At 64.2% G+C, this 115,343-nt stretch carries 78 protein-coding genes, 5 other RNA genes, 1 pseudogene and 1 riboswitch (2 of these 85 cut by a window edge); of the genes and pseudogenes, 41 read left to right on the forward strand and 43 right to left on the reverse strand.

Annotated features, from left to right (window positions below; genetic code table 11):
* A protein-coding gene (pqqB, locus tag VC212_RS09370) for a pyrroloquinoline quinone biosynthesis protein PqqB (RefSeq protein ID WP_323515462.1) crosses the window boundary here: on the reverse strand, positions 1-100 show its 5' end (the start). 800 nt of this gene lie to the left of the window's left edge; only the first 100 of its 900 coding nucleotides appear in the window; the start codon lies at positions 98-100; its stop codon lies beyond the left edge, outside the window.
* An 81-nt stretch (positions 101-181) separates the two neighbouring features.
* The gene (gene pqqA, locus VC212_RS09375) at positions 182-262 is read right to left on the reverse strand and encodes a pyrroloquinoline quinone precursor peptide PqqA (protein WP_002812057.1); all 81 of its coding nucleotides are present in this window, start codon (positions 260-262) and stop codon (positions 182-184) included.
* Positions 263-566: 304 nt separating this feature from the next.
* Between pqqA and VC212_RS09380 the strand changes: the two genes are divergently transcribed.
* Together VC212_RS09380 and VC212_RS09385 are read left to right on the forward strand one after the other, a co-directional pair.
* Entirely contained in the window at positions 567-2,738 is a 2,172-nt protein-coding gene (locus VC212_RS09380; RefSeq protein ID WP_323515461.1) for a bifunctional (p)ppGpp synthetase/guanosine-3',5'-bis(diphosphate) 3'-pyrophosphohydrolase, read from the forward strand.
* Between the two features lie 357 nt (positions 2,739-3,095).
* Positions 3,096-4,610 carry a hypothetical protein gene (locus tag VC212_RS09385; protein WP_323515459.1) on the forward strand — a complete coding sequence of 505 codons (1,515 nt, stop codon included), beginning with the start codon at positions 3,096-3,098 and terminating at the stop codon, positions 4,608-4,610.
* A 213-nt stretch (positions 4,611-4,823) separates the two neighbouring features.
* On the opposite strand, the gene VC212_RS09390 is transcribed toward VC212_RS09385, so the two are convergent.
* Together VC212_RS09390 and VC212_RS09395 are read right to left on the reverse strand one after the other, a co-directional pair.
* Positions 4,824-4,900: non-coding RNA, sX9 sRNA (locus tag VC212_RS09390), on the reverse strand.
* 294 nt (positions 4,901-5,194) lie between these two features.
* Entirely contained in the window at positions 5,195-7,300 is a 2,106-nt protein-coding gene (locus VC212_RS09395) for a glycosyltransferase (protein ID WP_323515457.1), read from the reverse strand.
* Between the two features lie 237 nt (positions 7,301-7,537).
* Here VC212_RS09395 and mrcB point away from each other — a divergent pair, with 237 nt between their 5' ends.
* The 5 genes from mrcB to VC212_RS09420 all read left to right on the forward strand — a co-directional run bounded on the left by mrcB (position 7,538) and on the right by VC212_RS09420 (position 14,808).
* Positions 7,538-9,982, forward strand: coding sequence for a penicillin-binding protein 1B (mrcB, locus tag VC212_RS09400; RefSeq protein WP_323515456.1), 2,445 nt, complete (start codon positions 7,538-7,540; stop codon positions 9,980-9,982).
* Positions 9,983-9,995: 13 nt separating this feature from the next.
* Entirely contained in the window at positions 9,996-10,520 is a 525-nt protein-coding gene (locus tag VC212_RS09405; RefSeq protein WP_055849184.1) for a hypothetical protein, read from the forward strand.
* A 606-nt stretch (positions 10,521-11,126) separates the two neighbouring features.
* The gene (locus VC212_RS09410; RefSeq protein WP_323515454.1) at positions 11,127-13,136 is read left to right on the forward strand and encodes an ATP-dependent DNA helicase; all 2,010 of its coding nucleotides are present in this window, start codon (positions 11,127-11,129) and stop codon (positions 13,134-13,136) included.
* Between the two features lie 32 nt (positions 13,137-13,168).
* Positions 13,169-13,894 carry a tRNA (adenosine(37)-N6)-threonylcarbamoyltransferase complex dimerization subunit type 1 TsaB gene (tsaB, locus tag VC212_RS09415; protein ID WP_323515453.1) on the forward strand — a complete coding sequence of 242 codons (726 nt, stop codon included), beginning with the start codon at positions 13,169-13,171 and terminating at the stop codon, positions 13,892-13,894.
* The gene (locus VC212_RS09420; RefSeq protein ID WP_323515452.1) at positions 13,891-14,808 is read left to right on the forward strand and encodes an ADP-ribosylglycohydrolase family protein; all 918 of its coding nucleotides are present in this window, start codon (positions 13,891-13,893) and stop codon (positions 14,806-14,808) included. Before tsaB ends, VC212_RS09420 begins: the two co-directional genes overlap by 4 nt.
* A 221-nt stretch (positions 14,809-15,029) precedes the next feature.
* On the opposite strand, the gene VC212_RS09425 is transcribed toward VC212_RS09420, so the two are convergent.
* Together VC212_RS09425 and gshB are read right to left on the reverse strand one after the other, a co-directional pair.
* Positions 15,030-15,905, reverse strand: a complete 876-nt coding sequence (locus VC212_RS09425; protein ID WP_115528647.1) for an energy transducer TonB — start codon at positions 15,903-15,905, stop codon at positions 15,030-15,032.
* Complete coding sequence (gshB, locus tag VC212_RS09430; RefSeq protein ID WP_323515450.1) at positions 15,902-16,852, reverse strand: glutathione synthase; 951 nt, start codon at positions 16,850-16,852, stop codon at positions 15,902-15,904. Before gshB ends, VC212_RS09425 begins: the two co-directional genes overlap by 4 nt.
* 237 nt (positions 16,853-17,089) lie before the next feature.
* Between gshB and pilG the strand changes: the two genes are divergently transcribed.
* The 9 genes from pilG to VC212_RS09475 all read left to right on the forward strand — a co-directional run bounded on the left by pilG (position 17,090) and on the right by VC212_RS09475 (position 30,407).
* A complete protein-coding gene (pilG, locus tag VC212_RS09435; RefSeq protein WP_005913706.1) occupies positions 17,090-17,491 on the forward strand; it encodes a twitching motility response regulator PilG in 402 nt (133 codons plus the stop codon).
* Between the two features lie 17 nt (positions 17,492-17,508).
* Complete coding sequence (locus tag VC212_RS09440; protein WP_006450735.1) at positions 17,509-17,871, forward strand: response regulator; 363 nt, start codon at positions 17,509-17,511, stop codon at positions 17,869-17,871.
* Positions 17,871-18,401 (forward strand): chemotaxis protein CheW, encoded by a 531-nt coding sequence (locus tag VC212_RS09445; protein WP_046962985.1) that lies wholly within the window; start codon positions 17,871-17,873, stop codon positions 18,399-18,401. The genes VC212_RS09440 and VC212_RS09445 overlap by 1 nt, the downstream gene beginning before the upstream one ends.
* 39 nt (positions 18,402-18,440) lie before the next feature.
* Positions 18,441-20,477, forward strand: a complete 2,037-nt coding sequence (locus tag VC212_RS09450) for a methyl-accepting chemotaxis protein (protein WP_323515448.1) — start codon at positions 18,441-18,443, stop codon at positions 20,475-20,477.
* Between the two features lie 113 nt (positions 20,478-20,590).
* On the forward strand, positions 20,591-27,667 hold the full coding sequence (locus VC212_RS09455) for an Hpt domain-containing protein (RefSeq protein ID WP_323515447.1): 7,077 nt from the start codon (positions 20,591-20,593) through the stop codon (positions 27,665-27,667).
* 7 nt (positions 27,668-27,674) lie between these two features.
* Positions 27,675-28,862, forward strand: coding sequence for a chemotaxis protein CheB (locus VC212_RS09460; protein WP_323515495.1), 1,188 nt, complete (start codon positions 27,675-27,677; stop codon positions 28,860-28,862).
* A gap of 33 nt (positions 28,863-28,895) precedes the next feature.
* Positions 28,896-29,375, forward strand: coding sequence for a chemotaxis protein CheW (locus VC212_RS09465; RefSeq protein WP_055849215.1), 480 nt, complete (start codon positions 28,896-28,898; stop codon positions 29,373-29,375).
* Between the two features lie 297 nt (positions 29,376-29,672).
* Entirely contained in the window at positions 29,673-30,245 is a 573-nt protein-coding gene (locus tag VC212_RS09470; RefSeq protein WP_323515445.1) for a GNAT family N-acetyltransferase, read from the forward strand.
* 86 nt (positions 30,246-30,331) lie between these two features.
* Positions 30,332-30,407, forward strand: a non-coding RNA gene (locus tag VC212_RS09475) — sX9 sRNA.
* 4 nt (positions 30,408-30,411) lie between these two features.
* On the opposite strand, the gene VC212_RS09480 is transcribed toward VC212_RS09475, so the two are convergent.
* The 3 genes from VC212_RS09480 to VC212_RS09490 are packed head-to-tail and all read right to left on the reverse strand — an operon-like array spanning position 30,412 to position 34,606.
* Positions 30,412-32,217 (reverse strand): hypothetical protein, encoded by a 1,806-nt coding sequence (locus VC212_RS09480; RefSeq protein WP_323515444.1) that lies wholly within the window; start codon positions 32,215-32,217, stop codon positions 30,412-30,414.
* Entirely contained in the window at positions 32,214-32,786 is a 573-nt protein-coding gene (locus VC212_RS09485; protein WP_323515494.1) for a sigma-70 family RNA polymerase sigma factor, read from the reverse strand. Before VC212_RS09485 ends, VC212_RS09480 begins: the two co-directional genes overlap by 4 nt.
* A gap of 29 nt (positions 32,787-32,815) precedes the next feature.
* Positions 32,816-34,606 (reverse strand): VWA domain-containing protein, encoded by a 1,791-nt coding sequence (locus VC212_RS09490; protein ID WP_323515443.1) that lies wholly within the window; start codon positions 34,604-34,606, stop codon positions 32,816-32,818.
* Between the two features lie 414 nt (positions 34,607-35,020).
* Between VC212_RS09490 and VC212_RS09495 the strand changes: the two genes are divergently transcribed.
* From VC212_RS09495 to VC212_RS09505, 3 genes are all read left to right on the forward strand, one after another.
* A non-coding RNA gene (locus tag VC212_RS09495) (sX9 sRNA) lies at positions 35,021-35,095 on the forward strand.
* Between the two features lie 139 nt (positions 35,096-35,234).
* Positions 35,235-36,299: a N(4)-(beta-N-acetylglucosaminyl)-L-asparaginase gene (locus tag VC212_RS09500; protein ID WP_311238658.1), complete on the forward strand. Its 1,065-nt coding sequence runs from the start codon at positions 35,235-35,237 to the stop codon at positions 36,297-36,299.
* Positions 36,300-36,322: 23 nt separating this feature from the next.
* Positions 36,323-37,042 (forward strand): copper homeostasis protein CutC, encoded by a 720-nt coding sequence (locus VC212_RS09505; protein ID WP_323515493.1) that lies wholly within the window; start codon positions 36,323-36,325, stop codon positions 37,040-37,042.
* A gap of 593 nt (positions 37,043-37,635) precedes the next feature.
* On the opposite strand, the gene VC212_RS09510 is transcribed toward VC212_RS09505, so the two are convergent.
* Positions 37,636-38,706 carry a sialidase family protein gene (locus VC212_RS09510; protein WP_323515442.1) on the reverse strand — a complete coding sequence of 357 codons (1,071 nt, stop codon included), beginning with the start codon at positions 38,704-38,706 and terminating at the stop codon, positions 37,636-37,638.
* 393 nt (positions 38,707-39,099) lie between these two features.
* On the opposite strand from VC212_RS09510, the pseudogene VC212_RS09515 reads away from it, so the two are divergent.
* Positions 39,100-39,419, forward strand: a pseudogene (locus VC212_RS09515) (RebB family R body protein).
* Between the two features lie 65 nt (positions 39,420-39,484).
* Here the strand turns inward: VC212_RS09515 and VC212_RS09520 are convergent.
* From VC212_RS09520 to VC212_RS09560, 9 genes are all read right to left on the reverse strand, one after another.
* Positions 39,485-39,688 carry a hypothetical protein gene (locus tag VC212_RS09520; protein WP_115528640.1) on the reverse strand — a complete coding sequence of 68 codons (204 nt, stop codon included), beginning with the start codon at positions 39,686-39,688 and terminating at the stop codon, positions 39,485-39,487.
* A 606-nt stretch (positions 39,689-40,294) separates the two neighbouring features.
* A complete protein-coding gene (locus VC212_RS09525; RefSeq protein ID WP_323515441.1) occupies positions 40,295-42,136 on the reverse strand; it encodes a beta-galactosidase family protein in 1,842 nt (613 codons plus the stop codon).
* A 324-nt stretch (positions 42,137-42,460) separates the two neighbouring features.
* Positions 42,461-44,803, reverse strand: a complete 2,343-nt coding sequence (locus VC212_RS09530) for a GH92 family glycosyl hydrolase (RefSeq protein ID WP_323515440.1) — start codon at positions 44,801-44,803, stop codon at positions 42,461-42,463.
* A 168-nt stretch (positions 44,804-44,971) separates the two neighbouring features.
* The gene (locus VC212_RS09535; protein WP_323515438.1) at positions 44,972-46,423 is read right to left on the reverse strand and encodes a glycoside hydrolase family 125 protein; all 1,452 of its coding nucleotides are present in this window, start codon (positions 46,421-46,423) and stop codon (positions 44,972-44,974) included.
* Between the two features lie 528 nt (positions 46,424-46,951).
* Complete coding sequence (locus VC212_RS09540; protein WP_323515434.1) at positions 46,952-48,376, reverse strand: 6-phospho-beta-glucosidase; 1,425 nt, start codon at positions 48,374-48,376, stop codon at positions 46,952-46,954.
* A gap of 9 nt (positions 48,377-48,385) precedes the next feature.
* Positions 48,386-49,315, reverse strand: coding sequence for a carbohydrate kinase family protein (locus VC212_RS09545; protein WP_323515433.1), 930 nt, complete (start codon positions 49,313-49,315; stop codon positions 48,386-48,388).
* A complete protein-coding gene (locus VC212_RS09550) occupies positions 49,294-50,661 on the reverse strand; it encodes an APC family permease (RefSeq protein ID WP_323515432.1) in 1,368 nt (455 codons plus the stop codon). Before VC212_RS09550 ends, VC212_RS09545 begins: the two co-directional genes overlap by 22 nt.
* A complete protein-coding gene (locus VC212_RS09555) occupies positions 50,655-52,580 on the reverse strand; it encodes a beta-galactosidase (RefSeq protein WP_323515430.1) in 1,926 nt (641 codons plus the stop codon). The genes VC212_RS09550 and VC212_RS09555 overlap by 7 nt, the downstream gene beginning before the upstream one ends.
* A 69-nt stretch (positions 52,581-52,649) precedes the next feature.
* A complete protein-coding gene (locus tag VC212_RS09560) occupies positions 52,650-55,559 on the reverse strand; it encodes a TonB-dependent receptor (protein WP_323515437.1) in 2,910 nt (969 codons plus the stop codon).
* A gap of 835 nt (positions 55,560-56,394) precedes the next feature.
* On the opposite strand from VC212_RS09560, the gene VC212_RS09565 reads away from it, so the two are divergent.
* On the forward strand, positions 56,395-57,036 hold the full coding sequence (locus VC212_RS09565; protein ID WP_115560292.1) for a DUF1629 domain-containing protein: 642 nt from the start codon (positions 56,395-56,397) through the stop codon (positions 57,034-57,036).
* Between the two features lie 35 nt (positions 57,037-57,071).
* A complete protein-coding gene (locus tag VC212_RS09570; RefSeq protein WP_055849253.1) occupies positions 57,072-57,329 on the forward strand; it encodes an AHH domain-containing protein in 258 nt (85 codons plus the stop codon).
* Here VC212_RS09570 and VC212_RS09575 read toward each other — a convergent pair.
* From VC212_RS09575 to VC212_RS09590, 4 genes are all read right to left on the reverse strand, one after another.
* Positions 57,324-58,292, reverse strand: coding sequence for an alpha/beta hydrolase-fold protein (locus tag VC212_RS09575; protein ID WP_323515429.1), 969 nt, complete (start codon positions 58,290-58,292; stop codon positions 57,324-57,326). The two genes, VC212_RS09570 and VC212_RS09575, sit on opposite strands and share 6 nt — an antisense overlap.
* Before the next feature lie 393 nt (positions 58,293-58,685).
* Complete coding sequence (locus tag VC212_RS09580; RefSeq protein ID WP_323515427.1) at positions 58,686-61,352, reverse strand: M1 family metallopeptidase; 2,667 nt, start codon at positions 61,350-61,352, stop codon at positions 58,686-58,688.
* A 502-nt stretch (positions 61,353-61,854) separates the two neighbouring features.
* Positions 61,855-63,234 (reverse strand): D-serine/D-alanine/glycine transporter, encoded by a 1,380-nt coding sequence (gene cycA, locus VC212_RS09585; RefSeq protein ID WP_055849258.1) that lies wholly within the window; start codon positions 63,232-63,234, stop codon positions 61,855-61,857.
* 733 nt (positions 63,235-63,967) lie between these two features.
* Positions 63,968-64,321: a helix-turn-helix domain-containing protein gene (locus tag VC212_RS09590; RefSeq protein ID WP_323525949.1), complete on the reverse strand. Its 354-nt coding sequence runs from the start codon at positions 64,319-64,321 to the stop codon at positions 63,968-63,970.
* 125 nt (positions 64,322-64,446) lie between these two features.
* Between VC212_RS09590 and VC212_RS09595 the strand changes: the two genes are divergently transcribed.
* Positions 64,447-65,193, forward strand: a complete 747-nt coding sequence (locus VC212_RS09595; RefSeq protein WP_055850364.1) for a glucose 1-dehydrogenase — start codon at positions 64,447-64,449, stop codon at positions 65,191-65,193.
* Between the two features lie 552 nt (positions 65,194-65,745).
* Here the strand turns inward: VC212_RS09595 and VC212_RS09600 are convergent.
* The 7 genes from VC212_RS09600 to VC212_RS09630 all read right to left on the reverse strand — a co-directional run bounded on the left by VC212_RS09600 (position 65,746) and on the right by VC212_RS09630 (position 81,110).
* Positions 65,746-66,848, reverse strand: a protein-coding gene (locus tag VC212_RS09600) for an IS3 family transposase (RefSeq protein WP_323515424.1) whose coding sequence is annotated in 2 segments (ribosomal slippage) — positions 65,746-66,590 and positions 66,590-66,848 — 1,104 coding nt in all. Because the reading frame shifts where the segments join, the coding sequence is not laid out codon by codon here.
* A 225-nt stretch (positions 66,849-67,073) separates the two neighbouring features.
* Positions 67,074-69,734, reverse strand: coding sequence for a glycoside hydrolase family 3 C-terminal domain-containing protein (locus tag VC212_RS09605; protein WP_323515422.1), 2,661 nt, complete (start codon positions 69,732-69,734; stop codon positions 67,074-67,076).
* 322 nt (positions 69,735-70,056) lie between these two features.
* Complete coding sequence (locus VC212_RS09610; protein WP_323515421.1) at positions 70,057-72,750, reverse strand: glycoside hydrolase family 2 protein; 2,694 nt, start codon at positions 72,748-72,750, stop codon at positions 70,057-70,059.
* A 21-nt stretch (positions 72,751-72,771) separates the two neighbouring features.
* Positions 72,772-75,201, reverse strand: coding sequence for a family 20 glycosylhydrolase (locus VC212_RS09615; protein WP_323515436.1), 2,430 nt, complete (start codon positions 75,199-75,201; stop codon positions 72,772-72,774).
* Positions 75,202-75,469: 268 nt separating this feature from the next.
* The gene (locus VC212_RS09620) at positions 75,470-76,537 is read right to left on the reverse strand and encodes a glycosyl hydrolase family 18 protein (RefSeq protein ID WP_161963124.1); all 1,068 of its coding nucleotides are present in this window, start codon (positions 76,535-76,537) and stop codon (positions 75,470-75,472) included.
* Positions 76,538-76,540: 3 nt separating this feature from the next.
* The gene (locus tag VC212_RS09625) at positions 76,541-78,223 is read right to left on the reverse strand and encodes an alpha-L-fucosidase (RefSeq protein ID WP_323515420.1); all 1,683 of its coding nucleotides are present in this window, start codon (positions 78,221-78,223) and stop codon (positions 76,541-76,543) included.
* 205 nt (positions 78,224-78,428) lie between these two features.
* A complete protein-coding gene (locus tag VC212_RS09630; protein ID WP_311238675.1) occupies positions 78,429-81,110 on the reverse strand; it encodes a TonB-dependent receptor in 2,682 nt (893 codons plus the stop codon).
* Between the two features lie 719 nt (positions 81,111-81,829).
* On the opposite strand from VC212_RS09630, the gene VC212_RS09635 reads away from it, so the two are divergent.
* On the forward strand, positions 81,830-82,828 hold the full coding sequence (locus VC212_RS09635; RefSeq protein ID WP_323515435.1) for a glucokinase family protein: 999 nt from the start codon (positions 81,830-81,832) through the stop codon (positions 82,826-82,828).
* A gap of 483 nt (positions 82,829-83,311) precedes the next feature.
* Here VC212_RS09635 and VC212_RS09640 read toward each other — a convergent pair whose 3' ends face one another.
* Positions 83,312-84,046: a 16S rRNA (uracil(1498)-N(3))-methyltransferase gene (locus VC212_RS09640; protein ID WP_323515419.1), complete on the reverse strand. Its 735-nt coding sequence runs from the start codon at positions 84,044-84,046 to the stop codon at positions 83,312-83,314.
* A complete protein-coding gene (gene bioA / locus VC212_RS09645) occupies positions 84,037-85,455 on the reverse strand; it encodes an adenosylmethionine--8-amino-7-oxononanoate transaminase (RefSeq protein WP_323515417.1) in 1,419 nt (472 codons plus the stop codon). The genes VC212_RS09640 and bioA overlap by 10 nt, the downstream gene beginning before the upstream one ends.
* A 41-nt stretch (positions 85,456-85,496) precedes the next feature.
* Here bioA and nudE point away from each other — a divergent pair, with 41 nt between their 5' ends.
* The 11 genes from nudE to VC212_RS09700 all read left to right on the forward strand — a co-directional run bounded on the left by nudE (position 85,497) and on the right by VC212_RS09700 (position 93,638).
* Positions 85,497-86,045 carry an ADP compounds hydrolase NudE gene (gene nudE / locus VC212_RS09650; RefSeq protein ID WP_055849296.1) on the forward strand — a complete coding sequence of 183 codons (549 nt, stop codon included), beginning with the start codon at positions 85,497-85,499 and terminating at the stop codon, positions 86,043-86,045.
* Entirely contained in the window at positions 86,042-86,842 is an 801-nt protein-coding gene (cysQ, locus tag VC212_RS09655) for a 3'(2'),5'-bisphosphate nucleotidase CysQ (RefSeq protein WP_104616722.1), read from the forward strand. The genes nudE and cysQ overlap by 4 nt, the downstream gene beginning before the upstream one ends.
* A 179-nt stretch (positions 86,843-87,021) precedes the next feature.
* A complete protein-coding gene (gene mazG / locus VC212_RS09660) occupies positions 87,022-87,876 on the forward strand; it encodes a nucleoside triphosphate pyrophosphohydrolase (protein ID WP_115528626.1) in 855 nt (284 codons plus the stop codon).
* On the forward strand, positions 87,873-88,208 hold the full coding sequence (locus VC212_RS09665) for a YnfA family protein (RefSeq protein ID WP_055849305.1): 336 nt from the start codon (positions 87,873-87,875) through the stop codon (positions 88,206-88,208). Before mazG ends, VC212_RS09665 begins: the two co-directional genes overlap by 4 nt.
* Positions 88,209-88,365: 157 nt before the next feature.
* Positions 88,366-89,331 (forward strand): SPFH domain-containing protein, encoded by a 966-nt coding sequence (locus tag VC212_RS09670; RefSeq protein ID WP_055850368.1) that lies wholly within the window; start codon positions 88,366-88,368, stop codon positions 89,329-89,331.
* 3 nt (positions 89,332-89,334) lie between these two features.
* Positions 89,335-89,769, forward strand: coding sequence for an NfeD family protein (locus VC212_RS09675; RefSeq protein WP_055849309.1), 435 nt, complete (start codon positions 89,335-89,337; stop codon positions 89,767-89,769).
* A 160-nt stretch (positions 89,770-89,929) separates the two neighbouring features.
* The gene (gene gcvT, locus VC212_RS09680) at positions 89,930-91,039 is read left to right on the forward strand and encodes a glycine cleavage system aminomethyltransferase GcvT (protein WP_323515415.1); all 1,110 of its coding nucleotides are present in this window, start codon (positions 89,930-89,932) and stop codon (positions 91,037-91,039) included.
* 137 nt (positions 91,040-91,176) lie between these two features.
* Positions 91,177-91,572 carry a glycine cleavage system protein GcvH gene (gene gcvH, locus VC212_RS09685; protein ID WP_055849316.1) on the forward strand — a complete coding sequence of 132 codons (396 nt, stop codon included), beginning with the start codon at positions 91,177-91,179 and terminating at the stop codon, positions 91,570-91,572.
* 419 nt (positions 91,573-91,991) lie between these two features.
* Positions 91,992-92,582: a hypothetical protein gene (locus VC212_RS09690; RefSeq protein WP_323515414.1), complete on the forward strand. Its 591-nt coding sequence runs from the start codon at positions 91,992-91,994 to the stop codon at positions 92,580-92,582.
* The gene (locus tag VC212_RS09695) at positions 92,572-93,051 is read left to right on the forward strand and encodes a histidine biosynthesis protein HisIE (protein WP_082473483.1); all 480 of its coding nucleotides are present in this window, start codon (positions 92,572-92,574) and stop codon (positions 93,049-93,051) included. Before VC212_RS09690 ends, VC212_RS09695 begins: the two co-directional genes overlap by 11 nt.
* 511 nt (positions 93,052-93,562) lie before the next feature.
* Positions 93,563-93,638, forward strand: a non-coding RNA gene (locus VC212_RS09700) — sX9 sRNA.
* Between the two features lie 379 nt (positions 93,639-94,017).
* Here VC212_RS09700 and VC212_RS09705 read toward each other — a convergent pair.
* Positions 94,018-95,361, reverse strand: coding sequence for a serine hydrolase domain-containing protein (locus VC212_RS09705; protein ID WP_193552498.1), 1,344 nt, complete (start codon positions 95,359-95,361; stop codon positions 94,018-94,020).
* Between the two features lie 367 nt (positions 95,362-95,728).
* Between VC212_RS09705 and VC212_RS09710 the strand changes: the two genes are divergently transcribed.
* A complete protein-coding gene (locus VC212_RS09710; RefSeq protein WP_323515413.1) occupies positions 95,729-97,099 on the forward strand; it encodes an MFS transporter in 1,371 nt (456 codons plus the stop codon).
* A gap of 308 nt (positions 97,100-97,407) precedes the next feature.
* Positions 97,408-97,761, forward strand: coding sequence for a DUF1304 domain-containing protein (locus VC212_RS09715; RefSeq protein WP_055849330.1), 354 nt, complete (start codon positions 97,408-97,410; stop codon positions 97,759-97,761).
* A gap of 238 nt (positions 97,762-97,999) precedes the next feature.
* Here the strand turns inward: VC212_RS09715 and VC212_RS09720 are convergent, their stop codons facing one another.
* Complete coding sequence (locus tag VC212_RS09720) at positions 98,000-100,474, reverse strand: acyl-CoA dehydrogenase (RefSeq protein ID WP_115528620.1); 2,475 nt, start codon at positions 100,472-100,474, stop codon at positions 98,000-98,002.
* Positions 100,471-101,394: an alpha/beta hydrolase gene (locus tag VC212_RS09725; protein WP_323515411.1), complete on the reverse strand. Its 924-nt coding sequence runs from the start codon at positions 101,392-101,394 to the stop codon at positions 100,471-100,473. Before VC212_RS09725 ends, VC212_RS09720 begins: the two co-directional genes overlap by 4 nt.
* A gap of 136 nt (positions 101,395-101,530) precedes the next feature.
* Between VC212_RS09725 and VC212_RS09730 the strand changes: the two genes are divergently transcribed.
* Positions 101,531-102,139 carry a TetR/AcrR family transcriptional regulator gene (locus tag VC212_RS09730; RefSeq protein ID WP_115513564.1) on the forward strand — a complete coding sequence of 203 codons (609 nt, stop codon included), beginning with the start codon at positions 101,531-101,533 and terminating at the stop codon, positions 102,137-102,139.
* A 110-nt stretch (positions 102,140-102,249) separates the two neighbouring features.
* Here the strand turns inward: VC212_RS09730 and VC212_RS09735 are convergent, their stop codons facing one another.
* The 3 genes from VC212_RS09735 to VC212_RS09745 form a co-directional block, all read right to left on the reverse strand.
* Positions 102,250-105,153, reverse strand: coding sequence for a TonB-dependent receptor (locus tag VC212_RS09735; protein ID WP_115528617.1), 2,904 nt, complete (start codon positions 105,151-105,153; stop codon positions 102,250-102,252).
* Between the two features lie 242 nt (positions 105,154-105,395).
* On the reverse strand, positions 105,396-106,232 hold the full coding sequence (locus tag VC212_RS09740; protein ID WP_055850372.1) for a hypothetical protein: 837 nt from the start codon (positions 106,230-106,232) through the stop codon (positions 105,396-105,398).
* 153 nt (positions 106,233-106,385) lie between these two features.
* The gene (locus tag VC212_RS09745; protein ID WP_115554323.1) at positions 106,386-107,276 is read right to left on the reverse strand and encodes an Hsp33 family molecular chaperone HslO; all 891 of its coding nucleotides are present in this window, start codon (positions 107,274-107,276) and stop codon (positions 106,386-106,388) included.
* Between the two features lie 75 nt (positions 107,277-107,351).
* On the opposite strand from VC212_RS09745, the gene mtgA reads away from it, so the two are divergent.
* The 3 genes from mtgA to VC212_RS09760 are packed head-to-tail and all read left to right on the forward strand — an operon-like array spanning position 107,352 to position 109,525.
* Entirely contained in the window at positions 107,352-108,089 is a 738-nt protein-coding gene (mtgA, locus tag VC212_RS09750; protein ID WP_323515409.1) for a monofunctional biosynthetic peptidoglycan transglycosylase, read from the forward strand.
* Position 108,090: 1 nt separating this feature from the next.
* On the forward strand, positions 108,091-109,137 hold the full coding sequence (locus VC212_RS09755) for a glycosyltransferase family 2 protein (RefSeq protein ID WP_323515408.1): 1,047 nt from the start codon (positions 108,091-108,093) through the stop codon (positions 109,135-109,137).
* Positions 109,097-109,525, forward strand: a complete 429-nt coding sequence (locus VC212_RS09760) for a CBS domain-containing protein (protein ID WP_323515407.1) — start codon at positions 109,097-109,099, stop codon at positions 109,523-109,525. The genes VC212_RS09755 and VC212_RS09760 overlap by 41 nt, the downstream gene beginning before the upstream one ends.
* A 99-nt stretch (positions 109,526-109,624) precedes the next feature.
* Here the strand turns inward: VC212_RS09760 and VC212_RS09765 are convergent.
* From VC212_RS09765 to VC212_RS09785, 5 genes are all read right to left on the reverse strand, one after another.
* A non-coding RNA gene (locus VC212_RS09765) (sX9 sRNA) lies at positions 109,625-109,700 on the reverse strand.
* Positions 109,701-109,786: 86 nt separating this feature from the next.
* On the reverse strand, positions 109,787-111,742 hold the full coding sequence (locus tag VC212_RS09770) for an AsmA family protein (protein WP_323515406.1): 1,956 nt from the start codon (positions 111,740-111,742) through the stop codon (positions 109,787-109,789).
* Positions 111,743-111,793: 51 nt separating this feature from the next.
* Entirely contained in the window at positions 111,794-112,438 is a 645-nt protein-coding gene (locus VC212_RS09775) for a hemolysin III family protein (RefSeq protein WP_323515405.1), read from the reverse strand.
* Positions 112,439-112,512: 74 nt separating this feature from the next.
* The gene (locus VC212_RS09780) at positions 112,513-114,117 is read right to left on the reverse strand and encodes a peptide chain release factor 3 (RefSeq protein ID WP_115528611.1); all 1,605 of its coding nucleotides are present in this window, start codon (positions 114,115-114,117) and stop codon (positions 112,513-112,515) included.
* A 128-nt stretch (positions 114,118-114,245) separates the two neighbouring features.
* Entirely contained in the window at positions 114,246-115,112 is an 867-nt protein-coding gene (locus tag VC212_RS09785; protein ID WP_323515403.1) for a M23 family metallopeptidase, read from the reverse strand.
* 174 nt (positions 115,113-115,286) lie between these two features.
* Positions 115,287-115,343: riboswitch (SAM riboswitch) on the forward strand (it continues 64 nt past the right edge of the window).

Below are 115,343 nucleotides of genomic sequence, written 5' to 3' on the forward strand. Positions count from 1 at the left end.
CACCGTCTGCTTGTTGCCAGGCCCGCTGACTTGCGGGTGTATGGCAATTCCACTGCGGGTGCCCACCGCCGGCCGCCGATCCCAAAACGATGATGCGCATGGAAACTGTTACCTACTCTGCCGGCAGTTGCCGGTCATGCATCAAAAGGAAGGGCGGCTGGTGCGATTGAGACGTGCCGGATCAAAACTCGCCAGAGACGTAGCAGTTGATTTCGGCGCCACAGTTGACTTCACGAACGACAGGCTTCTTCCAGGTCTTCATCGGCTACCTCGCAGTGGGTGGAAAAACGCCGTCGCGGCGCAATGCAGCGATGACGTGAGCCGAGCATAGGCAGCCGGTTTATTCCAATTGTAAAGAGCTTGTAAAAAGCCGGCATTGCGTCGCAATTGGCATGCCGCGCGAACGGCTATCCATCGCAGAGCGGTTGCGAATCAAGACCTTGGCGGGTGAACCGACCATAAGCGCAAACATGCTGCCGGCCGGCATTTGCGCCGAAATTGCGCGTTGTAGAGAAGGTGACGCGCACGTTACCGTAGCTGTCAGACCCCAGTGATCGCCGGCCGCCGTGTCCACCGTTGTGACCAGTTCCTCATTCGAACGCCTGCATGCCTTGCTGCAGCGCCCGGCCGTTGCGTCGATCGTACCGGCATTACGCGATGCATTGGCGCAGGCCTGGCAGGATGCGCCGCCCGCGCAGGCCGACAGCGTGCCGTGGGCGCTGCTGGCCGACACGTTAGACGTGCTGGCGTCGCTGGCAGCCGACGAGGCCACGGTGATTGCGGCATTGCTGTTCGATCTGCCGGCATTACGCGGTGCGGTGGCTGGCTTGCCCTGGCAACCGGCGGAGCGGCGCGTGGCCGTGGAAGGATTGCTGGATGGCCTGGATGCGGCCGATCAGGTCTGGGCGCTGCATGCCGGACGCGAGGCCGGGCGCAACAGCGAGGGCTTGCGGCGCCTGCTGTTGTCCATCATCCACGACCTGCGCGTGGTGCCAATCCTGCTGGCGCGGCAGCTGACGCGCATGCGCGTGGGCGACCGCCTCAGCGAGGAGCAGCGCCGCGCGCTGGCCCAGCTCACCCGCGACATCCACGCGCCGCTGGCCAACCGGCTGGGCATCTGGCAGGTGAAGTGGGAGCTGGAAGACCTGGCCTTCCGGCACCTGGAACCTGATACCTATCGCCGCATCGCGCGCGAAGTGGACGAAACCCGGGTGGCGCGCGAGCGTTACATCGAGGCGGTCAAGCGCACCTTGTCGAGCGCATTGGCGGGGCAGGGTCTGCGCGCAGAGGTGAGCGGGCGGCCGAAGCACATCTACAGCATCTGGCGCAAGATGCAGAAAAAGCGGCTGTCGTTCGACCAGCTCTACGACGTGCGCGCGGTGCGCGTGATGGTCGACGACGTGGCGGCCTGCTATGCGGCGTTGGGCGCTGTGCATTCGCTGTGGGCGCCCGTGCCCAGCGAGTTCGACGATTACATCGCCCGGCCCAAGGCCAACGACTACCGTTCGCTGCATACCGCGGTGGTCGGGCCGGAAGGGCGCACGATCGAGATCCAGATCCGCACCCACGAGATGCATGCCCAGGCCGAGCTCGGCGTGGCCGCGCACTGGAAGTACAAGGAAGGCGGCAAGGGCGCCGAAAAGGCGTTCGACCGCAAGATCCTGTGGATGCGCCAGTTGCTGGAACAGGTGCAGGAAGGCGACCACGGCGAGTTGGCCGGTGCGCTGGATGCCGAGCTGATCGAAGACCGCGTGTATGCGCTGACGCCCAAGGGCGAGGTCATCGATCTGCCGCAAGGCGCCACCCCGCTGGATTTTGCGTACCACGTGCACACCATGGTGGGGCACCGCTGCCGTGGCGCGCGGGTCAACGACCGCATCGTGCCGCTGACCTATCGGCTGCGCAGCGGCGACCGCGTGGAGATCATGACCGCCAAGGAAGCCGACCCGCGTCGCGACTGGCTGCTGGCGTCCAACGGCTTTCTGGCCAGCGGGCGTTCGCGCGACAAGGTGCGCGCCTGGTTCCACAAGCTCGACCGCGCGCGCAATGTGCAGGCGGGCAAGGAGCTGCTCGATCGCGAGCTCAAGCGTCTGGGTCTGCAGCATGCCGATCTGAGCGTGGCGACGCGCAAGTTCCATGCTGAAAATGTCGACGATTTGTATATCCAGGTGGCGCTGGGCGATACCGGGCCAAACCAGGTCAGCCGTGCGCTGCTGGAAGCCGAGCGCGCGGCCTCGCAACCTGCGGTGCCGGCGCCACCGCGACCGACTGCGCGCCGCGAGAGCTTGGGGAAATCCAAATTCACCGTGCAGGGCGTGGGCAATCTGCTGGTGCAACTGGCGCGGTGCTGCCAACCGGTGGCCGGCGAACCGATTGCCGGGTATCTCACCCGCGGGCGCGGCATCACCGTGCACCGCACCGACTGCGCGGCACTGGCACGGCTGGCGGCTGCCCACCCGCAACGCGTGTTGCCGGTGGAATGGGGCAAGGCCGGCAGCGGGTATGAAGTGGATGTGCAGGTACGCGCGGTGGACCGCCGCTGGCTGCTCAAGGACATCACCAACCTGATCGCGCAGGAAGATGCCCACGTGCTGGAAATCAACAGCGACAACGTGCGCGACACCGGCAGGGCGCAGCTGCGACTGCGGCTCAAGGTGAGCGACTACGACCAGCTGTCCGCCCTGCTTGGCAAACTGGATGCCTTGCCCGGCGTGAATGAGGTGCGGCGACTGGGCTGAGCGTGATCAAGCGGCGTTGCGTGTTTGTGGCGAATGCTGCTGGTGGTTGGGGTGGCGCAGATCGATCATCTTGGGGTGGCGCAAATCATCGGCTGACTCTCGGTGTACTGCGCTTCGGGAGTCGCTTGCGCGGTCGCTGTGCTGCGGTACCCACGTGTCAGCCACCCCAGGCGTCGTGCAACTGCCTTGACGATGCATCGATGCACCAGAGCAGTCCGGACCCCGCACCCGCAGCGCTTGCCTTGACCAATTCCGAATCCGCCAATCCCGCCCCTACACCGTCTTCGCAACAGGGCCAGCTACCATACGCACGTGAACGCGCCCCCGTCAGGTCGCGCCAAGGATGGACGCTACCGTATGTTCCCGCTGCCGCGCTGGGTCAGATCGCCGCGCCTTTGGGCGCCGTTGCGCAGCCGTGCACTGTGGCGCGTGGTGCTGGCGCTGGCCGCCTGTCTGCTGTTGAGCGTCATCGCGCTGCGCAAGCCGCTGGGCGATGTGCTGTGGCCGGATACACGGATCCAGCAACTGCTGCAACGTGGCGATGTTGCGCTGTCGCGCGGCAAGCTTAGTGCCGCCGATGGCAGCGGTGCGCGCGAACTGTTTACCGCTGCGCTTGCGTTGGACAACGATCGTAGCGAGGCGCGTGTCGGGTTGGCCCGGACCGGCGTGGCTGCCGTGGTGCAGGCGCGCGCCGCCATCGCGGCCGGCGATGCGGACGCCGCGCAGCGCACGCTGGCATTGGCAACTGCACTGGAGGTGCCGCAGGCACAGGTGGCGCCGGTTGCGCTGCGGCTGCGTCAACTGCAGGCGCGCCGCGCCGGGCTGGATGCCTTGCTGGCGCAGGCTGTTGCCGCCCAGCAGCAAGGTCGCCTGGATGGCACGCCCAATGGCGCGCTGCCGCTGTATCAGCGCATTTTGACCCTGGCGCCCGACCGCACCGACGCGCTGGAAGGGCGCGAAGATGCCTTGACCGATCTCTTGGCGCAGGCGCGTCACGCGCTGGCGCGCGACGCACTCGGCGAGGCAGCGCGCCTGCTGGCAGCGGCCAAACGGTACGACGCCGGGCATGCCGACGTGCCGTCGACCGAAGGGCACTATCACCGTGTGCTGGATCAGCGCCGGCAACGTGCCGAGGCATTGCTGCGACGTGGTCGCTTGGCCCCCGCTGCACGCGATTTCAACGCCGTGCTGGCGGCCGAGCCGGCCGATGTCGGCGCGCAGCGCGGGCTGGAACGTGTCGCCAGCGAATACGCCGCGCAGGCAGGCCGGCAGGCCGCGGACTTTCAGTTCGACGCGGCGATGCAGTCGTTGCAACAGGCGCAGTCGCTGGTGCCTGGCGCCGCATCCATCGCCCAGGCCGAGCAGGCCATCGCCCGCGCCCGCGACGCCCAGCGCAGCCCGGAAACCGGGCTGTCGCGCGGCGTGCGCGAGCGCCGTTTGCGCCTGCTGTTGCAACGCGTCGCCGATGCCGAAGCGCGGCAGCAATGGATGACGCCGCCCGGCGCCAGTGCGTACGACGCGGTGCGCGCGGCGCAAGCGCTGGCACCGCGCGATGCACGCGTGCTGCAGGCCGCCGCACGCGTGGTGCCGGCCAGCCAGCGCTGTTTCGAAGACGAGCTGCGCAATAACCGGCTGCGTGCCGCGCGCGGCTGCCTGGATGCCTGGCAGGCGCTGACGCCGAATGGCGATGCGTTGCCCGGCGCGCGTCGACGCTTGGCCCAGCGCTGGGTCGCAGTCGGCAGCGAGCGCCTGGGCCAGGAGGATGCGGCGTTCGCGCGCCGTGCCCAGGACGAAGCGCATCAACTAGATCCCGGCTTGCCGGAGCTGGCCGAATTCACGCGCCGGGTCAGAGCGGTGGCAGAGCAGCGCTGAGGCGTGCGCTGTTTTTGTCGGCGTTTGGCCTGTACATGCCGGTAGTGGATGGTGATCAGACCGGAGACATCCAGGGGCGCTTCGACGTCATCTTCACTGCAGGCACTGACCGACCAGCTTGGGCGCATCAGGCAATTGCTCAGGGAGAGATAACCATGGCGGCTGGCTGCACCCTCAGCACTGCCCCTGTCGCGCAGAAGATGACCTCAGAGCGGCTAGCAAGACGTAGTGCGCGGTTGACAGGTGGGTGTGGACGGCGCGCTCAGAACCGGAGCGTGCGCGTGATACATGAGCATTCCGAGTGCCGGATGCGCTCGCTTGGCGCAGCAAAGTAGTTTTGTTGGTTGCTCGCAGTCCGTACCGGTTGTTGCTCCCTTCCCCCATCGGGAGAAGGTGCCCGAAGAGCGGATGAGGGTACGAGCGAAGCTTGGCGATTCATGTGCGCGTTCGTCGTCGCGGTGAGCGAACTGTGCGAAGTCTCGCGTCCTGCGCGGCAAGACATCGATGCAGCCCGCAATGATCTGCGTGGTACGACGACCACTGCTCGATCCGCAACGCACCCGTGAGTCACCAGGGGCGCCACCTCACCCCGCGATAAACAGCTCGCAGACCGTCGCGCGCGCTGCGTCCAGCGAGAAGTGCTCGGCCACGTTGCGCAGCCCGTTGTCGGCCAGCTTCTGCCATAGCGCGGCATCCTGATACAGCCGCACGATGGCGCTGGCAAAGGCATCGGCTTCGTCGGCCACGCAGACATCGTCGCCATCGCGCAGATGCATGCCTTCCACCGCGCAAGTGGTGCCGACCACCGGCTGACCATGCGCCATGCTCAGATTGATCTTGCCTTTGACGCCGGCGCCGAAGCGCAGCGGGGCGACCGCAATGCGGACGCTGTCCATGAACGGCACCAGATCCGGTACGTGGCCATGCAATCGCACACCGGGACACTCGTCTGCAAGCAGCTTCAGCGCTGCCGGCAGATCCGCACCGATGCAATGAAATTCCACGTCGGGTAGCTGTGCGCGCACCTGCGGGAAGATCGCGCTGATGAACCACTGCACCGCATCCACATTGGGCGGATGGCGGAAGCCGCCCACGAACACCAGGTCGCGGCGTTGCACGAAGCTGTGGCCGCTGCCGGCGACCTCGTGCAGGTTGGAGAGCAGGGCAGTGCGGATCTGCGGCGCGTCCGCGCGCAATTGCGCCTGTTCGGCGGCAGACACCAGCAGGGTGACGTCGGTGGCCGCCATGATTTCCAGTTCGCGTACGCGGGTGCGTTCGGCGCTGCGCAGCAGATTGGCATCGCCGGCAAGCTCGGCGCCGCGGCGCTCGCGCAGGTAATGCAGGTCGACGGTGTCGAACAAGGTGCGTGCCTGCGGCGCGTACTGTTTCAAGAGTGGCAGGCAGGCGTGGGCAACGTGATGCCGCACCAGCAGCACCACCGCAAAACGCGGGCCGTGCGCGCGCAACCAGCTGCCGATGCCGTCCAGGAACGGCGCATACCAGACCTCCACGCCCAGTTGCTGCAGCGCCTGGGTGTGGCGTCCGGCATGTTCGCGCCGGGTCGGCACGAACACCACATGGGCGCCTTCTTCGCGCAATAGCCGGATCAGATTGAACTGCCGCAACGAGCCGGAATCGCGATCCGGGTGCGGCACGCCTTCGTCCAGGATCAGCACCTGGCGTTGCCCGCGATGCAGTTGCGCCGGCCCGGGCACCGTGCCGACCGGCAACTGCGTCGCCAGCGCCTGCTGCCATTTTTCTGCGAAAACGGCTTGATTGCGCACCTGATAGGCCTTTACTCCGGTGCGCGTGTCGGTGCCGTTGCTGGTGCCTTCGTCATGCACCACCACACTGGCCGGCTGCACCAGAACCTGATGCCCGGCGGCGCGCACTGCAAAGGCCAGGTCGGTGTCTTCGTAATAGGCCGGCATGTAGCGGCGATCCAGCCCGCCCAAGGTCTGCAGCAACAGCGCCCGTGGCAGCGCGATCGCCGCGCCCGAGCAGTAGTCCATCGCGCGCACATAGGCATAGCGCGGGTCGTCGGCCGATTCGAAGCGGCCGTAGCTCCAGGCGCTGCCGTCGCCGAAGACCACACCGCCGGATTCCTGCAGGCGCCCGTCCGGATACACCAATTGCGCGCCGACCAGGCCGGCGTTCGGGTGCGCGGTGAAGGTTCCGATCAGTCGATCCAGCCAGCCGGGCTGCGGGATGGTGTCGTTGTTGAGCAGTACCACGTATTCGCCACGTGCCAGCGCGATCCCGTCGTTGCAGGCAGCAATGAAGCCGCCGTTGCTGGCGCGTAGGTGGTAGTGCAGGCCGGCAATCTGCGGCAACTGCACGCTGGTGGTATCGCTGCTGCCGTCGTCCACCACGACGATCTCCACCTCCAGCGTTGGTGGATGCGCAGCCAGCGCACGCAGACAGGCCAGCGTATGGGCGATGTGGTTGTAGACCGGGATCACCACCGTCACGCGCGGCACGGCGCTGTGCGGTACTGCGAGTGCAGCAAATGGCGCGGCATCGGGCAGCCATAGCGGTGTGCCGAGCGCCACCGGCGGTGCCTGCGTGTGTACGCGAATGCGCTGCCAGGTGGCCCGCCACCCGCGTGTACGCATGCTGGCCACGCTGCGGTGGATCAGGCCGAGCACGCGATTGAACAGATAGCGCGCATCGGCCAGGGACATCGACATTGCGTTGAAACTCCAGCGGAGAGACGGGTGAATGGAGTCGGCAGGGAGTGCGATGGCGCAGCCGGCAGACAACCGCCGCCAGTGTACCGAGGAGCACTGGCCGCGCCGAGCACAGGCCGCGGCGGCGCGGCGGTGAGCGAGGGGGTTTGTTAGCCGCGCTTAAGTCGGCGGGGCCAGCGGGCCGCAACCATGACAGCGCTGCGCTAGACTCGCCCGACTCTACATTCTCGCATCCCTGTGCCCCGACGCTACGACCACGACGATTCCGACGACTTTCAGGACGACTCCAACGCGCAAGGCCCCCGCTGGCAACGCAGACTGATTGTCTGGGGATTTGCCGCGATCGCGCTGGCGCTCGGTTTCCTGATTCCTTACACGGTGTATCTGAACAAGCAGGTCACGCAACGCTTCGGCGAGCTGCGTTGGCAGATCCCGACCCGTGTGTACGGGCGCCCGTTGGTGCTGGTGCCCGGCAATGCGTTGGATGCGGCCACGCTGAAGACCGAGCTGGATGCGGCGTCCTACCGCGACGACGGTCAGGCCAAGCTGGCCGGCACCTATCAGCAGGATGGCAGCCGCTTCACCATCGCCAGCCGCGGCTATAACGATGTGGACGGGCGCGTGCCTGCCCGACGTATCGAGGTCAGCCTGGCTGGCGGCCGCGTGGCGAGCCTGCGCGATGCTGTCGACCGCAAGACGCTCAAGAGCGCGCGCCTGGATCCGGCGCGTATCGCCACGCTGTATGGCCAGAAGCAGGAAGAGCGCCGCCTGGTGCGCATGGAAGAAGTGCCGGAACTGCTGGTCACCGGCTTGCAGGCGGTAGAAGACCGCGATTTCAATAGCCACCACGGCATCGATCTGAGCGGCATGGTGCGTGCGGCGTGGATCATGGTGCGCTCCGGCGGCCAGGTCCGTCAGGGCGCCAGCACCTTGACCCAGCAGCTGGCGCGCAGCGGGCTGCTCGGCATAGGCAAGGAACAGACGGTCACGCGCAAATTCAACGAAATTCTGTATGCGGTGATCATGGAGGCGCGCTACGACAAGCGCACCATCCTGGAGGCGTACCTCAACCAGGTCTATCTGGGTCAGCGCGGTGGGCAGGCCATCCACGGCGTGTCATCGGGTGCGGAGCTGTGGTTCGGCCGCGAGCTCAATTCGATGACCACCGAGCAGATCGCACTGCTGATCGGGTTGGTCAAGGGGCCGTCGTATTACGACCCGCGGCGCAATCCGGAGCGCGCGCTGGATCGACGCAACTTTGTGCTGGGCAAGCTGCACGAGAACCAGCTGATCGACGACGCCGAATACAAGCGCGCGCTGGCCGCGCCGCTGGGTGTGCCTACCGAGCCGGGACTGGTCGCGGCCAACCGTTTCCCCGCGTATGTGGATCTGGTGCGCCGGCAGCTGGCCCACGATTACCCCGAAGGCGTGCTGCAAGGCGCCGGCATGAGCGTGCTCACCGGCATGTCGCCGTCCGCGCAGGCCTATGCCGAAGGCGCGGTGACCGGCACCATCAAGCGGCTGGACAACAAAAAGCGCCCGCCGCTGCAGGCTGGCCTGGTGATGACCGACGTGCACAACGGCGATGTGCTGGCAGTGGTCGGTAGCCGCGATGTGGCCAAGCCGGGCTTCAATCGCGCAGTCGAAGCGCAGCGGCAGGTGGGCTCGTTGCTCAAGCCGTTCGTCTACCTGCTGGCGCTGGCCTCGCCGGATCGTTGGGCGTTGTCCAGTTGGGTCGACGATTCACCGGTGACGGTGCAGCTCAGCCGCGGCAAGACCTGGTCGCCGGGCAATTCCGACAACCGCAGCCACGGCACGGTGCGCCTGATCGATGCGCTGGCGCATTCCTATAACCAGGCCACGGTGCGGGTGGGTATGCAGGTCGGCGCCGACCGCGTGGCGCAATTGATCCAGGTGCTGGCCGGCATCAAGGCCGACCCGAACCCATCGCTGATCCTGGGCGCCACCGATCAGAGTCCGTATGGCATGGCGCAGCTGTACCAGTTCCTGGCCGCCGGTGGCGAGATCCAGCCACTGCATGCGGTGCGTGGCGTGCTCGACCCGCAGGGCAAATTGCTCAAGCGCTACGACAAGACCCCGGCGCCAGCGCAGGAAGGCGATTCGGTGGCGGCCAACCTGATCAGCGTCGCTCTGCAGCAGGTGGTCAGTGGCGGTACTGCGCGTCAGCTGCTGGGCGATGGCCTCGGGCGCCTGTCGCCGGCCGGCAAGACCGGCACCTCCAACGACGGCCGCGACAGTTGGTATGCCGGCTACACCGGCGACCATCTGGCGGTGATCTGGATGGGTAACGATCAAAACGAGCAGACCGGCCTGTACGGCGCGACCGGCGCGATGCGGGTGTGGTCGAGCATTTTCGCGCGCCTGCCCAGCGCACCATTGAAGGTCAGTGGCAAGGGCCTGGACTGGCAGTCGGTAGATGCGGCGGGCACCGGCGTCACAGATGCTGGCTGCCCGGGCGCACGTCAGTTCCCGTTCGTGGTCGGCTTCACGCCGGCCTATGCGCCGTGTGCCGGTAATGCGCCCTCCATCGAAGACGTGCCGGACGATGGATCCGCACCCGCCGAGCAATCCAGCGGTGGCGGCTGGCGGCGTTTCTTCGGATTGGAAAAGAAGCCGGAAGAACCCGCACCGGCGCCTGCGTCGGCGCCCCCTGCACATTGAGTGGAGTGACCCCATGATCCGATTGCACCGCCTTGTTGTCCTGATCGGCGTGCTCGCCGCAGTCACTGCCTGCGTCAGTGCGCCGCCCGCGCCGCCGCCGACCCCGGTGGACCCGACCACGCCCACCCAACGGCTGTTGCTGATCGAACGCGAAGCCGGCGTCGACGACACCGAGTTGTCGGTGCAGCCGCTGCGCGACCCGCAGGTGGACGATCTGCGCGAGAGCGCCAAGGCCAAGCGCCAGGCCGGCGATCTGCCCGGCGCTGCGGCGGCGCTGGATCAGGCGCTGGGGCTGGTGTCCGGCGACCCCGCGATCCTGCAGGAGCGTGCTGAAGTGGCCGTGCTGCAGGCCGATTGGCCGGCCGCCGAACGCTTTGCCAACCAGGCGGTGGAGCTTGGCTCCAAGACCGGCCCGCTGTGCCGTCGCCATTGGGCCACCATCGAACAATCGCGGCTGGCGCGTGGCGAAAAGGAAAATGCCGCCTCGGCCAAGTCGCAGATCGCCGGCTGCACCGTGCCGGGTGTGAAGCGGTACTGAGTGCGGGTGGCACCGGTTGCGCTGCCAGCAGTGCGACCGGCTTGGCTGGCTGCGTCATGCGCGGTTGGGCGAGTAGTTTCGTAAGCGGGCCTCTCATAGGTCACTCGATAACAGCACCCTCTGCCTCGTCCGCAGCAGGTCTGGTGTTCGAGTGGTATGCGTTTGTGGTTGCGTGCCTTTGGCCGCTTCTGGGTGATGTGTGGCCACGCGCGTGGCATGGGCAATCTGCCTTGTTGTCTGCAAGTCGCGGATGCATGCCAACCAAACCGCTGGGTGACGAAGGTTGCATCGCCGATCGGGATGCAATCTGTGTCCGGATGGAGCAGGGCATCTGTAGCGAGAAGAACGCAACAGCGTGTTGGAGTCCACGGATGACGCAGCGATCAGCGCGCACCAACTGCATCGAAGGCGCTTGATCCTCGCTGGCAATCGGCATCAGCCGCGCATGGCACAACGCAGCTGTAAAATCGATGCATCCCCCTCTCACGTCTGCCGCAGTCGCCTTACGGCGATGAAGTGTTTACTGACTGCTGCAGACCCGATCCAGGCAGCATCACCGCGCACGCGCTAGGCTGTCGTGCTTCTTCTTCCGCATTCGTCGGTCTCATGTCCCAACTTGCCACTGCCAGCATCGAGGCGCTCAGCGAGGGCGGGGCGCTTGCGCGTCAGCTCGATGCGTTTGCGCCGCGCGATGCGCAGTTGCGCCTGACCGGCGCCATCGCCGAGGCGTTCGAACAGCGCGACGTGCTGCTGGCCGAGGCTGGCACCGGCACCGGCAAGACCTATGCGTATCTGGTGCCGGCATTGCTGTCCGGGCTCAAGACCATCGTCTCGACCGGCACCCGTGCGCTGCAGGATCAGCTGTTCCACCGCGATCTGCCGCGCGTGCGCGCCGCGTTGGGCATCGGGTTGCGCAGTGCGTTGTTGAAAGGTCGCGCCAATTACCTGTGCAAATACCGCACCCAGCAGGCACGCGGCGAGCCGCGCTTCGCCACGCCCGAGCAGGTGTCGCAATTCCAGCGCATCGTGGCCTGGAGCGGACGCACCCAGTACGGCGACATGGCCGAGATGGAAGCCTTGCCGGACGATTCGCCGCTGCTGCCGATGGTGACCTCCACCGTCGACAACTGCCTCGGCACCGAGTGCCCGTTCTACAGCGAGTGCTTCGTGGTGCAGGCACGCCAGCGTGCGCAGGCCGCCGATCTGGTGGTGGTCAATCACCATCTGCTGTTGGCCGATCTGGCGCTCAAGCAGGAAGGCTTCGGCGAGATCCTGCCGGGCGCGCAGGCCTTTGTCATCGACGAAGCGCACCAGCTGCCGGAGCTGGCGGCCAATTTCTTCGGCGAAAGTTTCGGTATGCGGCCGTGGCAGGAGCTGGCACGTGATTGCATGGTCGAAGCGCGTCTGGTCGCCGGTGCTCAGGCCAGTCTGCAAGAGCCGATCCTCGCCCTGGACGAGGCCTTGCGCGGCCTGCGTGCCGGCATGGAAGGCCTGCCGCCGCGCGGTACGCAATGGCGTGCACTGGCCAAACCGCAGGTGCGCGAAGGGTTCGATGCGGTGCTGTCGGCATTGGCGCGCTTGGGCGAATCGCTGCTGCCGTTGCGCGAGGCCTCACCGGGATTCGATGGCTGCACCGCACGTGCGCAGGAAGCGCTGAACCGCTTGTCGCGCTGGCTGGGCGAAGACGTGCCGGTGGCGGATTTTGCCCAGGATCTGCCGGAACAGGCCGTCGACAACGATGTGCTCTGGTATGAGCTCAGCCCGCGTGGATTCCGCTGCCAGCGCACGCCGCTGGACGTGTCCGGGCCGCTGCGCGAGCACCGCGAAAAATCACAGGCAGCCTGGGTATTCACCTCGGCCACGCTGGCGGTGGGCGGCGAGTTCGACCACATCGCGCTGCGATTGGGCTTGAGCGACCCGGTGACCTTGCTGCAGCCCAGTCCCTTCGACTGGGAACGTCAGGCGTTGTGCTACCTGCCACCCAATCTGCCCGATCCGGCCGCGCGCGGTTTCGGTACCGCCTTGATCGCGGCGTTGACTCCGGTGCTGGACGCCTCCAACGGCCGTGCGTTCTTGTTGTTCGCCTCGCACCGCGCGCTGCGCGAAGCGGCCGAAGCATTGCGTGGTGCGCCGTGGCCGTTGTTCGTACAGGGCGAAGCGCCGCGCGCCACGCTGCTGCAGCGCTTTCGCGATTCTGGCAACGGCGTGCTGCTGGGGTCGGCCAGTTTCCGCGAGGGCGTAGACGTGGTCGGCGATGCATTGAGCGTGGTGGTGATCGACAAACTGCCGTTTGCCGCGCCCGACGACCCGGTGTTCGAAGCACGCCTGGATGCGATCCGCCGCGACGGCGGCAACCCATTTCGCGACGAGCAATTGCCGCAGGCGGTCATCGCGCTCAAGCAGGGTGTTGGGCGGCTGATTCGCAGCGAGACCGACCGCGGCGTGCTGGTGCTGTGCGACCCGCGCTTGGTGAACAAGAGCTACGGACGCACTTTCATGAAGTCGCTGCCACCGTTTGCACGCACGCGTGAAATTGCCGATGTGCGGGCGTTTTTTGGCGTCTCCGCGCCGCTGGGCGACAATGCCGGATTGACGTTGCCGTTCGGCGACGGCTGATCTTTCTCCTTACTTCCTGCTGCGGTCCTGCCATGAACGTTCTCGCATTCGAAACCTCTACCGAAGCCTGTTCCGTCGCGCTGTCCGTAGGCGGGCGCATCATCGAGCGTTTCGAACTGGCGCCACGTCGCCACGCGGAACTGGCGTTGCCGTGGGCCGAGCAGTTGCTGGCCGAAGCCGGCATCACGCGGCGCCAGCTCGATGCGATTGCGGTCAGTCGTGGGCCCGGCGCGTTTACCGGCGTGCGCCTGGCTATCGGCATCGCGCAGGGCATTGCATTGGGTCTGGATCGACCGGTGCTGGCGATCTCCACGCTGCAGGTACTGGCGCTGCGTGCGCCTGCCGATGCCACGCATGTGCTGGCCTGCATCGATGCGCGCATGGGCGAGGTGTATGCCGGCGTCTTCGCGCGTCATGGCAATGGGTTTTTGGAGCTGGCGCCGGAAGTGGTTTGCACACCCGATACGCTGGTCGTGCCTGAAACACTGCACCGCTTCGCCGGAGTGGGCACCGGGTTCGCTGCCGCCGATGGTCTGCTGCAGCGGCGTTTCGCAACGCAGTTGAGCAGCGTCGATGCCAGCGCCTTGCCGCACGCCGCCGACCTGCTCACGCTGGCGGTACCGGCGTTGCAGCGCGGCGAAGGCGTGGCGCCGGAACGCGTGGAACCGGCCTATCTGCGCGATAACGTCGCGCTGACGCTGGTCGAGCAACAGGCCGCACGTGCAGCGAAGGCGGCCGCAGCGTCAGCCGCGCCATGACACGCGGCGATAGCGAACGCGCGCGGTTTCGCGGCTGTCTGCTGGGTCTGGCGGTCGGCGATGCGCTTGGCACCACGCTGGAATTTTGCGCGCCAGGCAGCTTTACCCCGATCGACGACATGCGCGGCGGTGGCCCGTTCGCACTGCGTGCCGGGCAATGGACCGACGACACCTCGATGGCCCTGTGCCTGGCGCACAGCCTGCTGTATCGGCACGGATTCGATGCCGCCGATCAGATGAATCGCTACTGCAACTGGTACCAGCACGGTTACCTCAGCAGCACCGGCACCTGTTTCGATATCGGCGGCACCGTGCGGCAGGCGCTGGAGCGGTATCTGGATGGCGGACCGGCCTTCAGCGGCAGCGAGGACCCGCGCACGGCCGGTAACGGCGCGTTGATGCGGCTGGCGCCGGTGCCGATGTATTACGCGCATCGCCCCGATGAATTGGGCGCGCGTGCCGCCGACAGTTCGCGCACCACGCATGCCGCCGCCGAAGCGCTGGATGCCTGCCGGCTGTTCGCGTTGCAGCTGCGCGCTGCGCTGCTCGGTGGCGAGCGTCATGCGGTGCTGCAGACGCAGTGCGACACCCTGGTGACGCCGGCAGTGCGCGCATTGGCCGCGCGCGACCACGCGTCCGTGCCCGCGGCGCAGATCCGCGGCACCGGCTACGTGGTCGATTCGCTGTCGGCCGCGCTCTGGTGCTTCGCCACCACCGAGACGTTCGCCGATGCGGTGCTGCGCGCAGCCAACCTGGGCGACGATGCCGACACCACCGCTGCGATCTGCGGCCAGTTGGCCGGCGCGTTCTACGGCGTCGACGGCATTCCGGCCGCTTGGCGCGAGCGGGTGCAGGATGCTGCCGAGATTGTGGCATTGGCCGACCAGTTGCATGCCGCAGCGCAGGTGGCCTGACTTACGCGGGCGACCCCTTGGCTGAACGCGCTGGCGGCCGCAGCCGGCTGTGATCGTTGTCAATGCTCCGCTCAATCAACGCGGGCAACGCGATCGCGCAGGCCTGCAGGTCGCACCCGCCTGAAGGCACGCCGCACCAGCCCAAGGGTGAAAATCCGCATCGTGCCCGAACCGCAACACCTCGCATGGCGCGCACAGGTCGGTCGCGTCCCACCACACCTTCAGCGGTCGTCGTGCAGCTCGCCGCCGGGCAGGAACAACCAGGTGCGCGTGACTTCCAGAATATCCACGTCGTCCTTGGTCCTGGGCAGGGGCGGGAACGGCTGGGCCAGCTGCACCACGCGCAGCGCGGCATCGTCCAGCGCCGGCACGCCGCTGGAGATCAGCACGCGGCTGCTTTCCACGCTGCCGTCGCGGCGTACGCCCACGCTGATGACCACCTTGCCGCCCAGTCGGCGCCGACGCGCGTCGTCCGGATAATTCAGGTTGCCCACGCGCTCGGCGCGATCCACCCAGGCGCGCAGATAATTGGCGTAAGCGTATTCGCGGGTACTGGCCGACACGAACTTGCGGTTCGGGCGCTTGGCGTATTGCTCCGAGCGCAGATGCACTTCGGCCGCAAGCCGGGCCATTTCCGCATCGCGCTGCACGCGTTGCGCATCGGCCGGGGTGAGCGGATCGGTCTGCGGATTGGGTTGTGGCGTCGGCACCGCCTGCTCGCCGCGACGGCTGCTCACCACGCGGGTCTGGGTCGGCTCCGGGGCCTGCACGCTGGTCGCGCGCTGCGCCTGTGGGGCAAGCCCGGTGCGGTCCTGCGGCACCACGCCAGGCTGGCTATCGCGCGGGCGCTGGGCGGTGTCATGGTTGCCGCCGCCCTGCTGGTTGGCCTGGGCCAGGAAGTCGGCCTGCTTGGGCGTCAACGGCGTGCTGGTCTGGCTGAAGATCACATCCAGCGTCGGTACCAGCGGCGCGTCTTCGCTGATCGTAAAACCCACGCCCAGGATCAGCGCGGCGTGCAGCAACAGCGAGATCACCAGCATCGCACTCAGGCGCTGGCGCTCGTCCATCGCAGCAGGCAGCGCCGCGGCCGTGCTCATTGCGCGGCGCCGGCCTCGATCGCGTCGAACAGCAGCCCGGCGATGTTCAGGCCGAACTGCGCGTCCAACTCGCGCACGCAGGTGGGGCTAGTTACGTTGACCTCGGTCAGGTAATCGCCGATCACGTCCAGGCCGACAAAGCGCATGCCGCGTCGACGCATTTCCGGGCCCACCTGTGCGGCGATCCAACGGTCGCGCTCGGACAACGGCCGGCCTTCGCCACGCCCACCCGCGGCCAGATTGCCGCGGAATTCATCGCCCTGCGGAATCCGCGCCAGGCAGTAGTCCACCGGCTCGCCATCCACCAGTAGGATGCGCTTGTCGCCGGCGGTGATGTCGGGGATGAAGCGCTGCGCCAGGGTCAGCTTGCGGTTGCCGTCGGTCAGCGTCTCAAGGATTACATTGAGATTGGGGTCGCCGGTGCCGCTGCGGAAGATCGAACGCCCGCCCATGCCGTCCAGCGGCTTGAGCACCGCCTGTCCATGTTCCAGTACGAAGGCTTTCAGCGTCGCCGCATCGCGGCTGACCAGGGTCGGCGGGCAGCACTGCGGAAACAGCAGCGCCGCCAGCTTCTCGTTGTAGTCGCGCAGGCCCTGCGGGTCGTTGACGATGTGCGCGCCGGCGCGCTGCGCCACGCTCAACACCTGGGTGTCGTAGACGAACTCGGCATCCACCGGCGGATCCTTGCGCATCAGCACCACCTGGCCGGGGCCGAATGCCAGTTCGGCGAACTCGCCCAGGGTGAACCAGCCGGCTTTATCCTCGCGTACGCTCAGTGGCGCGACCTGCGCCACCGCGCGGCCCTCGCGCAGGCTGAGCCCGCCCGGACGCACGTAATGCAGGCGATGACCACGGCGCTGGGCTTCCAGCAGCATGGCGAAGGTGGTGTCTTTGGCGATCTTGATGGAGGCGATGGGATCCATCACCACAACGACGTCGAGCAACATGGGGCTAAACCTTTCGAACAAGCTGCCGATGGTAACTTCAAGCGGTGGGCGATGGCGTGTCTGGCGGGTCGCAAATGCGCGACTTGCCGGTCCGGACGCACCCAGACGCGGTCGGAACGTCCGCCTGGCGGGGGCCCGGCAACGCGCCCTTGACAGTCAATGCGGGTCTTGGGATATACATGCAGTTTCGTAGCGACGTCGGAAGGGATGAAGCGTTGCGCGTCCGGGGATATTTGCATGAGTGAAAACATTGCTGCGGGTGGGGAACTCGCAGGACTGAAGGTGATGGTGATCGATGATTCGAAGACCATTCGCCGCACCGCCGAAACGCTGCTGAAGCGGGAAGGTTGTGAAGTAGTGACAGCGACGGATGGTTTCGAGGCACTGGCCAAAATTGCGGACCAGCAACCTCAGATCATTTTCGTCGACATCATGATGCCGCGCCTGGATGGGTACCAGACGTGTGCGTTGATCAAGGGCAACCAGCTCTTCAAGTCGACGCCGGTGATCATGTTGTCTTCCAAGGATGGCCTGTTCGACAAGGCACGCGGCCGCATCGTCGGCTCCGAGCAATATCTGACCAAGCCATTCACCCGTGAAGAACTACTGAGCGCGATCCGCACGTACGTCCACGCCTGACCAGGGGGAAAGGCAACATGGCTCGAATTATATTGATCGAGGACTCGCCCACCGATCGGGCAGTCTTCAGTCAATGGCTGGAAAAAGCTGGCCATACGGTTGTCGCCACCGACAACGCCGAAGCGGGACTTGAGCTGATTCGCAGCCAGGCGCCCGATTTGGTGTTGATGGATGTGGTGCTGCCCGGCATGAGCGGCTTCCAGGCAACGCGTGCACTTGCACGCGACCAGGCCACCAAGGACATCCCCGTGCTGCTGGTCAGCACCAAGGGCATGGAAACCGACAAGGCCTGGGGTTTGCGACAAGGTGCCAGCGACTACATCGTCAAGCCGCCGCGCGAAGACGATTTGATCGCACGCATCAAACAACTGGTGCGTTGATGCGTTCTCCATTCGATATTCTTGAAGACTACGAGCGTCGTAGTCTTGCGCATGCCACGCCGCTGCCGGAACGCCAGTTCTCGGTCGATATCTGGCGTGGTGTCGGCTACCGGGTCGGTACCCGGCGACTGGTGTCGGATTTCCGCGAAGTGGCGGAAATCGTGCCGATGCCGCCGGTGACGCCGGTGCCCGGCGGGCAGCCTTGGTTGCTGGGCGTGGGCAACCTGCGCGGCAATCTGTTTCCGGTGATCGATCTGAAGCAGTTCCTGGAGGGCCGTCGCACGGTGCTGCAGGAAGGCCAGCGTGTGCTGATCATGCGTCAGAGCGGCGGCGACGTCGCGCTGACCATCGATGAGCTGTACGGCCAACGCAGCTTCGAACAGTCACAGGCGGTCGAGCCCGGCGAGTTGGCCCAGGGCCGCTACGCGCACTTTATCGACCGTGCCTTCCGCAACGAGACGCAGGACTGGGGTGTGTTCTCCCTGGCGTTGCTGTCGCGCACTCCTGAATTCCGGCAGGCCGCGGCCTAAGCCGCGACCCCGCCACGTCATACAGATCGAGGTCGAACCATGAGTACCGCCCCGGACGCCCGCAAGACCAACAAGCTCGGCAGCGTCAGCACCAGCTTCTGGCTTGGCTTGCTGGTGTTGTCGATGATCGTGTTTGGCGCCAATACCGGCGTCGCGACCTGGCAAGGCAGTCGTCTTGCCGGTGCCGGCACCGGCGCGGCCGACTTGCAGGTGCTCTCGCAGCAGCTGGCCAACCAGGGCCGCGAAGCGGTGTCCGGCGATGCCAAGGCGTTTGCGGCCTTCAAGGAAACCAAGGGCCGCATCGACAGCACTGTGAGCGAACTGGATGGCCGTTACGGCCAGGAAGGCTCGGTGGCCAGTTCGATGGCGCAGCTCAAGGCAACCTGGGTGCCGCTCAGCAAGAACGCCGACCAGGTCATCGCCAGCGAACCGGCGGTGCTCGGTCTGGCCGGCAACGCCGAACGCTTTTCCGGCAACGTGCCGCAGCTGCAGGCGCAGTTGAATGAAGTGGTGCGCGCGATGACGGTCAGCGGCGCACCCGCATCGCAGATCTACAACACGCTGCAGCAGGTCGTGGTTGCCGGCACCATGGCGCGTCGGGTGACCGAAATGCGCGCCGGTGGCGCCAATGCCGCCGCCTCGGGCGACGCGCTGGCACGCGACTCGGTGGTGTTCACGCAGATGCTGGAAGGCCTGCGCGCAGGTAACGAAGAAATGGGCATCGCCGCGGTGCGCAACCCGGCCGCGTTGTCGGCGCTGGAGCAGTCGCAGGCGCAGTGGACGACGATGAAGAAGGACATCGACGCCATCCTCGCCACCTCGCGCAACCTGTTCGCCGCGCAGTCGTCGGCCGCCGCGCTGACCGCCGGCTCCAACAAGATGCTGGACGACAGCAAGAAGCTGTTCGATGCGTTCTCCGCCTTCGGTTCGGTGCGCGATACGCGCCTGTTTCCGAACTTCTGGCTGGGTGTGGTCTCGGGCCTGATCGCGTTGCTGGCCATCGTCGGTTTCGTGTGGAGCTCGGTGCGCGTACGGACCCGCGAGCAGGACGTGCGCTACCAGGCACAGGTGGAATTCAACAGCCGCAACCAGCAGGCGATTATGCGGTTGCTGGACGAAATCAGCTCGCTCGGTGAAGGCGATCTGACCGTCAAGGCCTCGGTGACCGAAGACATGACCGGCGCCATCGCAGACGCCATCAACTACGCCGTGGACGAGCTGCGCCACCTGGTGACCACCATCAACGACACCTCGGCCAAGGTGGCCGTGTCGACCCAGGAAACCCAGGCCACTGCGATGCAGCTGGCCGAAGCCGCCGGCCAGCAGGCCAACCAGATCACCACCGCGTCCGAGCGCATCAGCGAAATCGCTGCCAGCATCGAACAGGTGTCGCGCAACTCCACCGAGTCGGCCGAAGTGGCGCAGCGCTCGGTGGTCATCGCCGCCGAAGGTGCTGGCGTGGTGCGCGAAACGATTCAGGGTATGGACCAGATTCGCGACCAGATCCAGGAAACCTCCAAGCGCATCAAGCGCCTGGGCGAATCGACCCAGGAAATCGGCTCGATCGTGGAACTGATCAACGACATTTCCGAGCAGACCAACATCCTGGCGCTCAACGCCGCGGTGCAGGCGGCCTCGGCAGGCGAGGCCGGTCGCGGTTTCGCCGTGGTGGCCGACGAAGTGCAACGCCTGGCCGAACGCACCTCCGGTGCGACGCGCCGGATCGAAGGCCTGGTGCAGACCATTCAGGCCGATACCAACGAGGCGGTCAGCTCGATGGAGCAGACCACCTCCGAAGTGGTGTCCGGTGCACGCCTGGCCGAAGACGCCGGCACCGCGCTGACCGAAATCGAGCGCGTGTCCAACGCACTGAACAACCTCATTAAGAACATCTCCATCGCCGCACACCAGCAGTCGGCGGCGGCGACCGATATCACACAGACCATGGGCGTGATCCGTCAGATCACCAGCCAGACATCGCAGGGTGCGGAACAGACGGCCGACTCGATCGGCAACCTGGCTCAGCTCGCTGCCGATCTGCGCCGTTCGGTCGCCGACTTCAAACTGCCGGCGTGACCACGACGCGGAACGGGAAAGGATCAGCAGATGGCGCGTAGTCGCATTACGTCGATGCAGGAAGTGACCGGTGACCGCGCAAGCGGTGAGCCGGCCGTTGTCAGGGGGCTGCAATGAGTGCGCTTCGCGATGCGATGAGCCACGCCGCACTGGGCTGGGTCAAGCCGGAGCTGGACGAAACGTTGCGCCAGGCGCGCAACGAGATCGAATACTTCGCCGAAGAACCGTCCGATACCAGTCGGATGCGCCTGTGCGCCGGTTACCTGCACCAAGTGCAGGGCACCTTGCGCATGGTGGAGCTGTACGCGCCGGCGATGGTGGCCGAGGAGCTCGAGCTGCTCGCCCAGGCCGTGCAGGCCGGCGAAGTGGCCGACCGCGACGAAGCCTGCGCCATGCTGATGCGTGGCACCGTGCTGTTGCCCGATTATCTGGAGCGTCTGCAGAACGGTCACCGCGATATTCCGATCGTGCTGCTGCCGCTGCTCAATGAAATCCGCGCCACTCGTGGCCAGCCGGGTCTCAACGAGAGTGTGCTGTTCGCATTCGACCCGCAGGCCGGTGTTGCCACCGAAGCCGAGCTGGATCACGCGCGCGGCAGCCTGTCTGGCCGCAACCGCGAACTGCTCGACACTGTCGGCAGTGCGGTCAAGGAAGAATTGCTGCGCGTGAAAGACGCGCTGGACCTGCACCTGCGCACCGGCGGCGACATCGCCGAGTTGCAGACCCAGGTCAAGGACCTCGGCAGCGTTGCCGACACCCTGGGCATGATGGGCCTGGGCGTGGCACGCAACGTCGTCGTGCAACAGCGCGATGCGCTGGCGCGCGTGGTCGATGGCCAGGTGCAGATGGACGAAGGCGTGCTGCTGGATATCGCCGGCGCGCTGTTGTACGTGGATGCGTCGCTGGACGATCAGGTTGCCAGTCTTGGTGCCGACATCGGCGACGGCAATGAGGCCGGCAACAGCGCCACCTCGGCGGAAGTGCGCCGCACCGTGGATGTGCTGGCGCAGGAAGCGATCGCCAATTTCGGTGCGGCGCGCGAGCATTTCGTCGCCTTCATCGAAACCAATTGGGATCACGCGCGTCTGACCGATGTGCCGCATTTGCTCGGCGAAGTCGGTGGTGCCTTGCGCATCCTCGAACTGCCGCAGGCCGCCGATTATCTTGAAGGTGTGCGTCGCTACGTCGATCTGGAGTTGATCGGTAAGCAGCGCGTGCCCAGCGGCCGCCAGCTGGATACGCTGGCCGACGCGATGGCCAGCCTGGAGTACTACCTGGAAGCCCTGCGCGAGCGCCGTCCCGGCCGCGAAGAGATTCTGGACATCACCCGCAACAGCCTGGAAACGCTGCGGTATTGGCCGCTGCCGTCGGGCCAGCCGTCCGAATTGCCGGTCGGTGCCGACCAGCCGGGCAACGTGGCCGAGTCGCAGCCGGTCGCTGCGTCGCTTACCCAGCACGCCGGCACGCCGGAAGCGGCGGCCAACGATGCGGCGCCTGTCGCGTCGCTGGAATGGGCCAACGAAACCGTGGTCGAAACGCCGTTCGCGGCCAGCGTGGTGCATGACACCGGCGCTGCGGCCACCGATACGGTGTTCTCGTTCGACCCGGTGGCCGCGGAAGAAACCCTCTCCGGGCAGGCGCACGTGCCGTTTACGGTTGCGCCGCTGGATCTGTCCGACGACGGTGCGCACGCGCCCGGTGACTGGCAGCTGCAAACCACCGAACAGACCACACCGATCGCCACGTCCGCGTTCGACCCGGTGTCGGCCGAGCAGGACAGCCACGCGCCGAGCGAGGCCGCACAGGTCAGCTACACCGTGGATCTGAGCGCGCTGGAACAGGAGCAGGCCGCTGCGCCTGCGGTGGCCGAGACGACGCCGCTGCACATCGAGCAGATCGATCTGCCGGGCGATGCGGACCAGACCGACGCGCCGCTGGATTTCATTGCAGAGAACGAAGCGCGCCGCGCGCAGATCAGCATCGACGATGCGTTCTCGCCGCCGCCGGCTCCGCCGCAGGAACTGGACGATCCGTTCGTCGAGTCCGCGCCGGATGACGCACAGGATGCGCCGACCGACGCCACTGCCGAGCAGACCGCTGCGCGTGTGCAGCAGGCGACCGTCAGCGAGTTCGAACTGGACGATGCATCGTCTGCCTTCCTGGCACAGCTCGACGCGGCCGCCGCGCAATTCGACGTGGAGCGTCCGCAGGATGCATCGGCACGCAGCGACGCAGCGTCCGACGCCACGCCGGTGCAGGCCGCGAGCGAACCGGCTCTGGCCGCTACTGCCGATGCCGATGCCGGCATTTTCGGCGGCTTTGGCGACAGCGATATCGACGACGATATCCGCGATGTCTTCCTGGAAGAATTCGACGAAGAGCTGGTCAACCTCGGGCAGTTGCTGCCGGTCTGGCGCGCTGCGCCGAATAGCCCGGAACATCTGCGCCCGATCCGCCGCGTCTTCCACACCTTGAAGGGCAGTGGGCGTCTGGTGGGTGCCAATGTGCTCGGCGAGTTCAGCTGGAAGGTCGAGAGCATGCTCAACCGCGTGCTCGACAACTCGCGCCCGGCCAGCCCGGCGGTCGTGGCGATGGTCGAGCTGGCCTACGAGGTGCTGCCGCAATTCAATGCAGCGCTGCGCGACCAGGGCCGCATCAGTGCCGATCTGCCGGAAATCCAGGCGATCGCCGAGCGGGTTGCCGCCGGCGAAGAGATCTATTACGTGCCCGCCCCGGTCACGCCGGTGGCGGCCGAGACTGTTGCGATTCCTGCGATTGCCGGTGCGTTTGTCGCCAGCGGCGGGACCCCCGCATCGGTGGACAGCGTGCTGCGCGAGATCCTCGAAGCCGAAGTCGCCACCCATCTGGAAACGGTCAACGCCTGGTTGCAGGCCACCCAGGCCGAGCCGCAACTGGCAACCGAAGAATTGTTGCGCGCCGTGCACACCATGAGTGGCGCGTTCGCGATGACCGATGTGCCGGAAATCACCTTGGTGACCTCGCCGGCCGAAAGTTATGTCAAGCGTCTGCTGGGGGCGTCGCAAACGCCATCGCAGGACGGGATCGATGCGATCACGGCCACGGCCGCAGCGATCGCCACCACGGTCACCGCACTGCGCGCCGATGCGCCGTTGATTCCATCGTTTGCGCCCCTGACCGAGCGCTTGCGCGCGTTGGTGGACACGCTTCCCGAAGCGCAGTGGCCACCGCAGGCGTTCCTGGACGAACTGGACGACCTCGACGCTGCCAGCGATGAAGTTGCCGCCAGCGAAGCGGTCGAACTCACCGGCGTGGAAGATCTGTCGCAGTACCTGGACTCCAGCGCACTGCCGGCCGATACCGCCGCACCGACGCATCTGTCCGACCAGCCGCAAGACGCCGACGCACACGCCGAGGCACCGATTGCGGTGGACGAGCTGGCCGAGGCCGAGGCAGACGAATCGCTGCAAGCACCTGCAGCGAGCGATGCACACGTCGCAGCGCTGGAGCAGGACACTGCAGATGCCGCGTCCAGCGATGGCGCCGCAGCGGTGACGCACACAGAGCAGTCCGAACAGCTGCCTGGCGATGCCGAGCAGCACGACGAAGCGGCCTCGCAGGCCGCCGAGACGCACGACACCTCCGATGAGCCGGCGGTCGAAGCCGACGCCTGGGATGCCACTGAAGTGCAGCACGCCGAGGCAGCGGAAACGGCGTTGCAGCCTGCAGACCATGCCGAAGCTGCAGCGACCGAAGCGGACGTCGCTTCCGATGCAACGCCTTCCGCTGCGTCCGACGCGGCAGAACATGGCACGCACGCAGACGATGCCGTTGCGGTAGACGAGCTGGCCGAGGCAGAAGCCACTCTGGGCGAATCGCAGACGCTTGCGCCAGTGGCCGATACCGACACGGTTGCAGACGAAGCGACTGTCGAAACCATCGACGCATTGGAAGCAGTGCACGCCGATGCGCCGGTCGCCGACGAAGCGCCTGCCGCAATCGCCGAAGACTGGACCCCGGAAACCGCGGCGCTGGACAGCGTCTCGACCGATCAGGAGGGTCAGTACGCCGATCAGGGCCACCTCGACCACGTTGCTGCGTCGTCCGAGCATGACGTCGGTGCGCAGGATCAGCAGGCCGAGCACGTCGCAGACCAGGGCTCAGAACACGCCGAGTCGCTGCAGGCGCACGACGCCGATGCACAGGTCAGCGAACAGGAACAGCACGCCGCGCAAGCGGACGAGCACGCAGGGTCGCAAGGCCATGCGGACGCCGAGCAGCTTGCGCATTCCGAGGCGCAGACGGCGTCCGACGCACCGTCGCAGTCGGACGCGCAAGGCGAATCGAGCGAGCAGCTGGATGCGATCGAACAGGCGCAGCCGGACCAGCTGTCGCACGACGACGCGTTGACTGCCGAGACTGTCGACGAAGCCGCGCAGGCGGACGTCGAGCATTTGGACGCAGCGCACGCAGAGGCCGAGCATGCCGACGCGCAGCAGGCCGAGACGGCGCAGGCCGATGAGGCAGTGTCGGAGCAGACCATCGAGTCGGTGCAGGCGTTCGAAATGGCGCATGCAGCCGATCAGGTCGAGGAATCGGGTGACCCGCAGTCCGAGATTGCACCCGAGTTGTATGACCAGATCGCGACGGCCGACGCCGATGCGCAGCATGACGACGCGACCGCAACGCGCGATCAGCTCGAACATCCGGAGCATGCAGAGCATGGCGACGCCGGCGAGCATGCAAACCACAGCGCACCCGACACCCAGCACGCAGACGCCGAGCATGAAACCACCGCCGCCGCGGCCTTCAGCGCACCGGTGGAGGACGCCGCGCCGGTCGAGACGGCCACTAACGAAGTGGGCGCCGCGTTCGATATCGGCCCGCTCAACTTCGACCGGCTCGATGGCGAGCTGATCGACATCTTTGTCGAAGAAGGCCGCGACCTGCTGGACCATTGCGATGGTCTGATCGCCCGCATGCGCGAAGTGCCGGAAGACCGCGAGGTCCTCAACGGACTGCAGCGCGATCTGCACACGCTCAAGGGCGGCGCGCGCATGGCCGGCATCAACGCCATCGGCGACCTCGGGCATGCGATCGAATCGCTGCTCGAAGCGGTGGCGGCCAACCGTACCGACATCGATCGCGACGACGTGCGCTTGTTCGAACGTGGCTTCGACCGATTGCATCAGTTGTTGACCCGCACCGGCATGCACCGCGCGGTGTCGATGCCGACCGACCTGGTGGAAGCATTCGAAACCCGCACCCGTGGCCGCGATGCCGCCCCGCCCAGCGACGCCGATGTCCGCGCGATCGCCAAGGCGTCGGTGGAGCAGGCACCGTTGTCGGCGCCGATCCCGGTCGAAGGCCAGGTCGAAGAAGAGTTGATGCCGCGTGCACAGCAGGAACAGGTGCGCGTGCGTGCCGACCTGCTGGACCGTCTGGTCAACCATGCCGGCGAAGTGGCGATCTATCGGTCGCGCCTGGAACAGCAGTTGGGTGCATTCCGTGGCGCCATGGGCGAACTGGATCGCACCAACGCCCGTCTGCGCGACCAGTTGCGGCGTCTGGATCTGGAAACCGAAGCGCAGATCGTGGCGCGCTATCAGCGTGAGCAGGACCAGGGCGATCGCACTTTCGATCCGCTGGAACTGGACCGCTTCTCCACCCTGCAGCAGCTCAGCCGCGCGCTGAACGAATCGGCCGCCGACTTGGGCGGTCTGCAAGGTGTACTGGAAGACCTCTCGCGTCAGTACGACGGCTTGCTGCAACAGCAGTCGCGCGTCAGCTCCGAGCTGCAGGACGGCCTGATGCGTGCGCGCATGGTGCCGTTCGACGGCCTGGTGCCGCGTCTGCGCCGTGTGGTGCGCCAGGCGGCCAGCGAGACCGGCAAGCAAGTGCATCTGCTGCTGGAAGGCACCCAGGGCGAACTGGACCGCAACGTGCTCGACCGCATGGTCGCGCCGTTGGAACACATGCTGCGCAACTCTGTTGCGCACGGGCTGGAGACGCCGGAACAGCGGCGCGACGCAGGCAAGCCGGAAGAAGGCAACATCGCGATCCGGTTGCGCCGCGAAGGCTCGGAAATCGTGCTGGAAGTGGCCGACGACGGCGCCGGGCTGGACCGCGAGGCGATCCGTCGCCGTGGCGAGCAGCGCGGCCTGATCGAACCGGGCCAGGAGCTCAGCGAGGCCGAACTCGATGGGCTGATCTTCGCCTCCGGTTTCAGCACCTCCGAACAGGTCAGTCAGTTGTCCGGCCGTGGTGTGGGCATGGACGTGGTGCGCAACGAAGTGCGTCAGCTCGGCGGCTCGGTGGACATCCACTCGGTACGCGGGCAGGGCGTCACCTTCACGCTGCGCCTGCCGCAGACGTTGGCGGTCACCCAGGCGGTGTTCGTGCGCATCGGCGAGACGACGTTCGCGGTGCCGGTGGGTTCGGTCAGCGGTATCGGCCGCATCTCGCGCACCCGTTACGAGTCGGGCGAGGGCGGTTACCACTACGCCGGCGAGGAGTATGTGCTGCACGATCTGGGCTCGCTGGTCGGCCAGCCCGTTGCACGTGCCGATGGTCAGGCGCAGGTGCCGTTGTTGCTGGTGCGTGCGGGCGATCTGCGCGCGGCGGTGGCGATCGATCAGGTGCTGGGCAACCGCGAAATCGTGGTCAAGCCAGTAGGTCTGCAGATCGCCTCGGTGCCGGGTATCTACGGCGCCACCATCACCGGCGATGGCCGCGTGGTAGTGATCCTGGACGTGGCGCCGCTGGTGCGTCGTTACCTCAGCCAGCCGGCGCGTCCGACGCTGGAAACCCCGGCCGAGGCGCAGCGCCAGGTGCCGTTGGTGATGGTGGTCGACGACTCGCTGACCATGCGCAAGGTCACCAGCCGCGTGCTGGAACGTCACAACCTGGATGTCACCACCGCCCGCGACGGCGTCGAGGCCCTGGAACTGCTCGAAGAGCGCGTTCCGGATCTGATGCTGCTGGATATCGAAATGCCGCGCATGGACGGCTACGAGCTGGCCACCGCGATGCGTGCCGACCCACGCTTCAAGGCGGTGCCGATCGTGATGATCACCTCGCGCAGTGGCGAGAAGCATCGCCAGCGCGCCTTCGAGATCGGCGTGCAGCGCTACCTGGGCAAGCCTTACCAAGAGTTGGATCTGATGCGCAACGTGTATGACCTGCTGGGGATCGCTCGTGTCCGAGACTAATGGCGCAATGGGAACTCCGGTCGCCCTGCTGGGCCGGCCGGGTGAGGCGCGCGAGCGTCTGCGCGAAGCGCTCGGCCTGGCCGGTGCGCAGGTCGTGCTGGAAGACGAACCGTCGGCGGTCGACGTGCAGATGCTGCGCGATGCCGAGCCGGTGGCGGTGCTGGTTTCGCTGGAACCGTCGATCGAAGACGCGCTGGAAGCGTTGGAGCCGGCCTTCAACATGCCTGGCGTGACGGTGATCTTCGACGAAGCCGAACTCACGGTGCGCCGCGAGGGCTGGGAAGCGCAGCGTTGGGTACGCCATCTGGCCGCCAAGCTGCACGGCCACGCCGATGTGTTGCCGCCGGGCACCGAAAGCGAGCCCTCGCTGCAACCCGAGCCGGGCCTGACGCTCGCCCCGCGCCAGCATTCGGACCTGCAACTCGATCAACATCTGGAAGCGGCCGCGCATGCCTTCGAAAGCATGCCGGGTGATGCCATGTTTACGCGCGCTGTCGATCACGCGCAGACGCCTGCCGCTGCCGACAAGCCGAGTACGACGCTGGGCGATTCCAGTACCTGGGGTCTGGTCGACGAGGTTGCCGTGGTGGTGCGCCCGCGTACCGAAGTGGACGTGGCAGCGCTGTCGACCGGCGGCTTGTCGCTGGTGGATCTGGAACACAGCGGCGAAGTGACCGGCGCGGTGCTGGTGATGGCCGGCATTGGTGGGCCGGATGCGATCCGCCGGCTGCTGGCGGCGCTGCCGCCTAACTTCCCGCGTGCGGTACTGGTGCGCATGACCCTCGATGGCGGCCAGTACGGCAACCTGGTGCGGCAGATGGGGCGCGTCTCCGCGTTGCCGGTCGAGCTGGGTGAGCCGGGACAGGTCGTTTCGCCGGGCAAGGTCTACGTGTTGTCCGACGAAATTGGCCTGCAGCAGCACGCAGGTGCACTGGCCTTCGTGGCGCATAGCGATCCTGCGGCGCTGATCGCGGCGCTGCCGGCCACCGACAGTGCAGTGCTGATGCTCAGCGGCGCCAACGAGACGCTGGTGGATGCATCGCTGGCATTGGCCGAGCAGGGTGGCTGGTTGGCCGGTCAGTCCGCCGACGGTTGCTACGACCCGGCCGCTGCGGCGCGCCTGGCACGACAAGGCATTTTGACCGGCGATCCCGCGCAGTTGGCGCAGGCGTTGGCACAGCGTTGGCCGGCGTAAGCCGGGCGCTCCCTCTCAGATCGGAATGGTGCGATGAGCTACGCCAACAATGACGAAATCCGCGGCGTCCTGATTCAGGCCGGCACCGAGCGGGTGCTGCTGCCGAACGCCACGGTGGCCGAGGTGATGTCGCGCGTGGCAGTCGAAGCGCTGCCGGACATGCCGCGCTGGGTGGTTGGGCGCATCGACTGGTACGGCTGGAAGGTGCCGCTGCTGTCGTTCGCACGCCTCAGCGGCTTGGGCGACGAACCTACGGCCGTCAACAACAAGGTGATCGTGCTGAAGGCGCTGGGCGGCAATCCCGTGCTGCCGTACTTCGCGTTGCTCACTGCCTCGTTCCCGCAACTGATTTCGGTGCCGCGCGACGGTTTGCTGGCCGACGCCTCGGAAGACGCGCTGCCGGACGGCGTGCACATGCGCGTGTTGCTCGGTGAGCAGAGCGCGCTGCTGCCGAATCTGGACGCCATCGAGTCGCAGGTGGCGCAGGCGCTTGCCTCGGCTGCCGCCGCCTAGAGCAGCTGGCACAGAGACACCGCAGCCGTCGGACCGGCGTGTGCGGTGCTCTCCTTCGGCAGGGCGTGCGCGCAGAGTGCAGCCTCTGTGTGATCTCCAGATCCAAGCGGGACATGCACGCAGCGTGTGGATCGCCGCGCTTGAAACGACTGGAATCCAGGCGATGCGTCTGCGGTCACGTGCATGCGTGAGCGCGGCGGGTGGATGGTTCGGCGTCAGCGTTGCGGCTTTCGCATCGCGCTGCGCAGCTGGCGCTGATCGATACGATGCGCGATATCGCGATTGTAGAGTGACGTCATGAGCCTGCCCGCCTTCAAGCCCGTGTGCCATGCGGACGGTGTGGTGTTGTCCGATCTGGCCAACGCCGACCCCGCCGCAGTGGCCGACTATCACGCGCGCAACCGCGGCCATCTGATCGAGGCGATGCCGCTGCGGCCGCCTGCGTTCTACACCGTCGAAGGCTGGCGCAGGTTGTGCATCGCCTACCGCGCGTCGGTGCCCGGTGAGCGCGAACTGCAACTGGTGCTGTGCTCCGGGCAAGACGTGATCGGCACGGTGGGCTTCACCCAGATTCAGCGCGGGGCGTTTCAGGGCTGTCATCTCGGCTACGGGCTGGATGCGTCCCATCAGGGGCGCGGTTTGATGCAGTGGGCCGCCACGCAGGGCATCGCATTCGTGTTCGGGCCGCTCGGGTTGCATCGGGTCATGGCGCAATACGTGCCGGACAATGTGCGCAGCGCGCAGGTGCTGGCGCGGTTGGGCTTCCAGATCGAGGGCCGCGCGCGACGCTATCTGCAGTTGAACGGCGTCTGGCGCGATCATGTGCTGACCAGCCTGCTGCGCGAAGACGGGGAGTTCGACGTGGAGTGAGGTGTGCCGCATTCTGCTGGCGATAGCGGATGCTTGCGATAGCGATAGCGCGGCATCGACCGGCGCGACCGATGGTCTTAGTCGACATGGATCACTTTGACACTGCGATTCCTGTGCGCCGTCCACAGTCGCCTGCCGTCTGTTCGCTACGTTTTGTTGGCTGCACTCACTTCGGTTGCGTTGGGCTCACCGTTTCGACGCGCACGCGGTCTGTTGGCAAGTGTGGGTCGCGGGCGATGTCCAGTTGCGCCGGTACATTGCGCTTGCTGTATGCCTTGCGCAGTTGATCGAGCCACTGTCGGAACGCGTTCGCCTCGGGATCTGCCGTCCAGATGTGCAGCTGCACAGGCCCACGTTGTCCGGCAGGCAGCGCGTGGTCGAGCCACGTATCCGGCGAGGTCGTCAACGCAAGCAAGTGCACCGGCTTGGAAGATCTTGCGGCATCGCCTGCAGCGCTGGCTTGCGGAGCAGCCACTGTCGATACCGGCCCGGGAGTCTGCGCTGCGGTGTGTTCTTGCACGCGTTGTTGCGTGGCAGCGTCTTTCTGCAATGGTGCGCGTTTGATCGAGGGCGCACGCGACAGCTGCGTATCCTGAGGCGCCCGGGAGACCACTGCAGCGGCTAGCGTGGAGTGCGCAGAGTTCCCCGCGTCCAATTGCCCGAATGGCTGCATGTCGTTTGCCGGTGTCGCAGCGGCAAACGCAGGCGCCGCTGCCGGCTTCGCGTTGTTGCGTGCGGGTGCCTGCGCGGCATTGGCGGTGTTCGGCACAGCGGCGTTGCGATTTGCGGACGGAGACGGCATCTCGGCGACTGATGCGCTGACGGACGGCGCAACCGGTGCAGGTAGCGCTGGCAGCGCGAGGTCGGCGGCAGGGGCTGCTGCGATTGGCGCGGGTTCGGAAGGTGCCGCGGCCGGCGCCGGGGGAGCCGGAACGACAACCAACGACTCCACAGGTTGCGCGGGCGCGGGCATCGGCGGTGGCGCAAACGCTGGCGGCGGTGGGGCAGCAGCGGGTTGACGCATGCGTTCTTCGACCGTGCTATCAAAATCTGTTGACGCTGACGCTGACGCTGACGCTGACGCTGACGCGGGCGCGGGCGCGGGCTCTGGCTGCGGGATCTGAGACAGCGGTGCCTGATTGTCCGGGGCCGATCTTGTTTGCGATTCCGCTTCGGCCTGGGCCTGGGCTTGATCGGCTGGCACAGCCGCAGCCGGCGCAGCCTCCATCGATGTTGTCGGCGGCGTAGTCGCTTGCCATTGCAGGCCGACGCCGACCGCCAAGGTGACCGAGGCCGCCAGCGCCAATGCCGGCATCCAGCGCTGGCGTCGTGCGCGACGCGCGACAGGGGGATGCGCGCGCGTTGCATCGGTTGCTTGTGCTGCATCGACGGTCTGCGCGGCATGCGAGGTGATCGGTGACGTCGCTGCTACCAGCACTGGAGCCGGCGACGTATCACCTGGTGCAACGCTGGAGGACGAGCGACTCGCCGTCTGCGTCGCCTCCACTGGCGCAGTGCCATCACCCACAAACGTATCGGCGCCATCGTTCTCCCGCAACGCAGGCGCGGCGACATGCGTGGCTGTGGACGTCACCGGCAGCTGCTGCTGCAACCACGCACGCGTGCTGTCGTGTACCTGCGCACCCAGTGCCTGCGTCGCGTCGTCGCCGTCTGCCAGTCGTGCGTGGATGGCCGCGCGCTGTGCGGCCTGCGCCTGCTCCGCCTGCGCGGCAGCCGCAGCGAAGATGGCGCCCATCGTCGCCGGTGGCTCGAACTGCAAGGTGTCCGCTGCGTCTGTCGATATTGTCTGCGCCGATCCAGGCTCAGCGGTATTGCGCGTGCTGTCGGCCTGCGCAGCGGCCTGCGCAAACCACGCTTGCATGCGGTCGGGCGGCGCGTAGGCCGGCAATGCACCTAGCAAAGAGGCCAGGCCATCTTCGCCAGCAATAAAACGCTCGAATAGTGTGCTCACTGCGCGGCGTCCAGGCTCAGGCGCAACTTGGCAAACGCATAACGCAGCCGGCTTTTGACGGTCTCGAAGCCTTCTCCGACCACCTGTGCGATGTCTTCGATGGCCAAACCTGAGAAGAACCGCAGCACGACCACTTCGCGTTGTGCATCGGGCAAGGCCATCACCGCGCTGCGCACACGATGTTGCTGCTGGCCCAGCATTGCCAGCTGCTCGGTGGACAGGTCGTCGTCGGGCAGGTGCAGATGGCTGTCGTCCAACGGCACCGAGGTGGCGACGTAAGCACTACGACGCGTGTCGATCCACGCATTGCGCGCGATCTGGTATAGAAAACTGCCGAAGGCGGCTTGCTCGGGGCGGTAGTCGCTGCAGCGGGTCATCAGCTTGAGCCAGGTCTTCTGTGCCAGGTCTTCGGCCTCGCCGACATTGCCCTCGCACTGCCACGCCAGAAAATTGAACAAGGCACGGTTATGCCGCTTGAACAGCTCGGTGGCGGGCTGTTCGACAAAACCATTGGCGACGAGGAGCATGAGCTCCTCGTCGGGGAGATGCGCAAGATCGGCAGGATGCATGCGCGCAGTATAGGCAACCGCTGTGCGCATCAGTCGGTGGTGGCGACCGGCCGGCTGCTCAGCGTTTCGGCCTGCTGCACCATGCGCAGGAAGTCGGCGCGATAGCCGAAGCGGTCCTTGCCGATGCTGCCTGCTGCCAAGGCGCGCAGCTGCGGATAATCCCAGCCGTGCAATTGGTTGCCGCCGCGCAGGCGTTGGCCGAAACCAGCGACCGCTGCTGCAAACCGGAACGCGTCGCTGGAGGCATTCAGTGCAACCTGCTGGTCGCTGCGGATGACGGTGTCGAGCAGGCGGCTGCGGTGCGCGTCCGGCAATTTGTAGCGCAGCTTGAGATGGGCAAGCTCGTTGCCGTTGTCTGCGGCCTGGCGTTTGGCTTTAGTGGCATAACGTAGCGGGTCGACCGAGGCTTCACCGCGTGCGGGGGTGATTTCATACAGCGCGGTGACGCTGTGGCCTGCGCCGATGTCGCCAGCGTCGACCTGGTCGTTGTTGAAATCTTCGCGGCGCAGTGCACGGTTTTCGTAGCCGATCAGGCGGTATTCCTGCACGGTGGCCGGGTTGAACTCGACCTGGATCTTGACGTCGCGCGCGATGGTTTCCAGCGTGGCGCCCAGCTCGTGGGTCAACACCTTGCGCGCTTCCAGCGGCGAATCGATGTAAGCGTAGGCACCGTCGCCGGCGTCGGCCAATTGCTCCATCAAGGTGTCGTTGTAGTTGCCGGTGCCAAAGCCGAGCGTGGACAACGCCACACCGGAACGGCGCTTTTCGGCCACCATGCCCTTGAGCGTATCGAAGTCGGTGACGCCCACATTGAAGTCGCCATCGGTAGCCAGCAGGATGCGGTTGATGCCGCCACGCAGATAGCTCTGCTGCGCTGCCTTGTAGGCCAGCTCGATGCCGCTGGCACCGGCAGTGCCGCCGCCCGATTGCAGGCTGTCGATGGCTTCGACGATGCGTGCTTGCTGATTACCTGACGTGGGCGGCAACACCACGGCGGTGTTGCCGGCGTAGGTCACCAAGGTGATGCGGTCCTGCGCGCGCAGCTGGCGTGTCAGCAGCTTGAGCGAGGACTGCAACAGCGGCAGCTTGTCGGGCGCTTCCATCGAGCCGGAGACGTCGACCAGGAACACCAGGTTGGCTGCCGGCATGGCAGACGCGGCGACATCGCGGCCGGTAATGCCGATGCGCAATAGCACGCTGTTCTTGTTCCAGGGCGTGGGCGCCAGTTCGGTACGCACGGCAAACGGTTGGCCGTCGCGGGGTGCGGGGTCGTCGTAGCGGAAGTAGTTGATCATCTCTTCCACACGCACTGCATCGACCGGCGGCAGGCTGCCACTGGTGAGATAGCGCCGCACATTGCTGTAGCTGCCGGTGTCGACGTCGATGCTGAAGGTAGACACCGGATTGTCTGCGGCCTGCACGACCGGGTTGTCGCTGAGGGTCTGGTAGGTTTCGCGATTCTCGGCCGGTGTTATCGACGCAATGGGTGGTGCGGGCATGGACCGATCCGGCAGTGCGTGCTTGGCCATCAGCGTGGCCGCAGGTGCTTGCCGCGCAAGTGCGCCATTGGCACTCTGCGGCGCCGCGGGTGCTGGCGGGCTGGGCGCATAGACCATGTCAGCCTGGCTTGGTTGTATCGGTGCGGGATCCGCGAGCACGGGTGGACGCGCGGGTTGGGGTTCGGGTTTGGCTGCGGGCGTATACGCGATCTCGCCGGTGTAGGGGGGCGATGACGGCGGGTCGCCAACGACGGGTGCGGTGGGTTCGTGCGAGCAGGCGCTCAGCAGCAGGGCGAGCGCGAGAAGGCTGTGACGTGGCATGGGAATCCTTTGCGTGGCGATGACGAAGTGGGTAACAACCAGACAGCCCGAGGTCGCCGTGCACTGCGCCTCTGTAGGTAAAACGGGCCAGCGCGGAAAATGGGGTTAACTGAAGAAAGATTTTTTGCGATGGGCTTGCGATTGGGTTTGCGATGGCTGGTGCTGCTTCGTTGCTGCGGCCTGCGGACGTCTGGTCCGCCCACCGAAATCCCTTTCCTGTGGGCAGAGGTTCGTACCTCTGCGTGATTGCCGGGAGGTCAGGAGGTCTGCTGGGAGGCTGGGGTCTCTACCAGCCGGACGTCGGCGTACCGCACCGGATAGGACGCGCAACAACTGCACGCCAGCCAGAGAGGGAGTGGCTAACACAACGACTTCGCTCACCACCAGGCGGGCACGACCGGTGCCCGGTGCGGCATGCCACTCGTCCACTCCGGCTCTGAGCGCGCCATCCACGCCTACCTGACGACCACTCGCTACTTTTGGCCAGCCGCGCTAAGCCAGGCGCGGTTGTGCATGGATCCGCACCGGTTGCGCACGGCAATGCGGTTTATCCGCAGCCAGCGCTGTCGCATGATGGGAGGCTGCGGCGCAATGCGCGGCATCTGTTTCCGTCATGGAGTTCGCCTGGATGATTCAACGTCGTCATTTCCTCAAGAGCGCCACGCTGGGCGCCATTGCTTCCGGCCTGGCCGGGTGGGGCGCGCGTGCGCAGGCCGCCGCGAAATCCACCGCAGCAGCACGCCCTGCGGCCTTGCCGGCGGGCGCGGCGCGAGTGATCTCGACCTGGGATTTCGGCGTGGCCGCCAATCAGGCCGCGTGGCAAATCCTGAGTGCCGGCGGTATCGCGCTGGATGCAGTGGAAGCGGGCGTGCGCGTGCCAGAAGCGGACCCGACCAATCCCACCGTCGGCCTGGGCGGGTATCCGGATCGCGACGGTCGAGTGACGCTGGATGCCTGCATCATGGATCACCTGGGCAATTGCGGCGCGGTGGCATCGCTGGAAGATGTGGTGCATGCCATTTCGGTGGCGCGCGCGGTGATGGAAAAAACCCCGCACGTGATGCTGGTCGGCGATGGCGCGCGGCAGTTCGCGTTGGAACAGGGCTTTCCGAAGACCAAGCTGCTCACGCCCAGCTCTGAAGCAGCGTGGAAGCAGTGGTTGAAGACGTCCAGGTATTCGCCCGAAGCCAATGTGGAAAACCGTGCGTGGCGCGACGCCAAATTGCCCGGCGGTAAAGACAACCACGACACCATCGGCATGTTGGCGCTGGATGCGCACGGCAATCTGTCCGGTGCCTGCACCACCAGCGGCATGGCGTGGAAGATGCACGGCCGGGTTGGCGACAGCCCGATCATCGGTGCTGGCTTGTACGTGGATAACGAGGTGGGCGGCGCGACCTCCACTGGCGTGGGCGAAGAAGTGATTCGTAACGTGGGCAGTTTTGCAGTGGTGGAAATGATGCGCCAGGGCAAGTCGCCGGCCGACGCCTGCCGCGAGGTGGTGATGCGGTTGATCCACCGCAAGCCGGAACTGACGCGCACGTTGCAGGTCGGGTTTTTGGCGATGAACAAGCGTGGCGAAGTGGGCGCGTTTGCGATCCAGAAAGGCTTTAGCTACGCGGTATGCGATGCGACGCGGCAGGACCTGCTGGTGCCCGGCGAAAGCCACTACACCCAGGAGCCTGCGGCATGAGCGCAGCTGACAAGTCGGTGGCGATGGGGCTTGAGGTGGCCGCCGATTCGGTGGGCTCGGCGCTGGCCGCGCAGCAGGGCGGTGCGATGCGTGTCGAACTCTGTGGCGGGCTGGATGGCGGTGGCTTGACGCCCTCGTTCGGCACGCTGGCGGTGGTGCGTGAGCGGTTGCAGATTCCGCTGTATGTCTTGATTCGCCCGCGCGTGGGCGACTTCGTGTTCGATGCCGCCGAGGTCGAGGCGATGCAGCGCGATGTGGAGCAGTGCGTGCGGTTGGGCTGCGATGGCGTGGTGCTGGGCGCGCTGGATCGGCACGGGCAGGTCGATATGGCCACGATGCGTGTGTTGATCGAAGCGGCCGGATCGCTGGGCGTGACCTTCCATCGTGCGATCGATGTGAGTGCCGATCCGGCACGCGTACTGGAAGACGCGATCGCGCTGGGCTGCGAGCGCGTGCTGACCTCGGGCGCGCGGGCGAGTGCGTTGGAGGGCATCGACACCATCGCTGCGCTGGTGGCGCAGGCCGCCGGCCGCATCGGCATCATGCCCGGAGCCGGCGTGTCCGAGCACACCATTGCAGCCTTGCGTGCGCGGACTGGCGCGCATGAATTTCATGCCTCCTTGCGCGGGCCGGTGGCCGCACAGGTGCATGCGCCGCATGCCTACATCAGCGACCTGGGTGGCGATTACCAACGCACGGATGTGGAGCGTGTGCGGCGTCTCGTGGCGTTGCTGCGCGGGTGAGTTGCGCGTGCGTTGTGCGCAGCTGATGTGCTTTATCGATGACAACATCTCACGCTGCGGGTTGGGCAGCAGTGCCGCGAGCGGGGGAGGGGTCGTAGATTGTTTTGCCTTCTTTCTGGGGAACATTGACGCGTAACAGACCATCAAGGGCAATGCCGATGTGCCTCTTTCCCGCTGGGAGAAGTGGGCGGGGTAATGAGGGTACGAGGCGATCGGCCGGTACCAGATCGCAGCGCGCTGCCTGCGTTAACCCCATTATCTTCTTGAAGCCGGCAGCGCTTGCAGGCACTCGCCCAACGTTGCAACGCGCGTGTTCACCAGGCAACGCCAAGCTACGCCGTACCCTCATCCGCTCCTGCGGGGCACCTTCTCCCGAGGGGAGAAGGGACCAGACTCCGCTGCCCTCGGCAGAGCCCCTCTCCCCTCGGGAGATGGGTTGGGGCGAGGGTCGTTACGTTCGCGGTTTACCTGCCGCAACCAGCATTCAACGTATTTGAAGTGACATTGAAAACACAGCAGACAGCGCGCAACACCACGGTAGTGCTTATCGATAGCGACTCCGACGCAGCCGCATCCACCGCGCTTGTTGCGTGTTATTCGCCGCCACCAAGCCGCGTCGGATCGACCACCACATGCTTGATGCGCTGACGCTTCCAGGTGTAGCTGATGTGCACCAGCCCGTCGCGGGTCTGGATCACCGCCGGATACGAAAATTCGTCTTTTGCGCTGTCTTCCAGCGTCAACACGTGCTGCCAGCGCACGCCATCGTCGGACACCGCCACGGCCAGGGTGCCGCGCCCGTCCCACCAGTCCTTGCCGGCAATACCGGGGTTATAGACCAGGAGCGAGCGACCATCGCGCAGCGTCACCGCATCGGTGCCGGAGTTGGGGTTTTCCACATCGAGCAACTGCATCGGCTGCCAATGCAGGCCGCCATCGTGCGAAAACGTGCTGAAGAGTTTGTTCTGCTGGCTGCGGCCCAGCGCCTGCAAGCGGCCATCGCTGTGCAGCAACAGACTGGGCTGGATCGCACCGATCACGCTGGGGTCGTTGAGCGGCATGCCACGCTGCCAGTGCTCACCGTCGTCGTCGCTCCATTCGAGATGCGCACGCCAACCGCGATCTTCGCTGCTGCTTGGTGCCAAGATGCGCCCGCTCGGCAGTTGCACGGGTTTGTTCTTGATCGGCCCAAGGATGCCATTGGGCAACGGCTGTGGCGCAGACCAATGCGTTCCATCGTCGGCTGAGGTCAGGCGCAGCCCCCACCACTGCCGCGGGTTGGGGCCGAGCTTGTAAAACAGCTGCACCGGACCGGTGGTCGATTGAAACAGTACCGGGTTCCAGGCCGGCACGGTCGCGCCCTGCTTGCCGGCACGCGTGCCATCGGCGATGCGACGCGGTGGCTGCCAGTGCTGTGCGTCGCGCTGGGTCAGCCAGATGCCGACGTCGGCCGCGCCTTCGTACGCGCCCCCGAACCAGGCAGCCAGCAGGCGGCCATCGCGGGTCTCCAATAACGTGGAGGCATGCGCCTGCGGGGTGGGTGACGGGTCGGCAATGAACTCGCTGAGCACGATCGGCGAAGGCGGCGAGGCGGGCGTCTGTGCCCCGGCGATAAAGGCGGCAAGGCTGGCAATCAGGCCAATCAGCAGGCGTGGCGAAGCCATCGTGGTCCAGTCCTGTGCGGATTTTAAGAATACCTATTTATTATCTCTTAAATACCATGTGCTCTGGTCATCGCAGGCGTCCTTGGTCGCCGCCTACTGCGAGCCCCCGCGATGTCGTCACGCCCGCTCTGCCCGTTGCGCTGGCTGGCCGCCCTTGGCCTCAGCGCGCTGACCCTGCCTTGAGCCATTGCGCAAAACGTTGCCGAGGTGACTGCGACGTGCATGGCGAAGCTGCGCTGTGAGGTTTCAGGCGCGGGGTTGCACGCCGCTATCGGGAGGGCATGGTGTGTTGTGTCTTGCGGCCTGGTCGGTGTAGCGCGATGCGGTCGACAGCCGCCGAGCTTGGCTGCCGGGGCAGGTAACGCCGTGCGTCCGTTCACTCAGGAGCGCAGCATGGCTTTTCCAACCGCAGTCAACAATCAGATCACCGATGCCGTCACCCAGTCCAACGTCAAGGTCATCGGCGAGGCGCCTGCCATGGCAATGGGCACGATCTACCAGAGCATGGCCCAAGCGGCCGGCATCCTGTTCCAGAACGCGGTAGCGGCGCAGCAGCAACAGAACACGCTGGCGCAGGCCGCGACCAACCAGGGCGTGATGCAGATTTACGGTGTGGATACCACGGCGTCAGCCGGTGCCACCGAGACGGTTGCGCAGGCAGGCGTGCCCGATACCTGAGCAGCCTGCTGACGGTGCTCAACGCGTTTGAATAACGCTGCGGGCTGGGCGTTGGCAAGCGTGCACCGCTGTCGGCAGCGGCGCACGCGTCGGGCCGTGCTTAGGCAGCGTTCTCGTCGCGCACCTGTGGCGGCAACAGTGTCTGCGGTTTCTTGGCCGACTGGGTCTGGCACAGGAACGTCATCATGTGCGCCGCTTCGGTGCTGCCCATGGGCTTGCTATGGACCTGCTCTGCAAACGCGTGCTGGGTGTGCTCCGGGGCAACGGAGGTGGAATCTTGGGCAACAACGGTGGACGACGACATGCAACGCTCCTGGAACCTGCAATCAGGCCGTCTACGTAGCAACCAAAGCGCCCCCGTAACGGTGTCAGCCGGTGATCTTGCCTGGAATATGGTCCGCCCGATACCAGGACGGCAACGGGCGGTACAGGTGCACCGGACTTCCAGATAACGGCGCACAAGGCGCGGTCTGAAGGGGCGGCAGTTGAGGCGCCTTGCACCGAGTTGGTTGGCGGTGAGTTTGGCGGTGGCGCAGGGGATGGCGAGCGACGCAGGCTGCCCTGCAGTGCGTGCGGCTTGCCCCGTACCCTCACCCCAACGCTTTCTCCCGAAGGGAGAGGGGCTTTGATTTCCCTTCTCCCCTCAAGAGAAGGTGCCCCGCAGGGGCGGATGAGGGTGCGGCGTAACTTCGTCTGGTTGTCGAACAAACGCTTTGTGGAACGGCACGCTTACCCGCGAACGCTGGTGGGTTTAAAGCGCTGATGGGTTTGACGCGTGCAGCGCCCCTTCATCTGATACATGCGGCCCGCCCAGTGCCCTCACCCCAACCCCTCTCCCGAGGGGAGAGGGGCTTTGAGTTGAGTGTTGCAGTTACTTACCACCTTCTGGATCTGCGCGAAGGTGACGTCATCAGTCCTTCGGCTTGATCCACACCTGCTGTTTCAGGCCGCGCACACTGGGGTTGGCGGTGCTGTCCAGGTCGAACACCACCACGCTGTTATCGCCCTTGCGCTGAAAGGGCGCAGGGAAATACAGCACGGTCTGGGGGCCGATGGACCAATGCCGGCCGAGATTGACGCCGTTGGCCCAGGCGATGCCCTTGCCGAAGCCATGCATGTCCAGATAGGTGTCGGTGGGCGTGCCGATGCGCAGGCTGCCGCGATGGAACGCCGGGCCTTGCACGGGCTTGCGGGTCCAGCCGCGGATGCTGTCGGGCGAGCGCATCGGTAGCGGGAAGGCCTGCCAGCCGGTGAGCTGCTGGTTGTCCAGCAGCACCGGGTCGATCAGGCCGGCGCGGCCATCTGCCATGCGCGTGCCGTAGTTGATGCGACCGCTGTTTTCGACCAAAACGTCCAGCGTGTGTTCGCCCGCCGGGATGTCCACGTCGGTGGAGACCTGCTGCAGCCGACGTTCGACACTGCCGACCGGCTTCTTATCGACATACACCCGCGCCAGATCGCGCACCTCGCCCAGATACAGCGCGCCCTTGTGCGGGCCGGTGATGGTGGTGCGGTAGAGGATGTAGCCGTAATCCTGGCCGAAATGTTCCATCGGTTGCGGAGTGTCGATGGCGATTGGTGCGGGCAGGTTGTCCCACAGCGACGCAGATTCGCGCAGTCGGGTGTCCGGTAGTGCGGCCATGGCGATCGGTGCCGGCAACGCGGGCGGTTGCACGCCGGTGACGCGCGCGATGGCATCGCGCATCAATGCGAACTTGGGCGTGGGCTGGCCGGCTTCGTCGAGGATGGCGTCGTAGTCGTAGCTGGTGGTCTGCGACGCGTAATGGTCGCTGGGATTGCCCTGGAAATTGGCGCCATTCATGAAGCCGAAACTGGTGCCGCCGATGAACATGTAGAGGTTGGCCGAGTGGCCCTGGCGCAGGATCCACTCCAGTTCTTCGGTCTGCTGTTTGGCATTGGTGCTGGCGTGCGGCGTGCCCCAATGGTCGAACCAGCCGGCCCAGTATTCGCCGACCATGCGCGGTTGCTCGGGACGGAACTTGATCAGTTTGTCGAACGCGCTCTTGGCTTCGCCTGGCGCAAAATTCACCACCGCCAAGGTGTCCGGCAGGGTGCCGTTGGCGAGCATGTCGGCACCGTCGGAGGTGAACAGTAGCGCCTTGTCGAAGCCGGCCTTGACGAACATGGCGCGGTTGTCGGCCATGTAGGCATGGTCGTCGTCGTAGGAGCCGTATTCGTTTTCTACCTGCACGGCGATGATGGGGCCGCCGTTGTGGTTGAGCAGCGGTTGGACCTGTTTTGCCACTGCATCCAGGTATGCCTGGCTGGCGCCGAGAAAGCGCGGGTCGCGGCTGCGCACGCGGATGTTGTCCTTACCGAACAACCACGCGGGATAACCGCCGGCTTCCCATTCGGCGCAGACGTAAGGGCCGGGGCGCAGGATGACGTTGAGGCCTTGCGCCGCGGCTTCGCGGACGAAGGCAGCCACATCGTTGTTGCCAGCAAAATCGAACTGGCCTTGCTGCGGTTCGACCAGGTTCCAGAACACGTAGGTCTCCACCGTGTTCAAGCCGAGCGCGCGCGCCTTTTGCAGACGGTCCTTCCAGTACGCGCGTGGAATGCGCTGAAAATGGATGGCGCCGGAGAGGATCTGATACGGCTTGCCGTCGCGCACGAACTGCGTGCCCTGCGTGCCGACGCTGGGCCAGCGCTCGGTGTCGGCGGCAATGGCGGTGACGGGAAGCGCGAACGCGAGGGCCAGGACGAGGGGGCTGAGGGTGGTGCGCAACATGGGCGATTCTCGGCGGTGACGCATGACTGGTGACAAGCGTGGTGAATGGGGTGTTGGGTGGGGCGGGGTGCGGGTGGGGCCCTCATCCGCCCTTCGGGCACCTTCTCCCGCTTGCGGGAGAAGGGAAAGGCAAGACTCCCGCTTGCGGGAGAAAGGAAAAAGCGGGTCTCCCGCTTGCGGGAGAAGGGAGAAAGAATCTTCCGCTTGCGGGAGACGTGGACTGCAATCCGCTCGCTTACGCCAGGAATGAGGCGCGTGCCTTTAGCTTGCATGGCAGGGATCGGTCGACTTCCCTATGGGATGAGTTGCTTGGGGCGTGCGCCGTTATGCGAACGACGGCGGTAAATCCTCCTTGTTCGCACCGAAGGCTGGGTTCGGCTTGGCACCCATGGTGAATTCCAGCGTGCCGCCTGCGGCCAGATCGGCGTGGCGTAGCCAGGCGCGATTGATCGGCTTGCCATTCCACGTCAGCGATTGCACATAGACATTTTGTGCGCTGGTGTTATTGGCCACGATGCGCAGCGTGCGGTCTTTGCCCACATCCAGTTCTGCGCGCTTGAACAACGGGCTGCCGACGATGTAGTTGCCGCTGACCGGGTCCACCGCATACAGGCCCAGCGCGCTGAGGACGAACCACGCGCTCATCTGCCCACAATCTTCATTGCCGGACAGGCCATTGCGCGCGTCGTGGTATTGCTCGCGCAGCAAGCGGCGCACCATCGCCTGGGTTTTATACGGTTGGCCTGCATAGGCGAACAGATAGGCCACGTGGTGGCTGGGCTCGTTGCCGTGCGCGTACTGGCCGACCAGGCCGTCGATATCCGGCGGCGCATCGGCCGGCAGTTCGGAACTGGTGGAAAACAGTTCGTCGAGCTTGGCGACGAAACCATCGCGGCCACCGTACAAATCCATGTAACCGTACAAGTCATGCTGATTGAGGAAGGTGGCTTGCCAGGCGTTGGATTCGGTGAAATCGCGCCACTTGGCGATGTGGCCCATGCCGCGTGGGTCGAACGGTTTGGCCCAGCTGCCGTCTTCCAGGCGCGCCTGCACAAAGCCGCTGTCGCGATTGAACACGTTGCGGTAGTTGCGCGAGCGTTTGCGCAACGCGCGTGCATCGTCCACCGCGCCGGCGGCCTGCGCCAGGTGCGCGCAGGCCCAGTCGTCATAGGCGTATTCGAGGGTGCGGCTTACTGCTTCGTCCACCTTGTCGGCGGGGATGTAACCCAGCGTGCGGTAGTACGCTAGGCCGTGGGTGGTGTCGTCCATCGCGCGCTTGCGGTAGGCCGGCCACGCGGCAGCGTAGTCGATGCCGGTAAAGCCTTTGGCGTGCGCTTCGGCCAGCACCACGGCGGAGTGGTAGCCGATCATGCAGCCGGTTTCCACGCCTTGCAGCGGCCAGATGCCGACGCCGTCCGGGCATTCGTTGGCGCCGCGCACCAAGCATTGCACCAGGTCGGGCACGCGCTCGGGTTGCACCAGGGTGAGCAGCGGATGCGCGGCGCGGTAGGTGTCCCACAACGAGTAAGTGCTGTAGTTGTTGTAGCCCTTGGGCGCGGTGTGGATCTGCAGGTCCATGCCGCGGTACCGGTTGTCCACATCGCTGAAGAGCGTGGGTGCAAGCAGGCTGTGATACAGGCCGGTGTAGAAGATGCGGCGTTGCGCATCGTCATCGCTGTCGATGCGCACGCGACCCAGCTCTTTTTCCCAGGTCGCCACGGCTTGCGCATGCACGCGTGCGAAGTCGAAGTCCGGTAGCTCAGCGTCGAGATTGGCCAGCGCGTTGTCGGCGCTGACGGCAGAGATGCCGACCTTGATCAGCAGCGGGGCATCGGAGGCATCCGGAAAGTGCAGCGCGGCCTTGAGATGGGTGCCATCGAGGCTGCGGGTGTCGGCTGCCAGCGGCTGGTCTTCGTTGTACAGCTGCACGCGTGCGAACGGCCGCGACAGCCGCATGGCGAAGTAGATGTAGCGCCCTTTGGCCCACTGGTAGACGCGGCGCCCGCCGGTGAGAGTTTGCGCGTCGACCACGCGTAACTGTGCATCGCTGACGCGTGTGGGAATGCCCGGTTTGTCCTGCATGCCGTGGCACAGGTCGAGCAATACGTGCGCCGGCTTGCCCTTGGGGAAGTGGTAACGGTGCAGGCCTGCACGTGCGGTGGCGGTGAGTTCGGCATGCACGCCGCTGTCCTTGAGCCGCACGCGGTAATAGCCGGGCGAGGCGGCTTCGTCGCTGTGATCGAAGCGCGAGCGGTAACCAGCATCCGGGTTATCCAGCGAGCCAGGCACCAGCTTGACCTCGCCGGTGGCGGGCACCAGCAGAAAATCCAGCATGTCGCCGATACCGGTGCCGGACAGATGCGTGTGCGAAAAGCCCATGATTGAGCCGTCGGATTCGTGATAGCCCGAGCACGAATCCCACACCGCGTTGTAGGTGTCCGGGCTCAGCTGCACCATGCCGAACGGCAGCGTGGCGCCGGGGAAGGTGTGGCCATGACCACCGGTGCCGATGAATACATCGACATGGCGGGTGAGCTCGGCACGCGTGCGCGCATCGGCGGGCAGCGCGTAGTTGCCGGCCCGTGCGCGGGCTGCGCCGGGCAGGCCCACGCTGCCGAACAATGCTGCAGCAATGGCGCCTTGGAGAAAACCGCGTCGTGTTGCCATGGGGTGTTGTCTCTGAATGTGCGGGCCGATGCCGGGGCACCCTCATCCGCCCTTCGGGCACCTTCTCCCGCAGGCGGGAGAAGGAAGGAATCCAGCGCTTTGGATAGCAATCAAGCGCTTCGAGTAGCAATCAAGCGCTTCGGATAGCAATCAAGCGCCGCGGGGTGTTCAGGCGCTGCGCAGCAGTTGGGGCTTGCGTTGGTGCAGGTCGATGATCAGCTCGCCGAACAAGGTATTGGCCCAGGCGAACCAGTCGCGGGTAAACGTGCTCGGGGTGTCCTTGTCGAACGCTTCGTGCATGAAGCCGGTGCCGGCGTGGGTGGTCTTGAGCCACTGCAGGCATTGGCGCAATTGCGCGTCGTCATCGCTGACCAGCGCGTATTGCACGATGGACATCGGCCAGATGGTGCCCATGCCGCTGTGCGGGCTGCCGACGCCTTCGGCCGCGGTGCCGCGCGAAAAATAGGGGTTGCGTTCGCTCCAGGCCAGCTGGCGTGTACGCAAAAATACCGGGTCGCGCCGATCGCAGCAGCCCAGGTACGCCAGGCTGAGCAGGCCGGGGGCGTTGGCGTCGTCGATAAACAACTGGTTGCCGAAGCCGTCCACTTCGAAGGCCCAATAGGCTTGCCCATCGGTATCGCGCAACTGCCCGAACTGGCGCGTTGCGGTTTCCACTTCATCGGCCAGTGCGGTGCACTCGGCGGCGAAGGCGGTGTCGCGATGCAACGCGTTGCTCATCGTCGCCAACTGCCGCAGCGAGGCCACCGCAAACAGGTTGGCCGGTACGAACAACGGAAACACGCAGGCATCGTCAGACGGGCGGAACATCGAGTGGATCATGCCGTTGGGTTTGGTCGGCTGGCCGTAGCCTTCCAGCACCAGGGTTTCGGTGGCCAGCGGGGAGGGGCGCTGGAACACGTACGGGCCGCGATTGTCCTTGCGCTGTTGTTCGCGGAAGGTTTTGACTACTACGTGCATCGCCTCGCGCCAGTCGTCGTCGAAGGGTGCGGTGTCGCCGGTGGCGCGCCAGTATTCGTGCGCGATGCGGATGGGGTAGCACAGCGAATCGATTTCCCACTTGCGCTCGCCCACGCCGGGCTTCATTTCGGTGATGTCGTTGAGCGACCACTTCAGGCGCTGGGTCTGGCCATCGGGCAGGAAGGCGTTGGCATACGGGTCGAGCCGGATGCACGCGGCCTGGCGTTGGATCAGCCCATGGAACATGCGCCGTAACGCGGGGTCGCGCTTGGCCAACGGCACGTAAGGATGCACCTGTGCGGACGAATCGCGCAGCCACATCGCATGGATGTCGCCGGTGATGACGAAGGTATCCGGCTTGCCGTTGCGGGTGCCGGTTTCCACCGTGGTGTCGAGCGTATTGGGGTAGCAGTTCTCGAACAGCCAGGCCAGTTCCGGGTCGGCGATCTGCGCCTTGATCTGCACGATCTGCTGCTCGACCGCCTTGCTGACGAAGCGGCGCTGCGCCTTGGGCGGACGCTTGCTGACGAAGGCGCCGCCGGCCGTGGAAGCGCCGGCAGCAGGCGCTGCCGCGAACGCGGGCAGCAGGCCGGCACCGGCGCTGGCGCCCAGTAGCTGAAGGATGTCGCGGCGGGTATGCATGACCTCAAGACTCCATGGATTCGACCTGCGATCCGCATGACGGTTCTCCCTGCGCTGGCGGCTGCGAGACGGCAGCCTGGGCGATGAGACCTATGCATGACCAATTCCCGATGACCATACAACGTGTGCGTCGAAACTGCATAGTGCGCTCGCACAATTTTGGGGGTGCGCGCGCCGCCGGATGCCTGCCAGGCCGTGGCGGCGCGGCCTGGCGGGAACACCTGCGGATATCAACGTGGTGCCTGCCACGCCGATATCCGCAGGCCGGCTCCATCACCCAGCCACATGCCCGCGCCAGTGCGCCGGGCCGGCGCAGTGGCCGTCGTCGTGGTCGTGCCCGAACAAGGCGTCCAGCGTCGGCGTGGTGCCGGCCACGCCGACATCCGCAGGCCGGCTCCATCACCCGGCCGCATGCCCGCGCCAGTGCGCCGGGCCGGCGCAGTGGCCGTCGTTGTCGTGGTCGTGCCCGAACAAGGCGTCCAGCGTCGGCGTGGTGCCGGCCACGCCGACATCCGCAGGCCGGCTCCATCACCCGGCCGCATGCCCGCGCCAGTGTGCCGGGCCGGCGCAGTGGCCGTCGTGGTGGTCGTGCCCGAACAAGGCGTCCAGCAGGCGCTGCGATGGGCCCCACTCGCCGATCGCCGGATGGATCAGCATGGCCTTGCAGGCATCCCGATGGCTGCCGCTGAGTGCGGCGTCGATCGCGGCGTGTTCGTAGGCCTTGAACGCACGCACCAGGCCATGCACCGCGTCCGGCAGGGGCGCGGCGGGAATCGGCACGATGCGGTCGCGGTCGATGTCTGCGGCGATTTCCACCACGTCGTCGTCGGCCAGCTCGGCCATTGCGCCGCGGTTGCGCACGTTGACCACGTGCCGGCCCGGGCGTGCGCCGGTCAATGCGCTCATCACGTCCACCGCGATGCGGTGATAGCCGGTGCTGGCGCGGAACGGATCCGGCTGCGGCGCCAGATCCGGTGCGAACGCCGAGCCGGCTTCGGCCTCCAGCTTCATGTACGAGCCGGAGCGCTGCGCCAGGTAGGCGGCATAGGTCTGCACCGCGCCGGCGTTGTCGCCAGCCTCCAGGCGGCTGCGCAGGTCGGCGATCAGGCTGCGGTTGAGCCGCTCGATCTCGCCCCCGCGGCTGGCCCCGCTGGCGCGCTGGTTGTCCAGGGCGCGGCGGCGTTCGTAGAAGAAATACAGGTACTCGGTGGGGATCAGCCGCAACGCGCGCAGCATTTCGACATCGAACAGCGGCGCCAGATACAGCTGACGCAGGATGGCGTCGTCGTCGAGGATGCGATCCATGATGTCCTGCCCGCGCAAACGCACCGCGCGGATCCAGCCCAGGTGATTGAGGCCGACGTAGTCGCACTCCACATCGGCGGCCGGCTCGCCCAGCGCGCGCGCGATGTTGTGGAATAGCTCCACCGGCGTATCGCAGATGCCGACCACGCGCGCGCGGGTGTGCGCGGTGATGGCCTGGGTGACCAGCCCGGCCGGGTTGGTGAAGCTGACCAGCCATGCGTCCGGACTCAGCCGCTCGATCATGCGTGCCTGCTCGATCGCCACCGGCACCGTGCGCAGCGCCTTGGCCACGCCGCCGGGTCCAGTGGTCTCCTGACCGGAATAGCCGTGGTCGATGATGGTTTTTTCATCGGAGGCGCGCTGGGCGATGCCGCCGATGCGGATGCTGTTGAGCACGAAGTGCGCGCCTTCGATGGCCGCTTCCAACGACGTTGCGGCATGCACCTGCAGGGTGCCGCCGGACTCGGCCACGATGGCGCGGCCCATCGCCACCATCAAGGCCAGCCGCTCCTGGTCGGGGTCGTACAGCACGATCTCGCGGGCGCCGAGTGCCTCGGCGGCTTCGTTGACGCCGTACACCACCAATGGTGTGCGCACGCCGCCGCCGCCGATCAGGGTCAGCTTGCGATTGTCGACAGAACTGCTCATGGAACGTCCTCAGTGGGGGGAGAAAAGGAGAGAGATAGAAATCAGACCGTCCAGTGCGCCCAGCGCGCTGCAACACGCCGCGCCGCAGCGGCAGCCCTGTTGGGCGGCGGCGTCCAATGACTGCCCTTGCAGGGACGCGGCGATGAAGCCGGCATCGAAGGCATCGCCGGCGCCGGTGCTGTCGCGCAGCTGCACCTGGGGCGCGGCAATCAGACGCGCACCGCCGGCATCGACGACCATCGCGCCGGCAGCGCCGTGCTTGATCACCGTCTGATGCAGGCCTTGCGCCTGTGCCCAGGCACTGCAGGCGTCGGCGCCGTCGCCGCAGCCCATCTGTGCGGCTTCCTTCTGGTTGGGCAGGAACCAGGTCACTGCGCGACAGGTGGCGCGGTTGTCTGGGTCGGCGAGCCATTGCGGGCTGAAGCCGACATCCAGCGAGGTGCTGCAGCCGGCGCGCGCCAGCTGCGGCAATAACGTGCGTGCCACTACGGCCGGCAACGGCAGCGCGAAATGCACATGCGTGGCCGCACACAGGGCGGCGATGGTGTCTTCGCGCAGCAGCAACGCGGGGAGCTCCGCATTGGCGCCGGCATAGGTGAAGAACGAACGGTCGTCGTGCAGCGAGACGCTGGTGGTCACGCCGGTACCGCTGGGCGAGTCGATCAGCCCGTCGGCCGAAACGCCAAAGTCGCCCAGGCGCTGCACGAACAGTGCGCGATCCTGCGCGCCGATCGCACCGATCACACGCACGCTGTAGCCCAGTTGCGCCAGTGCGCAGGCGGTGATGACGGTGCCGCCGCCGAGTTCGCGCCGGTAGTGCTGCGCGAACGCTTCTTCGCCCGGTGCCGGCCAGCGTGCGAAGCCGCTGAAGATATGGTCGAGATATACCTCGCCGACCACCGCGATCTGCGCAGTGCTCATTGCAGCTGGAACGGCCATGCGCGCTCCCTCCGTGCCTGGATCAGATACACCGCACTACCCACGCACAGCGCCAACACTGCCGCGAGCAGGCGCCGTCCCGGGCTGGTGGCCAGCAGGTAGAGCCAGCCCACGACGCTGATCAGCAGCGGCCAGGGATACAGCGGCATCGCAAACGCACGCCTGCGACGCTTGCGACGCAGCAGCACCACCGCCAGGCATTGCGCCAGAAACTGGAACAGGATCTGGATGATCATCAAGGTGGCGATCAAATCTTCCAGCGACAGCAGGCAGGCCAGGGTCGAGGTTGCGCCGACGAACAGCAGCGACACGGTAGGAAATCCACCACGCGGATGCAGCCGCGCGAACACCGCGAAGAACTGCCCGGCCGCAGCGGCCGCATACGGCACCCGCGAATAGCCCAGCAGCACCACCAGCGCCGAGCCCCATGCCGCCAGCGCGATCAGTGCCACCGCCACTGTGGCGCCGATGGGGCCGTAGATGGTATGCATGAAGTCGGCCATCACCGCCTTCGACTGCGCGGCCTGTTGCCACGGCAGCACGCCGAGCAGGGTGATGTTGAGGCCCAGATACAGCAGCGCTACGATCGGGATCGAGAGCAGTACCGCGCGCGGAATCGTGCGTCGCGGCCTGCGGATTTCGCCGCCGAGCATGCACACGTTGTTGTAGCCGCCGTAGTCGTAGACCGCGATCAGCGCCACCGCGCCGAAGCCCAACCAGAATCCATGCGGCGACGCAGGGCGTGCGTGCAAAAACTCTGCCGCGATGCCGGTATCGAAATGCAGTACGCCGCTGCCGATGATCCACACGCAAGCGCCGATCACCACCGCGCTGACCAGCAGCGACAGCACCTGCACCGAGCGCACTTTGCGATACAGCAGCAGCGTGTTGAACGCGCAGAGCGTCATCGCGATTGCGGTGAGCTGAGCATGGCCCAGCCCTGGCATCAGGAAGGCCAGGTACTGCGCGCAGCCCACCGCCGCCGAGCCCACCGACAGCGGGGCGGTCAACAGCGTCTGCCACAGATACAGAAAGCCGAACAGCCGCCCCCAGTGTTCGCGCCCATAGGCCTCGCGCAGATAGTGATACGGCCCGCCCGAGCGCGGAATCGCCGCGCCCAGTTCGGCCCACACCAGTCCATCGCACAGGCACAGCAGTGCACCGGCGACCCAGCCCAGCAACACCGCCGGCCCGGCTAGCGCCGACAACGCCAGCGGAATGGTGATGAACGGGCCGATGCCGATCATGTTGAGCAGGTTGGCCGACAGCGCGCTCCACACGCCGAGCGTGCGCGGCGGTGCAGCGACGGGCGTGGCTGAAAGTGGCGCGATGGGGGCGGTCAACATGCGCAGCGCTCTGGGTGTGCGAGTGCCGCGACAGGGCGCGCGCTGTGTGCCGAGGTCAGCCCATCGGCGCAGTGAATGGCGGTCGGTTCCAGTTGGTGTAGATCCAGCACCAGCACTGCGTTGTTGCCCGGCTGCAGCCACGCGCCAGGGCAGAACAGACACTGCTGCGGGCCGATGTTCCAGTAACGCCCGAGCAGGCGGCCGTTGATCCACAGATAGCCTTTGCGCCACTGACCCATGTCCAGATAGATGTCGCCGACCGTCTCCAACGCGATGTCGGCAGCGAAGAACAGGCCGGGCCGAGTGGGTGCTGCTTGCAGCGGGCGTAGCGTCGGCGCGTGGTCGCCGTCCAGCGGCAGGCCCTGCACCTGCCAGTCGTGCAGCTCCTTGCCATCCAGCTGCACCGGGCCCAGCAAGCCTTTTGCATCGCCCAAGGCCGGGCCGAAATTGATATGCCCGAAGCTGTCGACCAACACCTCCAACGTGCGCTCGGTAGCGGTGGACGGCGGCAATGCCAGCTGCGGGTCGCTGTGCAGGCGTGCGTGCTGCATGCGCGACACATGCCCAAGTTCGGCACCGTCCAGATGCACCAGCGCGTAGTCGTGCACTTGCCCCAGATGCAGTTGTGCGCCGGCCGCGATGCGACGCTGGTACACCACCAATCCAAGGTTCTGCTTGAGCAGGGTCTGGTTGTCGGTGGGCCGCTCGGTGTGTACAGGGTCGACACGCAAGTTGTCCCACAGCGCGGCCACCGGGCGGGCAGTGACTGATGCAAAACGCGCGCGCGGCGGTGCAGCCGGTATCGGCGGCAGCGATGTGCCGAGATGCGTTGCGATGATCCCGCGCAGCGCCATGTAGGCGGGTGTGGCACGTCCACTTTCGTCGATGGGAGCGCTGTAGTCGTAGCTGGTCAGCGCCGGCTGGAATTGCGAGCCGTCGTCTTCGGCATTGGCACCGGCGCTGAGGCCGAAGTTGCTGCCGCCGTGCACCACGTACAGATTGAACGAGTCGCCGGCGGCCATCAGTTGCCGCAGCATCGGCGCGTAATCGCGCCGTGCAACGTCGTCGTCGCCCCAATGCGTCAACCAGCCCGGATAGCCTTCGGCCACCCAGGCCGGCGCGTCGCCCGCGAACTGCTTGGCGGCCTGCAGGTCTGCCATGTCCGCACCATCCAGGCCCAGTGCCGCACCAGGCAGATACGCCTTGCGGCGACGCAGATCCTTCAGACCCTCGGCCAGGGAGAATGGGCCGGCGATGCCGTGCGAGCGCCAGAGCGCGGCCAAGGCCTGCAGGTAGCCCACATCGGCTCCGTGCATGTTGTATTCGTTCTCGATCTGCAGCATCAGCACCGGTCCGCCCGCGCTGGCCATCAGCGGTGCGATCCGTGGCGCCACTGCGTCGATGTAGCGCTGCACCGCAGCCATGTAGCGCGCGTCGGTGGCATCGCGCAGGCGCATGTCCGGCTCGCGCAGCAGATACGGCGGCAGCCCGCCCAGCGTCCACTCGGCGCACACGTACGGGCCGGGCCGTAGATACACCCACATCCCTTCCTGCTGGCATAGCCGGATGAAGGCGGCGAAATCGCGCTCGCCGGTGTCCAGATCGAACTGCCCCGGTTCGCGTTCCAGCGCGTTCCACATCAGGTACAACGCGATGGTGTTCAACCCCATTGCCTTGGCCATGCGGATGCGGTGCAGCCAATCGGCGCGCGCGATGCGCAGCGGATGCATTTCGCCGCTGCGCAATTGCCAGGGCTGCCCGTCCAGGGTGAAGCGGCCGTGCGCGAACCCGAACGCATGCGGCTGCCCATCCGGTAGCGGCACCGGCAGCGCGGTGCGCGCCGGCGATCGCAGCGCTGGTGTGGCCGCCAAGCCTAACGGCGCGAACAGGCCGAACGTGCACAAGGTCCTGCGCTTCATCGTCTCTCCAGCCGAAAGGGAAGGCGTCGCCACGCCGCCACCGGCGACGCGGCGTCATGCACCGCTGCGCTAGAACGCGTACTTCACCGTCAACAGCGCTGTGCTGCCAGCATCGACGATGTCGGAGATCGCCAGATTCCTGCGGCCCACATGCGCCCAGTAGCTGTATTCCTTGGTCAGGTTGGAGATCGACATGTCCATGCTCACGCCGTTGTCGAAGCGGTAGCCGGTGTGCAGATCCACGCGCCGGGTCGGGCGTGCCCACAGGTCGTTCCACGGTGCGCCTTCATGCAGGAAGTCGTAGCCCAGCAGGTACGAGCTGCTGAAGTGATAGCTCAGGTTCAACGAAAAACCGCTGTGTTCGTAGAACAGTTCCAGGTTGGCCATCGCCGACGGCGCCGACTGCATGTGTTCGTTGTCGAAGCCGTCCAGCCCGAGGTCGGCGCGCGCGTGTTGGCGGGTGGCATTGGCACTGATGCCCAGGCCGTCGAACGGCGCCGGCAGGTCCTGGAACTTTTGCCGCGCACTGAGTTCCACCCCGTAGATTTTGCCGTCGCCGCCATTGGTGGGCATGTGGTACAGCACCGTTCCGCTGCCGGTGGTGCTGCCGTTGGCCTGGGCCGAGCCGGCGTCGTAGATGTAGTTGCGCAGCTGCTTGTAGAAGCCGGCCAGCGAAAAGAACCCACCGCGTTCGGTAGACCATTCGCCGGATAGATCCAGGTTGGTCGATTCGATCGGCTTCAGATCCGGATTGCCTTGCGTGATGGTGGTGACGCCATTGGAGATGTCGATCTGGCTGCCGCCGCCCAATTGCACGAACGCCGGGCGCGTGTAGCTGGTCCAGAGCGACGCACGGTACGCGGTGCGCAGATTCGGCCGCCAGGTCAGGAACACGCTGGGCAGCGGTTCGTTGTAGGAGGTGCTGTTGTGGTCGAAGTAACCGACGATCTGGTTACCGTCCGCATCCACCGGGCTCACCCAGAACGTGTTGTCGATGCCGGTGTGTTCGAAGCGCACGCCCGGCACGATATCCAGGTTGCCCACAGTGAAGGTGGCGGTGGCATAGGCGGCGCTGACCGCCTCGGTGCCGCGCATGGTGTTGCAGTTGAAGTTGTTGACGTAGAACGCGCTGCCGCAGGTGTCCAGGTCATCGTCGGTCAGATGCTGGGCGATCACGCCGGCCACCGCCGCTTCGCTCACGCGCGGTGTGTTCCAGGCGTATTTACCGGGAAAGATCGACCCATAGGTGCCGGTGAAAATACCCAGGTCGCCCAGCATGGTGGCGCCATCCACGCCACCGGTATACCAGTCGCGATTGGTGTAGCGGCGGCTGCTCTTGCTGTACTTCACCCCGAACTGCACCGACCGCAGCGCGCCATCTTCGAAGTCGTAGCGGGTATCGAAACGCGCGCCGCCTTTCTTCTGGCCGGAGTAGATCTTGGTCTGCTCGCCATAGCTGCTGGCAAACAACGAGGGGATATTGTTGACCTGCGCCAGCAGTGCGGGTGTGAGCTGCGGGTACGGGAACGCACCGCCGCCGTAGCGCACGAACGTGTTGCCGGAATAGGCGTAGTTGTCCTGAGTGAACTTGTCTTGCCGCCCGTCGATTTCGACATGGTCGGGGCGGTCGTTGTCACCGAAGCTGTAGAACAGGTTGGGCATGAAGGTCCAGCCGCCTGCCGTTTTTTTTGCGCCGATCTGGAAGGTCGCCAGGTCGGCGATTTCCGGATTGGTTTCGTACCAGAAGCGCGCCGCGATGCGGCCGATGTCGGGCGTGAAACCTCCCGGCGTGCCGCTCGGTACGTAGCGCACATCCTGCGGTAGCAACTGCACGAAGGTGGTGCCTTGCTCGGTCTTGGCGTAGGCGTAGGTCATGCGCGCGTACAGCGACAGGCTGTCGTCCACATGCCAGTCGAACGAGGCATTGCCGCCGTAACGGCGCTCCCATCCCGCGGCGATACCGACATTCATGCCGGTGCTGGTGAGGTTGTGTTGCGGATCGAAGCCGGCCGCGTTGCCGCCGCTGGCATCGGTGTTCAAGTACTCCCACGAGCCATCGTTGAGCGCGCTGGTGGCGGCGGCCACTTCGCTGTTGGTGGTGGTGCGGTAGTCGTAGTAGGCGCTGGCATACACGCCGAACTGCTGCGCGTCGCCGAACTTGTGCTGGAACTCGCCGCCAAACCCGCCGCCCAATCCATCGCCGCCGTAATCGCGCGCACGGCTTTCCACCCGGCCGCTACCGGTAACGCTGCCGCTGCTCACGTCCTTGAAGTCGTAGGCGGTGGGGGTGCGGAAATCCAGCGTGCCGCCGATCGCATCGCCGTCCATGTCGGCGGTGGAGGTCTTGTTGGCCACGATGGTCTGCAGGCCGGTGGGCGGCAACAAACTCAGTTGCACGCTGCGGCTATACGGCATGCCTTGCGCCACGGTGACGCCGTCGATCATGTTGACGTTGTATTCGGACGGCAACCCACGCACCGAGGCGAACATGCCTTCGCCGCGTGCGGCGCCATCGATGCCGCCGAAGTATCCCGAGCCGGTACTGGTGATGTTGATGCCGGCGATCAGGCCCAGCGCTTCGGCCACGTTGTGCACAGCGGTGCGCTGCAGATCGTTGGCCGACAGCACATCGACGGTATTGGCGGCATTGATCTTCAGATCGCTGGCGTCGTAGCGGTTGCTCACCACGCTGATCGCCTTCAATTGCTTGACCTCGTCCAGTGCGATGGTTACCGCAGCGTTGCCGCTGTCGCCGACCTGTACGCTGGTGTCGGCTGCGCTGAAACCGGGGTAGTCCAGATTCAGTGCGTACTGCCCGGCAGGTACGTCGTGGATGACAAAGTGCCCGCCCGCATCGGCCACCGCGCTGTACGCGGTGCCGGCGATGCGTACTTTCGCATTGGCAGCCGGTTTGCCGCTGCTGCGTTCCTTGAGGGTTCCCTCCACCGTGCCCGCCAACGCAGTTGCGGCCGAGGCCATGCCGGTCACGGCCAGGATCGCCACGATCAATTGCTTACGGGTCAAACGCTCATGCTTATGCACATGCCACCTCGCCAGATGCTGGGCCGCGTTACCAGGGGGTAACGGCCTTGCGATGCCTTGTGTCAGGGCAGACGATCTGCACGGCGATACACGCGCACGGCAATAAACGCCACGCGCGATGCGTGTGCGAAAGACCGAACGGGAATTGCGCCGGAGCGTCTGCCAGCTAGAACAGCGTTGCAGGCGTCAGTGGCGTGGCGGCGAGTAGCCGGCGATGCATTTGGAACGCGAGCGCATGGCGCTCAATTTGTAGTGCTTGGTCATGCGCGCTGCACCCTCGGGGCAGCGATCACGGCAACGCGGATACGCGGGTGGATACGACGCTGCTGCATACAATCCTCTCCCAGTGTGCGTGCCGCGTGGAAACGCTTTTGCCGTCGATGAGTCGTACCGATCGCCGATGGCGTGGACTGCCGACCGCAGCCAGTGATAGACCTCATGCTTGGGTCTGTCAAGCAGGTGTGAAGTATGTGCGGACATCATCGTGTTGCTTGCCGATTGCGCACCAATTCGGCCGCGCACAGCAGCGATATGGCGGTCATGCGATGCAGCGCAACACGTGTCAATAACCCAGCAGGCGCCGGTAACGGCATCCGACTCCTGTTGCAGATCATGCGTACAAAATACTTAAAAGACATTGTTCAAGGAGGGGGTGTTAGCCGTTCTGGATCCAGTCGCTATCCAGGACTGTGGGCGTCGCACGGACAAGGTTAGAGCGGTAAACTTTTGCGCAGAAAAATGGGGTGGCGGCTACATGGAGGAGACCGGATACATGGAAAAGAAGACGATCAACGAACCCAAGGTCGGTGAGTTCTTCCAGTTGCGTCCCGATGCCCGCCGAGGTGGAAAAGGTCACGGCGTGGTCTTCGAGAACGAGAAGGCATTGCTGTCGCCTCCGCGGCTCATCTTGAAGCCAGACGAGGGTGGGTTTCCCCCACTGCACGAGACTCCGCGCCTGGTCTATATCCCCAGCGAAGGGGGATTGCCGCAGGATCTGGAGGGTGGCTTCAGTGGGTACTGGTTGGTCTCCCAACGGCTTCGCCAAGTGATGGAGTCCGTGGACGCAGATGCCTTCGTTTTCACTGACGCCGACTATCGCTTGATCGATGGCTCCAGGGGGCCGACCGTCTTCCTTTGCGATGTCGTGCGGACGTTGGATGCCTTGGACGAGGAAGCCTCCGAGCTCGATATCAAGATCAGCGATGACTATGAGGACGGAAGGTATTACAGCTTGGCCGGTGGGAGTCGTTTGGCTTTTAAACGGGACGTGCTTGGAGAGGCCCACGTTTTCAGGCTTCCCTTCCATGGCGGTGTTTTTTGCGATCGGGTGTTCAAGGACGCTGTTGAGGCAGCGGGGATTGGCAACGAAGGCCAATCGGACGGCCTCTGGTTCTACGACGTCGTGAACCGTTGAAGCGAGCCGCGAGCCAATAGGAAGGAGCCTGAGTCATGCCGAACTACCGGACGCTTTTTCAAGATCACCACAACATCGAGCAGCAGACGCTTAAGAACAACGAGTTGCTGGCGAAGCTTCAAGAGACTGGCCGATTCGACATCCACGCGCCGGAGAATCGCCTGTTCCTGCCGTCCGCAAAGTTCCCGCTGCATGCGCGAAGCGCACGATTGCCGTTTAGTACAGCTGTGTGGGACATGCCGGCTTTGACTTGCTTGCCAGTAGTAGCCATCGACAGCCCGACCGACTCATAACCCGCGGTTACGAGGCCCCCGGCTCGGGAGTCCGACAATGTGTTGCAATACCGCGCGCAATGAAGCATGGAACATTGCCGCATGATGCAGGGCGGGGAACTCGCGGTAGCGCACTGCAAGACCTGGCAGCGTCGCCAGGCGCCTTGCCAGATGCAATGCTGCATCAGCTGGCGCGCCTTGAATTGCAGTCAATAAGTCTGTGTGATCAGGACGTTCACGGCTACGCGGATCGATCTGGCCGGCTCGCTCTGCTCCACCGAGAAATATCCATATACGCGCGGGATAGTGCGACCCGCCTGCAATGAAGTGCTCCTCGGGCGTGCCTAACAGTGCGCCTTGCCCCCACCATAGTGATGGGCTGGCAGTGGCAAAATCGGTGAACAGGCCGTCGCCGGCATACAACGCGTGCAACACGAACAGTCCGGCCAATGAGTGTCCCCACAGCGCCTGCCTACTGTGATCCAACCGCACGTGGTGTGTGATAGCAGGCATTGCTTTCAGCAGCAGAGCATTGAGCAATGCTTGCGCGCCGCCACCTACCAGCCCGTCTGGCGCATCGGGAGCTTTAAGAAACGGATGGTCGGCCGGCTGGAACGTATAATCGCGAGCGCGGGTAGGCAAATCGATCAGCAGGTCGTGGTCGGCATCGATAAACACCAGCACGGGCGGCGCCGGCAGCTGCGACAACCGGCACAGCAAGACGGTATCGAAGTGGGTAAGCGCCCGGTTACCGTCCAGCATCCACAGGGACGGAAAACCGCGGCTGGGTGGCTGCACACATGGACGTGCAATACGAATGCGCCAGCGACGTCCATTATCTTCATCAATCACTACGCTGTCGAAAAAACGGTAGCAACGAGTCGGCGGCAAGCGCTTGCTCGTTGCCCGGATGCCAAGCCTCAGCCGGCCCGAGCTAAGCCTGTTTTGCTGTGGATTGATGCCGCGCCATGTTGTTGAGATCATTGGAGCATTGGGCAGGCGCGACCTAGTAAAAAAACTGCGCTCGACAAATCACGCCTGAATAATTCAAGTATTTTCTATATGAATCCATGATTTTTGTATCAGGCCTGTTGATTTTTAATAAAAGATTGCGCTAGCAATAAAGAGCTGCACTACCAAAAGCAATACATGCTATTGATAGCATTTTTCCGGACCAATTGTGCGTTGTCGTTAAGGTGGGTGACTCGTAATTTGCGTTGAATAGATATTTTTTTAGACGATTTTAATTGAATGTAAATGGAAACAAAGGGTGAAGCGCTAGATCGCTCTTTAGTCCATCAACCAGCCTCAGCCCCACTTGATTTGGACTGAGGGCATGGGGCGAGCAGCAACAGAACGATGCATCTGTAAATGCACTCACTCTTTACGCCCTCTCAGCCAAGCTTCAATTTCCGGAACCCGTCGCTCTCTCAGCGTGACGCGCGTTTGAATGGCGGCGATGGCTTTTTCTGCATTGCTGCGTGCGTCTGGCTCAAGATAGTGGTCTGCGTACACCTTGACCTTGTCGGCGGTCTGCCGGTTGGCCGAGGTGGCAACCAGGCGCGTGTAGAAGCCGCTGGGGGAGGTTGCGCCGATCAGTGTGTCTACTTGTTCGCGATGCGCGACTGCGAAGTCAAACGCCAGGTCCGGGTGCTGGCGTGCCACCTGCGAAATCATGCGCATGCCGATGTTGCCGCCAGGCTCGCTGGTCATGCCTAGGTCAAGTGCACGTTGTGCCAGCGCAGCATCTTGCGTATTCGCAAGCAGCACGTAGTACTGCGTACGCAGCGTGTTGCTGGTCTGTGCCTTGGCCAGAACGTGTAGACGATCCCATGTGGCGGCGTCGGCATGGCGGGACACGATGTCCAACACACTCTTACGCAGATCAAGCGGCAATGCATCGGGATCGGATTCAAACGCGACAAAGCGGCGCCGCGCTTCTGCGACGATGGCAGGCTCGCCCATGGCGCCCAGCGCGCTGAGCAATTGCGCGCGCGCTAGCTTCACCTGGCTGCGCTCGTTGACGCGGCTGTCCCAGCCCAGGTTGCCAAAAGCTGGCGTCAACCGCGACGCCGCGTAGCTACGCCATGCGGCCTGCTCTTTGGGCGCGCCATCGAATACCGTGTCGATTCCGTCGAACAGCTCGGCCACCACCTGCCACACGTCTGGTGGTGCCGTGGATGCCACGCTGGTGGTGAGATCGAGCAGGTCGGCCTCCGGTTGCAGGGCGTTGGTGGCAAGCGCACTGGTGTCCATCAGTGCGCCCATCTGATCCACGACCGGCAATGTGGAGAAACCTGTGCGCAGCACCTTGAAATCAGCGGGCGAATAAAGCGTGCGGAAGTAGCCGTTTTGCCCGGCATTAACCACAACAGGCCCACCGCACCCAGGCAATTGTAGTTGCGCGGTGCCGTCCACCAGCACACGCGTGAGCGTGCCACTGGCACCGCGTACAGCCACCGGTACGCGCCAGCGCAGCGGCGTCTTGTTCGGGCGATCCAGCGTGTACTCGCCCTGCTCCAGATCAACCGTGGTGCTGCCCACAGTGCAGGTGGTGCGCACCTTGATCAAGGGCACGCCCGGTTGCAGGGTGAAGTCATGCGCCACGTGAGTGAATTGCTTGCCTGGCGCTACGGCATCGAATTGCTGCCAAAGGTCATCGGTGGTGGTGTTGCCGTAGCGATGCTGGCGGATGTAGCGCCGGACACCATCGCGCCATTGCTCGGCACCAAGGTAATCTTCCAGCATCGCAATGATCGCTTCACCCTTGTTGTAGGTGATCTGGTCGAACGCCTGATCGGCTTGCTCCACCGTGGTCACGTGCTGCACCACCGGGTGAGTGGTGGCAGATGCGTCGCCCTGCATAGCACTGCGGCTACGCAGAGCTGGAAACATGTTGTTGCTGTCCCACTCCGGGTGCAGCTTCTGCGTCGTACGCGCTCCCATCCAGTTGGCAAAGCCCTCGTTGAGCCACAGGTCGTCCCACCAGGCCATGGTGACTAGGTTGCCAAACCACTGATGCGCGATTTCATGCGCGGCCACGCCGAAGGCACGTTGCCTGTCGTCAATGCCAGCCACTGCCGGATCCAGCAACAGATAAGCTTCGGCACTGAGAATGGCGCCCCAGGTCTCCATAGCTGCGTTGTAGCGTGCCGGTGCGGCAATGTTGTCTAGCTTTGGCAACGGGTAAGGCTCGCCGAAATATGCGTTGTATTCATGCAGAAGGTTGCGCGACGACTCCAGCGCAAACTGCGCCTGACCCAGCTTGCCGGTCTGGGCCACCACGCCGATCTCGGTGCCATTCTCGGCCTTGATCGTGGCGCGCTCAAAATCGCCAACACCCAGGAACAGTAGATACGTGGACATAGGGGGCGTGCGCTGGAACACCACCCGCTTCAATCCGCCGGCGATCGCTGTGGACTTGGCCACCGATAGGTTGCTGATCGCCATTTGCGCGGCCGGTACATTCACAGCCAGATCAAAGGTGGCCTTGAAGTTGGGCTCGTCCCAGGAGGGAATGAAGTTGCGTGCATTGGCCGCCTCAAACTGAGTAAGCAATGCACGCCGTGGGCCCTGCGGTGTCGGGTAATCAGCAGCAAACAGTCCGTTGGATTGGGTGTTTATCACCCCGCTATAGGCGATGGATAGCACGTAGTTACCGGGCGCCAGCGACTTTTCAAAAGTGAAGCTGGCAGTCTGTTCCTCATCATTGGCGCTGACCATGGCTGGCTGCGGCGTGCCACGCTTGCGCTGGGTGAGCGTGGCGTTGACAAAGGTGAGCTTGGCCGCATGTAGCGTGATGCTGTCAGTGGGTTGCAGCACGACGACGTCAATGGTCACCTTGCCATCAAAGGTAAGTGCATCGGCATGCGGCGTTATCTCTACCGCGTAATGCGTGGGCCTAGCGGAACGGGGCAACTGGGTCGTAACCGTGCTCACCGGCGAGCTTGATCTGCGTTGGGCAGCAGCCCCCCCTTGAGCCAAGGAAGGCAGAGAAGTACTGATCAAAGTCAACGTGATGGCAGCTTGCAGGATGTATCGCACAGTGATTGCCTTGGAGAGGTGGACGCGATGTTCGGCTTATATCTAAAGTTATTAAAAAAATATTAGAAAATTATTGTAGGGTGCGAAATACTATGCGCGGGAGCGTAGTTCAAGCCCGCAAGACGCAGGAGCCGCTGAATGGCTAGACGCCATCGATCCGCAGGACTTAATAACTCATCCTCAATAAGTTTCATTATTTATATTTTGACATGACTGTGCTTGCAAGAAATCGCAAGCCATTTTTGCTTTGTGTGGAAAAAATGCCGAAAAATTAGTTTTCCTTATGGGGCTGAGGGTATCATTAGGTCGCCGAATGCCATTTCATTCAAAGCATATATTGGGAATTCAACGAAAAAATAAGAGCTCCGCGCTTGTTAAGCGCGGAGCCAATAAAGGCATTTTATGCAAATGCGGCTTCTTCAAAAAAAATTAATGAAATTCATGCTAATCGGCAGGCGTGCTCTCTCCTTGGTAGGAATACTTGCGTTTATTGATGAATTTATCATTTCTTTTCGCTTGCGCTGCGCGATTTGGCTAGATAACTGACGGCCAGTATCAGGAACCACATCGGGCTGGCCAACAGCGCCTGGCGTGTGTCGGTCTGTAAGGTCAGTAAGACAATTACGAAGGCGAAGAACGCGAGGCATACGTAGCACATCAGCACACCGCCGGGCATCTTGAAAGCTGACACTGCGTGTAGCTCCGGGCGCTTGCGCCTATAGGCGATGTAAGCGCACAGAATCAACGACCACACGAACATGAAGAGCACCGCCGACAATGTCGTGACCAGAGTAAAGGCGGTGATTAGGTTGGGGATTAGGTACACCAGCATGGCGCCCAACAACAAGCAAACGCAGGAGAACAGCAAGCCGCGTGCTGGCACTGCTGCACGAGAGAGCTTCGCAAATCCCTTTGGTGCATTTTGCTCTTCGGCAAGGCCGTAAAGCATGCGACTGGTCGAAAATAGACCGCTGTTAGCCGACGAGGTGGCGGAGGTGAGCACTACAAAATTAATCAGACTTGCCGCCGCTGGTATTCCGGCAAGTACGAATAGCTCCACGAACGGACTTTTGCCGGCCACTACCTGCCGCCAGGGCGTCACGGCCATGATAGCGATCAGGGCAAGCACATAGAAAATCAGAATTCGGACAGGGATTGAATTGATCGCTTTAGGCAGGTTGCGATGCGGGTCGGCGGTTTCTGCAGCAGTGGTGCCGACCAGCTCGATGCCGACAAAGGCGAACACTGCGATCTGGAATCCGGCGAAGAACCCGCCAATTCCCATTGGGAACATGCCGCTGTCATTCCACAGATTGGACAGCGATGCCAGGTTGCCGGAAGGCGAACGGAACCCCCACATCACCAGCCCCGCGCCAGTAATGATTAATGCGCAGATGGCGATGATCTTAACTAGTGCGAACCAGAACTCTAGCTCGCCGAAGAGCTTCACTGTCACCAGGTTCAACGCAAGCAAGAGTAATACACAAATCACCGCTGGAATCCACGGCGCTAGGTCCGGAAACCAGAACTGTGCGTAAGCAGCGATCGCGATGACATCCGCAATGGCGGTGATGATCCAGCAGAACCAATAGGTCCATCCACAGAAGAAGCCCGCCCATGGGCCAAGCAAATCTGTGGAAAAGTCGATGAAGGACTTATATTCGAGGTTGGACAGCAGCAGCTCGCCCATGGCACGCATAACAAAGAACAGCATTGCGCCGATGATCAGGTAGACGAACAGGATTGAAGGCCCAGCCAAGCTGATCGTCTTGCCCGAACCCATGAACAAGCCGGTGCCGATTGCCCCGCCAATGGCGATTAGCTGCAAGTGGCGGTTGGAAAGACTGCGCTGTAGATGATCGGGCGCGGATGGGTCAGACATGGGGAGCGGACCGGCGACTAATGAGCTGGCTAACGTACATCTTCGTTGATCATATTGTTGCCTAGTAACGCAAATTGAAACCGCGAAGCGAATGTTTCAAGATTATTGGAAGCGCAATAAAATTTATAATCGTCACTGCTACATGAGAGCTTCGTAAAAAAATACGTGACTGCATATTGGATAATGATTGACTAATGATTTGGCGTGCAAATTTTACTGGCGAGCTCGATTCGTCTTAACCAGTTATCGCTTGGCGTTGAAATAATGGCCTAGGCTGGAACGTGCCGACCAGGAAGCCCACGGTTGAGATGAATTTCGTTCGAAACACTGAGTAACCTTCTTATGCCTGTGCTGTCCTGCGTGGCAGAGTGGGCCGAGCCGCCGCCGCAGACCTGCGTCCGGAGCGATGGCGCGATGCATGCCAATCTTGTCCGCAACGAGCGCGACGAACGCTCGCACTTAAAGTGGACACATCTATGTTTATCGGGGTTAGGGAGCGTTTAAAAGACTGCGCCCGCCGTGTTGCTGTTCAATGCTTGATATCAGTTGCAGCTGCTCACTGAAGCGCTGCAGATCGCTGGCTTCTCCGGGGCTGGTAAGGCCGTGTGTAGGAGTGAGACTGATAATGAATGCACGAACTGGCTAGGCTGATATTGTTCCACTCCAGTATGCGTACCAGCCGCCGCTCGCGGTCGCTGACCAGCGGCTGGTTCACGCAGCGTAGGATCTTGACCTACGATTTCAAGTTGGGCGCGCCATCTGCGTTGTCCGATGCATAGGCGTTGATGATCGCTGCTACCAGCCCTGGGAAGCGGGCGTTGATTTCTGAAAATCTCGAATGGTTCCGCATCTCAACACCGTGACGCTCGCTGCGGATCAGTCCAGCCTCGCGCAAGATCTTGAAATGATTCGACAGCGATGATTTCGGAATCACGCGATCGCCCAGCTCGGCGACAGAAGCACACGCCTCGACATGGCCGTCAGTGAGGATCTTGGCAAGGATCGCCGCACGGTTGGGGTCCGACAGCGCATGGAGAATCGCGGCGGGTCGAACGTCTTCGATAGCAGGGTGAAGTAAGGGTCTCATGGTGATTTTCTGCAGCGCTTGACCTTGGTGGCCATAGTTCATAATATCCGAACTACGGGACTAGGGTGTGCGTTCTGCAGCTCTGGTCAATGTCGATGTCAAAAGTAACAACCGAGGATAGCAACATGAAGAAGCTGGCAGGTAGGGTGGCAGTGGTGACGGGGTCCTCAAAGGGGATCGGCGCTGGCATCGCAAAGGCGTTGGCGGCAGAAGGCGCATCAGTAGTGGTCAACTACGCGTCGAGCAAGGCGGGAGCAGATGCCGTGGTTGAGGCTATCTCCGCAGCAGGCGGCAATGCGTTTGCAGTCCGGGCAGACATCTCCATCGCCATCGAAGCACAGGCACTTATTGAATCTGCGGTGACGCAGTTCGGGCGTCTCGACATACTGGTAAACAACACTGGGGTCTGGGATGTGGGAGCGGTAGAGCACGTCACAGAGGATCAGTACCGTCGCCTATTCGACGTTAATGTTCTAGGCATGGTCATGACCACACAGGCCGCCATCAAGCATCTTCAAGATGAAGGCAGCATCGTCAACATCTCCTCCTCAATCACCACCTTGCGATCGCCAGGTACATCGCTGTACACCGCTAGCAAGGCGGCCGTGAACGCAGTTTCTGGTGTGTTAGCCAAGGAACTTGCCCCCCGCAAGATTCGGGTCAACGTCGTCAGCCCAGGATTTGTAATCACTGAAGGAACGATCACTGCCGGCATCGTCGGTTCGGAAATGGCAAGTGGCATCGTGGCGCAGACGCCCCTTGGACGTGCAGGCCAGCCGGAAGACATCGCAAGCGTGGTGACGTTCCTTGCATCTGACGATGCCCGATTCGTGACCGGTGAGGAGATCCTGGTCACCGGCGGATTACGCTGACCAATGCCTTCATGCAGCTGGCCTGACCCGGCCGGCTGCAAAAGGCGCGAGACTTTCCTCAATAAGTATGCGGAACTGTTGTGGCGCGTCTACCTGCGGACAGGCGGACACCCCTCGGACGTCCGCGGACACCGTGCGACCAGTAGGGATAACATCTGTCGCGGAAGAGCTTGGCATGGATCCTGCCTGACCTACCTGATCTATCAAGGCTCTCATCTAATGGCATCCGTTCCAAAGCACCGCCCGTCTTCGAGCCGCGTACTTTCTGTCTTCTGCGCCGCCTTGGTGCTCGGGTCCGAGATGCTTTCCCCTGCTAGCGCGCAACAGGCCCCACAGTCGAGCACCGCTTATCAGGGATGGGCTGCCATGGCGGACAAAGATGTCGACTTCTCGCTGCAATGGTTCCGGGACCAATCCATCATGGCCGTGTACCCAGATCCTTCAGGGTTCGAGGTCACTCTGTCGAAAGCTCGCAAACAAGCCGATGCGTGCCTACAGCAGGTCAAGAATTTTGAGGGCTCGACGTCCCCCCGCCGTGAATAGCGGTCGGATTTAGAGTCCAGAGTTGATGATATGGGTGTTTGCTAAGTGTTGGGCATAAGTAGCCGGCGTCATGCCGCCGATTGCCTTCTTGGGTCGTTCCTCGTTGTATTCGCGTCGCCAGCGTTCGATCTCGGTGCGCGCATGCAGCAGTGTTGGGAACCAGTGTTCGTTGAGGCATTCGTCGCGTAGCCGGCCGTTGAAGGATTCGACGTAGGCGTTCTGGTTCGGTTTGCCTGGTTGGATCAGTCGCAACTGCACGCCACGGGCATGCGCCCAGACGACTATGGCATTGCCGCAAAACTCCTTGCCGTTGTCGGTACGGATGACCTGAGGCAAGCCACGACTGAGGGCCAGCCGGTCCAGCACCCGCGTCACACCATGGCCCGAGATTGCACGCTCCACCTCAATGGTCACTGCTTCGTGTGTCGCGTCGTCTACGATCACCAGACACTTGATCACCCGGCCTTCGGCGGTGCGGTCGAAGACGAAATCCATCGACCACACCTGGTTGGCCCGCGCCGGCCGAAGCAGCGGCTGGCGCTCACCCACCGGTACTTTTTTCCGCTTGCGGCAACGGACTTGTAGCTGCTGCTCGCGGTACAACCGCTCGACCCGCTTGTAGTTCACGAGGCGTCCCTCCTGTCGCAGTTTGAGATAGATCATTTCCACGCCATAACGGCGATGGTGATGCGCCAACGCACCGATGCGTTCGCGCAGTTCGACGTTGCGATCTTCGCGCTGGCGATAACGCAGTGCACTGGCGCTCATGCCGATCACTGCCAACGCATGACGCTCGCTAGCACCACGATCGATCCACTCGCGCACCAGCGTACGACGTGCCGGTGCGCTCACCACTTTTTTCGCATTGCATCCTTGATCAGGTCGTTCTCGAATAGCTGCTCGGCTAGCAACTTCTTCAGTCGCGTGTTCTCGGCCTCAAGGTCCTTGAGCCGCTTGGCATCGGGCACACTCATGCCGCCGAACTTGCTGCGCCATAGGTAATAGGAGGCCTCGCTGAAGCCATTCCGCCGGCAAAGGTCCTTGATGGCCACGCTCGCTTCAGCCTCGCGCAGGAAGCCAATGATCTGCTCTTCGGAAAAACGCTTCTTCACGTCCAATCTCCTCGGGATAGGAAATTGGACTCCAAACTGGGGCGCTACTCAAAATCGGGGGGCGTCGACCTGGACACAACTGACGCCGGGTTGAATGGCTTGCGCAACCGCACCACGCTTGAACTCCGCTTTGAACTTCCTTCGCTCGGACATGAGCAATCATCAGGGCCTCGATCGGCTTTCTTGTAAGGTCCGTGATAGCCAGGGTAAACCCGTTAGTAACTCTTACTTCGGCAACGGCGAGCGCCCCGAAATCGACAATGCCGCTGCCTCACCCGCGGCGCCGGTACCGGGCTGGCCACCACCGACAAATACGCGGTAATCGCCGGCTTCCACCGCGCGCTGGCCGCTGCGGTCCACATCGCTCAGTGCACGCGCATCCAGCGAAAAGGTGAGTTCGCGTTGTTCGCCGGGCGCGAGGTGGACGCGTTGAAAACCGACCAGACTGCGCAGCGGCGATTGCGGGCGGTCCGGATACTGCAGATATACCTGCGCCACTTCATCGCCGGCGCGGCTGCCGGTATTGCGCACCGTTGTGGTCACCTGCAGCGTGCTGCCAGCTTGCAGTGTGCTGGTGGACAGGCGCGGTGCGTCGTAGGCAAAACTTGTGTAGCTCAGCCCATAGCCGAACGGAAACAGCGGCTCGCCCTTGAAATAGCGATAAGTGCGGCCTTTCATGTCGTAGCTGACGTACGGCGGCAGGTCCTTGGTGGAGCGGTAGAACGTCACCGGCAGGCGCCCGCCGGGGTTGTCGTCGCCCGCTAGTGCGCGCGCGATGGCGGTGCCGCCGGACTGGCCGGGATACCAGGCCGCCACGATGGCGTCGGCGTTGGCCTTGGCCCAGTTCAGCGCCACCGCGCTGCCGCTCATCAACACCACCACCAGCGGTTTGCCGGAGGCTTTGGCCCGTTCCAGCAAGGCTTGCTGTGGGGCGGGCAGGGCGATGTCGTTGCGATCGCCACCGTCGAAGCCGGGCACATCGATGCGCAGTTCCTCGCCTTCCACATCCGGCGACAGGCCGACGAAGGCCACGACCGCATCGGACTGCGCCACCGCCTGTTCGGCCTCGGCCAGTTGCGCGGCGGCCGGTGCCAGCCACTCCAGGCGCAGGCCCTGGTCCTGTCCGCGATGCTCCATTTCCAGACGGATCTTGCGCGGGCGGGTGTCGTCGAAATGCAGCACGGTTTCCACACTGCGGCCATCGGCGTTGTGCATGCCGGCCGGCACGTGCTTGTCTTCGGCGTTGCCGGCGACCACCAGCTTGTCGTCGATGTAGAGCCGCACCGGGTCATGCCCGGTGCAATCGAAGCAGCGCGCCACACGCACCGCCAATGTGTAATCGCCGGTACCCGGCGGCAACAGCTCGCCGCTCCAGCGCACCGCGTAGCGATCGGCCGGCACGCCCTTGGCCGGGCTGACCTGATCCCAGTTGAAGCTGATGGTGCGGTCTTGCCGCACCACGCGCGGGCTACCGTCCAGATCGACATTGTCGAAGTATTCGCCGCGCAATCCCGGCTTGTCGTCGCTGCGCAATGCGGTTTCCGGAATCATGCCCGGCACGCCGGCGGCCAGCGGCGCGCCTTGCGCGTAGCGCACCTGCTGCGCACCGAAGTGCTGGCGCAGGCCGAGCAGCGGGGTGATCGGTGTGGAGGAAGTGCCCTGATAGTTGGCTTCCAGTGCGGCCAACGCATCGGCATTGGGGCCGATCACCGCCAGCCGCGTGCCGGCTTTCAACGGTAGGGTATTGGCGTTGTTTTTCAGCAGCACGATCGATTCGGCAGCGGCCTGCAAGGCCAGTGCGCGGTTGGCGGTGTTGTCGATGTCCTTGGCGCCCAGGCGCGCATACGGGTCCTTGCGCGGTGCCTCCAGTTCGCCCAGCCGATAGCGCGCGGCAAACAGGCGCACCAGCGATTGGTCCAGCAGTGCTTCGTCGACTTCGCCACGTTCGATGGCGGTGCCCAGTGCGCGATACGCATGCCCGCAATTGAGGTCGTGGCCGGCCTTGAGCGATGCGGCCGACGAGCCGGCATTGTCCGGGCGGAAGTAATGGAACTGGGTCATGTCGTCCACCGCATCGCAGTCGGACACCACAAAACCCTTGAAGCCCCAATCGCCACGCACGCGGCCATTGAGCAACCAGTCGGCCGCGCAGGCCGGTGTGCCATGCAGGGAGTTGTAGGCGCACATCACCGACCAGGCCTGTCCATCGACCAGTGCGGCGCGGAAGGCGGGGGTATAGGTCGCTTCGACATCGCGCGGCGACACGTCCACATCGAAACCATGCCGGCCCGGTTCCGGGCCGCTGTGCACGGCAATGTGCTTGGGCGTGGCGATGGTGCGGGGATGGTTCAGATCATCGCCTTGCAGGCCGCGAATGAAGCCCACTGCGAGCTGCCCGGTCAGAAACGGATCCTCGCCATAGGTTTCCATGCCACGGCCCCAGCGCGGGTCGCGGAAGATATTGATATTGGGCGACCAGATGGTCAGCCCCGCGTAACGGGTGTGGTCCTTGCCGGGGCCGCCGGCCAGATTGAACTTGGCGCGTGCCTCGGTGGACACCACGGTGCCCACCTGCTGCATCAGCGCAGTGTTCCAACTGGCGGCCAGGCCGATCGCCTGCGGAAACACCGTGGCATAGCCATTGCGCGCGATGCCGTGCAGGCCTTCGCTCCACCATTCGTAGGCGGGGATGCCCAGGCGCGGAATGGCTGGCGCATCGTTCATGGCCTGCGCCACTTTTTCGTCGCGGCTCATCTGCGCCACCAGCGCAGCGGCGCGTTGTTCGGGGCTGCTGCTGCGGTCGGTGGTGGCGGCGTGCGCGATGCACGGCAGCCCAAGGCTCAGGCCCAGCGCAATGGCAAGGCGCGATACAAACACGGATGACATCAATGCACTCCTGCGCAGTGGCGCTGCCGCCATGCGTCTTTTGTTTTTGTTATTGAGGCGGGGGCAACAAGAGGGATCACTTTTTTACGGACAGCGTTGCCCTCATCCGCCCCTGCGGGGCACCTTCTCCCGCAGGCGGGAGAAGGAGATGCTCTCGGTGCTCGGGTGGCAAGGTGCTCGGTTGCCAAGTTGCTCGGTTGCCAATGGGAAACGCGATCCACTCGTTCTGTTGATCTTCCTGCAGTTGATCGCCCTGCAATCGCCAGATGTTCCTTCTCCCGCCCTGCGGGAGAAGGTGCCCGCAGGGCGGATGAGGGCCGCATCACTTCGCTTCGGCCGGCTCCGGCGGCGCGCCGGCCAGCGTGCTGGCCAGGTCGCGCACCTGCAGCGCGGCCTGCACCTGCGCCAGCGGCAGCTTGCTGGAGACGTGCACCGTCAGCGGTTCGCCCGGCAACAGGTCGAAGGCGTTGTCGGCCACGTTCACTTCCAGATCGCCGAACGACAACCACACCTCGCGCGCCAGCGTGTCGCTGCGCAAAGTCAGCGCGTAGCCATCGCCATCGGCGCGCCATTGGCTGTCGATCTTGGCGGTGGGCAACGCCAGCTGCTTGGCCGGCGCGAAGAACACCACTTCGCGCGACAACGGCTTCTCGCCATCGAACAACTCGAACACCGCATAGCTGCGCTTCGGGTCGGCCTTGCCCAGCAATTGCGCATCGCTAAAGTTGCCCACCTGCAGGCTGCTCAGCGGTTTGACGCTGGCTTTTTGCTCGCGCTTGCTCAGCACCTTGCCGTCCATGCTCATCACCCGCATGCGCCAGCGTGCATCAAGCGGTGTGGTGCGGTCCGACACCAGCGACACCTGGGTCTGGCCCTTGTCATTACGCAGCGCGGCGATCATCTCCGGCGCATAGAAGCGGCGCGCGTGGTATTGCAGCGCCTTCCAGCGGCCGTAGTAATCCACGCTGGACCACGACGCGCCCGGCCACACATCGTTGAGCTGCCAATACAGCGAGCCCATCGATTGCGGACGCGAGGCACGCAGATGAGAGGCGGCCAGGTTGATGCCTTCGGCCTGCATCAACTGGCTCAGATACACAAAGCTTTCGAAGTCCTTGGGCTCGCCGAACTCGCGGCGGATGTACAGCATCAGCCGCTTGTTGCCATTGCCCTTGTCGAACTTCTGATGCGCGCGCATCACCGGCGATTCCGGGTCCATGTCGGCGGCATCGGCAAACACACGCACGGTGCGCATGTCCGGGAACGACTGCAGCCCGTATTCGGACATGAAGCGCGGGGTGACGTTGAGGTATTCGGTCACCGGCAGGGCCGGGCCGCCCCACACTTTCCAGTAATGCATGTCGCCATCGTTGGCCTGGTCGGCGCCACCGTCGAAATCGGTGCCCGGCGAGGTGGCCCAATACGGCACATCGCTATCGTAGGTGGCCACCACTTCGCGGAACACGGTGCCGAACAGCGTGGTCATGCCGCGCTCGATGCGGGTGCGTTCTTCCGGGTCCACCGACTGCTTGAACTTGACCCGATCGCCCCAGTTTTCCCAGCCGGTCTGCACTTCGTTGTTGCCGCACCACAACACGATGCTGGGGTGATCGCGCAGGCGCTTGACCTGTTCGATCGCCTCCTGCCGCGTGTTCTCGTGGAATTCCACGTCGTACGGCGGCACCGCGCCACCGAACATGAAGTCCTGCCAGATCATGATGCCCAGCTCGTCGGCCACCTCGTAGAAGTGATCGTCCTGGTAATGCCCGCCGCCCCACATGCGCAGCATGTTCATGTTGGCATCGCGCGCATCCTGCAAGGTGCTGCGCATGCGCTCCTGGCTGACGCGCGAGGGGAACGCATCCAGCGGGATCAGGTTGGCGCCCTTGGCGAAGATCGGGATGCCGTTGATCACGATCTCCATGCTCTTGCCCCACTTGTCCTTTTCGCGGCGCAGCTCCACCGAACGCAGGCCGGTGACGCGCTTGATCTGCTGGCTGTCGCCATCGGCATCGCGCACGGTGGCCACGAAGGTGTAGCGGTCCTGCGTGCCGTAGCCGGCCGGGAACCAACGCTTGGGCTTGGCAATCCGCACTGCGAGATCGATGCGGTTCTGGCCCGGGTCGATCACCGCGTCCTGGGTGAACTGGCCGACCTTTTGTCCATCCGGACCCAGTACATCCAGCGTCACCTGCACCGGGCCGCTGCGGCCAGCCTGCAGTTCCAGTTGCGCCTGCAATTGCGCGCTGTCAGCGTCCACGCGCTGCTGGTCGATATGCAAGCCGTCCACGCGCACGGCATCCCATGCTTCCACGCGCACGTCTTTCCAGATGCCGGCATTGACCATGCGCGGGCCCCAGTCCCAGCCGTAGCTATACGGCGCCTTGCGCACGTAGGTGGAACTGTGGCGTCCATCCGGCTCGTCGCCGAACGCCGAATCGTAGGCGCCCGGCAGCGCATATGGCTGCTTGGCCAGCCACGGCTGGATCTTCTTGATCGGCGAGAAGAAGGTAATTTCCAGCACATTGTCGCCGCGCTTGAGCAGCGATTTGGCGTCCACGCGCCATTGCCGGAACATGTTGTCGGCACTGAGCAGCTTCTTGCCGTTGAGAGTGACCTCGGCCAGCGTGTCCAGGCCATCGAACACCAGCTCCACATGCGCGCGCTTGAGCGTGGCCGCATCCACGTTGAAGCGGGTCTGGTATTGCCAATCGCTTAAGCCCGCCCACTGGATCTTGCCCTCGTTGTCGCGCAGGAACGGGTCTGGCACCACCTTGGCGGCGATCAGATCGGTCTGCACCACGCCCGGCACCTGCGCCGGCATCCAGCTGGCCGCCTTGGGATAGGTCTTTGCCTGTTCCTGCCCCGGCACCAGGCGCACCTGCCAGCCGCTGTCCAGGGTCACTGCCGTGGGCGGTGCCGCCCAGGCCTGCGAAAGTGCAAAGGTCAGGGCAAGCCCGAGCCGGGCGGGGGTGAGCAGGGACAGTGCGGGGGCAGTGCGGTGCGACAGGGGCATGGGTGAGTCTCCTTGGATGGATCAGCGCGTGGCGGCGGGGGGCGCCTGCGCGGTGGTTTCAATCAGTTGGACGGCGCCGATGGCATACAACGGGCCGCGAATCGGCGCAGTGAAGCGCAGGCACAGATCGTGGGTGCCGGTGCGTGCAGGCAGTGGCGTTTCCAGGGTGAATTGTTCGCCCAGGGTGTCGCTCTTGGGCAGTTGCACGCTGGCGATCAGTTCGCCGTCACAACCCTGGCGCACTTCCAGCTCGCCGCCGCGGGTCTTGGCCGGGTACTGCACCACCTTGGATTGCTCGTGCGCCAGGCCGAAGTTGTTGGGCAGGCGCGCGGCCTCGATGCGGATCGCGCCGATGCCATCCAGGCGTGCCTGCGGATACAGCCGGCAGGCATGAAACAGATCGACGTTGTAAACCGGTGTATCGGCGCCGGTCATCTCCGACAGCAACGGCAGGCGCAGGCCAAGCGTGCCAGTCTCCACGCAATCGCGCAGGCCTTGCGTGTCCACGCGCAACAGCGATGCACGGTCGAAGGTGCGGCTGCGCGTGGCGGCCAGCGGCGCGCCGTCGGCGGTGAATGCGGTGGCCTTGACCGTGGTCGGCAGGTTGATCGTAAACGGCGCCTCATAGCGCGGCGATGCAGGGCTGGGGTCGCTGCCGTCCACGGTGTAGTGCAGTGTGCCTGCGCCCGTCTGCGTGCTCAGCGCCACCTTGGCCGGGCTGCCGGCGAGCACCGGGTTGGGGCCGCTTTCCAGCGCGATATCGGCAGCAAATGCGCCGTCGCTGTAGGCGATGTCCAGTGCCTTGTAGCGCTGCAACTGCGCCGGCAACCGCGCCAGAAAGTTTTTCCACTCGCGTGCGCTCGGCGGCGACCAGGTCATCTCCGCTACCGCCGACAGACGCGGGAACAGCGCGTGATCCACGTGCCAGCGCGAGGGGATGTATTCGGACCACAAGGCGCCTTGTGCGCCCAGCACATGCCTGGCCTGCTCGGCGGTGAGGTCGCTCGGGACCGGATCGAACGCGTACACCTTCGACAATGGCAACACCGTCAGGCGGCCATTGGGCTCGTCGCTACGCGTGGTCTGCAGGTTATCCAGATACAGCCAGTTGCCCGGTGCCAGCACCACATCGTGTCCCTGTCTGGCGGCGGTGACCGCACCTTCGACGCCACGCCACGACATCACCGACGCACTGGCCGGCACGCCGCCTTCCAGAATCTCGTCCCAGCCGATCATGCGCCGTCCGTGCGTAGTCAGATACTGCGCCAGTTGTTCGTTGAACCAGCCTTGCATGGCATGGGCATCCTTGACGCCCAGCTTGCGCATCTGTGCGCGGACGGCCGGCGAGGCTTCCCATTGATCCTTGACCGCCTCATCGCCACCGATGTGGATGTAGCTGGACGGGAACAGCGTCAACACCTCGTCCAGCACGTTGGTGATGAAACTCAGGCTGCGTTCGCTGGTGTTGAACAGATACGGGTTGACGCCCCAGTCCACGCCCACCTGAGTGCGCACGCCGGGGACGCCCACCTCTTCCGGGTAGGCGGCAACCGCCGCCTGCGCGTGGCCGGGCATGTCCAGCTCGGGCAGCACGGTGATGTGCAGGCGCGCCGCATACGCGACGATTTCGCTGATCTGCTCTTGCGTGTAAAAGCCGCCGGAGCGCTCTGGTGTGCCGTGTCTGCCGGCACCCGGCGGCGTGCGCCAAGCACCGACCTCGGTGAGTTTGGGGTAACGCTTGATTTCGATGCGCCAGCCCTGGTCATCGGTGAGATGCCAATGCAGCACATTGAGCTTGTGCACCGCCATCGCATCGAGCACATGCTTGACGGTATCCACGTTGTGGAAGTGGCGGGCCACGTCCAGATGCTGACCACGCCAGCCAAAGCGCGGCCAGTCGCGGATACTGACGCCGGGCACGGCCACCGCGCCCTTGCGCGCATCCGGGGTCATCAATTGCCAGGCGCTGATTGCGCCATAAAACAGGCCGGCGCCATCGCGCGCGGCAATGCGGATACCGGTGGCGTCCACATCCAGGCGATAGCCTTCTTTCTGCGTCACCGCTGCCTGCGCATTGCGTTCCAGGCGGATGCTGGCCGGCGAGGGCGTGGCTTCTGCACGCACTTCCAGTGCAAGCCCACGTGTGCGCTTGAGCAGGTTGGCAAGATACTCAGCGCTGCGACGCGCATCGGCGTCGCCTGCCACGATCGAGATCACCGTGCCGGTGCCAACGCTGAAACTGCCGGCGTTGCGCTTGGCCTCCACCGGTGCGGGAATCAGCGGCAGCGGCGCTGTTGCGGAAGGTGACGCCGCCGTCGCGCCTGCGCTGACCGCTGCCGGTGCCGTGCCTGCATCGCGTTTGCCGCAACCGGTGAACGCCAGTGCGGCCAACGACAGTGCAAGCAACCGCGACGGCAACTGCATCGATAACGGCTTCTTGCCTGACGGCATGTCCAACAACAGCGCCCTCGACAACAACATGCGTGGCGTACGGCCGGTGTTGGACATCATGCAATCACATCCCGAAGTAGCGGAGAGCGTGTCGCTGCGCGGTTGCATGCGCGCAGCCAAATGGAATAACACCATATCGCATCGACACCATCGCTCGGTCATGCCGACGATGGCGATGCGCGGCAGCCACGCACAGTAGCAAAGCCGCAGCGACTCACACAGGCACTGGCGCACGCTTCATCGGCGTGCGCCAGGCATGCAACAGGGATCAGCGCTGCGCGGTCGGCAGCTCGTCCCACACCTTCGGGTCTTCGGCGCCCAGCACCCAGCAGCTGAAACCTTCCAGACCGTATTGCTTTGCCATCTCGTAGCGTGCCTTGAAGCTACGCGCGTCCGGGCGGAACACCCACTCGCGCATGTCGTCGCGGTAGAAGTAAAACCAGGATTCCTGTTCGACCGGATCCCACTGCACGGTAGCGTTCTGTTCGATCGCCAGCGGGAAGGATTCGTCGGCATCGATGTAGGTTGCGGAAATATTCGACGCCTCGGTGCCGTCTTCCTTCACCGGGTTGCCGGTGAACCAGCGGTAGCCATAGGTGGCGATGCCCAGCGAGAGCTTTTCTTTCGGCACCTGGGTGATCGCGTAATCCAGATGCTTCTTCATCCACACCATGCCATCGACCGGGCCGGGCGTGGTCCAGCGGGTGTGCTGGTCGTAGGTCATGATGCTGACCAGATCCGCCGCCTGGCCCAGCGCCTTCAGGTCATACGCACCGCGCCAGTATTCCCACATCCACTTGGAAAACTGGCCGCCTTCGGCGTGGCCCGGTGCATTGGGCACCACCGCCACCGACATCTTGAAACCGGCCTTGTGCAGCGCATCGGCGGTCTGCTTCACCATCAAGGTGTAGGCGTCGCGATCGGTCCAGGCGATGTTCTCGAAATCAAACTGGAAGCCGTAGTACTTGTGCTGCTTGCCGTGGATCAGCAGCGATTCGATCATGCGCTTCTTGGCCGCTTCGTCGTGCATCAGCTTGTGGAAGCCGTCGCGGCCGGTGGTCATCGACAGGATCGGCATCACCCGCAGCTTCTTCTGCTTGGCGATGTCGTACAGGTACATATTGGGCGTGCCGTTGACCAGGCCGTTCTGATCCACGCCATACCAGGTCGGCACCACCACATCGATCTTGTCGACGTTGGCAATGAACGAGTTGGTCGATTTCTGCGTGTTCATCAGATAGAACAACGCCGTGGGGTTCTTGGCCAGGGCCGGGACGCAGGCAAATGCCAGCGCAAGCAACATCCAGGTCAATCGTTTGCTCATGGAGGACAACATCCGTCAGGGAGTAGGGGTAGAAAGGTCGATGCGGAACACATACGCGCTCTCGCCAACCGGCTTTGCGGGGAGGCGCAGATGCAGGCCATCGGCGCGTTGTTCGAACGGGATCTTCTTGCCGTTGGCCAGCAAAGTGACCCCGCGCACGCCATCGGCGGCGTTGAGCGAGCGGATCACCGTCTCGCCATCGGTCGGCCAACCCAGCTCGATCGCATACAGCGCGCCATCGCGGGTGGTGAAGCGGAAATCGTCGGACGTATACGGCTTGGTCTTGACGTCCTGGAAGGTGCCGCCCACCACTTCGGTCGGGCCTTCGCCATACACGCGCCACGGCTTGCTGTCGTAGATCGCGCCGCCGTTGGTCTTGAGCCACTTGCCGATCGCCAGCAGGATGCCGCGCTCGGTGTCGGGGATCGAGCCATCGGCACGCGGGCCGATGTTGAGCATCAGGTTGCCGTTCTTGGCCACCACATCGGCCAGCATGTGGATGATGAAAGTGGGCGATTTGTAGGTGTCGTTTTCGATGTAGCCCCACGACGCATTGCTGACCGAGGTATCGGTCTGCCAATGGGTGGGATGGATGCCGGTGAGCTGGCCGCGTTCGATATCCAGCGTGCCGGCCCCTTCGGGGAAGGCGCCCAGCTTGTAATTCACCACCACGCCGCGATCGGCCTCGGTACGCGCCGCGCCCTGGTTGTAGTAATACGCCAGCATCGTTGGCAGGCTGCGCCGGAACGTTGGGTGGGCAATCCACCAATCGAAATAGATCAGGTCCGGTTGATAGGTATCGATCAACTCGGTGGTGCGCGCCAGCCAGTCGTCCAGCCAGGCCTGCGACACCGGCGTCCAGTCGTTGGCCACATCGCCGTCGTCCTTGCCCGGCAGGCGCACCTGCGCCGGGCCGTACAGCGCTGCATAGCGCGGGTCGTTGACGTCGGAATCGAACTTACGCCCGCCATCGAAGAACCAGTTGTGTTCGGCGCGGTGCGACGACAAACCGAAGTGCAGGCCTTGCGCACGGATTGCGGTGGACAGCTCACCCAGCAGGTCGCGCTTGGGCCCCATCTTCATTGCGGTCCAGTCCGACAGCTTGGAGTCGTACAGCGCAAAGCCGTCATGGTGTTCGGCCACCGGCACCACGTAGCGCGCGCCGGATTGCCGGAACAGCTTGGCCCAGCCAGTGGGGTCGAACTTGGGCGCGGTGAACTTGGGAATCAGATCCTTGTAGCCGCTGGTCGCTTGCGGGCCGTAGGTCGCCACGTGATGGGCGAATTCCTTGGAGCCTTGCAGATACATGTTGCGCGAATACCACTCGCTACCAAACGCCGGCACCGAGAACACGCCCCAATGGATGAAGATGCCGAACTTGGCATTGTCGTACCACGCAGGCGATTGATACGCCTTCAGCGCAGCCCAGTCGGGGCGGAACGGACCCTTGCGCGCGCCAGCTTCGGCTTCGCGCACCAGACGCTCGCGTTCGGGAGCGTACTTGGCGGTGGCATCGAGCCACTGCTGGTCGATGACCTCGGGGCTGAGCGTGGTGGCGGTGGCTGCAGTGGGCGATTGCGCGCTGAGCGTGGCAGCAGGCAACGCCAGCAGCAGACCGAGCGCGAGCATTCGCGTTCTGGGTGCAGCTCCGGCGTGGCGGCGGAATGGAGCCGCATGGATGCGGCTATCGGTCGTCATGGGAACTGCTCCTCTAAGCGAAACGTGTCGGTTGCATGCAGCCGGCACGTGGATGGCAAAAGCGGGCCTGGCCATGCTCCCTCAACCGCGAAGGGGCGTGGCCAGTACCACTCCTTGGTACAACATCGACCTGTGCGCTGCATGCAACGCACAGGTCAAAAAAAAGCGCGCCACCGTGGAGGGTCGGTGGCGCGCCGGTGCTACATCAGAACTTGAAGTTGAGCTGGGCCTGATAGCCGCGGCCGTTCTTGTAGAACGCCGTGGGGGTATCGCGGGTGTTGCTGAAGACCCGGTAGGTGGAATCCAGCAGATTGGTCGCGCCGACGGTGATGCCCATGTAGTCGGTGATCTGGTACGAGGCGTTCAGATCCAGCTGCTTGTAAGCATCTGCAAAGTCACGCGACTCCAGACGACCGATCTGGGTGAAGTACTTCGAGCGGTAGCTGTAGTTCACACGCACCATCCAGTCGCCGTGTTCCCAGTAGGGGATCACGTTGTAGGTATCGCGCGACAGGTACGGCAGATTCAGACCAGAGCTGGAGTCGGACTCGGCAAAGGTGTAGTTGGCCTGCAAACCGAAGCCCAGCCCGAAGCTCTGCTGGTAATTGACCGACACACCCTTGACCTTGGCATCGGACACGTTGACCGGTGTGGTCACCTGGTACAGGCCAGCGATGGCCGGCGGTGCCGGATTCAGCTGCTGGGTGACCGTGGTGTTGACGATGTAGGAACTGATGTCGCGGTAGAACACTTCACCGGACAACATGCTGGACGGAGCGAAATACCACTCGGCCGCCAGATCGTAGTTGGTGGACTCGTACGGCTTCAGATCCGGGTTGCCGCCGTTGGCGGTCAGGTTGCCGTTACCACTGTTGACAGTGAACGTACCTGCCAGATCGGCGTAACGCGGACGGGCGATGACCTTGGCCGCCGAGAAGCGCAGCACGGTGTCGTCGGTGATGTCGTAGGCGATGTTGAAGCTCGGCAACGCCTTGCGGTAGTCATTGGTTTCGGCCACGCGCTGGAAGCTGGTGCCGCCGTCATTGCTCTGCCAGAACTGCGACTTGTCGGTGGTGTCGACCAGGCGCACGCCGACGTTACCGCGCCACTTGCCGGTCTCGTAGTTCAACTGCGTGTAGACGTTCTGAGTGATTTCCTTGACGTCGAACGACGCGCCAAAATCGGTGCGGTACGGGCCCTGCGGCTGCGACAGCAAGTAGCTGCGCACGGCGCCCAGGTTGGCGGTTGGCCAGGTGGTCAAGTCGCCGCTGGCACCCAGGCCGTCGTACAGGCTGCTGGGTGTGGTGCCTGGGTTGAACTGCGTCAGCGACACCGGGTCGGTGGTGTTGATGCGGTTACCGCGGGCGTCGACGCCGTTGTTGTGGTTGATGTACTTGTAGCCGAACTGCAGCTTGGTGAACGGGCCCCATTCCAGGTCGCGCGCGGCATCCCACTGGAAGTACTTTTCGTCGTCCTTGCTCTTCTGGTAAGCGATACCGCCGGCCTGCATGATGCCGGTGGTGGTGCCCGGGATATTGCCTTCCTGGCCCGGCGCCAGGCCGGCGGGGTTGCCCGGCAGTGCCCAGTTGGAGGCGCCGCCGTTGTCGTAGTTGACCGACGTATTGCTGCCGTCGAACGCGTAATTGTAGCCACCGTCCTGCATCAGGTACTTCATCAGGTATTCGGGGTTCTTGCCACCTGTGGCCTCGGTGTAGCCGGCCTGGGTGGTGAATACCCACTTCTCGCCGGACCAGTCGTGACGCAGGTTCAGGCTCTTGGTGGTGACGGTGCTCTCGCGGTAGTTCGCATCCAGCTGCGCGTACGGCTGACCGGCTGCGCCATCGCTGACCGTGGCCGAGGTCACCACGCCGTTCTGCACATTGGCCTGGGTGATCTTCTGGCGGTCGTCGTTACAGGCCGGGCACACATAGCGCGCCTGGCTGAAGTTGTTGTACTTGCCCTTGATGTACAGACCGGTCAGGTTGAACTCGTTCTGCTCGTTGGGCTTCCACTGCAACGCACCCTGCAGGCCGCTGCGCTCACGGGTCTGCTGGAAGAACGCGCTGCTGATACCGGCCGGCACACGTGCGGTGGCCACATCGCTGCCGTCGCCGGTGATGGTGGCCGTCGGCGGAATGCCGGCGCCGGTGGTATAGCCGAAGTACTCGATACCGGCACGTGCCAGGTCCTGCTTGTCGTGCGTGGCGGAGATCAACGCGCCGAAGGTTTCGTCGTCGTTCTTCCAGCTCCACAGCGCCGAACCGCGCGGATTGCCTTCTTCGGAACGGTCGTTGTAGTTGTAGCCGACCGAGCCGCGAATGGTGTTCTTGGGCAGGTCCAGCGGCTTGCGGGTGTGCACGATCACGGTGCCGCCGATCGAGCCTTCATCGATGCGCGCTTCAGGAGTCTTGTAGACCTCCATCAGACCGATGATTTCCGGCGACAGCAGGGTGTAGTTGAAGGTACGGCCGCTGGTGTCGGTCGGATTGCCGCCCCAGTCGCCCGAGGCGATGGTCTGGCCGTTGAGCAGCACGCGGTTCAACGCCGGGTCGGTGCCGTTGATGCTGACCTTTTCGCCTTCGCCGAACTGGCGGTCGACGCTGATGCCCGGCAGGTGCGACAGCGATTCGGCCGCATTGATGTCCGGGAACTTGCCGATGTCTTCGGCGCTGATCGCATCGACGATGGAGTTGGCCGAGCGCTTGACCGCCTGGCTCTTCTCCAGCGACGCGCGGTAACCGGTGACGGTGATGGTGTCCAGCTCGGTGGTGGCCGACGGCGTGGTGCCAGCCGGAGCTTGTTGTTCTTGTCCGGCAGCCATTGCAGAGCCGGAGCAGTACAGAGCGGCGGTGATACAGAGTGCTAACGTCGTGGTGCGGCTGTGCATGGCTAAACCTCATTGGTTAGTGCTGTGAGTGCGCATGGCCCGTAGTGGGCACAACGCGCTCGGCGTGGCCGGCAAAACAACACGCCCTGACCGATCGCGGTGATCGCACTCCGTGCTCCGCAATGGCAGCAGGTGGCGTCGATGCGCGTGGTAGAGGAGGTGTCCCCCGTGTGGTGAAGCGGTGGAGCGAATGCGACATCGGCGAGTCGAACGTCGGATGACGCGCCACTCACGAATCTGGCGTGGCAGGCGAGGGAAGCGCCGTTCTTCAGTACCGAACAGTTGCTGGCCCCTCCTGCCAGAACCCCGATTTGGATCGAGTCTCGCGTAGCGTTGACAGCGTTGTCAACACATCGTCACAGATCTCTGAAGCGGTTGCGATTGCGCTGCAATGCAGCATTTTTTGCGACGGGATCGTCGAAGTCGCTGAGAGCGTGCGCACATGCGGGATTCCGCCAGCAACACGCAATTGGCGGCTTCTATGGCCGGATGGCATTCCACTGGTACATACGCGGTTTTTATGCAGAAATCTCCGTGATGCATGCGGATTTTTCGTGGATGATGGGCGGTGCGGGAGAATGCCCTGATCGTCGCCGCCACGGTTGCGTTACAGGGCGATTACTGACAACGTTGTCTACCCGCTGCCGTTCGTCGGACAACGGGACATGACGCCAGCCCGCTGCCACTTATCAGGAGAATGCGTGAGCGCAAGCAGCCCAATGGAAGCGGTGGCCTTTCCGCGCCCCGACACCTTCGTTGCCGCAGACGTGGGAGGGACGCATGTGCGCCTGGCGCTGGTCTGCGCAAGCACCGATACGCGCAAGCCGGTCACCGTGCTGGAGTATCGCAAGTACCGCTGCGCCGATTATCCGGGCCTGGCCGAGATCATGTCCGTGTTCTTTGCCGAGATGGGATGCGCGCCAGTGCGGCGCGGCGTGATCGCCAGTGCCGGTTATGCGCTGGAAGACGGTAGCGTGATCACCGCGAACCTGCCATGGGTGCTGGCGCCGGAACAGATTCGCCGCCAGCTCGGCATGCAGGCGCTGCATCTGGTCAACGATTTCGAAGCGGTCGCCTACGCGGCCAATTACATGACCGGCAATCAGGTCATGCAGCTGTCCGGCCCCGCTCAGGGCGCGCCCGGCCCGGCGCTGGTGCTCGGTCCCGGAACCGGGCTGGGCGCGGCGGTGTGGATTCCCAACGGCGCAAACCCGATGGTGCTGCCGACCGAAGCCGGCCACGCCGCGCTTGCCGCCGCCAGCGATCTGGAAGTGGCCTTGCTGCAGGAGCTGCGTCGCACGCGCACGCATGTGGGCACCGAAACCTTGTTGTCCGGTCCGGGCCTGTTGAACCTTTACACCGCGTTGGCCGCGCTGCGTAGCGAGCCTGCCGTGCATCAAGGCCCGGCCGATGTCACCGCCGCCGCATTGGCCGGTAACGACGTGCTCGCGCGCGATGCGTTGCAGGCGTTCTGTGGGTTCATGGGTAGCGTGGTCGGCGACATGATGCTGCTTTACGGCATCCGTAGTGGTGTCTATCTGGCCGGCGGGTTCCTGCCGCAGATCGCCGAGTTCATTGCCGCCAGCGACTTCACCGCCCGCCTGCTCGACAAGGGCACGCTGCGTCCTGCCCTGGAGCAGGTGCCGGTCAGCATCGTCGAACACGGCCAGCTCGGCGTCATCGGCGCAGCCAGTTGGTTTTTGCAGCACGGCCGCTGACGCACGACACACCGTAGGGGCGCACTTGGGCGCACTTGGGCGCGATAGGGCGTTACCGGTGACGCTTCTCGGCCCGGGTGCGCTCCTACGCATTGGCCGGGCGTCGTGCGTCTTTGCAGTAATTCCACTCGTGCTGTATCGGGCCTACCGGCAATCGCATCGCCACACGCCGTAGGAGCGCACCTGGGCGCGATAGGGCTTTACCGGTAAGGCTTCTCGCGCCCGGGTGCGCTCCTACGCATTGGCCGGCGTCGTGCGTCTTTGCAGTAATTCCAACTGTGCTGTATCGGGCCTATCGGCAATCGCATCGCCGCATTCCGTAGGAGCGCACCTGGGCGCGACGGGGCTTTACCGGTAAGGCTTCTCGCGCCCGGGTGCGCTCCTGCGTGGGTTGCCCGCCACCGTGGGGGATCGCCAATCGTTCGGTCACACGAGGCGCGACGCTACCTACACTGCGCATCAGCGACCTGCACGTCCTCGAACCTACAGGTCCCCGAACCGCGCCTGCAACGCGGCGATGGCGGCCAGGCCGGCGGTCTCGGTGCGCAGGATGCGTGGACCTAATTGCAGGCCGGTGAAACCGGCAGCGGCGAGCGTGGCGCGGTCGCGTGGCGACCAGCCACCTTCCGGCCCGATCGCCACGATGAGCCCCTGCTCGACATCTGCACTCAGGGTGGACAGGCGATGCTCGCCCTGCGGGTCCAGGGTCAGCCGTCGCGCCTGCGGGTCGCTGGCCTGCGCAGCTTCTTGCAAGCCCAGCGGCGCGGCGACGGTCGGCACGCGTGCGCGGCCGGATTGTTCGCAGGCCGACACCACCACACTGCGCCAATGCGCGATGCGTTTTTCCATGCGCGCTGCATCGAGCTTGACCTCGGTGCGCTCGGCGTTGACCGGCACGATGGCGGCCACGCCCAACTCGGTGGCTTTCTGCAGGATCAGGTCCATTTTTTCGCCGCGCGCGATGCCCTGGAGCAGCGTGATGCGTAAAGGCGATTCGTTGGACAGCGCTTCCGCACGCTCGACCAGCGCACGCGCTTCGCGCTTGCCGGCCACGGTGATCCGCGCGTGGTAGTCGCTGCCATCGCCGTTGAACAGGATGCAGGCATCGCCCTCGCGCAAGCGCAACACGCGCAGCAGATGATTGGCGGACTCTTCGGGCAGGGTCACTTCCTGGTCGCACTGCAGCGGCAACGCAACATGGGACCGGGTCAGGCGCATGCGACGGCCTCGTCGATGGCGTGACGGGTGGTTGCGGCAAGCAAGGCCAGTTGCGCCTCATCCACACAATACGGTGGCATCCAGTACAGCACGTCGCCCAGCGGGCGCAGCACCACGCCGCGCTCCAGCGCCGCGCGATACGCCTTCAATCCAACCCGTGCCGCGGCGGGGAAGGGGGTGCGTTTGTCGCCGCCCTGGGTCAACTCGAAGGCCACGATCATGCCGGCCTGGCGCACGTCCGACACCGCGCTGTGCTTGCCGATCTGCGCAGCGAGGGCGCTCATGCGCGCGGCGGTGTGCTGGTTACGCGCAATCACTTCGTCGTCTGCGAAGATCTGCAACGTCGCCAATGCCGCCGCGCACGCCAGTGGGTTGCCGGTATAGCTATGCGAATGCAGAAACGCGCGCTCGCGCGAATCGTCCAGAAACGCGTCGTATAACTGCTGCGTGGCCAGCACTGCCGACAGCGGCAGGAAGCCGCCAGTCAGTCCCTTGGACAAGCACAGCAGATCGGGCATCACGCCGGCCTGTTCGCAGGCGAACAGGGTGCCGGTGCGTCCGAAGCCGGTGGCGATCTCGTCGGCGATCAGGAATACGCCATGCGCATCGCACAATGCGCGCGCACGGCGCAGATACGCAGGGTGATACATGCGCATGCCGCCGGCGCATTGCACCCGTGGCTCCAGTATCAACGCGCAAATTTCGCCCGGCAACTGTTCGAACAGTGCCTGCAGTGCATCGGCCGCCTGCAGTGCGTAGTCTTCTGCGCTCTGGCCCGGCTCGGCCAGGTAGGCGTCGGGCGACGGCGCAAACAGCGATTGCAACAACAGCGGTGCATACACGCGCCGATACAACGGGATGTCGCCGACCGACAGTGCGCCGATGGTTTCGCCGTGATACCCGTTTTCCAATGCGATGAAACGCGTGCGGCGATGCTCGCCACGGTTGTGGAAATAATGGAAGGCCATCTTCAAGGCCACTTCGACGCCGGCCGAGCCGTTGTCGGCATAGAACACCTTGGACAGCGGTGGGCGGTCGGGCTGGCGCGGCGCAATCGCCAGCAGGCGCTCGGCCAGCTGCACTGCCGGCGCGTGGGTGAAGCCGGCCAGCATCACCTGCTCCAGGGTGCCGGCCTGCTGCGCGATGGCCGCGCCGATACGCGGCTCGGCATGGCCGAACAGGTTGGTCCACCAGCTGCTGACCGCGTCCAGATAGCGACGGCCATCGTGACCGATCAGCCACGCACCCTGCCCACCGGCGATAGGGACCAGCGGAAGCGTGTGCGGATGCTCGCGCATCTGCGTGCACGGGTGCCACAGCACCGCAAGATCGCGTTGCCGCCAATGTTCGGCAGCTTCGGAGGCTGCAGGGTCTGCTAGGATTTCGGGCTCATGAACATGTCGATGCATCTGCCTATTCTATCGGTCCGCTCCGCGGCTGCGTGCCACGCATGAGCCCGCGTCTGCCGACCATCCACAAGATCACCGATCTTGGCGACGGGCCGTTCCGTCGCCAGCAACTGGATCTGGAGTTTTCCAACGGGCAGCGCCGTCTCTACGAACGGCAACTCAGCCAGGGCCACGGTGCCGTGGTCGTGGTGCCGATGCTCGACGCGACCACCGTGCTGCTGGTGCGCGAGTACGCCGCCGGCGTGCACCGCTACGAGCTGGGTCTGGTCAAGGGGCGCATCGATGCCGGCGAGACGCCGGAGCAGGCGGCCGACCGCGAGCTCAAGGAAGAAGCCGGCTACGGCGCGCGCCAGGTTCAGGTGCTGCGCGCGATGACGCTCGCTCCTACTTATATGAGTCACCAATCCTGGTTGGTGCTGGCGCGCGACCTGTATCCCGAGCGCCTGGTCGGCGATGAGCCGGAAGAGATGGAAGTGGTGCCCTGGCCAATCGCTCGTCTGGACGAATTGATGCTGCGCGACGATTTCTCCGAAGGCCGCTCGCTGGCCGCCTTGTTCATCGCGCGCGAGTGGCTGGAGCGCAACCCATGATCCGTATCCCGATGGAACTGCGCGAAACCGTGATCGCTATTGCCCGCGAAGCGGGTGAGGCCATCATGCAGGTGTACGCGCAGGACTTCGCGGTCGAGATCAAGGACGACGCCAGTCCGTTGACCCAGGCCGACCTGGCTGCCAATCGCGTCATCGTCGATGGTCTGCGTCGGGTCACGCCCGACGTGCCGGTGCTGTCGGAAGAATCCGCGCACGTGGCCTGGGAAGAGCGGCAGTACTGGACCAGCTACTGGCTAGTCGATCCGCTGGATGGAACCCGCGAGTTCGTCAAACGCAACGGCGAGTTCAGCGTCAACATCGCCCTCATTCACATGGGCGCGCCGGTGCTGGGCGTAGTGCAGGCGCCGGTCGATGGCCGAGTCTGGTACGCCGCACGCGGCGAGAACGCGTTCCGCCGCGACGGCGACCGCGACGAGATGCTGCACACCCGTACACCGGCCGCCACACCCTTGCGGGTAGCTGCCAGCCGCTCGCATCGCGACGCGCGCACTGCAGCCGCGCTGGAGCGCATGGGGGAGATCGACGTGGTGGCGCAAGGCTCGTCGTTGAAGTTCTGCCGCATCGCCGAAGGCGACCTGGATGTCTATCCGCGCTTCGGCCCCACCTCCGAATGGGACACCGCGGCCGGCCAATGCGTGTTGCACGCTGCCGGCGGTGTGCTGCTGGCCGGCGGTTCCGGCAAGCCGTTCCGCTATAACCGCCGCGACACCTTGCTCAATGGCGACTTCATCGCGCTGGGCGATCCCAGTCTGCCTTGGCGCGATTGGCTGGCCTGAGCATGCCCGCCTGCCGTGTGCGCGTCACACGCCAGGCAACACGGATGCGCAAGGTCGTGATTGGCTGACCGGTACACTGCGGCGGCATCGCGCGTCGGAGTTGCTGCCACGCGCAATGCCGCACTGCGTCAGCGCTCTCGCCGCGGATGCGCCTTCCAACATCGCTCCAGGAACACACCATGCTCCAGACTCCGCCCACCGGCGATATCCACCGCCTGCTGCAGTTGATGGCGCGCCTGCGCGACCGTGAGCACGGTTGCCCCTGGGATGTGGAGCAGAGCTTTGCCACCATCGCGCCGTACACCATCGAAGAAGCCTACGAGGTCGCCGACGCGATCGATCGCAACGACCTGCCCGGGCTGCGCGACGAGTTGGGCGACCTGCTGCTGCAGGTGGTCTTCCATGCGCAGATGGCGTCCGAACAGGGCGCGTTCGACTTTGCCGACGTCGTCGCCACACTCAGCGACAAGCTGGTGCGCCGACACCCGCATGTGTTCGCGGCGCAAACGGCGGACGATGCGCAGGCGGTGAGCGCCAACTGGGACCAGATCAAACGCGAAGAACGCCGCGCCGCAGGACACCAGGACGACTCTGCACTGGCCGGCATCGCGCGCGGACTGCCCGAGTGGCAGCGTTCCACCAAGTTGCAGTCGCGCGCGGCGCGGGTGGGCTTCGATTGGCCTGGCCCGGCGCCGGTGCTGGAAAAACTGCAGGAAGAAATCGAGGAGCTGCGGGTGGAATTCGCCCGCGGCCCGGTAGCCGACAATCAGGCGCGGCTGGAAGACGAACTGGGCGATGTGCTGTTCGTCTGCGCCAATCTCGCGCGACATGCCAAGGTCGATGTGGGCGCCGCGCTCCGGCATGCCAATCTGAAATTCGAACGGCGCTTCCGTGCGATGGAAGCGCAGGCGCACGCGCAGGGCACCACGCTGGATGGGTTGTCGCTGGGCGCGCAGGAAGCGCTGTGGCAACAGGTCAAGCGCGACGAATCCCTCGCCGCGGTGCCGGATGCCGGCGCCGTGCCCGGCGCATGAGCGCCGCGCTGACCACACTGTTGCTGTTTGTCGCCACCGCCGTGGCCGAACTGGTCGGCTGCTACCTTCCTTATCTATGGCTACGCAAAGGCGGCAGCGCGTGGCTGCTGCTGCCCAGCGCGCTGAGCCTTGCAATCTTCGTGTGGCTGTTGAGTCTGCATCCGACTGCCAGCGGACGCGTGTATGCCGCCTATGGCGGGGTCTATATCGCCAGTGCCTTGCTGTGGTTGTGGTGGGTGGACCGCATCACTCCGACGCGATGGGATCTGCTCGGCGCCGCCTGCTGTCTGCTCGGCATGGCCGTCATCATGTTCGCGCCGCGCAACGTCTGAGCCTGGCGGTCGTGTGATCCGCGCACGCCGAGGCGCTTGCTGCCCGACGCGGCAATGGTCGCGAGCGCATTCCTGCACAGCATCCCCAAGCCGGTGACGGGCAGCGCGGGTGCATACTGCTGCAAGGATCGACTCGTCATATGCAAGGGGGATGCACATGTTTCCGACTTCGTTTTTGGCCATGGCCGTTCTGGTCGCTGGCGTCATCGTGTTGTTCAAGACCGTGCGCATGGTGCCGCAGGGATTTCAGTGGACGGTGGAGCGCTTCGGCCGCTACACCCACACCCTGAGTCCGGGTCTGCACTTTCTGGTGCCGGTGGTCTACGGCGTGGGCCGCAAGATCAACATGATGGAACAGGTACTGGACGTGCCCAGCCAGGACGTCATCACCAAGGACAACGCGGTGGTACGCGTGGACGGTGTGGTGTTCTTCCAGGTGCTGGATGCCGCCAAGGCCGCCTATGAAGTCTCCAATCTGGAGATCGCCAGCATCGCGCTGGTGCAAACCAATATCCGTACCGTGATCGGTTCGATGGATCTGGACGAATCGCTGAGCCAGCGCGAAACCATCAATGCGCAGTTGCTGAGCGTGGTGGACCAGGCCACCAACCCATGGGGCATCAAGGTCACGCGAATCGAAATTCGCGATATCCAGCCGCCGCGCGATCTGATCGACTCGATGGCGCGGCAGATGAAGGCCGAGCGCGAAAAGCGCGCGCAGATTCTGGAAGCCGAAGGCTCGCGTCAATCGGAGATCCTGCGCGCGGAGGGCGAGAAGCAGGCGGCCGTGCTCGAAGCCGAAGGCCGCAAGGAAGCCGCCTTCCGCGACGCCGAGGCCCGCGAGCGTCTGGCCGAGGCCGAAGCCCGCGCCACCCAGGTGGTGTCCGATGCGATCGCCAACGGCAGCGTGCAGGCAATCAATTATTTCGTCGCACAAAAGTATGTGGAGGCGTTCAAGGCACTGGCCACCGCGCCCAACCAGAAGTTCGTGCTGATGCCGATGGAATCCAGCGGCATCATCGGCTCGCTCGCCGGCATCGCCGAGCTGGCCAAGGAAGCGATGGGCAAGCCCGACGCGCCAGCCGTACGCATGCCGCCGATGCCGCCGCGTGCGGGAGGCTGAGCCATGCGCTGGGACGTTGTGATCTGGGCGGTGCTGGCGCTGCTGTTGATCGCCGCAGAGACGCTGGTGCCCGGCGCGTTTCTGCTGTGGATGGGGATTGCCGCCGCCGCCGTCTGCGTGCTCGTGTTGGCGCTGCCGGGCATGTCGCTGCTGGTGCAGATTGTGGCGTTCGTCGTGCTCAGCTTTGTGTCGGTGCAGGTCTATCGCACCTGGTTCCGCGGCAAGGGGCGGCAGAGCGATCGCCCCTTGCTCAACAGACGTGCCGAGCAGTTGATCGGCCGTCGTGTGCTGCTCGATCAAGCCATCCACGATGGCCGCGGTCGCGCCAAGGTCGACGATGCGTTCTGGGTGGTCAGTGGTCCGGATCTGCCTGCCGGCGCGCCGGTGCGCATCGTCGGCGTCGATGGCATGACCTTGCAGGTGCAAGCCACTAGCTGATCGACAAGCAAGGCGAGCAGCCCTGCCGCACATTGCTGCAGTGCGGCGTGCTTGTGCCCAATTGCACGGTTGGGCCGGTGCTGCGTCTGCGCAGTGACGGGGTTACCCGCAAGCACGGCCAGGCAGCGATAATGGGCATCTTTCCCTTGGACCGGCGCCCATGACCCAGAAGACCATCCTCAACGACACCCATCGCGCGCTCGGCGCCAAGATGGTCGACTTCGGCGGTTGGGACATGCCGATCCACTATGGCTCGCAGCTGGACGAACACCATCAGGTGCGTCGCGACGCCGGCATGTTCGACGTCAGTCACATGACCGTGGTCGATCTGCGCGGCGCACGCGTGCGCGAGTTCCTGCGCTACCTGCTCGCCAACTCGGTGGACAAGCTCAAGGTCTCCGGCAAGGCGCTGTACACCTGCATGCTCAATCCGCAGGGCGGGGTGATCGACGACCTCATCGTCTATTTCATGACCGAAGATTTTTTCCGTCTGGTGGTCAACGCCGCTACCCGCGAAAAGGATCTGCAGTGGATCGGCGAACAGGCCGCACGCTTCGAGGTACGCGTGGAAGAGCGCGGCGACTTCGCGATGATCGCCGTGCAGGGCCCCAACGCACGCGCCAAGGTCATCGAACTGGTCGATCCGGCCGACGCCACGGCAGCGAGCAAGCTCGGCCGTTTCGCCGCACTGCAGACGCGCTCACGCGATGGCATCGACCTGTTTGTTGCGCGCACCGGCTACACCGGCGAAGACGGTTTCGAAATCGTGTTGCCGCAAGACGCAGCGGTCGCGTTCTGGAATGCGCTGCTCGCGCAGGGCGTCAAGCCGGCCGGTCTGGGTGCGCGCGATACCTTGCGTCTGGAAGCGGGCATGAATCTCTATGGGCAGGACATGGACGACGCGGTCACTCCTTATGAGGCTGCGTTGGCGTGGACGATCACCCTGGACGAAGGCCGCGACTTCATCGGTCGCGCCGTGCTCGAAACGCAAAAGGCGCAGGGCGCACCGCGTCAACTGATCGGTGTGGTGATGGATGAGAAGGGCGTGCTGCGCCACGGCCAGAGCGTGTTCACCGTCAGCGGCGAAGGCGAGATCCTGTCCGGTACCTTCTCACCGACGCTCGGCAAGGCGATCGCATTCGCACGCGTGCCGGCCGGCAGCATCGACGACCTGCGCGTGGACATTCGCGGCAAGCAGGTCCCGTTGCGCGCGGTGAAGTTTCCGTTCGTGCGCGACGGTCAGGCGCAGCCCGGCGTTCTTGGCGAATAAATCGCAAGATGCCGGTCGCAGTGGCCGGCCTCCTGTCACCTGATGCAGCCCAGCCATACCGACACGCGTGCACCTGTCTTGTCGCGCGGTCTAAACTAACCACCTGTCCCCAACCCCAGTTTCCCCGGAGCACACCCATGAGCGAGATTCCTGGCGACCTCAAGTTCCTCAAATCCCACGAGTGGGCCCGTGTCGAAAGCAGCGGCCGCGTGACCGTCGGTATTTCCGACCACGCGCAGGGCTTGCTGGGCGACCTGGTCTACGTCGAGCTGCCGAGCGTCGGCGACACAGTGCAGGTCGGCAACGGCGCGGCGGTGGTCGAGTCGGTCAAGGCCGCATCCGATGTCTATAGCCCGGTCAGCGGCACCGTGGTCGAGGTCAACGGCGCGCTGAGCGACAAGCCGGAAACCATCAACGAAGACGCCTATGGCGAGGGCTGGATCTTCGTTGTCGAACTCGACGACAAGGAGCAGCTCAACGATCTACTGTCGCCCGACGACTACGCCGAGCTGCTCGAAGACGACGACCACTGAGTCCGTCTTCCCTGCTGCGCACGGATGGCCGCTCTCAGAGCGGCCATTTTTTTTTGGCGCGCCGCCGCTGTGCGGTGTGTGTTCGAGATCGAGGGGGCGGTTGGGCAGCCACCTGCACGTGCTGACACTCGCAGGCTGGAAGGGCGGTTGGCGATGCGCTGACGCGATGCGCGTGGAGGCATCCATGCGCGATCTGTCGCCGCACAACCGCCTGCATCCCGGTGCGCCGGATTTCTGACGTGAGTCGCTCGTGAGGGTCTGGGGTGTGCTCGGTGAAAAAAATTCGACGCTCGCAACATGCATCGATGACCGATCGACGTTGCGCAACACGCTGTCGGCGATGCGCAAGCGCACCTGCATGGCGATCGAACGGCGCAATAAGTTTGCGCATTTCTGCTCGTACGACGTCGGAAGCGGAGTTGTCGGATAAAAAATTTTCAGCTGGCGGACAGGCGGCAAGCGATGCCGCAACGCGCAGCGCATCGTCGCAGCGTTACCGCGCCCTGCATCGTGCGGATTTAGAGCACTTGAAGAAAACAGCGGAAAAGAAGTGCTTTTTCGCTAACGCTGTTGCGTGGGCGCGCGCTTCCAACCCATCCAGCTTGCCGCGCGCGGTGCGTTTGCCCGACGTCGATGGCGAACATGGCAATGGTCGGCTGAAAAAAAAATGCAAAAGAGTGTTGACAGTAAAAAAAAGCGTGATTAGGTTTCGCCCAGCAGACATTGCTGCGAAAGAGAGTGAGCAGAATCGACATCGAGCCGACACGCTTGTTCAAGACGTCCACCGAAGCACACTCAATGGTGGAGTCGGGTCCGCTTCTCTCCAAAAAAGCAGTTGTCGTTTCGACTACGCACCCGTGTCGCCGTTCGATGCGGGTGTTTCTGTATCCGTCCCGTCGCGCATTACCTGCGGACGGTACCCGACGACGGCATGCCGACGCGGGGTTTGGTTCAACTGGGCGTTTCACCTCCATAGTTCACTGACGAGGAGCCAATTACATGGCCACTAAAAAAGCTGCGAAAAAGAAACCCACCGCCAAAAAGGCAGTGAAGAAGACCGCCGCCAAGAAGGCGACCAAGAAGGTCGCTAAGAAGGCAACTGCCAAGAAAGCAGTGAAGAAGACTGCTGCCAAGAAGGCCGTCAAAAAGACTGCCAAGAAGGCAACCGCCAAGAAAGCAGTGAAGAAGACTGCCAAGAAGGCAACCAAGAAGACTGCCGCCAAGAAGGCAGTGAAGAAGACCGCAAAGAAGGCGACCAAGAAGACTGCCGCCAAAAAGGCCGTCAAGAAGGCCGCCAAGAAAGCAGTGAAGAAAACTGCCAAAAAGGCAGTAGCGAAGAAGGCGACCAAGAAGTCCGCCACCAAGAAGGCTGCTACCAAGAAGCCTGCTGTGAAGAAGGTCGCCAAGAAGAAGCCGGCCGCTCGCAAGAAGAAGGCCGCTCCGGTCGCGCTGCCCGCAACTCCGGCACCGCTGATCTGATCTGCAACACCCGATCGCCGTAAACATCGAGCTCTCTCCCCGACGCCCAGCGGGGAGGGAGCTTTTTTATTGCACGGCTCCGTGACCACGTCCGATGCAGCGCGCGAATGCCGACCGCCATCGAGGCGACACGGTTCGCGAGGTGGCACGGTCTGGAGCTGTAGCCAACCGCCAACGCCAACGCCAACGCCGAGAGCTTCTTAAAAAGAGAGTGCTGCGCGACGCATTGACGCGTCCGATGCATCTCCCAAGGCTGCACTTGCGTTGAGGCGGCGATGCTTCCAACCCGTACCGAGATCGGCATCGGTATCGGCGTTCCCGAGGGATTGTTCGGCCACCACTTGTCCAGTCCGATTCCCTGGGCCATTGGTCAGCTGGATGCAATGACAGTTCGCCGCCGTCGCACTGCCCGACGCCCGTCTCCCGACCACGCGACAGCCAGATGTTTTAGAGCAGCTAACAACACGACTGTGCTCACCGTCAGGCGAGCGCGGCCGGTGCTCGGTGCCGCATGGACCACACGTCCACTCCGGTTCTGAGTGTGCGGTCCACACCACCAGACGACTGCTCGCGACGTGTTGTTAGCGCTCTTGGTCCGATACGTTGTGGTGCAGGGTGTCGTGGATCCAGCAATGACGCGTGCGGCAGCCTGACGGCGCCTGCGAGCCGGCGTCTTCGCACGAAGAAGGCGTGATCAAGGCGCCTACATCTACTCGCGTCGATCCGCTGTCCAGCAACCGCATCCACTCTCTACATGCAAAAACGACGTGCAGCGGCGACGAACCAAGCCCAGCAGGGCGCCCAGATGCAGTATCGCGTTGTAGCGTTGTAGCCAAGCACGCTGCCCAGCACATGCCTGGCGCCAGGGCGTTCAAACCACCCGCAGACTCCAGCGATCAGAAACAACACAGGCGGCCAAGGCCGCCTGTGTTTCAGCATGCACCGCTACGGTGCCGGCGCTTCGCCTTAGCGCGGCGATGCCACCGACTTGCCGGACGATGCGCCCTTGCCAGCCGGGTCGGCCTTCTCTGCCAGCATGTTCTCGCTGCCGAAGTCGCCGTCCACATCGATATCCAGCCAACGCTTGGTCGGCAAACCGAGGGCGCGGTCCAGAATGGTCGGCAGCATGCCGGAGGGCAGGCCGCTTTCGCCATTCCACATGATGGCGATACCGACGTCGCGCTCGGGCAGCAACGCGACCAGGCCGCGGTAGCCCTGCACCGCACCGGCATGGAAGACCACCTGGTGGCCCGCATAGTCGAACACGCGCCAGCCCAGCGCGTAGCTGGCCGCGTCCACGCGCTCATGGCGCCAACCCGAACGCATTTCGCCCGGCGTGGAAATCAGTGGCGCGTGCAATGTCGCAAGCAGCGGCGCAGGCAACACGTCGGTGCGATGGCCGGTATGTGCGAGCAGCCATTGCGCCATGTCGCTGGCGCTGGCATTGACGCCGGCAGCAGGAGCAAGACGGTAGTAAGTGGGCTTGGGCGTGAGCGACACCCAGCCGTTGCGGCTGCGCACGTGCGGGCGTGCCCAATGCGGACTGGCCTGGATGCCGGCCAGACCCATGCTGGCATCGTTCATGCCGAGCGGCTTGAAGATGCGGCGCTCCACCGATTGCTCGTAAAAACTGCCGGAGGCGGCGAAGACCACATCGCCGACCAGGCTGAAGGCCACGTTCTGATACGCATAGCAATCGCCTGGCGCGCACCGCAGCGGCGCGGCGGCCAGCTTGTGGCTCAGCGAGTAATAGTCTACGTTGGATTCGATATCGCGGTCGTAGGCATTGCGGGTCAGGCCGACGCGATGACTGAGCACCTCGGCGACAGTGAGCTGCCGGGTGGCGACGTTGTCGCTCAGCTGGAAGCCGGGCACGTAGTCGACCACCTTGCTGTCCCAACGCAACACGCCATCGTTGACCAGCAGGCCAGCCATGGTGCCGGCGAAGGCCTTGGACAGCGACGCCAGGCGGAACACGGTATGCGCATCGACCGGTTGCGGGTGATTGACGTCGGTGACGCCATAGCCGCGCGCGCTGAGCACCTTGCCGCCCTGCACGATGGCCATCGCCATGCCGGGCACACGGTTGCCGTAAGTCAACTGGTCGGCCATCGATTCGAATGCCGCCACGTCGAAGCCGGCGGCCGGCGCCAACACGCTGCTGGCCGGCAACGAGGTGCGATATGGAAGCGGGGCGGTGGGCGACTGCGCGACGGTCGCCGGCTGCAGCGCATAAGCGGTGGGCGCGGGCGTCTGTGCCGTGGAAGAGAGGGCCAGAGGCAATAACGCCCCGAGCAGCCCGATGGCCAACGGACGGAACCGTCGGCGCCTGCGCATTACTGTCATGGTTGTCCCGCCTGTTCCACTGCTTGGAGCGATTCTAGCCCCGCGCTTCGCAATAGCACAAACTGCCGGAAGATGAATGGGCATCATATTGATCCTATTGACGATTTTGGTTCAGAAATCGGGCTGCTCAGGGCCGTGGCGACGCCACGCAAGGTGCATGCGAAGCGGGTTGCAAGTGCCGTGCCGGGGCAGCCCACGTGCGCGTCGCAGCGTCCTGCCTCCGCCGCTGGTGGTGCTGCGCCGCATCGGCTAACTTGCGCGCTACTTCGTCAGGTGCCGCCGCCGCCATGTTCTTGTTGTCGGGCTCGTTCGCACGGGCGATGTTGACGCCATGACCCGTCCCTCTTCCCCGCGCTCGGCGGCTGGCCGTCTGGGCGCTGCGCTGCGCAGTTCGCCACCGCTGGCGTGGTCGTTCCTGTATTTCTTCTGCCTGCTCAGCGGTTACTACGTGCTGCGTCCGGTGCGCGAGGCGATGGGTGCATCGTCGGATGTGGCCGCGTTGTTTCCGGCCGGCATGATCGGCTTCTTTGCCGCGCACGGCATGCCGCTCAAGGACTTCACCTTGCAGGTGCTGTTTACCTGCACCTTCCTGATCATGCTGCTGCTGCAGCCGGTGTACGGCGCGGTGGTCAGCCGCTATCCGCGGCGCGTGTTCCTGCCGCTGGTCTACGGGTTCTTCATTGCGACCCTGCTGCTGTTCTACGTGCTGTTCGACAGCGGCGTGCCAGGGCGCGGGATGGCGTTCTTTTTGTGGCTGACGGTCTTCAACCTGTTTGCCGTGGCGGTGTTCTGGAGCTTCATGGCCGATGTCTTCAGCAATGCCGAAGCGCGCAACTACTACGGCTATATCGGCGCGGCCGGCACCCTGGGCGCGTTTCTCGGGCCGATCCTCACTCGCACCTTGGTCGAGCGCATCGGCATTGCGCACCTGATGCTGGTGTCGGCCGGGTTCCTGACGGTCTGCGTGGTGTGCGTGCTGCGTCTGCGCCTGTGGGCGGTGGCGCGCGAGCAGGAGCGTCAACTGGACTCCGGCGAGGTGCCGATGGGCGGCGACGTGCTGGGCGGCCTCAAGCTGATCGTGCGCGAGCCGTTGCTGCGCTGGCTGGCGTTGATGACGTTATTCGGCGTGGGCGTGGGCACCTTGCTCTACAACGAGCAGGCGGCGCTGGTACGGCGGCTCTATACCGATGCGGCGGCCAGCACCGCGTACTACGCCAGTATCGACCTGGCGGTCAACGCGCTCGCACTGGTGCTGCAATTGTTGGTGACGCGCGCGCTGTTGTCGCGCTTCGGCATCGCACCGGCGCTGCTGATTCCGGGGGTGGCCATTACCTTGGGATATGCGGTGCTGGCAGCCTCTCCGCTGCCGCTGATGATCGCCATCGTGCAGGTGATCACGCGCTCCAGCGAGTTTGCGCTGGCCAAGCCGGCGCGCGAAACCTTGTACACGCGAGTCAGTCGCGAATGGCGCTACAAGGCCGGTGCGGCGATCGACACGGTGGTCTATCGCGGCGGCGACCTGAGCTTTGTTTGGATCCACAAGCTGGTATCGGGCTTGGGCTCCACCGCGGTGTTCGGGGTTGGTCTATTGGCGGCGGTGGGCATGACACTGGGCACGTTCGGCCTGCTGCGCGAAGCACGCAAGTTGCCTGCAGAGCGCGACGGTGTGGCGGACGGGCGCGCAGCGGAGTCGCAGGGCTGACACGCGCCACCTGCTTGCAGCTGCGCAGGGCGGCCTTGCCGGGACATCCATGGAGCGATGGCGCGCGCATAGTCGGGCGGCCAGGTAATGACGCGTGGTAGCGCTTGTACGGGGCATCTATCCCGCGACTGCGCGCGCACCCCTCAGCCAGCGGATGACAGCCAGCACGCGACATCGTTCATCACGCGTGGGCCAGTGCTGCGCTGGTGACGCCATCTCGTTCAAGGCACGATCTCTGTGCGTGTTGCAAGACAGCCGGCGCGGCATCGCGGCTATGCTTGCCGCCACGTCCACACGACTTTCTCGCCATGTCCCTGTTCGCGATCATCGCCGGCATCCTTGTCGGCCTGCTGCATGTCTACATCCTGGTGCTGGAGATGGCGCTGTGGACGCACCCATTGGGCTTGAAGACCTTCCGCAACACATTGGAGAAGGCACAGGCCACCCGCGTGCTGGCGGCCAACCAGGGCCTCTACAACGGCTTTCTCGCCGCAGGTCTGCTCTGGGGCGCGCTGGCGGCACGGGTCGATGTGCTGAGCTTCTTCCTGGGCTGTGTGGTGGTTGCGGGGTGCTACGGTGCCTACAGCGTCAACCGCCGCATTTTTTTCGTGCAGGCGGTGCCCGCGTTGATCGCGCTCGGGTTGGTGTGGCTACCGCACTGAGGCGTCTGTTGGCAGGGTGTTTGCCTCTCGTCAGCAGGCTTGCCCGCGATGCCACATCACCGGTCACGCCGCTTCGCGGGCAAGCCCACGCCTGCAAGACAGCCACCTGAGACTGACAGGTCGGCAGCCCATGGCTGCTCGCATCTGCTCACAGCGTAACCGGGTGATGGGCGGCCCCCGCAAACAACGACGGCGGGCTAAAAGCCCGCCGTCGTCGCTGAGAACCTTGGCACGAACCTTACGCGGCTTCGCGCGGCTGCTGTGCCTGCGGCTTGTCGTAGAAGCTCGCCGCACGCAACTCGTGCGGATCGAAGTCGTCCACGGTGATGGTGTCCATCATGATCTCGCGCAGCTCTTCCAGTAGCTTGCGCTCGTCCACGGTGAGCACGCCCTCGGCCACCGCTTCGTCGAGCTGTGCACTGAAGTCGAGGGCTTCGATGCCCTTGGTCTTGAGCGCCTTCAGGAACTTGCGTTCCACCGGCTCGGCCATCACCGCCTTGGCCAGATAGCTGGAAATGCGGCCACCCGGGTTGTTGGCGCACGGGGTCAGAAACACGCCCTGTGCCAGGCGATCGCGCGCTTCGTTCGGGGCCATCAGGATCGATGCCACACGGTGTCCCAGGCGATCGCCCGGCGCTTCGGCACGACGGCCCAGCGGGAAGATCAACACCCACATCAGCCAACCCACCGGGCGGATCGGGAAGTTACGCAGCGCCGCCGATAGCGAGGTCTCGATCTTGTGCACGCTGTCGTGGAAGGCCCAGGCCAGCAGCGGCTGGTCGGCCGCCGGCGCGCCTTCGTCGTGATATCGCTTGAGCATCGCGCTGGTCATGTAGATATGGCTCAGCACATCGCCCAGCCGACCCGACAACGACTCCTTGAACTTCAACTTGCCGCCCAGCATCAGCATCGACACGTCGGCCATCAGGGCCAGGTTGGCCGAGTAGCGATCCAGCTTGCGGAAAAAGCGACGGGTGTATGCATCACCCGGCGCTGCGCCGATACGCGCACCGGTCAGACCGAACCAGAACGAACGCACCGCATTGGAGATACCGAAGCGGATGTGCCCGAACAGGCTCTGGTCGAACTCTTCCAGACCACGGCGCGTATCCGGATCCTGCGCCGCCTTCATTTCCTTCATCACCCACGGATGGCACAGGATCGCGCCCTGGCCGAAGATCAGCAGACTGCGGGTCATGATGTTGGCGCCTTCCACGGTCACGCCGATCGGCGCGGCCTGCCAGGCACGGCCGGCGAAGTTACGCGGCCCCAGAATGATGCCCTTGCCGCCGATCACATCCATCATGTCGCTGACCACTTCGCGGCCCATGGTGGTGCAGTGGTACTTGGCGATCGCCGACGGCACCGACGGCACGTCGCCGCGATCCACCGCCGCCGCGGTGGCCTGCGCCAGCGCGCTGATCGCATAGGCTTTGCCGCCGATCCGCGCGAGCGCTTCTTCCACGCCCTCGAAGCGGCCGATCGACAGACCGAACTGCTTGCGGATGCGCGCATACGCACCGGTCACCACCGCGGCGTACTTGCCGCCACCGCTGGCGGTGGAGGGCAGGGTGATCGAGCGACCCACTGCCAGGCACTCGTTGAGCATGTTCCAGCCCTTGCCCACCATCTCCACGCCGCCGATCAGCTGGCTGAGCGGAATGAACACCTCGGTGCCACGGATCGGGCCGTTCTGGAAGGTGGAATTCAGCGGGAAATGACGGCGGCCGATTTCCACTCCCGGGGTCTCGCGCGGCAGCAGCGCCAGGGTGATGCCGATGTCCTTCTTGTCGCCGATCAGGCCGTCCGGGTCATAGGCGCGGAACGCCAGGCCGATCAGCGAGGCGACCGGTGCCAGGGTGATGTAGCGCTTGTCGAAGGTGAGCTTGACGCCGAGCACGTTTGCGCCATTCCACTCGCCCTTGCAGACGATGCCGTAGTCGGGGATCGAGGTCGCATCCGAGCCGGCAAACGGGCCGGTCAGACCGAAACACGGTACTTCTGCACCGACGGCCAGACGCGGCAGGTAATAGTCTTTCTGTTCCGGGGTGCCGTAATGCAGCAGCAGCTCACCCGGCCCGAGCGAGTTCGGCACACCGACGGTGGAGCTGACCACGCTGGAGATCGACGACAGCTTCTGAATCACCTTGTGGTGCGCCAGCGCGCTGAAACCCAGCCCACCGTACTGCTTGGGAATGATCATGCCGAAGAACTTGTTCTTCTTGATGTAGTCCCAGAGCTCCGGCGGCAGATCGGCGTGGACGTGGGTGATTTCCCAGTCGTTGACCATCTTGCACAGCTCTTCCACCGGTCCATCCAGGAACGCCTGCTCTTCAGCGGTCAACTGCGGCTTGGGGTAGTTGAGCAGCTTCTGCCAATCCGGGTCGCCGGTGAACAGCTCGCCCTCGAAACCGACCGAGCCGGTCTCCAACGCGATGCGCTCGGTCTGCGACAGCGGCGGCAATACCTTGCGGAAAAAGCCCATCAACGGCGTCGTCAGCAGCGGCTTGCGCAGGAACGGCAACAGCACCGGAGCGGATACCAGCACCACCAGTGCGGCGGCGACGATGGTGGCGGTGAGATTGGCACCCAGCAGCCAGCACGCCACCAGCACGCAGGCGCTGATCGCAACCCAGGTGGCAAGGCGCATGCGGTGATAGGCAGCGATACCCGCCGCCAGGATGACGAGGAGGAACGGTGCAACGATGCTCATGGTCTTGCTCCAGTGACATGCTCGGTGATGTTGGACGCTGCAATGGTGCCAACCGAGGGCAGTGCGTCCAGATAATGCAACACGGTGGCGGTAAAGGTGGTGTTGTCGTCGCCTGCCAGCATGTGCGTGGCGTCGGCCAGCTGCACGTGCTGCGCATGTGGGGCGATCGACAGGAATTCAGTGATGTTGTGCGGCGTGACCAGATCGCTGCGCCCGCCGCTGATCAACAGCATCGGGCAACGCACCTGCGCTGCGGCTTCCACCAAGGCGTGCTGCTGCAGCTGCGCATCCTGCCCGGCTAGTTCGTCGACCAGGCGCGGGTCCCAGTGCCAATGCCAACGGCCATCTGCGCGTTGACGCAGCAATGCCTGTAACTGATGCGCAGTCTTGCGCGGGCGATGCGGCAGATACGCGGCAATTGCATCGGCCGCCGCATCCAGCGAGGCAAATCCATCCGGATGCGCGGTCATGAAGCGCAGAATGCGCTCCACGCCCGTGGTGTCCCACCGCGGCGTGATGTCGACCAGCACGATCGCGCGGAACAGCCCCGGCCAGCGCGCTTCGGCAAGCAGCCCGAACAGGCCGCCCATCGAGGCAGCGACCAGCACCGGCGGCTCTGGCTGCTCGCCGGCCAACACAATCAGGTCATCGGTGAATTGGGTGGGCGAGTAGGGCAGGTCGGCGTCGTTGAAGCCCGAGTCGCCATGCCCGCGTGCGTCGTACGACAGCGCGCGGTAACCGGCCTGCGCCAGCGCGGTTGCCGTTGCTTCCCAGGCATGCCGCGTCTGCCCAAACCCATGCGCCAGCAGCACCATGGGTGCGTGCTGCGCACCCCGTACCGACACGGCCAGCTCCACGTCGCCAGCGCTAACGCACGACATGGTCGCAATGGGGGCAAGCGTAGATGGAGATATAACCATACCTAATGGTATGGATGCAGGACACCTGCTGTCAATACTCCCTCGTATGGAGTGTTAAGCCCTTGAATCATGGCAGTTGTCTGTCATTTTTGTGATGCATACTGCAACTGACCCAGGCGTATGGTTAAATCGCGCCATGAACGACATCACCGAATCCACCCCCACCACGCCCCGTGCCAGTTCCGGTCGCGGTAATCGCCTCAGCGCGGACGATTGGGCGCAGGCGGCGCTGGACCTGATCGCCGAACAAGGCGTGAGTGCCGTCGCTGTCGAGCCATTGGCGCGTCGTCTCGGCGTCACCAAGGGCAGCTTCTACTGGCATTTCCCCTCGCGCGACGCCCTGTTGCAGGCCGCACTGGAGCGCTGGGAAATCTTCGAGCAGAAGGAAGTTTTCGGCAGTCTGGAAGACGTTCCCGATCCCAGCGCCCGTCTGCGCGCGCTGTTTCAGCTGGTCGCCCACGAAGTCAAACCGCACGTCATCTACAGCGAACTGCTCAAGGCACTCGACCACCCGGCCGTGCGTCCGGTCATCGACCGCGTCTCGCAACGCCGCCTCGACTACTTGATCGCCTCGTTCCGCCAGGCCGGCCTCAGCCGCACCGACGCCCAGCATCGCGCCCGCCTCGCCTACGCGGCTTACGTCGGCTTCCTGCAGTTATCGCTGCAACTGCAGCAACCCAAACAGGCCCGCGAAGAATTCGAATCCTACGTCGAGCATGTGATTCAGACATTGATTCCTGGGTAGAGCTGCTAATGCTGGGTAGGTGGGCCGATGATGGTTTGCTTTTCTTCGACGCATTGATATGAAAACGGCCCCTTTCGGGGCCGTTTTTTAAACTATGAAATCCTTTTGCATTAGAAGCGCTGCTGGTACTTCATGTACATAAAGCGGCCGATATCGTATCCGCCGTAATAGGAATAGCCAGAGTTGGGCTGGCCATACGCAGGTGCCGAGTAATGCTCGAAGATGTTGTTAGCACCAACGGCCACTGTAGCGTTCCAAGGCAGGACATACGCGACCTGCAGGTCATGGAACGTGTTCGAGCCGAGCTCGTTCATGCCGACGATGGAACCCTGAAACTCGGGAGCGCTAAAGTTCGGCAAGCTGCAGCGGTCGTCCGAGAAACAACGTTCCTTGGTGCGCGAGAAGTAACGCGTGCTCCAGGTGACAGACCAGTCATCCCACTGCCAATTCACCGACAAGTTGGAGCGTACGCGGAAGTTGCCGCCGTAGCCGTTCTGCTGGCTCGGAGGATTAACTGTGTTATCAGCCTTCAATTCGTTCTTGGACACATAGGTGTTCAACAACGCTGCTGTGAAGTTGCCCCACTGGGTTTCAAAACGGTAGTTCAGATCAAAGTCGAAACCTTCAGTCTCAACATAACCCGCGTTGCGTAAACCAAAAGAGAGTGTGCTGATATTACCTGCCGCATTGCGCGTAAATCCGACGCAACGAGATTCCAGGCCGCGCAGGTAGCAATCGTCCAGCAGATCCGTCGGCGTATCCGCCACGATCGTGTTTTCAATCCGAATGTTCCACCAGTCCAGCGAGGCATTCAGACCAGTGATGAAGCCCGGGCTCCATACAAATCCGAGAGTCTTGGAGGTAGAGGTCTCCGGGGTCAGAGTCGGAGTGCTACCAGAAATGAAGGGCACGTTCGATTGTTCGCCGGGGCCGTCTGCGGGAGCGATGGCGGAAGCATTGAGCTGACGGAACCCCGCCGGCACATCCGCCGAGCAGCGCGCATTGCCTGCAGCCGGACCGAACGAGGTGTCACACGGATCGGTGTAGTTCTCGAAGCTCTGCGACAGGCCACCAAACAGGTCTGCAACCGTCGGCGCACGAAAGCCTTCCGACCAAGTGCCGCGGATGAGCAGCGATTCGATCGGCTTCCACTTAAATCCGAACTTGCTGTTGGTCGTATTTCCGAAGGTGTCGTAATCCGAATAACGGGTGGCGAGAGTTACGCTTAATTCTTGCGCGCCCGGAAGATCTGCAAGCAGTGGAACCTGCAATTCGGCATAGATTTCGTTGAGGTTGTAACCGCCCCGTGTCGGGCCGGCAGCCAAGTCAGTTGAGATGCCGGTTTGTGCTAACGCGTCAGGAGAGAATGAGCCGTTTTCTTCGCGGCGCTCGACGCCTAACGCCATGCCAAGGTCACCGGCCGGCAGCGTCGCGAGAACGCCAGCCACGCTTGCGAAGTAGTTCTTCGTGGTGGTTTCAGATAGCGCTTGACCCGGCTGATACAGATAAGCCTGCACATTTGGGTCCCCCAGGCCGTTCGGCGCGTTATAGCCAAACGGAACCAGCGGATTCCACGGTGTGCAGGCCCCTGGGCCGGAACCAAGCGGAATCGAAGCGCCGGCACTACCACATTGGGCAACACCATCTGCATTGATGAAAGAAGGACCAGTGGCCTGACCGACTGCAAAGGTATTGAGGTTACCCGTACTGATCTGGGTCCCCTTGTTCTGGTTGTAAAGGAAGCCAGCTTCCCAATCCCAGTATTTCTCACCGAAGTTGAAGCTGCCGCTGAACTTGCCAGTAAACCGCGAGGTGGTCAGGTTGTTTTGAACTTCACGCGGAACTTCCCAGCCGCGTCGAACGTACTGAACATTCTGCGGCGCTACTCCCGGCGGAAGTGCACCACTTGCCTGGTTGCCCAGAGGGTTGAACACACTGTCTACCGAAAGGCCGCCGTTGCTCAGATCAAATGCGGCACTTTGCATCGGGTAGCCGGCATTTTGCGCAAACGATTCGCGGTCCGTGTAGAGGACGCTGGTATCGAATGCCACATTGTCGGTGAAGTCGAAGTGCCCGTTAAGAAATGCTGACTTACGCTTAATGCCACTGTAAACGGTCGAGGCGAGTGCAGGATTGGAGGTGTCCGTCCCGTTGAGTGGACGAAAACTTGAGAAATCTGCGGGGTTGAGCCCCGCCACGTCGCGGCGTAGCGTTGCGGTGGATGTTCCGCCGGTAGCATTGCGATATGCCAAACGGCCGAATTCCGTGGTGCCGGAGAGACCGCCTGGACGCGGATCAGTCTTTTCGCCAGTGGGAAAACGGTTGCGGCTAAACCAGCGATCACGTGCCCATACCGGATCTTCATTGGTGTATTCGACACCAGCGGTCAGCGAACCACGATCGCCACGGAAACCCATGGTGAAGTCGTAGACTTCGCGCTGACCGTCACCTTGGCCCCATTGACCGATATAGACGTTGGCTTCGGCGCCTTCGAAGTCCTTGCGGGTGATGATGTTGATGACGCCAGCGATCGCATCCGAACCATAGATCGTCGACGCACCGTCCTTAAGGACTTCGATGCGCTCGACCATGACAGAGGGAATCGACGCCACGTCCTGCAAGCCACCATTGGTGATGCCCAGTCGGTGACCGTCGACCAATATCAGGGTGCGGTTTGCGCCCAGATTACGCAGGTCGATGTAGTAGCCACCGACGTTTTCGCCAGAGCTCAGAGGCGACGTGCGGCTAATGGCCGGCGAACCTGCGGTAGGAATGTTCTGCAGGATGTCTGCGACCGACTTGAAACCCTGCTTCTCGATCTGGTCGCGGCTGATCAACAGTACCGGCTGAGCGGTTTCACTGTCGACCTGGCGAATACGCGAACCAGTGACTTCGATCTTGTCGAGGTTGGTGGCTCCGCCGGCTTCCTGAGCGATGGCGGTACCAGTACCGCCCACACCCACGACAAGCGCGAGGACAACTGCATCGCGCAGCTTGTTGGACTTGCAATTCATTAGCTCTCTCTCCAAGTGATCTTGGGTACTGCCAAGGGTTGTTTGCCTGTCGGGGGTTCCGAAGTAGCGGATCCAAAACGTCAGGGTGAACCGATGGTATATGCGTTGCGCCAGGAATTAAAGTCCCGTTAACGAAAAAGAAGGAAGTCGTGAAAAAGTACCGTTTCAGGCATTCCTGAACGAAAAACGCCACCGATTTTGTGATCGGTGGCGTTCTTGGAATTTCGTTTCAGGTCAGTGGCTTACAGGTCTTGCTCATACCTGACATAAGGAATGGTGCCGTCGCTGTTGCTCTCGTTGTTGGGAGCAAACGGGTTCTTACCGCGGGAGATGACGTTCTCCGCGCCGACTGTCAACTGCCCGCTCCAGGGGGTGCGCCAGGTCAGGCCAAGGCCCAGACCTTCCCATTTTTCCGGCTGGCCGGGGACATCGACGACGCGGCCGATGACATTGGCGCTGAAGGCGCCGTAGCCGCCGCCCACGCTGAGCGTCTTGCTGTCCCACTGGTCGGCGATGGCCGGGGAGACGTCAGCCAGCGGGACCAGGCGCGCACGGGCGTAGGTGCCGCCGATCGAGACAAAGCCTTCGCGCCCGATGTTCTTCTGGCCGAAAACGGTCAGGTCATTTTGCTCCACGCGGGTCAACGGTGCCTTACCGGCGCCGATCAGCCAGGCGGGCAGGGTGTCGCGACCGGCACCTGCGGTGACGCCGACGCGGCCACTGCCACGGTTGAAGCCCAGCGTGCCGGAGACGCGACGCGACGCGGCGGCGCTGTCTTCTTCATCGTCGCCGATGCCGGCCAGCAGGCAGTGACTGGCGAGACCGCTGATGTTGGTGCCACGGCTGCTATTGCAGAGCAGGCCTAAGGAATCGCCCGAGGTCATGCCAAGCGCAGCATCCAGCGAATTGCGGCCGAAATGCCAGCGCGCGCCAGCCTTCTGCTCGCCGGTGGGTTCCAGGTACAGAAACGCTTCCACCTTGCCGCTGCCCTTGTTCCACACCGGCAGGATGGTGCTCTCGCGCAACTGCTGGGATGCCGACTGCGCATGCACACCCGTGGCTGCCGCAAGGGCAACCAGCAAAGCGAGCGGAAGGCGCAGAAGGTGTCGCATACCAGAGTTCAGACCCTAGGGGCAGTTGTTAAGTTCCCGAGAGCGGGCAGTGAGAATGCTAGGGCGTTTATGATTATTTAACAAGTGGTCACGTTCCCCAGAACGCACCGCCGATGCTATCTATTGCAACCGTTCCGGCGCCTGCTGAGAGGGCTGCGCCGTGCTGAAAAGTACGGCCAACTCGGTCAACGGAAAGTGATACTCGCGGCCACAGAACTCGCACCGCACTTCCACCTCGCCGGTTTCTTCAGCGGCTGCGCGCGCCTCTTCTTCACCCAGCGATTCCAGCATCGACGCGACCCGCTCGCGGGAGCAGGAGCAACCGAAGCTGAGCGGCTTGCCGCCCAACAACTGCGGGTCTTCTTCGTGGAACAGGCGGTGCAGCAGGTCGTCGCCGGCCACCGACAGCAGCTCGGGGGCGCCGAGGGTGTCGAACAGGGCGCCGATGCGGGTCCAGCCGTCGTTGTCGCCTTCGTCGCCAGGCAATTTCTGCAGTAGCAGGCCGGCGGCGTGATCCGGGCCAGCGGCCAGCAACAAGCGGGTCGGCAGCTGCTCGGACTGCTTGAAGTAGGTTTCGAAGGCTTCGGCCAGATCTGGGGCCTGCATGCCGACCAGGCTCTGGTAGCGCTGCGGTTCGCGCGGGTCCAGGCCGGGGTTTTCGATGGTGATCGCCAGCAGGGCGGCCTCGCCCAGCTCACGCAGGTCGGTGGGCGCGTCGGCACCCTCGGCCAGTTGCACGATGCCGCGCAAGGTGCCTGCGGCCGTGCATTCGGCAAACAGGGTGCGCAGGGTGTCGTTGCCGCGCAACTGCACCGACAGACGCCCGTCGACCTTGGTGTGGCCGGTGAACAGGGCGGCCGCCACCGCGGCTTCGCCCAGCAGCTGGCGCGCGGCAGGAGGGTACTCGGCGGCGCCCTGGACGTCGTGCCAGGCCTTGGTCAGACGCACGTGGACACCGCGCACGCCGGCGGCAGGCAGCAGGAAACGGGAAAGCTGATCGTGATCGGTCATGGAGACATCGGACGTAAGGGACGCTGGTTGCCGGATAATGCGGCAGGCATCGGGATTGAAGGTCGAAGCGAACTAATGGGGACGGATGCATTGGATGGCAAGCAGGTGACAGCACCGCGGCGCCGACGCTGGCTGCGCTGGATCCTGGCGGCGCCGCTGCTGTTTGCGGCGGCGAGCGTGCTGCAGGTGCTGGTGTTGCGGGTGGTCGACCCGCCGATCAGCAGCATGATGGTCGGGCGCTACCTGGAGGCCTGGGGCGAGGGGGACGGGAGTTTTTCGCTGCACCAGCAGTGGCGCGATTACGATCAGATCGCCGCCAGCCTGCCGATTTCGGTGGTCGCTGCCGAGGACCAGCAGTTTCCGATGCATCACGGTTTCGATCTGCAGGCCATCGAGAAGGCGCGCGATCACAATGCGCGCGGCGGACGTGTGCGCGGCGCCAGCACGATCAGTCAGCAGGTCGCCAAGAATGTCTTTCTGTGGCAGGGCCGCAGTTGGGTGCGCAAAGGCCTGGAGGCCTGGTACACCGTGTTGATCGAGCTGCTCTGGCCCAAGCAGCGCATCCTGGAGATGTACCTCAACGTGGCCGAATTTGGCGACGGGGTGTACGGCGCGCAGGCGGCTGCGCGGCAGTTCTGGGGTAAGGATGCGGCGGGCCTGTCGCCGGCCGAATCGGCGCGTCTTGCCGCGGTATTGCCCTCTCCACGCCGGTACGATGCGCGCCGGCCGGGCGCGTATGTGCAGCGGCGCACCGCCTGGATCCAGCGGCAGGCGCGCCAGTTGGGCGGCGCTGCGTATCTGCAGGCGCCGTGAGGTGAGCTCGATCGATACCGCTCAATTGCCGGTCGCCACCGAACGCCTCACGGTGGTCATTGCGGCGTTCAATGAAGAAACCAGCATTGCGCTGTTGCATCCGCGCCTGTGTGCGGTGCTGGCGCGCTTGCATGGCCTGCAGACGCATGTGCTGTATGTCGATGACGGCAGCACCGACGGCACCTGGAATGTGCTGCAGGCACTTGTACAGGGCGATGCGCAGGTCAGCGCGCTGCGGCTGTCGCGCAATTTCGGTAAGGAGGTAGCCATTTCCGCAGGTCTGGACCATGTGCTGCCCGGTGCGGTGGTCCTGCTCGATGCCGATGGCCAGGATCCGCCGGAATTGATTCCCGAATTCGTTGCATTGTGGCGTGCCGGCTACGACAACATCTTTGGCACGCGCGTCTTTCGTGATGGCGAAAGCTGGATGAAGCGTGCTTCTGCGCACGCGTTCTATCGGGTCATCGGACAGCTGTCGCGCACACCGATTCCAGCCGATAGCGGCGATTTTCGCCTGCTGTCGCCACGCGTGGTGCAGGCGCTGCAGCAGTTGCGCGAGCGCCACCGTTTCATGAAGGGATTGTTCGGTTGGGTCGGGTTTCGACAGGTGGCATTGCCGTACCGGCGCGCGCCGCGTCTGTCTGGAGGCAGCAAGTTCACGGCGTGGCGGCTATGGAATCTGGCGCTGGATGGCATCACCAGCTTTTCAACGGCGCCGCTACGCGTGGCGACGTATCTGGGGTTGTTCACCGCAGTACTTGCGCTGTTGTTCGGCGCCTGGGTGGTGGTCAAGGCGGCGCTGATCGGCGACCCGGTGGCCGGTTGGCCGACCATGATGTCGGTCATCCTGTTTCTGGGCGGCATCCAGTTGATTGCCTTGGGATTGATCGGCGAATACCTGGGCCGGTTGTACGACGAGGCCAAACAGCGCCCGTTGTACCTGGTCGATACCCACCGCGGCGCGGTGGGAGTAGTCTGCGACGACCAGACCAAGCGCGGAGCGGGCCATGCAGACCGTACGACAGCTGTTGGGGACCAAACAGGTTGAGGTATTCGCAGTTGCGGCCGATGCCGCGGTGATCGAGGCGATCCGGCTGATGGCTGAAAAGGGCATCGGTGCGGTCTTGGTGATGGATGGCCAGCGCCTCGCCGGCATCGTGTCCGAGCGCGATTACGCGCGCAAAGTGGTGCTGCGCGATCGCTCGTCGTCCACCACCAGCGTGGCGGAGATCATGAGTTCTCAGGTAGTGACGGTGTCGCCATCGGAGACCGTTGAGTGCTGCATGCAGTTGATGACCGACGGCCGCTTTCGGCATCTTCCGGTGGTCGAGAACGGCCGCGTGCACGGCGTGATCTCCATCGGCGATCTGGTCAAGGCGGTGATCGAAGCGCAGCGGCAGGATATCGACCAGTTGCAGCGCTATATCGCCAGTTGAGCGTTACCCCGGTTGACGGTTGGTGGCCGGTGTAGTTTGCCAGCCGGCTGATCGTGCCAGTGGGGTCGGCGCATGCACGTCGAGTGCAGCATTAAGAGTGCCTAAAAAATGTTGCGAGCACTCGTCAGGTGGGTGCGGGTGGTGCGCTCAGAACCGGAATGCACCAGCGGTACATGCCGCGCCGAGCACTGGTCGTGCCCGCCCGGCGGTGAGCACAGTCGTTGTGTCAGCGGCTACAAGCGTCACACGACACCAGCGCGATCATTGCACGTACTTGCCGCCGCAATCGCTGTCCTTGCCCGGGCCAGGTTCGAAGGTGGCAAGCAATGCTGCAGGCGGCGCAATGGTGGCGAGTGCGACAGCAATCGCGCCGCGTAGCCCGAGTGCCTTGAAATCCGGGCGGAAGCTCGGGTCCTTGAAGGTCCCGGCAATCCGCAACGGCGAACGCAGGCTCAGAATGCTGCGATCTTTCGGGCGTGGGCGCAGCAGCAGATCGAGCGTCTCGTTCTTGAGGCTGATGTTGCCCTCGCCGACGATGATGGTGTCGGTGCTGTCAAACGCCAGGGCACGCGACTGCATGAGTCCGTCCTTGACGCCGAAATCGCCGAACATGCAACGCACCGGGATCTGACGATCCTTGATGATCAGATACTTCAGCGATTCGGCGATGTCCAGACCGGCCAGTTCCATGATCAGGTTGCCGACATGACCGCGGCCCATGCCAACGCCGATCGAGCCGTCAGCGCTGCCGAGCATCGCCGCAATCGAATTGCCGCGGCCACGCAGGTCCAGCTCACCACCGATTGCGCCTGAGGCCTGTTTGGCGAGTGTGGCGTCTGGAAATAGCCGGTCCAGCCGAATGCCGCGAATGCCGGCCTTCAGCTGCGTGGTGATGACGGGGTTGCGCGCATCCATGCGGATGGTCGAACGGATATCTCCGCCGGCCACGCCGAAGTTGAGCGGGTCCAGTTGCAGCAGACCATCCTTCAACGTCAACGATGCATCCATGTCGTCCAATGGCCAGGACGGTGCATTGATGCGCTGCGCGCGCCAACGCACCTGCGCATCCATCGCGCGCAGTTTGGACAGATCGTAGGGCGTGGTCGGCAGGATGCGCGCGCTGGCGGCAAGTTGCGCCGCCTGCTTTTTCTGCTCCGCATTAGCCGATTCGTTCGCGCCGGTCTTGGGTGGTGCACCGATAAAGCCGGCCAGATCGTCGAAGTCCAGCCGTTTGGATGCGAGATCGGCACGCAGAAACGGGCGTTTGTTGCGCAGGTCTACCTCGGCCGTGCCGGACAGATCGCTGTCGCCGGCAGTGCCGGTGAACGTCTCGTAGCGCCATACATCGCCATCGCGGCGCAGGTGGCCGTCGAGTGTGTAGGGCGGCGTGGATGGCATGGCGACGCCGGTCAGCGGATACAGGTCTTGCATGTCCTGGCCGCTGAGCGCCATCTGCAGATTGAAGACGCGGAACTGAAACGGATTGGTCAGCGTGCCGCGCACGTGCGTACGGGTGGCGCCGGCACTGCCGCGCAAATCGATGCGGAAGGGATGTTCGCTCTGGCTCAACTCGAGCGGCGAGGCGGTGTTGCCTTTCAGCGTAAACGGGTAGCCCTTCCAGCGGCCCTTGCCGTCGATGCCGATCGGCGCTGCACGTTGGTCGCTGCGCGGGGGCGCCAGACTGTCGATGGCCACATCGATATTGGAACGCATGGCATCGTCGATGTATTGCAGCCGTCCCTTGGCCACCAGCAGCCGGCCGAGCCGCGGCATGCTGCCATCGCCTTTCTCGGTATCGAACACCCAGTTGCCTGGATGCGTCTCATTGCCGGCTTCCAGCAGAACGGTGGGCTGATCGAGGCGGATTTCTGGCAGCCGCACCTTGCCGCGCAGCAGGGGCCACAGCTCGACATCGATCTCGGCAGCGTTCAGTTCTGCCATCGCGCCGCGCTTGGACCACGCGGCATTGCCCAGCTGCAAGCGCTCGCCGCGAACGGTGGTGGTGCGGCCCAGGTCCACATCCAGATGTCCCAGATGGAAAACGCGGCCGGTCTTGGCGCTGACCATGCGTTCGACCGGGCCGCGTAGCCAGTTCCAGTCGAAGAGCAGCAGCAGGATCGCCACGATGGCGACAACGCTGCCGAGCCCGATCAGCCAGCGTCGACGGCGCGCTGTGCGGGCGGAAGGGGTGGCAGCAGTCGGGGGCGCGTTGTTCACGCGACCCATGGTTGGCGATGGCTCGTGACCGGCGCGCGAACGCGACGACGATCACACCACCTGTTCGATCACCGCAACGAAGTGGCAGGCGCTGCCGGCCAGCACGAACAGATGCCAGATCGCGTGGAAATAGCGCTGGGTGTCGCGTTGGTAGAAGTAGGTGCCCAAGGTGTAGAAGAGCCCACCGGCGAGCAACCAGCACAGCGACCAGGTGTCGACCGAACGCAACAGCGGTTCGATCGCCACGACGATCAGCCAGCCCATTGCCAGATACAGCACGGTGGACAGCAACCGAAAGCGGCCGGTGAAAAACAGTTTGAAGATCACCCCGGCCGCGGCGATGGTCCAGATCGCGGCAAACAATCCCCAGCCCCAGGAGCCACGCAGGTTGATCAGGGTAAACGGCGTGTAGGTGCCGGCGATCAGCAGGTAGATCGCGCAGTGATCGAGCACCTGCAGGCGTGCCTTGGCGCCGGCATGCGGGATGGCGTGGAACAGCGTGGAGGCGACGTAGAGCAGCACCAGCGTGGCGCTGAAGACGATGGAGGTGGCCAGCTGCCAGCCATCGCCATAGATGGCTGCCAGCGTGATCAGCACCGAGCCACCGGTCAATGCGGCAACTGCGCCCAGGCCATGGGTCAGCGCACTGGCGATTTCGTCGCGCAGGTCGGTCGAGGGGGAAGCGTCTGCATTCATGCCAAAAATGTAGCGCAACTGCGAGCAATTCGCATCGCCAGCAGTCGCGTAGCGTTTTTCCCGTTAAGCGCGGCTCAATCGATGGCCTTGGCGTGCGCATGTTCGCGCGTCGCCGAGAAGCGCACATCCGGCGCACGTTCCTGCGCCAGCTGCAGGTTGACGCGCGTGGGAGCGAGATAGACCAGCTGGCCGGCCGCATCGATGCTCAGATTGCCGGCGTTTTTCTCGCGGAATTCCTCAAGCTTCTTGGCGTTGTCGCACTGCACCCAGCGCGCGGTAGTGACGCTCACCGGCTCGAAGATCGCATCCACGCCGTATTCGTCCTTGAGCCGGTAGGCCACCACGTCGAACTGCAGCACACCCACCGCGCCCAGGATCAGGTCGTTGCTCATCAACGGGCGGAAGAACTGTGTGGCGCCTTCTTCGGACAGCTGCGCCAGGCCCTTTTGCAACTGCTTGAGCTTGAGCGGGTCACGAAGGCGCGCGCGGCGGAACAGTTCCGGCGCGAAGTTCGGAATGCCGGTGAACGACAGCGATTCGCCTTCGGTGAAGGTATCGCCGATGGAAATGGTGCCGTGGTTGTGGATGCCGATCACATCGCCCGGCCAGGCTTCGGCAGCGATCTCGCGGTCGGAGGCCATAAAGGTCAGCGCGTTGGCGAGCTTGACGTCCTTGCCGCTACGCACGTGCAGGGTCTTCATGCCGGCGGTGAACTTGCCCGAGCACACGCGCATGAAGGCCACGCGGTCGCGATGCTGCGGGTCCATGTTGGCCTGGATCTTGAACACGAAGCCGCTGAGTTTGGCTTCGGTGGCCTCGACGCGGCGGCCGGTGGTGTCGCGCGCCTGCGGCGGCGGGGCGTGTTCGATGAAGAAGTCCAGCAGCGGCTGCACGCCGAAGTTGTTGACGCCGGAGCCAAAGAACACCGGTGTCTGCTGGCCGGCGCGGTAGGCGTCCACATCGAAGGCGTTGCTGGCGCCTTGCACCAGTTCCAGCTCGTCGCGCAGCTCGGCCAGCATCTGCTCGCCGATCTTGGCGGCAAGGCCGGGTGCATCCAGCGACGGGAAGATGGTTGAATCCTGACGGGTGAAGTTGCGCCCCTGTTCGTACAGATGCACCTCGCCGGTGATCAGATGCACCACGCCCTTCAGCCGCTGGCCCATGCCGATCGGCCAGGTCACCGGTGCGCACTGGATGCCGAGCACGGTTTCCACTTCATCCAGCAGGTCGATCGGGTTCTTGCCCTCGCGATCTAGCTTGTTGATGAAGGTCATGATGGGCGTGTCGCGCAGGCGGCAGACTTCCATCAACTTGATGGTGCGTTCTTCCACGCCCTTGGCGACGTCGATCACCATCAGCGCCGAGTCCACCGCGGTGAGCACGCGATAGGTGTCCTCGCCGAAGTCGGCGTGGCCGGGGGTGTCGAGCAGGTTGATCACCTTGCCCTCGTACGGGAACTGCATCACCGAGGAGGTCACCGAGATGCCGCGCTCTTTTTCCAGCGCCATCCAGTCCGAGGTGGCATGGCGGGCGGCCTTGCGGCCCTTCACGGAGCCGGCCATCTGGATCGCGCCGCCGAACAACAGCAGCTTTTCGGTCAGCGTGGTCTTGCCGGCGTCGGGGTGGGAAATGATCGCGAAGGTGCGGCGGCGCGCGGCTTCGTTGGAGACTTCGGACATGGGCGGGGCGCGCCCGGTCGGACGCCTGCGGAAACTGAGGAAGCCGGTGATTATAGCGGCTTCGGCGCAGGGGGCTTTTATGGACCCGCGGCCAGGCGGCATCGGGCCGCTGTGCCGGCGGCGGCGCGCTACGGGGCCGGCGAGGGAAAGTGCAGCTCGCCTTGCGGGCCCAGCATGCGGAACGGCACCGACACCAGCTGCAGATCGGCGTTGCGCTGCACCGAAAAATGCAGGTGCGCGGCGGTGCTGTAGCCGGTAGTGCCGGAGGCGCCCAGCCGCTCGCCGGTGCCGACCCGCTGCCCTGGGCGGACCGCTACGCCGTTCGGGGCCAGATGGGCATAGAGCGCCATGCTGCCGTCGGCGTGCAGCACCCGCACCAGGTTGCCGCCGCCGGCGCTGGGGTCGTGGGCGCTGCCTTCGGCAACATCCTGGCGTACTTCCATGACCATGCCCTCGCGCGCCGCCAGCACCGGCGTGCCCTGCGGCAGGGCGAAGTCCACTGCGTACCAATTGGGCAGGTCGGCATGGCTGAACTGGCCGCCGAAGCCCTGATCCACCTGTATCGGTGCGTCGCGGAACGGCAGCTGGTAGCGCACCGGCTGCGGCTGCGCCAGCGGATCGCCGGGCACCATGTCGAGTTTGAGTCCCAGCCCGCCCAGCGTGCGCTGGTTGCTGGCCGGGTACAGCCGCGCCAGCAGGCGCCGCTCGTGCGCCGCCAGCAACATCGTCAGCGGCAACTGTGGCACGGCGCGGTAATCCTCGCTGGGCGGCGCACTCAGCCGGACCTGCGCAGGTCCGGCCAGCGGGTTGGTCACCCACGCCAGATAGACCGGCGCCTGCCATTCCAGTTGCAGGGTCGGGCCCGTGCCGGTTGAGGCAATGGCGGTTTGCGCTGGCGTGGTGGCAGGTGAGGCGGGTGCCGCGCCGCCGTTCCAATGCCAGCGTTGTTGCGCAGCGGCGTGCGGCGCACCGGTCAACAGGGCGGTAACCAGCACCGGAACAAGTGCGGGCGAAAGAGGGCGAAAGACGCGGTGATGCACGCGATTGGCTTGAGCGAGCGGGGGCGCAAGTATGCGGCCCATCACGGTACCCGGTGGTATCGAATGAAAATATATCTTTCCATCCGCATGAAGCGATTGACATCGCAAAAGTGCGGTGGCATCTTAGCCTCACCATCGAGACCGGCGGAGGGACAGGCCCTTTGATGCCGGGGCAGCCAGCGGAGC

This window comes from Xanthomonas sp. WHRI 8932A (assembly GCF_035012785.1).
GTDB lineage: Bacteria > Pseudomonadota > Gammaproteobacteria > Xanthomonadales > Xanthomonadaceae > Xanthomonas.

What these genes read in the sequence shown, in the direction of transcription:
- pqqA (WP_002812057.1), bottom strand. Translation starts at nt 262, where the DNA reads ATGAAGACCTGGAAGAAGCCTGTCGTTCGTGAAGTCAACTGTGGCGCC.
- VC212_RS09385 (WP_323515459.1), top strand. Translation starts at nt 3,096, where the DNA reads ATGTTCCCGCTGCCGCGCTGGGTCAGATCGCCGCGCCTTTGGGCGCCG.
- VC212_RS09395 (WP_323515457.1), bottom strand. Translation starts at nt 7,300, where the DNA reads ATGTCGATGTCCCTGGCCGATGCGCGCTATCTGTTCAATCGCGTGCTC.
- VC212_RS09405 (WP_055849184.1), top strand. Translation starts at nt 9,996, where the DNA reads ATGATCCGATTGCACCGCCTTGTTGTCCTGATCGGCGTGCTCGCCGCA.
- VC212_RS09410 (WP_323515454.1), top strand. Translation starts at nt 11,127, where the DNA reads ATGTCCCAACTTGCCACTGCCAGCATCGAGGCGCTCAGCGAGGGCGGG.
- tsaB (WP_323515453.1), top strand. Translation starts at nt 13,169, where the DNA reads ATGAACGTTCTCGCATTCGAAACCTCTACCGAAGCCTGTTCCGTCGCG.
- VC212_RS09420 (WP_323515452.1), top strand. Translation starts at nt 13,891, where the DNA reads ATGACACGCGGCGATAGCGAACGCGCGCGGTTTCGCGGCTGTCTGCTG.
- VC212_RS09425 (WP_115528647.1), bottom strand. Translation starts at nt 15,905, where the DNA reads ATGAGCACGGCCGCGGCGCTGCCTGCTGCGATGGACGAGCGCCAGCGC.
- gshB (WP_323515450.1), bottom strand. Translation starts at nt 16,852, where the DNA reads ATGTTGCTCGACGTCGTTGTGGTGATGGATCCCATCGCCTCCATCAAG.
- pilG (WP_005913706.1), top strand. Translation starts at nt 17,090, where the DNA reads ATGAGTGAAAACATTGCTGCGGGTGGGGAACTCGCAGGACTGAAGGTG.
- VC212_RS09440 (WP_006450735.1), top strand. Translation starts at nt 17,509, where the DNA reads ATGGCTCGAATTATATTGATCGAGGACTCGCCCACCGATCGGGCAGTC.
- VC212_RS09445 (WP_046962985.1), top strand. Translation starts at nt 17,871, where the DNA reads ATGCGTTCTCCATTCGATATTCTTGAAGACTACGAGCGTCGTAGTCTT.
- VC212_RS09450 (WP_323515448.1), top strand. Translation starts at nt 18,441, where the DNA reads ATGAGTACCGCCCCGGACGCCCGCAAGACCAACAAGCTCGGCAGCGTC.
- VC212_RS09455 (WP_323515447.1), top strand. Translation starts at nt 20,591, where the DNA reads ATGAGTGCGCTTCGCGATGCGATGAGCCACGCCGCACTGGGCTGGGTC.
- VC212_RS09460 (WP_323515495.1), top strand. Translation starts at nt 27,675, where the DNA reads ATGGGAACTCCGGTCGCCCTGCTGGGCCGGCCGGGTGAGGCGCGCGAG.
- VC212_RS09465 (WP_055849215.1), top strand. Translation starts at nt 28,896, where the DNA reads ATGAGCTACGCCAACAATGACGAAATCCGCGGCGTCCTGATTCAGGCC.
- VC212_RS09470 (WP_323515445.1), top strand. Translation starts at nt 29,673, where the DNA reads ATGAGCCTGCCCGCCTTCAAGCCCGTGTGCCATGCGGACGGTGTGGTG.
- VC212_RS09485 (WP_323515494.1), bottom strand. Translation starts at nt 32,786, where the DNA reads ATGCATCCTGCCGATCTTGCGCATCTCCCCGACGAGGAGCTCATGCTC.
- VC212_RS09490 (WP_323515443.1), bottom strand. Translation starts at nt 34,606, where the DNA reads ATGCCACGTCACAGCCTTCTCGCGCTCGCCCTGCTGCTGAGCGCCTGC.
- VC212_RS09500 (WP_311238658.1), top strand. Translation starts at nt 35,235, where the DNA reads ATGATTCAACGTCGTCATTTCCTCAAGAGCGCCACGCTGGGCGCCATT.
- VC212_RS09505 (WP_323515493.1), top strand. Translation starts at nt 36,323, where the DNA reads ATGGGGCTTGAGGTGGCCGCCGATTCGGTGGGCTCGGCGCTGGCCGCG.
- VC212_RS09510 (WP_323515442.1), bottom strand. Translation starts at nt 38,706, where the DNA reads ATGGCTTCGCCACGCCTGCTGATTGGCCTGATTGCCAGCCTTGCCGCC.
- VC212_RS09520 (WP_115528640.1), bottom strand. Translation starts at nt 39,688, where the DNA reads ATGTCGTCGTCCACCGTTGTTGCCCAAGATTCCACCTCCGTTGCCCCG.
- VC212_RS09525 (WP_323515441.1), bottom strand. Translation starts at nt 42,136, where the DNA reads ATGTTGCGCACCACCCTCAGCCCCCTCGTCCTGGCCCTCGCGTTCGCG.
- VC212_RS09530 (WP_323515440.1), bottom strand. Translation starts at nt 44,803, where the DNA reads ATGGCAACACGACGCGGTTTTCTCCAAGGCGCCATTGCTGCAGCATTG.
- VC212_RS09535 (WP_323515438.1), bottom strand. Translation starts at nt 46,423, where the DNA reads ATGCATACCCGCCGCGACATCCTTCAGCTACTGGGCGCCAGCGCCGGT.
- VC212_RS09540 (WP_323515434.1), bottom strand. Translation starts at nt 48,376, where the DNA reads ATGAGCAGTTCTGTCGACAATCGCAAGCTGACCCTGATCGGCGGCGGC.
- VC212_RS09545 (WP_323515433.1), bottom strand. Translation starts at nt 49,315, where the DNA reads ATGGCCGTTCCAGCTGCAATGAGCACTGCGCAGATCGCGGTGGTCGGC.
- VC212_RS09550 (WP_323515432.1), bottom strand. Translation starts at nt 50,661, where the DNA reads ATGTTGACCGCCCCCATCGCGCCACTTTCAGCCACGCCCGTCGCTGCA.
- VC212_RS09555 (WP_323515430.1), bottom strand. Translation starts at nt 52,580, where the DNA reads ATGAAGCGCAGGACCTTGTGCACGTTCGGCCTGTTCGCGCCGTTAGGC.
- VC212_RS09560 (WP_323515437.1), bottom strand. Translation starts at nt 55,559, where the DNA reads ATGGCCTCGGCCGCAACTGCGTTGGCGGGCACGGTGGAGGGAACCCTC.
- VC212_RS09565 (WP_115560292.1), top strand. Translation starts at nt 56,395, where the DNA reads ATGGAAAAGAAGACGATCAACGAACCCAAGGTCGGTGAGTTCTTCCAG.
- VC212_RS09570 (WP_055849253.1), top strand. Translation starts at nt 57,072, where the DNA reads ATGCCGAACTACCGGACGCTTTTTCAAGATCACCACAACATCGAGCAG.
- VC212_RS09575 (WP_323515429.1), bottom strand. Translation starts at nt 58,292, where the DNA reads ATGATCTCAACAACATGGCGCGGCATCAATCCACAGCAAAACAGGCTT.
- cycA (WP_055849258.1), bottom strand. Translation starts at nt 63,234, where the DNA reads ATGTCTGACCCATCCGCGCCCGATCATCTACAGCGCAGTCTTTCCAAC.
- VC212_RS09590 (WP_323525949.1), bottom strand. Translation starts at nt 64,321, where the DNA reads ATGAGACCCTTACTTCACCCTGCTATCGAAGACGTTCGACCCGCCGCG.
- VC212_RS09595 (WP_055850364.1), top strand. Translation starts at nt 64,447, where the DNA reads ATGAAGAAGCTGGCAGGTAGGGTGGCAGTGGTGACGGGGTCCTCAAAG.
- VC212_RS09605 (WP_323515422.1), bottom strand. Translation starts at nt 69,734, where the DNA reads ATGTCATCCGTGTTTGTATCGCGCCTTGCCATTGCGCTGGGCCTGAGC.
- VC212_RS09610 (WP_323515421.1), bottom strand. Translation starts at nt 72,750, where the DNA reads ATGCCCCTGTCGCACCGCACTGCCCCCGCACTGTCCCTGCTCACCCCC.
- VC212_RS09615 (WP_323515436.1), bottom strand. Translation starts at nt 75,201, where the DNA reads ATGCCGTCAGGCAAGAAGCCGTTATCGATGCAGTTGCCGTCGCGGTTG.
- VC212_RS09620 (WP_161963124.1), bottom strand. Translation starts at nt 76,537, where the DNA reads ATGTTGTCCTCCATGAGCAAACGATTGACCTGGATGTTGCTTGCGCTG.
- VC212_RS09625 (WP_323515420.1), bottom strand. Translation starts at nt 78,223, where the DNA reads ATGACGACCGATAGCCGCATCCATGCGGCTCCATTCCGCCGCCACGCC.
- VC212_RS09630 (WP_311238675.1), bottom strand. Translation starts at nt 81,110, where the DNA reads ATGCACAGCCGCACCACGACGTTAGCACTCTGTATCACCGCCGCTCTG.
- VC212_RS09635 (WP_323515435.1), top strand. Translation starts at nt 81,830, where the DNA reads ATGGAAGCGGTGGCCTTTCCGCGCCCCGACACCTTCGTTGCCGCAGAC.
- VC212_RS09640 (WP_323515419.1), bottom strand. Translation starts at nt 84,046, where the DNA reads ATGCGCCTGACCCGGTCCCATGTTGCGTTGCCGCTGCAGTGCGACCAG.
- bioA (WP_323515417.1), bottom strand. Translation starts at nt 85,455, where the DNA reads ATGCATCGACATGTTCATGAGCCCGAAATCCTAGCAGACCCTGCAGCC.
- nudE (WP_055849296.1), top strand. Translation starts at nt 85,497, where the DNA reads ATGAGCCCGCGTCTGCCGACCATCCACAAGATCACCGATCTTGGCGAC.
- cysQ (WP_104616722.1), top strand. Translation starts at nt 86,042, where the DNA reads ATGATCCGTATCCCGATGGAACTGCGCGAAACCGTGATCGCTATTGCC.
- mazG (WP_115528626.1), top strand. Translation starts at nt 87,022, where the DNA reads ATGCTCCAGACTCCGCCCACCGGCGATATCCACCGCCTGCTGCAGTTG.
- VC212_RS09665 (WP_055849305.1), top strand. Translation starts at nt 87,873, where the DNA reads ATGAGCGCCGCGCTGACCACACTGTTGCTGTTTGTCGCCACCGCCGTG.
- VC212_RS09670 (WP_055850368.1), top strand. Translation starts at nt 88,366, where the DNA reads ATGTTTCCGACTTCGTTTTTGGCCATGGCCGTTCTGGTCGCTGGCGTC.
- VC212_RS09675 (WP_055849309.1), top strand. Translation starts at nt 89,335, where the DNA reads ATGCGCTGGGACGTTGTGATCTGGGCGGTGCTGGCGCTGCTGTTGATC.
- gcvT (WP_323515415.1), top strand. Translation starts at nt 89,930, where the DNA reads ATGACCCAGAAGACCATCCTCAACGACACCCATCGCGCGCTCGGCGCC.
- gcvH (WP_055849316.1), top strand. Translation starts at nt 91,177, where the DNA reads ATGAGCGAGATTCCTGGCGACCTCAAGTTCCTCAAATCCCACGAGTGG.
- VC212_RS09695 (WP_082473483.1), top strand. Translation starts at nt 92,572, where the DNA reads ATGGCCACTAAAAAAGCTGCGAAAAAGAAACCCACCGCCAAAAAGGCA.
- VC212_RS09710 (WP_323515413.1), top strand. Translation starts at nt 95,729, where the DNA reads ATGACCCGTCCCTCTTCCCCGCGCTCGGCGGCTGGCCGTCTGGGCGCT.
- VC212_RS09715 (WP_055849330.1), top strand. Translation starts at nt 97,408, where the DNA reads ATGTCCCTGTTCGCGATCATCGCCGGCATCCTTGTCGGCCTGCTGCAT.
- VC212_RS09720 (WP_115528620.1), bottom strand. Translation starts at nt 100,474, where the DNA reads ATGAGCATCGTTGCACCGTTCCTCCTCGTCATCCTGGCGGCGGGTATC.
- VC212_RS09725 (WP_323515411.1), bottom strand. Translation starts at nt 101,394, where the DNA reads ATGGTTATATCTCCATCTACGCTTGCCCCCATTGCGACCATGTCGTGC.
- VC212_RS09730 (WP_115513564.1), top strand. Translation starts at nt 101,531, where the DNA reads ATGAACGACATCACCGAATCCACCCCCACCACGCCCCGTGCCAGTTCC.
- VC212_RS09735 (WP_115528617.1), bottom strand. Translation starts at nt 105,153, where the DNA reads ATGAATTGCAAGTCCAACAAGCTGCGCGATGCAGTTGTCCTCGCGCTT.
- VC212_RS09745 (WP_115554323.1), bottom strand. Translation starts at nt 107,276, where the DNA reads ATGACCGATCACGATCAGCTTTCCCGTTTCCTGCTGCCTGCCGCCGGC.
- mtgA (WP_323515409.1), top strand. Translation starts at nt 107,352, where the DNA reads ATGGGGACGGATGCATTGGATGGCAAGCAGGTGACAGCACCGCGGCGC.
- VC212_RS09760 (WP_323515407.1), top strand. Translation starts at nt 109,097, where the DNA reads ATGCAGACCGTACGACAGCTGTTGGGGACCAAACAGGTTGAGGTATTC.
- VC212_RS09775 (WP_323515405.1), bottom strand. Translation starts at nt 112,438, where the DNA reads ATGAATGCAGACGCTTCCCCCTCGACCGACCTGCGCGACGAAATCGCC.
- VC212_RS09780 (WP_115528611.1), bottom strand. Translation starts at nt 114,117, where the DNA reads ATGTCCGAAGTCTCCAACGAAGCCGCGCGCCGCCGCACCTTCGCGATC.